The following is an 83,997-nucleotide window of genomic DNA, read 5'->3' on the forward strand; positions in this document are numbered from 1 at the left end:
TTGGGCGCGGGGCGCGGGGCGCGGACGTGCGGGAGCCCCCGGTCCCGTCAGGGGACCGGGGGCTCCCGGTAACGCGTCAGCTCAGCCGGCCTGCTCGGCGAGTTGGAGGAACTGCCGCTTGGCGGCGAGCGCCTGCTCGGCCTCCTTGATCCGGCGGGCGTCGCCGGCGCTCTGCGCCCGGACGAGCCGGTCTTCGGCCTCTGCCACCTGTGCCCGCATCTGGGCGAGCAGCGGGTTGTCTTCCTTGGTGGTGCGGCGCCACGCCGAGTCCATCACGTCGCGGACCTTGTCGTCGATGACGCGCAGTCGGCGCTCCAGCCCGGCGGCGGCCTCGCGGGGCACCCGGCCGGCCTCGTGCCACTGGGCCTGGATCTCCCGCAGCTTGGCCTGGGCGCCCTTCGGGTCGGCGTCGATGTCGAGGGCTTCCGCCTCGGCCAGCAGGGCCTGCTTGCGCTCCAGGTTGCCGCGCTGCTCGTTGTCGCGGGCGGAGAAGACCTCACTGCGCCGGCTGAAGAAGGCGTCCTGTGCGCCGCGGAACCGTTCCCAGAGCTTCTGTTCGGCCTCCTTGGAGGCGCGCGGAGCGGCCTTCCACTGCGTCATCAGCTCCTTGAGCTGGTTGGCGGTGGCCGCCCACTCGGTGGAGTCCTTGAGCTTCTCCGCTTCGGCGACCAGCTCCTCCTTGACGGTCTGCGCCTGCTTGCGCTGCGCGTCGAGGGAGGCGAAGTGGGCGCCCCGGCGGCGGGTGAAGCCGTCCCGGGCGGCGGCGAACCGCTTCCACAGCTCACCGTCGGCCTTCTTGTCGACCCCGCGGATGGTCTTCCACTCGTCGAGGATCTCCTTGAGCCGGTCGCCGGCGGTCTTCCAGCCGGTGGACTCGGCGGCGAGCTTCTCGGCCTCCTCGACCAGCGCGGTCTTGCGCGCCAGGGCTTCGACGCGGGCGGCGTCGCGGGCGGCCCGGGCCTCGCCGGCCTTCTCCTCGGCGAGGGTGGCCAGCTTGTCCAGCCGCGCGGCCAGCGCGTCGATGTCGCCCACCACGTGCGCCTCGGGGAGCGTGGCGCGGATCCGCCGGATCGTGCTCAGCGAGTGCCCGGCGTCCGCCGCGCCCGAGTTGAGCCGCGCTTCGGTCAGATCCACCTCGGTCACCAGGTCGGCGAAGCGGCGGGCGAAGTGCGCCAGCCCCTCCTCCGGCGCTCCCGCCTGCCAGGATCCGACCACCCGCTCGCCCTCGGCGGTCTTGACGTACACGGTCCCGTCCGCGTCCACCCGTCCGAAGGCAGTCCAGTCGCTCATGTGCCCATCCTCGATCTCCCGGCGTCGAAGGAACGAGTCCCCCGTCGCCGCCACGGCGCAGTCAACTTGCTTCCGGCATTGTCACAGGTCCAACCCGGTCCGCGTCGAGCGCCTATCGCCGACCGTGACCATACGGTGTCCTAGGGACCGAATGACCGGATCGGCGCGGAGACGCACCGGGGATTCCCGCTACGGTGGGCGGGTGCCACTGGTCGCCGCCGCCGTCTGCCCGCATCCGCCCCTGCTCGTGCCCGAGGTTGCCGGCGCCGCCGCACCCGAGCTGGACGATCTGCGGGCGGCGTGCGACACCGCCGTCGGTCGGTTGTTCGCCGTCGACCCGGACGCGGTGGTCCTGCTCGGCGCCGGCCCGACGACCGGCCCGATCTTCGCCCCGGCCACCGGTTCGTTCCAGCCCTGGGGTGTGGCCTTGGACGTACCCCTGGTGCCCGGCCAGTCCGACCGGGGCGCCGTGCTGCCCCTGAGCCTGACCGTCGGCGCGTGGCTGCTCGCCCGCCAGGGCCTGCGCGCGCAGGTGGCCGCCGTGCAGGTGGCGGCCGACGCCGGCGTAGCCGAGGTGGAGGCCCTCGCCGGGTCAATCGCCGGCTCGGCTGTGCGGGTGGCGCTGCTGGTGCTCGGCGACGGGTCGGCGTGCCGGGGGCAGAAGTCCCCGGGGTACGACGATCCGCGCGCCGAGGCGTACGACAAGCGGGTTGCCGCGGCCCTGGGCGGGGCGGACCTGGACGTGCTGCTCGACCTTGACCCGGTGGTGTCGGCGGAGTTGAAGGCCGCCGGCCGGGCGTCCTGGCAGGTGCTCGCCGGCGCGGCCCGCTCAGGTGGTGGCGGGTGGCGCGCGGAGCTGCTGCACGACTCGGCGCCCTACGGCGTCGCGTACTTCGTGGCGTCCTGGGAGCGGATGTGAGCGGCACGGTCGTCGCGATCGTCGGGCCGACGGCGGCGGGCAAGTCGGCGTTGAGCATCGCGTTGGCGCACGCGCTGGACGGTGAGGTGGTCAACGCCGACTCGATGCAGCTCTACCGGGGCCTGGACATCGGCACCGCCAAGCTGACGCCGGCCGAGCGGGACGGGGTGCCGCACCACCTGCTGGACATCTGGGAGGTCAGCGAGCCGGCGAGCGTCGCGGAGTACCAGCGGCTGGCCCGGGCGGCGGTGGACGACATCCTGTCCCGGGGGCGGGTGCCGCTGCTGGTCGGCGGGTCGGGGTTGTACGTGCGGGCGGTGCTTGAGCGTTTCGAGTTTCCCGGCACCGACCCGGCGCTGCGGGAGCGACTGGAGCGGGAGCTGGCCGAGGTCGGCCCGGCGCCGCTGTACGCGCGGCTGCGCGCCGCCGACCCGGCCGCCGCCGAGGGCATCCTGCCGGGCAATGGTCGACGGATCGTGCGGGCGCTGGAGGTGATCGAGCTGACCGGCGCGCCGTTCACGGCCTCGCTGCCGCAGCCGACGCCGTACTACCAGTCGGTGCAGCTCGGCGTCGACCTGGACACCGGCCTGCTGGACGAGCGGATCGCGGCGCGGGTGGACCGGATGTGGGCCGACGGCCTGGTGGCGGAGACCCGTGAGCTGCTGGGTCGGGGGCTGGCCGAGGGGCGGACGGCGAGTCGGGCGCTGGGCTACCAGCAGGTGTTGCGGCAGCTCGCGGGTGAGCTGACCGAGGCGCAGGCGCGCGACGAGACGGTCCGGGCGACGCGGCGGTTCGTCCGCCGGCAGCGGTCCTGGTTCCGGCGTGACCCCCGGATCCGCTGGCTGGACTCGGCGGCACCGGACCTGTTCGAGGCCGCCCTGCGTCTGGTGCCCGCCGCTGCGCGATGATGGGGGTGTGGAGTTCACCAAGGGCCACGGCACCGGCAACGACTTCGTCCTCCTTCCCGACCCGGACGGTCAGCTCGACCTGACTCCGGAGCTGGTCGCGGCGCTCTGCGACAGGCGGCGGGGCATCGGCGCGGACGGGGTGCTGCGGGTGGTCCGGGCGGCCAAGCATCCCGACGGCGCCGGGCTGGCCGGCGAGGCCGAGTGGTTCATGGACTACTGGAACGCCGACGGCTCGTTCGCCGAGATGTGCGGCAACGGCGCCCGGGTCTTCGTCCGGTACCTGCTCGACACCGGCCTGGCCACGCCCGCCGGCGCGGCGCTGCCGGTGGCCACCCGGGCCGGCGTCGTGCGCGCGCTCGTCGAGGGCGGCGCGGTCTCCGTCGAGATGCGCCGACCCCGGGTGTACGACAGCTCCGCCGCCACCCTCGGCGGACTGACCCTGGCCGGTACGGCGGTGGACGTCGGCAACCCGCACCTGGTCTGTGTCCTGCCGACGGGCGTGGAGCTGTCCGCGCTGGATCTGACGACCGCGCCCGGGTTCGACCCGGAGGTCTTCCCGGCGGGCGTGAACGTGGAGTTCATCGTGGCCGGCGACCCGGTCGACGGCACCGACGGGCACAGCCTCATGCGCGTGTACGAGCGCGGCAGCGCGGAGACCCTGTCCTGCGGCACGGGCGCCTGCGCGGTGGGCGCCGTGGCCCTGCGCGACGCCGGTCGGGACACCGGCGTGGTCGCCGTGGACGTCCCCGGAGGCCGCCTGACGGTGACGGTCACCGAGAACTCCTGCTGGCTGTCCGGCCCCGCCGTCCTGGTGGCAACGGGCGAGGTCGACCTCGCCGCGCTGGCGACACACCCGAGTTGATCAAGAGGTTTGGGTCAGGATCCGCGCGGATCCTGACCCAAACCTCTTGATCAACAGAAATAGGGACTTACGGGGTGGCGCTGGCGTTGGCGGCGACCTCGGGGAGGTCGGCCGGGCCGGGGTCGGCCGCTGGCAGCGGGCTGGGGTTGTGGGCGGCGGCGCGGACCGCGGCGGCGACCGCCGGGGCGACCCGGGAGTCGAAGACGCTCGGCACGATCACCGTCGGGTTGATCTTCTCCTCGCCGACCACGTCGGCGATGGCCCGGGCGGCCGCGATGGCCATCTCCTCGGTGAACTCCTCGGCGTGCGCGTCAAGCATGCCCCGGAACACCCCGGGGAACGCGAGCACGTTGTTGATCTGGTTCGGCTGGTCGGAGCGGCCGGTGGCGACCACTGCGGCGTGCTTGCGCGCCTCGCGCGGGTCGACCTCCGGGTCCGGATTGGCCAGCGCGAAGACGATCGAGTCCTTCGCCATCTGGGCGATGTCGTCGCCGGTGAGCAGGTTCGGCGCGCTGACCCCGATGAACACGTCGGCACCCCGGATGGCGCCGGGCAGGTCGCCGGAGTAGTTCTCCTTGTTGGTGTTCTCCGCCAGCCACTGCCAGGCCGGGTTGAGCCCGGTCAGCCCGCGGTGCAGGGCGCCCTCCCGGTCGTACGCGATGATGTCGCCGACGCCCTGGCGCAGCAGCAGCTTCATGATCGCGGTCCCGGCCGCGCCGGCTCCGGAGACGACCACCCGGACGTCCGCGAGTTGCTTGCCCACGACGCGCAGCGCGTTGGTCAGCGCGGCCAGCACGCAGATCGCGGTGCCGTGCTGGTCGTCGTGGAAGACCGGGATGTCCAGCGCCTCGCGCAGCCGGGCCTCGATCTCGAAGCAGCGCGGCGCGGCGATGTCCTCCAGGTTGATCCCGCCGTACGCCGGCGCGATCGCCTTGACGATCTGCACGATCTCGTCGGTGTCCTGGGTGTCCAGCACCACCGGCCAGGCGTCCACCCCGCCGAAGCGCTTGAACAGCGCCGCCTTGCCCTCCATCACCGGCAGCGACGCGGCCGGGCCGAGGTTGCCCAGACCGAGGACCGCCGAGCCGTCGCTGACCACGGCGACGGTGTTGCGCTTGATGGTGAGCCGCCGGGCGTCCGCCGGGTTCTCGGCGATGGCCATGCAGACCCGGGCCACGCCCGGGGTGTATGCCCGGGACAGCTCGTCACGGTTGCGCAGCGCGACCTTCGAGGTCACCTCGATCTTGCCGCCCAGGTGCAGCAGGAACGTCCGGTCCGACACCTTGCGCACGTCCACGCCGTCCAGCGCGGTCAGCGCGTCGACCACCTGATCGGCGTGACCGGCGTCGGCGGTGTCGCAGGTCAGGTCGACGATCACGTGGGTCGGGTCCGAGTCCACCACGTCCAGCGCCGTGACGATCGCCCCGGCCTCGCCGACGGAGGTGGTGAGCCGGCCGATCGAGGAGGCGTCCGCGGTCACGGCGATCCGGATGGTGATCGAAAATCCGGCGCTCGGCAGTCGGGTGATGGCCACGGGGATCCCTCCGTCACGGCTGTGCGGCCGTTCGGCCGCCGCCCGCATTTCTACCGGGTTGTCGCGGCCGACCAGCATTCGCCCCCACTTTTGGCGACCTTCACCATGGGCATATAGCAGGTGCGTTCGGCGTTGTGTCATGTCAGGATTACGTTCTACTTATCAAAACGGACAGGAGAACCGCTTGCGAGACCAGGAGAGCTTTGTCCCCGTCGAGGACGAGCTCGACGACGTCACCACGGGCGAGATGGAGCTGTCGGAGCGGCAGTCCCTGCGACGCGTACCAGGCCTGTCGACCGAGCTCACCGACGTCACCGAGGTGGAATACCGCCAGCTGCGGCTGGAGCGGGTCGTCCTGGTGGGCGTCTGGACCGAGGGTTCGGTGACCGACGCGGAGAATTCCCTGACCGAGCTGGCCGCCCTCGCCGAGACCGCCGGTTCGCAGGTGCTCGAAGGGCTCATCCAGCGCCGTACGCGCCCCGACCCGGCCACCTACATCGGCCGTGGCAAGGTCGACGACCTCGGCGCGGTGGTGCTCTCCACCGGCGCCGACACGGTCATCTGCGACGGCGAGTTGTCCCCGTCGCAGCTGCGCAACCTGGAGCAGCGCACCAAGGTCAAGGTTGTCGACCGCACGGCGCTGATCCTCGACATCTTCGCCCAGCACGCCAAGAGCAAGGAAGGTAAGGCGCAGGTCGAGTTGGCCCAACTCGAATACCTGCTGCCCCGGCTTCGCGGTTGGGGTGAGACGCTCTCCCGGCAGACCGGTGGTTCCGGCCGGGGCGGCGGCGCCGGCGGCGGTGTGGGTGTGCGTGGTCCCGGTGAGACCAAGCTGGAGACCGACCGGCGGCGGATCCGCCACCGCATCTCCCGGCTGCGCCGCGAGATCAAGAGCATGCGCACGGTACGCGTCACCAAGCGTGCCCGCCGCACCCGCAACTCCGTGCCCGCCGTGGCCATCGCCGGCTACACCAACGCCGGCAAGTCCAGCCTGCTCAACCGGCTGACCGGCGCGGGCGTGCTGGTGGAGAACGCGCTCTTCGCGACATTGGACCCGACCACCCGCAAGGCCACCGCCTCGGACGGGCGGCTCTACACCCTCTCCGACACGGTCGGCTTCGTCCGGCACCTTCCGCACCAGATCGTCGAGGCGTTCCGCTCGACGCTTGAGGAGGTCGCGGAGGCGGATCTGGTGGTGCACGTCGTCGACGGCACCCACCCAGATCCGGAGGAGCAGGTCCGGGCGGTGCACGAGGTGCTCGCCGAGGTGGGCGCGGACCGGCTGCCCGAGTTGCTGGTGGTCAACAAGACCGACGCCGCCGACGAGGACACGCTGCTGCGACTCAAGCGGCTCTGGCCGGACGCGATCTTCGTTTCGGCGCACTCCGGCCAGGGCGTCGAGGGCCTGCGCGCGGCCATCGAGGACCGGCTGCCGCAGCCGGCCGTCGAGGTCCGGGCGGTCCTGCCGTACGAGCGGGGTGACCTGGTGTCCCGGGTGCACCGCACGGGCGAGGTGCTCAGCACCGCGCACCTGCCGGAGGGCACTCTGCTGCACGTTCGGGTCAGCGCCGAGCTCGCCGCCGAGTTGGCCCAGTTCGACGTGGAACGGCAGGGCCAGGCGGCCGGCAGCCGCGCCTGAGCGGCCACGGCGTCATCCACCGGAAACGCACGGCATGCGACACTGGCCGAATGCGCCGCGTTGTTTCCTCGGTCACGGTTGCCCTCGGCCTGTTCGGGGCAACCGTGGCGCTCGCCGGAGTCGCCGCGGCGGCTCCCGCCCCTGGAGCGTCCGAGCCGCCCGCCGTCAAGCCCGGTAAGAAGCAGTGCACGATCGCCGACGAGCGGTTGCGCGAGCTGTCCGGCCTGGTGGCCACCAAGAGCGGCTTCATCGTGATCAACGACGGCACCGAGAACGAGGCGCGCAAGCGCGTCTTCTTCCTCGACACCAAGTGCAAGATCTCGAAGGAGCCGGTGCGGTACTCGGGGCAGGGCCCGTTCGACACCGAGGACCTGGCGCTCTCCCCGAACGGCGCGACGCTCTGGATCGGCGACATCGGCGACAACGTCTCCTCGAAGGAACGCCGCAAGAGGGTCGCGCTCTGGTCGATGCCGGTCAGCGGCGGAAAGCAGCCGGTGCTGCACCGACTCTCGTACCCGGAGGGCAAGCCGCACGACGCCGAGGCGCTGCTCATCGGCAACGACAACAAGCCCCTGATCATCACCAAGGTGACAAGCGGCAAGGCCGAGATCTTCACCCCGTCGGCGGCGCTCAAGACCGGTGACACCGACCCGGTGCCGATGCGCAAGGTCGGCGACATCACGCTGCCCAAGACGCAGACGGACAACCCGCTCAACACGTTCGGGCGGGTCGCGATCACCGGCGCGGCCCGGTCCCCGGACGGCAACCGGGTGGTCCTGCGCACCTACGCGGACGCCTTCGAGTTCGACGTGACCGGTGGGGACATCGTCACCGCGCTCACCACCGGGAAGCCTCGGGTGACGCCGCTGACGGACCCGTTCGGCGAGGCCATCAGCTACTCCCCGGACGGCAGGAGCTTCCTCACGGTCTCCGACGGCGGCCAGTTGGGCGCGGAGGACCCGATCGACATCCTCAGCTACGCCCCGTCCAGCTCGACGGCGGTGCCGCTGGCCGCCGAGGGGGGCGCCAAACCGGCCGCCGACAAGTCGTGGACCGCCGGCCTGAGCTTCGACGACATCACCTACCTGGTCGGCGCGGTCGGTGTGCTGGGTCTGCTGCTGGTCGGTGCCGGCATCATCGGCATCGTCCGGGCGCGCCGTCGGCCGCCGGCCGAGCCGTCCGATCGGTCGGATCCCGACGGCGAGCCCTTCGGTGGCCCTCGTGGTGGGCGTACCGAGTCGGGCGGGGAACGTCCGGCCGGCGTCTACGGTGGCGGCGCGGCTGCGGGGGGCGCGGTCTACGGTGCCGGCGGTGGCGCGGGTCGCGGCGGTACGGGCCGTGGCGGTCCCGCCCCGGCGTCCGGAGCGGTGTACGGCGGTGGCCGTCCAGCGCCCGCCGACGGAGGCTACGGCGGTGCCCGGCCGGGCGGTGCCGGTGGTGGCGGCGTCTACGGCGGCGCGCGTCCCCCGGCTGGCGGCGGCGGACGGCCGCCAGGTGGCGGCGGCGGCCGACCCGCGGGCGGTGGCGGGGGTCGTCCCCCGGCCGCCGGCGGTGGTCGGCCCAGCGGTGGTGTGTACGGCGGTGCTGGTCAGCCCGGCGGGGGTCGGGCGGAGCCGCCCCGGCGTGGTGGGCCGGAGCCCGACTACCGGGGTCAGCGACCCGGCCGGCGGCGTGACGAGGACGCGCCGGTCGACCCGTACGGGCAGCAGCCGGGGCGCGGCCACCGGGGCGACCGCTACTAAGACCCCTACTAGCTCGCGGGCCGGCCGGCAGGCGGGCGCGGGTGAGCGCTGTGGGCACCCACCCGTTGCCCGCTCTCAGATCCGGCGCAGCACCGCCACGACCCGGCCCATGATGGTGGCGTCGTCACCGGGGATCGGGTCGAAGGCCGGGTTCTGTGGCATCAGCCAGACGTGCCCGTCGCGGTGTCGGTAGGTCTTGACGGTCGCCTCGCCGTCGAGCATCGCGGCCACGATCTCACCGGAGTCGGCGGTCGGCTGCTGGCGGACGACCACCCAGTCGCCGTCGCAGATAGCCGCGTCGAGCATCGAGTCACCCTTGACCTGGAGCATGAAGACCTCGCCCTCGCCCACCAGCTCGCGGGGGAGCGGGAAGATGTCCTCCACGGCCTGCTCGGCGAGGATCGGCCCACCGGCGGCGATCCGGCCGAGCATCGGCACGTACGCCGGGGTCGGCCGCTGCGCGCGGGTCAGCTCGTCGTCGATGGCCTCGCTGGGGGCGCGGACGTCCACCGCGCGCGGCCGGTTGGGGTCGCGGCGCAGGAAGCCCTTCTTCTCCAGCTCCTTGAGCTGGTAGGCGACGCTGGACGGCGACACCAGGCCGACCGCCTCGCCGATCTCGCGCACGCTCGGCGGGTAGCCGTGCCGCTCCACCCAGGTGCGGATGAACTCCAGGATGCGGCGCTGGCGGGCGGTCAGGTCGACCGTCGCCGGGTCGGGGAAGGCGCTGACCACCGGGGTTACCGGGCGCACGGCGGGCTGACCCGTCCGGCTGCGCGCGGCGCTGCGGCGTCGGGTGGCCGGGGGGCCCGCCTCGGTGATGTGCTGCGGCGTCTTCGGCCGGCTGGCCCGGTCCTCGGTCACGTCCGTCCTCCCTGGTCGGCGCTGGGTGCCTCGTCGGCTCGTGGTGCGTGTGGTGGTGCCACGTTGTTCCTGACCGTATAGGTGAGATCGGTCATTTTCAAACATCTGTACGACCTCTCGCCGGCGTGTCGGGGTGAAAAACCGCTCCGGTCGTACGGATGTTCTGATAGATGGTACGTCGGCTGGTACACGTGTTCGATCGTCGGCCGTTTTCCGGGTCGGTTCGATCCGGCCGGCCGGTAACCCGGGCCGGGTGCCGGCGTTGGGTGTTTGCGGCGGAGGGATGGTCTCGGATGACCGGATGGTCCGTGACGCGCCGGACACGCCGGTCAACTTGACCCGGGTTGCCGAGCGACATACGGTCAACCCCTAGATGTAGTAGTGACACGGGCGTAAGTTGCCTACAGGTTGGGTCCGACTACCGACCGCACTCCCGTAACGTTGATCACGGCGGGCGCCATGAGCGCATGGCACCGCCGTGGTGGGTCGTGCCCGGGCGTCCGGTACGACGTGGTTGATCATGATTAGGAGGGGCGCGATGCGGTGTCCGTACTGCCGGCACGCTGACTCCCGGGTGGTCGACTCGCGGGAGGCCGACGACGGCCAGCTCATCCGACGGCGACGGTCCTGCCCGGAGTGCGGCAAGCGGTTCACGACCGTCGAGGAGGCGGTCCTCGCTGTGGTCAAGCGCAGCGGGGTGACCGAGCCGTTCAGCCGTACGAAGATCATCGGCGGGGTGCGCAAGGCGTGCCAGGGCCGGCCGGTGGACGACGACTCACTCGCGCTGCTCGCGCAGCGGGTGGAGGAGACCGTCCGGGCCAAGGGGGCCGCCGAGATCCCCAGCCACGAGGTGGGCCTGGCGATCCTGGGCCCACTACGTGACCTGGACGAGATCGCCTACCTGCGGTTCGCCAGCGTGTACCGCTCCTTCGACTCGCTCGCCGACTTCGAGCGCGAGATCGAGACGTTGCGGGACGCGGCGCGCGCCCGGGAGCAGGGCCGGGCCGATGCGGTCGAGGCCGCCGGCCGTACCAGCTGAGTCTTCACAGTTTTCGAGAGATCAGGACGCGCGGTGGGGCACCGCGCAGACGAGGGGGGCGACGGCGTGACAACGAGCCGTTCACGGAACAAGGCAGGCGCGGGGCTGAAGATCGAGCGGGTGTGGACGACGGAGGGGGTCCACCCGTACGACGAGGTCTCCTGGGAGCGCCGGGACGTCGTGATGACGAACTGGCGGGACGGCTCGATCAACTTCGAGCAGCGTGGGGTGGAGTTCCCGGAGTCGTGGAGCGTCAACGCCGCGAACATCGTGACCACCAAGTACTTCCGGGGCGCGGTGGGGACCCCGGAGCGGGAGTGGTCGCTCAAGCAGCTGATCGACCGGGTGGTCGGCACCTACCGCACCGCCGGTGAGGAGTACGGCTACTTCGCGAGCCCGGCCGACGCCGAGGTCTTCGCGCACGAGCTGACCTGGATGCTGCTGCACCAGGTGTTCAGCTTCAACTCGCCGGTCTGGTTCAACGTCGGCACGCCGTCGCCGCAGCAGGTCAGCGCCTGCTTCATCCTGGCCGTGGACGACTCGATGGACTCGATCCTCGACTGGTACAAGGAGGAGGGGCTGATCTTCAAGGGCGGCTCCGGCTCCGGCGTCAACCTGTCCCGGATCCGGTCGTCCCGCGAGCTGCTCTCCTCCGGTGGCACCGCCTCCGGCCCGGTCAGCTTCATGCGCGGCGCGGACGCCTCGGCCGGCACCATCAAGTCCGGCGGCGCGACCCGCCGGGCGGCCAAGATGGTCATCCTCGACGTGGACCACCCGGACATCCAGGAGTTCGTGGTCACGAAGGCGCGCGAGGAGGACAAGATCCGGGCGCTGCGCGACGCCGGGTTCGACATGGACCTGGGCGGCTCCGACATCGTCAGCGTGCAGTACCAGAACGCCAACAACTCGGTCCGGGTCTCCGACGAGTTCATGTCGGCGGTGGAGAACGGCAAGGGCTTCGACCTGCGCGGTCGGCTCGACGGCTCGGTGATCGAGACCGTCGACGCCAAGAACCTGTTCCGCTCCATCTCGCAGGCCGCCTGGGAGTGCGCCGACCCGGGCCTGCAGTACGACGACACGATCAACGACTGGCACACCTGCCCGGAGACCGGGCGGATCACCGCGTCGAACCCGTGCTCGGAGTACCTGCACCTGGACAACTCCTCGTGCAACCTGGCCTCACTCAACCTGATGAAGTTCCTCCGCGCCGACGGTGGCTTCGAGGTGGAGAAGTTCGTCAAGTCCGTCGAGTTCGTCATCACCGCGATGGACATCTCGATCTGCTTCGCCGACTTCCCGACCGAGAAGATCGGTGAGACGTCGCGGGCTTACCGGCAGCTCGGCATCGGGTACGCCAACCTGGGCGCCCTGCTGATGGCCACCGGCCTGCCGTACGACTCGGAGCAGGGCCGCTCGGTCGCCGCGGCGATCACCTCGCTGATGACCGGCACCGCCTACCGCCGCTCCGCCGAGCTGGCCGGCGTCGTCGGCCCGTACGACGGCTACGCCCGCAACGCCGAGCCGCACAAGCGGGTCATGCGCAAGCATGCCGCCGCGAACGACGAGATCAAGCCGACCAGCCCGGTGGCCACCGCGATCGTCCGCGAGGCGACGAAGCAGTGGACCCAGGGCAACAAGATCGGCGACCGGAACGGCTGGCGCAACGCGCAGGCGAGCGTCCTCGCGCCGACCGGCACCATCGGCTTCATGATGGACTGCGACACGACCGGCGTGGAGCCGGACCTGGCGCTTGTCAAGTTCAAGAAGCTGGTCGGCGGCGGCTCGATGCAGATCGTCAACCAGACGGTGCCGCGCGCCCTGCGCAGCCTCGGCTACCCCGAGGAGCAGGTCGAGGCGATCGTCGAGCACATCGCCGACCACGGTCACGTGGTGGACGCCCCCGGCCTCAAGCCGGAGCACTACGCGGTGTTCGACTGCGCGATGGGTGAGCGGTCGATCGCTCCGATGGGCCATGTGCGGATGATGGCGGCGATCCAGCCGTTCGTGTCCGGCGCCATCTCCAAGACGGTCAACATGCCGGAGGCGGCCACCGTCGAGGACGTCGAGAAGATCTACTTCGAGGGCTGGAAGCTCGGCCTCAAGGCCCTGGCGATCTACCGGGACAACTGCAAGGTCGGCCAGCCGCTCTCGGTGGCGAAGTCCAACAAGGCCACCGAGCCGGCCGCCGTGGAGACCGCGGCCGCCGCGCCGGCCGCGGTGGAGAAGGTCATCGAGTACCGGCCGGTGCGCAAGCGCCTGCCGAAGAAGCGCCCGTCCGAGACGGTCAGCTTCTCCGTCGGCGGCGCCGAGGGTTACCTCACCGCGTCGTCCTACCCGGACGACGGCCTCGGCGAGGTCTTCCTCAAGATGTCGAAGCAGGGCTCGACCCTGGCCGGCGTGATGGACGCCTTCTCGGTGGCCATCAGCATCGGCCTGCAGTACGGCGTGCCGCTGGAGACGTTCGTCAGCAAGTTCACGAACATGCGCTTCGAGCCGGCCGGCATGACCGACGACCCCGACGTGCGCATGGCGGCCTCGGTGATGGACTACATCTTCCGTCGCCTGGCACTGGACTTCCTGCCCTACGAGCGCCGCGCCGAGCTGGGCATCTTCACCGCCAGCGAGCGGGCCGCCCAGCTGCGGGCCGAGGCCGACGCGGAGGGCGCCGCCGTCACCGGTGCCGAGCTCACCGCGATGGCGTCCTCCGCGCCGGTGGAGGCCCCGGCCAAGCCGGAGGCCGTCGCGCAGCCGGCGCAGGAGATGGCCGACGTGGCCGCCGCCAAGCCGGCCCCGAGCGTGGGTTCCAGCACCGAACTGCTGGAGGCCGTGATCGGCAAGGCCGCCGACGCGCCGCTCTGCTTCACCTGCGGTACGAAGATGCGCCCGGCCGGTAGCTGCTACGTCTGCGAGGGCTGCGGCTCCACCAGCGGCTGCAGCTGAAAATAGGAAGCCATCGTGTCTCCTGCATCTCTTTAACGCTCGGGCCGTGTTGATAAAATCCTGACTCGGCAACTCAACGAATGCCTCCCACCCCTAATTGGGTGGGAGGCATTCGTTGCCGGCGGTGACACCGTTGCAATCCTGGCCTCGTCGCAACACGGAAGGAAGGTCGAGTGAGGGTGCTGTCGCAGTAGTGTTGTACAGGTCTGAAACGCGATCAACAATGGGTCCCAATGTGTTGCGAAGGCACTGCGGGTCGAGCTGTGGGCTGGTGTGCTCGCTCCGAGCAGGCGGGGAGCACGCGGAGAACTGGTGAGCAACCTCGAGGTCTAGTTGTTCATCAATAGCGTGAAACGACGGGCTACTTTGCCACCGATTGCTTATGGCATTGTCATCGTGCAGCTGGTATGAATTGATTCGAGCGTTGATCCTCAAGATCTTTTCGGGGTTTCGATGTGGTTAGTTGTACCGGATCTTGGCGTGTCGTTGCTCAGCGAACAAGGCCTTCGCAGGTTCAAGGTTGTCATTCGAGCGCGCAGGAGATCCGACTGGATCGACAGCGACCACATGGATCGCACGCGGATTGTCAAGGGGTGATTGATGTCAACTACGTATGCTGAGCGGCAGCAGTGGACGCAGCAGGGCGCGCAGGGCGCGGCTAAGCGCACGTACGACGCGGTGAAGCGTGCGATCGACACCGATTCTGTCCTGCGGAACAGTACGGATGTTTTTCTGCAGGGCTCGTACGCGAACCACACGAATACGCGGGGTGACTCCGATGTCGACGTGGTGGTTATGTCCACGTCGACGTACTTTCCGGTCACGACTCAGTTGACCGCTGCCGAGGCGGCGCGCGAGCAGCGTTCCGGCATCCCGTCGTCAGAAGGCCCGCACGACCTGCGTAAGCGGGTCGAGCAGGCGCTCGTCGCCCACTTCGGCAGCGACCGGGTGCACCCGAAGAATAAATGCCTGCGGGTGGACAGGCGCGACGGCTACGTCGATGCGGACGTGGTGCCGTGCAACCAGGTGCGCCGCTACACGTCGTTCCCGAGCTACGGGTCGCCGTCGGTACTTGAGGGCATCTCGATCCTGCCTTTGGAAGGCCCTCGGATCGTAAACTACCCCAGGGAGCACTTGAAGAACGGGCAGAGCAAGAACCAGGACTATGTGGTTGGTGAGCGCTACAAGCCGACGGTGCGGCAGATCAAGCGGCTTCGACGCAAGGCGGTCGACCTGGGATTGGTCGCGAAGAGCGCGGCGCCTGGATACCTCTTAGAGTGTATGACGTACAACGTGCCGAACTCGCTGTTCATCCCCGACGACAGTCAGCGGCTGGTCAATGTGCTTGCATGGCTGCGGGCGAAGACAGTGAGCGACCTGCTTACATTCAAATCCTGCGATGAGATTCATTATCTTTTCGTCGACGACCCTGGCGGGCATGATCGGTTTAACGCAGTCCAGGTCATCGACCGGCTGTGGGACTTGTTGTAAGGATTCCGTTGTGCATGTCTACAGCAGCAGCGATAGTCGTACATCCGCCCTAGGCATGATCGCCGTGTGCGCAGTGCTGATGGCGATCGGATTGAACGCGGCGTTCCAGGCCCTCAGCATCGGCCCGGCGTGGCTGTTCAGCCCGCCGACGGTCGCTGCGGCGTTTGGATTGCTCTATCGAGTACTGGACACAGTCGGCTGGCGGTGGTCATGGCTGCACCGCCTCGGCTTAATCCAAGTCCCGGCGGTTGAGGGCGTCTACGAGGGCACCTTAGTCTCTTCATACCGGATGACGACGATGCCGGTACGCGTCTGCATTGACCAAACGTGGACCAGGATCGCGATCCGCTTCGACGTGCTTGAGCCAATGTCGTCCTCGTCGTACTCGGTGGCCGCCGGGTTGTCCTCCGACGGCCACCGACGCGCGCGCCTGACGTACACCTACCGCAACCAGACGCGGCCAGGGGTGGCCGAGTCGGATATGAACGACCACGACGGCACTGCCGAACTTGTCCTCGACCTTGAGACGAGCGCGTTGGTCGGCCGGTACTACAACTTCCGAGGCCGGCAGGGCACCTTGACACTGACTCGTACCAGTCCGTGACCCCCGCCATAAACGCCCGCGCAGGCGTACGCCCACTACTCGATTGGCTCGGTGGCTTTGAGGCATGCAAGGAAGAGCGACCAGCCCTCAGCGGAGAAACCAAGGTTTGGACCTGCGGGATGCTTGCTGTCGCGGATCTCGACGGTTTGGCCAACGAGCCTGGCCTCGACGCAGGCACCGTTGCTGCCACTACGGGTGCTCTTGCGCCACTGCGAGTCCACCGCACGTCTCCTACGCCTCGCGCCTCGCGCCCCGGATCTCCTCGATCATGGCAGCCGAGTCAGAGGGTGACATGGCCGCGGCGCGCAGACTGTTGAAGACCACCGTACAACGCCTCACGTCTTCGCCTTCCGCGTAGAGGTCGCCCGTGAGGCCCTCGATGTAGACCACACCAGGTCCGTCCGCGAAGTTCAGGATGTGGAAGCTGGTCAGCATCGAGGCGTACGCACCTTCGCGGAACGGGATCACCTGGAGGGTGACGTTCCAACGCCTGGTGGCATCGAGTAGCGCGGTGAGTTGATCGGCCATGATGGCCGCCCCGCCGATCTGACGGTGAAGGACTGCCTCGTCGAGCACCGCGACGAGTCGTAGCTTGCCGGAGGCGATCAGCTCTTGGCGCTGCATCCGGACCGCGACCCGTCGCTCCACCGCCTCTGGCGAGGGCTCGAAAGCGTCCTCGCTGGTCATCGCTCGCGCGTAGTCGGCGGTCTGGAGCAACCCTGGTACCACCAATGTCTCGAAGTTCTGCACCTCCTCGGCTGCGGACTCCAAGCCGATGTACTGGCGGTACGACGACGGCAGGTCACCGTACTTGGCCCACCAGCCGCGCTGTTTGCCGGTCTTCGCCATCGACAGGAGCGTGTCGCGTAGCTCGGCATCGGCGACGCCGTACCGGTCGAGTAGGGCGTTGAGCGCCGGTGCCTTGATACCAACACGCCCGGCCTCGATGCGTCGAAGCGTGCTCGCCGAGACCTCGATGACGTCGGCTGCCTGCTCTGCCGTGACGCTGGCCTCTTCGCGGACCCGACGGAGCTGTGCGCCGAGCTGGAAGCGAACGAAAGTCGGACTCTCCATGGCGGTCATTGTGCCGCTAGCTCCCCGGCGCAGTACCACCGAACACGCCCACGCCTTCTGGCTGGTCATCGTTGACTATCTAAAAATGCGCACGCAAAATGGGCGTGCAAGCAAGCCGCGTTGGATCGGCGGGAGGTCCGATGCCGGGTCGGGTGCCGTACGACGACTACCTGCTGGCGGTGGCGCTGACTCTGGCGCGGCGGCACCGGCCGGTCTGGTCGTGGCGGCGGTGGCGGTGGATCTGTCGCTGTGGGGCCGACCTGCCGTGCCGAGCCCGGCACCGCATCCCGATCCGGCGCGGCCACTGGCCAGGGGAGGAGCAGGAGTGACCGAGGATCCGGTCGGACGAATTCTGTCCGTGCACCTGCCCGGCGTCGACGGCCTGTGCGCTGGCTGCCGTTGGTGGTGGGCACGGCTGTCCCCGTACCCCTGCTATCAGGCGGAATGGGCGGCCCGTTGGCACGCGCGAGCCGCCACCCGGCGTTTCCTGGATGGTCTGCCGTGACCACCCACGGCCCGGTCCTGCCGGTGTGGACGTGCGGCGGCTGCGACGCGCCCTGGCCCTGCCGGACCCGGCGCACGGAGCTGCGCGCCGAGTTCGACGGCGCGCCGGTGTCGTTGAGCCTCTACATGGGGTCCTACCTGGTCTGGGCTGCCGAAGACCTGATCTGGGTGCCCGCCGGGTTGCTGCACCAACGGTTCCTGGGCTGGGTCCGGTGAGTCTGCTCCGGCGGGGAGACGAGCGGTTCCACTACAGCGACAACTCGCACAAGTGGATCCCGCCCGACCCCGACTACGACCAGGAGGTCTGGGACGAGATGGTGCGCCAACACCAGCGCCAGCACCTGGAGGAGATCGCGAATCGCCGGAAGCCGCGCGAGTAGACCGGCTCAGGGCTGCGCGAACAGCCGAGTCGGTCCGCGGGTGGCCCTGGTACTCCCCGACTCGCGGAGAGTGTGCAGGGCTGGCTCTGCCTAGGGCGTACGTTCCAGCACGATGACGGGGATCTGCCGGGTGGTTTTGCGCTCGTACTCGGCGAAGCCCGGGTACGCGGCCTTCTGCGCGCTCCAGATCCGTTCCCGCTCGTCGCCGGTGGCGACCCGGGCGACCAGATCGACCTTGTCCGTACCGATCTCCGCCTGAGCCCGCGGATTGGCGAGCAGGTTGTGGTACCAGTCGGGATTGGTGGGCGCACCGGCGTAGGAGGCGAACACGGCGTAGCCGCCCTCCACCTCCTGGTACATCATCGGGTTCACGCGAGGCTGGCCAGTCTTGGCGCCGAGTGTGTGCAACAGCAGCAGCGGCGCGCCGGCGAACTGGCCGCCCACCTGCCCGCCGTTGGCGCGAAACTCAGCGATGATCTTCTCGTTCCAGTCGCTCATGATGTCCTTTCGCTTGCGCGCACCTGCCCCCTGATCACGATTCTGACAGTTCGGCCGGTGCCTGGCACTACGACCATGCACCAACGAGCCCGGCGGCGACAATGTGGAGCGTTGGGTTGGCCCAGCGGTTCAGTAGCCCCGAAAACTGACCGAAGACGGGGCCGTTGTCGCCGGCGGAGGGCTGCGACGATGTGGGCATGACGACCGCTGAGGCGTACGCCGAGTTCGGCAGCCGTGAGGCGCGCGGGGTGTCGCCCACGTATGAGCGACTGGCGCAGGCCGTCGCCCGCGACGACGACCTGATCGCCCTGCTCGACGGGCTCCCGCCGGCCAAGCGGCAGCCGAACCTGCTGTTCGGCGTCGTCCGCTGGCTCGGCGGCCCGGTCGAGGGCCCGGCCGCGTTCCACGACTTCACGGTGGCGAACTGGTCGGCCATCGAGGCGGAGATCCGGACCCGTGCCACCCAGACGAACGAGGCCGGCCGGTGCGCGGTCCTGCTGCCCGTACTCGCCACGCTGCCGCAGCCCCTCGCGCTGGTGGAGGTCGGCGCGTCCGCCGGGCTCTGCCTCTACCCCGACCGGTACGCGTACCGGTACGGCGAGCACCGGGTCGGCTCCGGCGAGCCGGTCCTGGAGTGCGCGGCGAGCGGGTTCGAGCCGCCGGCACGCGTACCCCAGGTGGTGTGGCGGGCCGGCCTCGACCTCAACCCGCTCGACGTGACCGACCCCGGCGACGTGTCCTGGTTGGACGCTCTGATCTGGCCGGAACACGCGCACCGACGGACTCGGCTGCGCGCGGCGGCGGCCGTCGCCGCAGCCGACCCGCCGCTGCTGGTCCGCGGCGACCTGGTGGACGACCTGCCGGCGCTGGCCGCGCGGGCGCCGGCCGGCGCGACGCTCGTGGTGTTCCACACCTCCGTGCTCTACCAGGTGCCGCTCGCGCGCCGGGAGGCGTTCGTCCGGCTGGTTCGTGACCTGCCCGGGCACTGGATCGCCAACGAGGCCCCGGAGGTGCTGCCCCACGACGGGTTGCCCGACCTCCCGGACGCGGCGCTGCACAACGTCCTCGCCCTGGACGGCAGGCCATTGGCCTGGACCCGAGGCCACGGTCAGGCGATCATGTGGTTCGCCTGACGTCGCCCGTCGACCCCCGGCCGCGCCGATCCGATTCAGCGGGCCGGCGAGGGCATCCGGGCGCGCAGCGCACGACTGAACCAGTCCACCGCCGGTGCCACACCACCGCCTGCCGACCAGCCGTTGATCACGGACAACAGGTCGAGGTACCGGTCCCGGCGGCTGTCGTACGCGGCGTCCAGCCGAGCCAGCAGCCGCTGGCGCAGGTAGGCGTCGTCGGGGCGGCCGGTGAGGTGCGCGTACCGGCCGGTGACCGCCGCCACCACCGGATCGGCTTCGGGCCCGGTCGGATCGACACCGGCTGCCAGGGCGGAGGCCACGCCGTCGCGGACCACCGCGACAGCGTCCGGGCGGGGTGGCCCCGGGACGTCGTGATCGGCGGCGTACCCGCGCACCAGACGCCGCATGCTGGCCCGGAAGTCCGGGTCCTGGGCCAGTTCGGCCAGCTCCAACCAGGCCCGCACCTGTTCGGTCTCGGGCTCGTCGGGCAGCTCCGGGGTCAGCGACCGCATGACCCCTGGGTACGCGGGGGTGGCGGCGAGGCCGTCGAAGACGGCGTCGAGGAAGTCCGCGACCAGCCGGCGGCGTTCCTGGCCGGAGAGCCGGGCCAGCCGATGCAGCAGGTCCAGCTCCTCCGGCCCGGCGCCGCGCCGGCTGACCGTGGCGAGCACCGCCTGGCGCTGCCGGAGCACCCGGATCTGCACCGTCAGCGCCTCGGCGTGCGTGGCGGTCACCTCCTGCAGCGACACCTCGCGGTCCACCACCCGACGGATGCTGGCGAGGTCCACGCCGAGATCGCGGAGCGTGCGAACCAGCTCCAGCCGGGCTACCGCGTCCGGGCCGAAGCGGCGGTAACCGGCCGGGCTCCGGTCGGTCGGCGGCACGATGCCCTGATCGGCGTAGTAGCGGAGGGTCTTCACGCTCAGGCCGGTACGCCGGGCCAGCTCGCCGATCGTGTAACGCTCCTCGCCGCTCATGCCCCCACCCTGCTGTCTCCCCCCGCTGGAGACACAACCCCCGGACATTCCGGGTGCAACGAACGCGGCGGGTACGGTCGTCCGGCCGACCGGTTGTCGGGCGGCGGAACGGAGGCGTCCCCGGTGTCCATCGCCCTGATCACCCTCGGCGGCACGATCGCGATGGGCGGCGTCGACGCCGGCCGCCCGGGTGTGGTCACCCGGCTCACCGGCGCGGACCTCACCGCGGCCGTACCCGGCCTCGCCGAGTTGGGCGTACCCGTCGACGTGCGGGACACCCACGCGGTGCCCAGCGCCCACCTCACCGGCCGGCAGATGCTCGCCGTCGTGGACGAGGCCTCGGCGGCGGTGACCGGTGGAGCGACCGGCGTGGTGGTCACCCAGGGCACCGACACGCTGGAGGAGACGGCGTTCCTGGCCGACCTGATCTGGCCGCACGCCGCACCGCTGGTCTTCACCGGCGCGATGCGCAACCCCACACTGGCCGGCGCGGACGGGCCGGCGAACCTGCTCGCGGCACTGCGGGTGGCCGCCGCGCCGACAGCGCGGGACCTGGGCGTGCTGGTCGCGGTCAACGACGAGGTGCACGCCGCCCGCTGGCTCCGAAAGACGCACAGCACCAGCACCGCCACCTTCGCCTCGCCCAACGCCGGCCCACTCGGGCAGGTGATCGAGGGGGAGGTACGGATGCTGACCCGGCCGGTACGGCACGAGCCGCTGCCGACAGTGGACCCGGACCGGGTCGACGCGACCCGGGTGGCCCTGTACGTGGTGACGATGGACGACGACGGGCTGCTGCTGGACGGTCTGGCCGACAGCCACCACGGCCTCGTGGTGGCCGGTTTCGGGGTCGGGCACGTGCCCGCCACGCTGGTGCCGGTGCTCGACGGACTCGCCGAACGGATGCCGGTCGTGCTCACCTCCCGCTCCGGCGCCGGGTCGGTGCTGCGGCACACGTACGGGGCGGTCGGTTCGGAGACCGACCTGCAACGGCGCGGTCTGCTCAACGGCGGGTTGCTCGACCCGTACAAGGCGCGCGTGCTGCTGCGCCTGCTGATCGGCGGCGGAGTTGGCCGCGACGAGGTGGCGGCGGTGCTGGCCCGGCACCGATGAGCGCCCGTCCCTAGACTGCTGCCGTGAGCGGAGAGCGACGACCCCTGGCCGACCGGCCGCTCACCGAGCCGCACCCGTCGCGGCTGCCGCCGGCGCACCCCGGTCGGGAACGGATCCTCGCCGCGCACGCCGCCGCGTTGGCCGCCGGGGAGGCCGGCTACCTCGACCCGGCGAGCGGGTTGTTCGTGCTCAGCGCGGGGTTCCTGGCCCGGCGCGGAGCGTGCTGTGGACGCGGCTGCCGACACTGCCCGTACGTGGACGATCCACCGTCGGAATAGACGTCAGCGGGGGCTTCCGCCCGACCCGGACACCCCGTACGGTGTCCGACGGAGATGCGGCGGGCACCCTGTGCCCGTCGGTCGGCGAGAGGGTGGGTCGTGCGCGGGCGGATCGTGGTCGCGGGGCTGGCCGGGCTGCTGGTGAGCGGCTGCGCCGCCGAGGCCGAGCCGGTGGCGGTGCCGCCACCCGTGCCGAGCACGGTGGACGTGGCGGCGGCGTCCTCGGGCGGCGCCTGCCGGCTGCTGGACTTCACGCTGATCGAGCAGGCGGTCAAGGTGCGCTTCGACGTGGCGGCGGCCAGCGAACGCGACGACACGCACACCTGCGTGGTCCGCTCCGGGGCGGCGACGTTGCCGGAGTTGACGCTGAGCGTGACCGAGACCACGATCGACAAGGTCACCTTCGGCGCGGACGTGGTGCCGGACAAGGCCGCGAAGGTCACCGGGCTGGGTCAGCAGGCGTACCGACGGACCACCGCCGCGACGGGCGGGCACGGGCCGGTGGCCGAGGTGGGCTGGTTGGCCAGCGACGGACGGCTGGCCTCGCTGAGCTGGACGGGCGCCCAGGACAGCGAGCGGGCGGCGGCCGAGAAGCTGACCGGTGCCCTGGTCACGCTGGCCAAGAAGGTCGACACCCGGGCGCTGTGACGCCCGCTCGGTCAGTTGGCGGCGACGAAGACCCGGGAGGCGACCTCGCGGGGCAGCCGGACCCGGTCGCCGGAGCGGTCGATCGACACCCCGTCGCGTTCCTGGGCCACGGTCACCGTGGCGCCCGGGTCGACACCGGCGGCGTGCAACTGGCGCAGCACGTCGGCGTCGGTCTGCACGCTCTCGCAGATCCGGCGGACCACGACCGGCCCGGACAGGCCGGGGAACGCCAGGTTGCGCTCACCGTCGCCGGCCACGGTGGGCTCCGCCTCGGGCGAGCCCAGCTCCTCCAGCCCCGGGATGGGGTTTCCGTAGGGGGATCGGGTCGGCCGGTTGAGCAAGTCGTACACCCGCTTCTCCACGGCGTCGCTCATCACGTGCTCCCAGCGGCAGGCCTCCTCGTGGGCCTCCTCGTAGGGCATGCCGATGACGTTGACCAGCAGCAACTCGGCGAGGCGGTGCTTGCGCATCACCGACACGGCGCTGCCGCGACCGAGCGCGGTGAGCGTGAGATGGCGGTCACCCTCGACGGTGAGCAGGCCGTCGCGCTCCATCCGGGCGACGGTCTGGCTCACGGTGGGGCCGCTCTGCCGCAGCCGCTCGGCGATGCGGGCACGTAGCGGCGGCACCCCCTCCTCTTCCAACTCGAGGATGGTGCGCAGGTACATTTCGGTCGTGTCGACCAGGTCGTGAGACTTCATAAGGTCAGCGGCCCTCCGATGCAGAATGCTACCTCGGCTCGTCGGCGACGACCGCCGCCGAGCCGTGTGCCGTTGACGCGAATGGTGTTGGATGGTCGCCATGTCCGGTACCCAGGAGCCGCTGGTCGAGGTCGATCGGCTCGTCGACGAGCTCGACCGCGACGATCCGCCCACCCTGCTCGACGTCCGCTGGCGGCTCACCGGGCCGCCCGGCCGCGACGACTACCTCGTCGGCCACCTGCCCGGCGCGGTCTTCGTCGACCTGGACACCGCGCTGTGCGGCCCGCCCGGGGCCGGCGGCCGGCATCCGCTGCCCGACCCGGCCGCGTTGCAGGCCACGCTGCGGGCCGCCGGGGTCCGCGCCGGTCACTCCGTCGTCGTGTACGACGGCGGCGACGGCCTGGCCGCCGCGCGGGCCTGGTGGACGCTGCGCTGGGCGGGGCACCGGCCGGTGCGCCTGCTGCACGGCGGCTACCCGGCCTGGGTGGCCGCCGGCCGGCCCGTCTCGACCACGGCGCCTGATCCGGCCCCCGGTGACGTCGAGGTGCGCCCCGGTGACCTGCCGGTGCTCGACGCGGCGCAGGCCGCAAGGCTGGCCGCCGCGGAGGACGCCGTTCTGCTCGACGTGCGGGCCGCGCCCCGCTACGCCGGTGAGACCGAGCCGATCGACCCGGTCGCCGGTCACGTGCCGGGGGCGGCGAATCTGCCCGCCGGCGAGTACGTCGGCCCGGACGGGCGTTTCGCGGCGGCCGACCTGTTGCGGGAACGGTTCGCCGCCGTCGGCGTCACCGAGGGACGCTCCGTCGGGGCGTACTGCGGCTCCGGGGTGACCGCCGCGCAGGCGGTGCTGGCGCTGCACCTGGCGGGCCTCCCGGACGCGGCGCTCTACGTCGGATCGTGGAGCAACTGGGTGGCCGACCCGGCCCGGCCGGTCGCCACCGGTCCGACACCCGGTCGCTGACCTGCGTGTGCGGACGGTCCTCGTGCGACGATGGGCTCATGTCCGACGACACGGTGGTGGTGTGGGACGAGTCGCTGCTCGCCTACGACATGGGTGATCATCCGCTCGACCCGGTCCGGGTGGAGTTGACCGTCGCGCTCGCCCGCGAGCTGGGCATCCTGGATCGGCCGGGGGTGCGCATGGTCAAGCCGGAGCCCGCCGACGATGCCCTGCTCACCCGCGTGCACCACCCGGCCTACCTGGCCGCGGTGCGCGCGGCCCCCCGCGACCCGCTCTTCGCCGGGTACGGGTTGGGCACGTCCGACAACCCGGTCTTCGACGGGATGCACGAGTCCAGCGCGCTGATCGCCGGGGCGACGGTGACCGCCGCCGAGGCGGTCTGGCGTGGCGACGCCCGCCGGGCGGTGAACGTGGCCGGCGGCCTGCACCACGCGATGCCCGCCCGGGCGTCCGGCTTCTGCGTCTACAACGACCCGGCCGTGGCCATCGCCCGGCTGCTCGACCTGGGCGCGGAGCGCATCGCGTACGTGGACGTCGACGTGCACCACGGCGACGGGGTGCAGCAGGTCTTCTGGGACGACCCCCGGGTGCTCACGGTGAGCCTGCACGAGACCCCGCTGGCGCTGTTCCCGGGCACCGGCTTCCCCGACGAGACCGGCGGGCCGGGCGCGCAGGGCACCGCCGTGAACATGCCGCTGCCGCCGGGCGTCGACGACACCGGCTGGCAGCGGGCGTTCCACGCGATCGTGCCGTCGGTGCTGCGCGCGTTCCGGCCGCAGGTGCTGGTCACCCAGTGCGGCGCGGACGGGCACCGACTGGATCCGCTCGCCGACCTCAACCTCACCGTGGACGGGCAGCGGGCCACCTACCTGGCGTTGCGGGCGCTCGCCGACGAGCTGTGCGACGGCCGCTGGGTGGCCACCGGTGGCGGCGGGTACGCGCTGGTCGAGGTGGTGCCCCGGGCCTGGAGCCACCTGCTGGCCGTGGCGACCGGCGCCCCGGTGGACCCGGCGACGCTCACCCCGCCGGCGTGGCGGGAGTTGGCCGCCGCCCGTCGTCCGGGCCGGGAGATTCCGCTGCGGATGACCGACGACGCCGACCCGTCGTACGAGCCGTGGCAGCCGACTGGCGAGCCGAACGCCGTGGACCGGGCCATCGCGGCCACCCGCAGGACGGTCTTCCCGCTGCTCGGGCTCGACCCGCACGACCCGCGGGACTGAGCCGGGCCGGGGGAGGACCACGCCGTGACGACCGTGGACCAGCCGGTGGACCTGCTGCTCAGAGATGGCAGCACCGTCCAGTTGCGACAGATCAGCCCGGCCGACGCGCCGGGCATCGTGGCGATGCACAGCCGGTTCTCCGAGCGCACCCGCTACCTGCGCTACTTCTCGCCGTACCCGCGCATCCCCGAACGGGACCTGATCCGGTTCGTCACCGTCGACCACCGCGACCGGGAGGCGTTCGTCGTGCTGGCCGGCGACCAGATCATCGCGGTCGGCCGGTACGAGCGGCTCGGCCCGCAGGCCCCGGAGGCGGAGGTGGCCTTCGTGGTGGAGGACGCCCACCAGGGCCGGGGTATCGGCTCGGTGCTGATGGAGCACCTGGCCGACGCCGCCCGCCGCAACGGCATCATGAGTTTCGTGGCCGAGGTGCTGCCGACCAACGGGACGATGCTGCGGGTCTTCGCCGACTTCGGCTACCAGGTCCAGCGCGAGTACGCCGACGGCGTGGTGCACCTGAGCTTCCCGATCGCGCCCACCGAGGCGACGCTGGAGGTGCAGCGGGGCCGGGAGCACCGCACCGAGGCCCGGTCGATCGCCCGGCTGCTCGCCCCGCGCGGCATCGCCGTCTACGGCGCCAGCGCCACCGGCCAGGGCGTCGGAGCGGCCGTGCTCGGGCACCTGCGCGACGGCGGCTTCACCGGCGCGGTGGTGCCGGTGCACCCGAGCGCGTCGACCGTGGCGGGTCTGCCCGCGTACCCGTCGGCGGTCGACGCCGGTGTCCCGGTGGACCTGGCGGTGGTGGCGGTCCCGCCGGAGGCGGCGACCACTGTGGTGGCCGACGCGGCAGCCGCGGGGGTGCACGGCCTGGTGGTCATCTCGGCGGGCTTCGCCGAGGCCGGTCCCGAGGGCGCGGCGGTGCAGCGGGCGTTGGTCCGCGCGGCGCACGCCGCCGGGATGCGCGTGGTCGGTCCGAACTGCCTCGGGGTGGCCAACACCGACCCGGCGGTACGCCTCAACGCCACCCTCGCCCCGGCGCTGCCGCCGGCCGGTCGGGTCGGCATCTTCAGCCAGTCCGGCGCGTTCGGGGTGGCGTTGCTCGCCGAGGCGGACAGGCGTGGCCTCGGCCTGTCCAGCTTCGTGTCGGCAGGTAACCGGGCGGACGTCTCCGGCAACGACCTGCTTCAGTACTGGCAGGACGACCCCGGCACCGACGTGATCATGCTGTACCTGGAGACCTTCGGAAACCCCCGCAAGTTCGCCCGGCTGGCCCGGCGGATCGGCCGCGCGAAACCGGTCGTGGCGCTCGCCTCGCCGGCCCGCCCGGTCGGGGTGGGTGACAGCGACGGCCCGGACGAGGTCGCGGTGGCGGCACTGTTCGCCCAGTCGGGGGTGATCCGGGTGGACACCGTGTCGGAGCTGCTCGACGTGGGGGTGCTGCTGGCCAACCAGCCGTTGCCGGCCGGTGGCCGGGTCGGTGTGGTGGGCAACTCCTCTGCGTTGACCGGCCTGGCCGCCACGGCCTGCGCCGGGCAGGGCCTCACCGTCGCCGACGGCTACCCCCGCGACGTGGGGCCGAGCGCCGGCGCCGCCGAGTTCGCCGCCGCCCTCGCCGAGACGGCCGCCGACGAGGGGGTGGACGCCCTGGTGGTGGTGTTCGCGCCCCCGCTGCCCGGCCAACTCACCGATGTGGACGCCGACGTCACCGCCGCGCTGCCGGCCGCGCTGGCGCTGGGCAAGCCGACGGTGGCGACGTTCCTGGTCGGCCGGCTGCCCGCCGGGGTGCCGGCGTACGGCGGTGTCGAGGAGGCCGTGCGCGCTCTCGCCCGTGTGCACCGGTACGCCGAGTGGCTGCGCCGGCCGCCCGGCGTGACGCCGGAGCTGCCCCGGGTGGACCGGGACGCGGCGCAGGCCGCCCTGCGCGCCGACACCATCGACCCGGGCGCGCTGCTGTCCGCGTACGGCATCGAGACCGTGGCGTCGGTCCCCGCCGACTCGGCCGACGAGGTGGTCGAGGCCGCGGCGCGGCTGGGCTTCCCGGTGGCCCTCAAGGCAGCCGCCCCGGGGCTGCGGCACCGGCTCGATCTCGGCGCGGTCCGGCTCGGCCTGCCCGACGAACCGACACTGCGCCGGGCGTACGCCGAGGTGGCTGCGCTGTTCGGCGCGGACGTCCTGGTCCAGCCGATGGTCCCGCCCGGCGTGGCCTGTGTGGTGGAGCTGGTGGAGGATCCGGCGTTCGGTCCGGTGGTCGGCTTCGGTCTCGGCGGGGTCGCCACCGAACTGCTCGGCGACCGGGCGTGGCGGGCCGTGCCGCTGACCGACGCCGACGCCGCCGAACTGGTCGACGAGCCCCGGGCGGCACCGCTGCTGCGCGGGCACCGGGGCGCGGCGCCGGTCGACCGGGCGGCGCTGGCCGACCTGCTGCTACGGGTGGGTCAGCTCGCCGACGAGCAGCCCCGGGTACGCTCGCTGACCCTCAACCCGGTGCTCGCCCGCCCGGACGGCATCTCGGTCCTGCACGCCGAGGTACGCGTCGGCGGGGTGACCGCCCGCCCCGACACCGGCCCGCGCCGCCTCTGACCCGCGTACGCGCGCAAGCCCCCGGCGAACCGCCGGGGGCTTGCGCGCGGGGCGCTGTGTCAGCAGGCGTACGCCTCCAGGCGCTGGGCCCGCTCCGGCGCGCGCAGCTTCAGCAGCGTCACCTTCTCGATCTGCCGGATCCGCTCCCGGGACAGGCCGAACTCCCGGCCGACCTCGTCCAGGGTGCGCTGCCGGCCGTCGTCGAGACCGAACCGGAGCCGGATCACCGCCTGCTCCCGCTGGGACAGGGTGGCCAGCACGATGCTCACCTCGTTGCGCAGCTCACCCTGCGCGGCCGCGTCACCCGGCTCGGTACGCGGGTCCACCGCGGCCACGAAGTCACCGAGCGCGCTCTCGCCGTCGTCGCCGACGGCCTGGTCCAGGCTGACCGGCTCCCGGTCGTAGGAGATCAGCTCGATGACCTGGATCTCGGGGATCTCCAGCGCCCGGGCGACCTCGGCGACGGTGGGCTCGCGGCCCAGCGTCACCGCCAGCTCGCGGCGGGCCCGCACCATCCGGTTGACCTGCTCGACCATGTGCACCGGGATGCGGATCGTGCGGGCCTGGTCGGCCATGGCGCGGGTGATCGCCTGCCGGATCCACCAGGTGGCGTACGTGGAGAACTTGTAACCCTTGGCGTAGTCGAACTTCTCCACCGCGCGGATGAGGCCGAGGTTGCCCTCCTGGATGAGGTCGAGGAAGGCCATGCCGCGTCCGGTGTAGCGCTTGGCGATGCTGACCACCAGCCGCAGGTTCGCCTCCAGCAGGTGGTCCTTGGCCGCGCGGCCCTCCGCGACGATCAGCTCCAGATCGGCCCGCAGTTCCTCCGAGACCGGGGTGCAGGTGGCCAGCTTCTCGTCGGCGAACAGGCCGGCTTCGACGCGTCGGGCCAGGTCGACCTCCTGCGCGGCGGTCAGCAGCTTCGTCCGACCGATCCCGTTGAGGTACGCCCGAACCAGGTCGGTGGAGATGCCACGCTCGTCGGTGGCGTCCAGGTCGGCGAGAGCCTCGACGGCCCCGTCGGTGTCGGTGCTGGTGCTCGGGCGGGTCCGGTTTTCCGTCATCTGCAGGGCCATCTCTGTCTCTCCCCGTATCCACGTCTGTGCCGTGTCTTCCGGCCCAGTGGTGCCGGTGTGACACACAGCTTGGCGGGCGGGACGTGAAACGGGAGTGAGGCGATCGGGCACCCGACAGGAACCGGTCGGATCGCCGGTGCGGTGTGTCGTCACGGTGTGCACCTGCCCGGTCCGGCTACGTTGCGGACGGTCGGCCAGCCCGGCCCGACGGCGCAGGAGATGGAGGACGGTGTGGTCTTCAAGCGGCTCATGAAGGCGATGGGTGTCGGCGGCCCGTCGGTCGAGACGGTGCTCGCCAACCCGAACTGTCGCCCCGGCGGGCAGTTGGAGGGTCGCATCCAGGTGCTCGGCGGTGACCACCAGGTCGACATCGACCACGTCACGCTCGGCCTGGTCACCCGGGTCGAGGTGGAGAGCGGCGACAACGACTACGACACCACCCAGGAGTTCCACCGGCAGCAGGTCACCGGCGCGTTCCGGCTGGAGCCGGGGCAGCGGTACGACATCCCGTTCCGCTTCGCCGTGCCGTGGGAGACGCCGGTCACCGAGCTGTACGGCCAGCACCTGCGCGGCATGACGATGGGGCTGCGTACCGAGCTGGAGGTCGCCCGCGCGGTCGACAAGGGTGACCTGGACGCGGTCTCGGTGCATCCGCTGCCGGCGCAGGAGCGGCTGCTGGACGCCCTGCTGCGGCTCGGTTTCCGTTTTGCGCGGGCCGATGTGGAGCGTGGGCACATCTACGGCGTACGGCAGACGCTGCCGTTCTACCAGGAGATCGAGTTCAGCCCGGCGCCGCGGTACGCCCGCTCGATCAACCAGTTGGAGGTCACCTTCATCGCCGACGAGCGGCAGATGCAGGTGGTCCTGGAGGTCGACAAGCGCGGCGGCGTCTTCAGCGAGGGGCGGGACGCGTTCGGCCGGTTCACGGTCGACCACGCCACCGCCGACCGCACCGACTGGACCGCCGAACTGGACAACTGGCTCCGCCAGTCCCTGACCCGCCGAGGCCTCTTCTCCTGACCCGGGGGTGGGGGCTAGAGGTCCAGGAGGAGGGTTTGGGGGCCTATGTTGGTGCTCTCGACGAGCATGTGGGTGCGGAAGCGGCCGGTCTCGACCTTGGCTCCCCGTTCGCGCAGCGCCTCCACCACGGCTGTCACCAGGGGCTCGGCCACCTCGGCGGGGGCGGCGGCGAGCCAGCTCGGACGGCGGCCCTTGCGGGCGTCGCCGTAGAGGGTGAACTGGCTGACCACCAGGATCGGCGCGCCGGTGTCGGCGGCGGACCGTTCGCCGTCCAGGATGCGCAGCTCGTGCACCTTGCGGGCCATCGTCTGGGCGGTCTGCCCGGTGTCGGTGTGCGTCACCCCGAGCAGCACCAGCAGGCCGTTCTCGATCGCCCCGACCACCTCGCCGTCCACCGTCACGCTGGCCCGCCCGACGGTCTGCACCACCGCCCGCATCAGCGCGCGTCCCGACGGTCGACGGGCCGTGCCGCCCGCATCAGGCGCTCACCGGCTCGATGAAGCCCCGCTCCACCAGGTGCGCCACGATCGGGCCGGCCGCCTCGGCCATCTCGTCCGGCTCGACGTCGTGCGCCGCGGCGAGCAGGGCGAGCTGGTCGCGCAGCGGCAGCCGGCCGTCGGCGCCGCCGACCAGCGCCAGCACCAGCGGGTCGATCTCCTCGGTCCAGCGCAGGCCGTGCGGCATCGCGAGGACCTGCCGGTCCACCGCCCAGCCCTCGTCGCCCATGGTGGCCTCCTGCCGCAGCTGGAGGCCCTCGGCCGCCCGGTAGCGCTCGGCGAGCAGCGCGTCGGTGCCGCGTACCCGCAGGAAGTCCTGGCGGTCGAACCAGGCGGCGATCTGGTCGCCCAGCGGCGGCTGCACCCGCTGGCTCAGGTCCTCCACCCGGACCACCGGGTCGGCGTGCCCACTCCGGCGCAGCGACACGATGCCGAAGCCGATCCCCTCCACCTTGTGCGCGTCGAACCAGTCCAGCCAGGCGGCCATCCGCTGCGGGTCGGCGGTCTCGCCGACGTCGGTGAGCCACAGGCCGACGTACGCCATCGGGTCGGCCACCTCGCGCTGGATCACCCAGGCGTCCAGGCCGGTCCCGGCGAACCAGCCGGCGACCCGCTCGTCCCACTCCTCGCCGGCGACGTGCACCCAGTTCGCCAGGTACTGCATGGTGCCGCCCTCGGTGAGCAGGTCGGGGGCGGCGGCGGCCAGTTCGGCGCCGATCGCGTCACCCACTCGACCCGAGTCGCGGTAGATGTGCGTGGTGGTGCCCGGACCCACCACGAACGGCGGGTTGCTCACCACCAGGTCGAAGCGCCGGCCGGCCACCGGGGCGACCATGTCGCCGCGCAGCAACTCCCAGTCCTGACCGTTGAGCGCGGCGGTGGTCGCCGCGAAGCGCAGGGCGCGCTCCGACAGGTCGGTGGCGGTTACCGAGCCCGCGTGGGTGGCCAGGTGCAGGGCCTGGATGCCGGAGCCGGTGCCCAGGTCCAGAGCGGTGCCGACCGGGCGGCGGACAGTCGCGCCGATCAGGGTCTGGGTGGCACCGCCGAGGCCGAGGACGTGCTCGGCGCGCAGCGGTACGCCCGGCCGGGCGCTGGCCGGCACGTCGGCGAGCACCCACCACTCGTCGCCATACGGCTCCAGGTCGACGCCGGCGCGTAGACCGTCGCCGTACCGCTCGACCAGCCCGCCGGCCAGCGCCTCCTCGACGCTCAACGGCGCCAGCGCGGCGGCCACGGTCGCCTCCGACTCGGTCTGGTCGCAGATGAACACCCGGATCAGGGTGCCGAGCGGGTCGCGGTCCTCGGTGGCGCGCAGCGCGGCCCGGTGGTCGTTGCGCGCGACCGCGCCGGTGGCCTGCGATCCGAGCCGCCCTGCGATGCCGTTGCTGGTGAACCGGGCTCGAGTCAGCGCGGTCCGCAGCGCGTCGACGCCGGCAGGGGAGAGCAGCATGTCGTATTCGTCCACGCCGCCATCCTGCCCCTCGCCGTGTCACCGGTCGGCACCACCCGCCGTAACCGTTCCGGTGCGTCGGTGTCCGGCGGGTCAGCGGGCGAGGCAGGATGTGCGCATGACGCTCGTGCTTCCCATCGACCCGGAGGCCAACCGGCTGCTGGAGCGCAGCCCGCTGGCCCTGCTCCTCGGCATGGTCCTCGACCAGCAGGTGCCGATGGAGAAGGCGTTCTCCTCGCCGTACGTCCTCACCCAGCGACTCGGCCACGATCTGGACGCGGCGGAGCTGGCCGGGTACGACCCGGAGGCGCTTGTCGCGCTCTTCGCCACCCCGCCCGCGCTGCACCGGTTCCCGAAGGCGATGGCCGCCCGGGTGCAGGAGGTGTGCCAGGTCCTCGTGGACCGGTACGACGGTGACGCCGCCCTGCTCTGGTCCGACGTCACCGAGGGCCCGGAGCTGCTTCGCCGGGTGTCCGAGCTGCCCGGCTTCGGCAAGCAGAAGGCGCAGATCTTCGTGGCGCTGCTCGGCAAGCGGTTCGGGGTGACGCCGCAGGACTGGCGGGAGGCGGCCGGCGGGTACGGCGACCCGGGCGCGTACCGGTCGGTGGCCGACGTCACCGACGCCGACTCGCTGCGCCGGGTGCGGGAGTACAAGCAGCAGATGAAGGCGGCGGCCAAGGCGAAGACCGCCGGCGGCTGACCCGGTGGCTCAGGCGGCGGTGGGGTGCGCCAGTGACGCCAGCGCGCGCCGGACGTCGGCCAGCGAGACGGTGGCGGAGTCGTCCAGGTCGGCCAGTCCCGCCTCGATCCACTGCCGCATCAGCGTGGTGACGCCGATGCCGCGGGCGTCGGCGGCGGCGCGTACCCGCTCGTAGGTGTCCAGGGGGAGCCGGACCGATCGGCTGACCATCGGCACGTCGGTGTCGGGGGTGGGCAGGTCCACCGCCGGGCTCTCGTCGATCAGATCGGCGATCCGGTCGTCGCCGCTGTGGAACTGCTTGGTCGCGTCGTTACGGTGCATCGTCACGGCCCCCCTCATCGGCGATCTCTCCGTACGGCCTCGTCGTAGCGCTTGGACTCGACGTCGCTCAGTTCGCGGGCGGAGAGGATGTCCCAGTCGTTGTCGGTGCCATCGGCTTCGGCGAGCAGCACGGCCAGTCGGCGGCCCCGGCGGGCGGCGGCGTAGACCACCATCACGTCGTCGCCCAGGTGGCGGATCACCCGTCGGGCGCTGTGCAGCGCCTCCCAGACTTCCCCGGGTGTGACGTCGTAGACCCTCAGGTTGGCCAACGCCTCGTCGGTGAAGCTGAACCTGCTGCCCACGCCGGGAGCGTACCACGTGCGTAACACGCACCGGATCACTCGAAGTTCGCTGATCACGGTCTCGCGGTGACAGGATGAGGCGTAACCCCCTCGAGGAGGTCCATGGTGAAGCGGCAGGCGTACCAGCCGATTCTGATCACCGACGCCTCGCGCAGCCAGAACGATCAGCTCACCAGTCGTCAGCGCCGCTATGTCCTGATGATGGGCATCCGGGTGGCCTGCATCGTCGCCGGCGCGATCCTGGTCGGCGCGAACGCCCCACTGCTGTGGCTCTGGCTGCCCCTGTGCGCCCTCGGCATGGTGCTCATCCCGTGGCTGGCCGTGCTGCTGGCCAACGACAGGCCGCCCAAGGAGCAGCACCGGCTGGCCAACCGGTTCCACCGGCGACAGGTGGACGGCACCCCGCCGATGAGCCTCACCGCCGAGGAGCGCCCCCACAAGATCATCGACGCCGAACCCTGACCCGTCCCCGGGCCAGGGTCCGACCGGTCATGGCCGTGGCCGCGCGCCGACGACCAGGGCAGGCGCCGACCGCTAGGGCTGTGGCCGTGCGCCGACGGTGGAGACGGCCAGCGCGCCCAGGTCGGTGGCGCGGCCCATCGCCGCCGCCGGCGTGGCGCCGCCGAGCCAGGCGGTGAGCAGGCCGGCCGCGAAGGCGTCGCCCGCCCCGGTGACGTCCACCACCGCGACCCGCCGGGCCGCGGCCACGCTGACCACCGAACCCCGGTCCACCCACACCGCGCCCGCCGCGCCGCGCTTGACCACGACCCGCCGGGCCGTCGCCGACAACGCCCGCCCCTGCGCCGCCGGGTCCAGCCCACCCGCCAGCACCGTTGCCTCGTCCGCGTTGACCAGCAGCAGGTCGACATCGCGCACCCAGGCCAGGAACGCCGCCGCGCCGACCCGCCGCAGCGGCGCCGCGGAGGCAGCGTCGACGCTTGTGGTGAGCCCGCGCTCGCGGGCCGCGGCCAACGCCCGCAGTCCCGCGTCGCGCGACCCGGCGTCCAGCAGGGTGTACGCGGACAGGTGCAGATGCCCGGCGTCGGGCAGCGCCGCGAGGGCCTGGTCGACGTGCTCGGCGCTCAGCCGCAGGTTCGCGCCCCGCTGGGTGACCATGGTCCGTTCGTCGTCACCGGCCAGCACGATCACCGTGCCGGTCGGTACGTCCGCGACCCGCTGCACCGCGCAGTCGACGCCCGCCCGGTCGAGTTCGGCCACCCGGTCCCGTCCCGCCTCGTCGTCGCCGACCGCGCCGACGAGCGTGACGGGCACCCCCTGCGCGGCGACCCAGGCGGCGGTGTTGGCCGCCTGCCCACCACCGCCGAGGCTGATCTCGGCGGTGGTGTCCGAGCCGGCCGCGAGCGGCCCGGCCAGTACCGCGACAACATCGGTGAGCACGTCCCCGACGACGACCACCCGGGCCGCTCGGGTCATGCCGCGACAGCGGTGCTGCGGGCGGCCGAGGCGACCGCGATCCGCGCGGCCAGGTCGGCGTTGCGCAGGATGATCCGGACGTTCACCGCCAGGCTCGCGCCCTCGGTGGCCGAGTGGAAGTGCGCCAGCAGGTACGGCGTGACGGCCTTGCCGGTGATCCCGTCGCGCTCCAGCCGGGCCAGGCCGTCGGTGAGGGTCCGGTCGTGCAGCTCCGGGTCGAGCTGCTCGTCTACCGGCAGCGGGTTGGCGATGATCAGGCCGCCGGTGTGCACGGCCAGTCCGTCGCGGGCGGCGAGGACGTCCGCGACCTGCTCCGGTGACTCCAGCGACCAGTCCAGGTCGAATCCGCCGTCGGTCAGGTAGAAGCCGGGGAAGCGGTGGGTGCGGTAGCCGACCACCGCCACCCCGAGCGTCTCCAGCCGCTCCAGCGTCGCGCCCACGTCGAGGATCGACTTGACCCCCGCGCAGACCACCGCGATCGGCGTCCGGGCCAGGGTGATCAGGTCCGCCGACTCGTCGAAGGTGTGCGCCGCCTCCCGGTGCACCCCGCCGAGACCACCGGTGGCGAACACCCCGATCCCGGCCGCGGCGGCCACGGCGCTGGTCGCGGCCACGGTGGTGGCGCCGTCCGCCCCGGTCGCCGCCGCCACCGCCAGATCGCGTACGGAGAGCTTGCTCACGCCGTCGACGGTGGCCAGCCGGGTCAGCTGCGCGTCGTCGAGGCCCACCACCAACTCGCCGCCGACCATGCCGATCGTCGCCGGGACGGCCCCGGCGTCCCGGACCGTCTGCTCGATCTCCCGGGCGACCCGCAGGTTCTGCGGCCGGGGCAGGCCGTGCGAGACGATGGTGCTCTCCAGGGCGACGACGGGCCGGCCGTCGCGCAGGGCGTGGGAGACGTCGGTGCCGTAGCTGATGCGAAATTCAGTCACGTTGAGCACGGTACGGGGTAGGGCTCCGGCCGGCCTCAAGTGGACCCGGCCGTGATGACCTGCCAAACTTGACGGTCGGAGGTGCAGACGTGAGCACAGAGGTTCTCGAGCGTCCGGAGCTGAAGGACGCCGATACCGGTCCTGAGATGTTCCACTACGTCCGCAAGGAGAAGATCGCCGAGAGTGCCGTCATGGGCACCTTCGTCGTCGCGCTCTGCGGGGAGACCTTCCCGGTCACCAAGGCTGCCAAGCCGGGTTCGCCGGTGTGCCCCAAGTGCAAGGAGATCTACGACTCGTACCGCGAGTAAAGCCCGGCCGGCGATCGGGCCGGCGACGTAGCCTGCGGCGATGACCACCTCCACCGCCCTTCTCCTCGCCGACCTGACCGGGGTGGCGGTGTTCGCCGCCTCCGGAGCCTCGGCCGCGGTGGCCAAGCGACTGGACCTGTTCGGTATCGCGTTCGTCGGCTTCGCGGCCGCGCTCGGCGGCGGGATCCTCCGCGACCTGGTCATCGACGAGGTGCCGCCGCTGGCCTTCGCCGACTGGCGGTACGCGGCCACCGCCGCGATCACCGCGCTCGCCGTGTTCTGGCTACACCCGCAGCTCGCCCGTCTGCGCACCACCGTGCTGGTGCTCGACGCGGCGGGCCTCGCGCTGTTCACCGTGACCGGCACGCTCAAGGCGCTCGACGCCCGGGTGCCCGCCGTCGGCGCCTGCCTGATCGGCATGCTCACCGCGATCGGCGGCGGGGTCGCCCGGGACCTGCTCACCGCCGAGATCCCGGTGGTGCTGCTCCGGGAGATCTACGCGCTCGCCGCGCTGGCCGGCTCGGTGATGGTGGTCCTGCTGTACGTCACCGGACAGACCGGACCGGTGCCGCTCACCGCCGCTGCCGTGCTGGTCTTCGGGCTGCGCCTGATCGCGCTGCGTCGGCGCTGGTCCGCCCCGGTGGCGACGCTGCGACCACCGCACACCGGTGACCCGGAGTGGTGAGACAGCGTTCCGCTGGGGTGGCAGATGTGACCAGCGTGGCGTCGCCTGGGCTGTGCGGCCCGCTCTGGTTATGCTGAGTCGGCCTTCGCGGCAGCTACTGCGCGGAGGCGTTTTCATGGGCGGCGGTACTCGTGGCCCTCGCCCGGGGTCCGCCGTCGTGCGGTCGGAGAGGAGCTTCGCGTGGCAGCCCGGACGCCGGTGCTCGAGACGTTCCCGGCACTACGTGCCTGGCAGCGCAAGGCCCTGGTGGAGTACCTGCGCCGGCGCACCGAGGACTTCACCGCGGTCGCCACACCGGGCGCCGGCAAGACCACCTTCGCCCTACGGATCGCGGCCGAGCTGCTCGCCGACGGCACCGTCGAGGCGGTCACCGTGGTCGCCCCCACCGAGCACCTGAAGAGCCAGTGGGCGGAGGCCGCCGCCCGGGTGGGCATCCAGCTCGACGCCGCGTTCCGCAACGCCGACGTGCACTCCGCGGCCGACTTCCACGGCGCGGTCATCACCTACGCCCAGGTCGGAATGGCCCCGCAGGTGCACCGGCGGCGCACCATGACCCGGCGCACCCTGGTCATCCTCGACGAGATCCACCACGCCGGCGACTCCCGCACCTGGGGTGACGGGGTGAAGGCCGCCTTCGAGCCCGCCGTACGCCGGCTGATGCTCACCGGGACGCCGTTCCGCTCCGACGACAACCCCATCCCGTTCGTCAGCTACGAGCGGGGCGGGGACGGGCTGCTGCGCTCCCGCGCCGACTCGGTGTACGGCTACTCCGACGCCCTGCGCGACGGCGTCGTCCGACCGGTGCTCTTCCTGGCGTACTCCGGGGAGACCCGGTGGCGTACCAACGCCGGGGAGGAGTTGGCGGCCCGGCTCGGCGAGCCGATGACCCAGGACCTGGTGGCGCAGGCGTGGCGTACCGCCCTGGACCCGGCCGGGGACTGGATGCCCCAGGTGCTCCGGGCCGCCGACGCCCGACTGACCGTGCTGCGCAACGCCGGCATGGCCGACGCCGGCGGCCTGATCATCGCCACCGACCAGCAGACCGCCCGCTCGTACGCCAAGCTGATCGAGCAGGTGACCGGCGAGAAGGCCGCCGTGGTGCTCTCCGACGACCAGGGCGCGTCCGCGCGGATCGCGACGTTCGCGGCGTCCGACCAGCGGTGGCTGGTCGCGGTGCGGATGGTGTCCGAGGGGGTCGACATCCCGCGACTCGCGGTCGGGGTCTACGCCACCAGCGCCAGCACCCCGCTCTACTTCGCGCAGGCGATCGGCCGGTTCGTGCGGGCCCGACGGCCCGGGGAGACCGCGTCGGTCTTCCTGCCCAGCGTGCCGCACCTGCTCGGCCTGGCCAGCGAGATGGAGACCGAGCGGGACCACGTGCTCGGCAAACCCAAGGAAGCCGACGGCTTCGACGACGACCTGCTGGAACGGGCACAGCGCGACGACCAGGCCAGCGGGGAGTTGGAGAAGCGGTTCGCCGCCCTCTCGGCCACCGCCGAGCTGGACCAGGTGATCTTCGACGGCGCGTCGTTCGGCACCGCCGCCCAGGCCGGCACCCCCGAGGAGGAGGAATACCTCGGCCTGCCCGGTCTGCTCACCGCCGACCAGGTCTCCCTGCTGCTGACCAAGCGGCAGGCCGCCCAACTCGCCGCCCAACGCCGCCGGACCGCCGAGCGGGCCGCTCAGCCGGCCGCTGCGCCCGCCGCGGCGCCCCCGGCACCAATGAGTGCCGCCCAGCGTCGTGTGGCGCTCCGGCGCCAACTGAACGCCCTCGTGGCCGCCCGACACCACCGCACCGGCCAGCCCCACGGCAAGATCCACGCCGAGCTGCGCCGGCTCTGCGGCGGCCCGCCCAGCGCCCAGGCCACCATCGAGCAACTCGAAGAACGCATCGCCACCGTACAAACCCTCTGAGTCCGACGGGTCGGTCAAGCCCGATGCCGTGAATCGGGCAGGGTGGGCGATCCGTCCCGGGTGCCTCGCACCCGCTGACCACACCTCGCAAGCTCGGCGACCGGTCGCGTCCGTAGGCGACTGGCTTGTGCATCGCAGCGGCCCGCGGATCTTGGGGTGGCCGGGTGGGCGGACAGCGAAAAGCCGACCGGAGGCACCCTCGGGGTACCTCCGGCCGGCTATGTCGGTTTGCGGATCTAGTTCGCCATCAACTCGGCGCCACGCCAGCTGAAATCGGGCTCCGTTGCGAACCGCTCGGTGATCTTCACGAGATCCTCCGCGTACTTGTTCGCGTGGTGCCCACAGAACACCAGCTCGCTCCCACCCGCCAGAGTGATCCGGAGCTTCCCGGCAGCATTGCAGCGGTCGCACCGTTCATCGGCGGCTGGGGGCGCCACCGTCTCGGGCGGCGGCGTGAGGGTCGGGGTCATCGCCTTCCTCCTCTGGTCGTCACCGATGAACAATCTCTTCGGTCGTTGCTCACCTATCGTGCAACACCCTTGACGGGCCTTGCCTTCCCTGTGTGCCCGCGGGGGACCGAGGTCACACATGGCAGGGACAGTGTGCCGTGCACCCAGGGTGCCACGTCAACGATCACATTCGTGCATCCGGACGATCACCATCTGGTGTTGCACACCAGGTGGTCAAAACGACACGTTCGGTTGACGAAACCCGCTCAGTCCAGGTAATCCCGGAGGACCTGCGAACGCGACGGGTGGCGCAGCTTGGACATCGTCTTGGACTCGATCTGCCGGATCCGCTCCCGGGTCACCCCGTAGACCTGGCCGATCTCGTCGAGCGTCCGCGGCTGACCGTCGGTCAGGCCGAACCGCAGGCGTACGACACCCGCCTCACGCTCGGAGAGCGTCTGCAGGACCTGCTGGAGCTGGTCCTGCAGGAGCGAGAACGAGACGGCGTCGACCGCGACCACAGCCTCGGAGTCCTCGATGAAGTCACCGAGCTGGCTGTCGCCCTCGTCGCCGATGGTCTGGTCCAGTGAGATGGGCTCCCGGGCGTACTGCTGGATCTCCAGCACCTTTTCCGGTGTGATGTCCATCTCCTTGGCCAGCTCCTCCGGCGTGGGCTCGCGGCCCAGGTCCTGGAGCAGCTCGCGCTGTATGCGGCCGAGCTTGTTGATGACCTCGACCATGTGCACCGGGATGCGGATGGTGCGGGCCTGGTCGGCCATGGCGCGGGTGATCGCCTGCCGGATCCACCAGGTGGCGTACGTGGAGAACTTGTAGCCCTTGGTGTAGTCGAACTTCTCCACGGCCCGGATCAGGCCGAGGTTGCCCTCCTGGATCAGGTCGAGGAAGGCCATGCCGCGACCCGTGTACCGCTTCGCGAGGGAGACGACGAGGCGGAGGTTGGCCTCCAGCAGGTGGTTCTTGGCGCGTTCGCCGTCGCGGGAGATCCAGCCGAGGTCGCGGACCATCTCGCGGGTGAGCTTCTCCTCGCCCTCGTCGGCCGCGCGCAGCCGCTCGGCGGCGTAGAGCCCGGCCTCGATGCGCTTGGCCAGCTCCACCTCCTGCTCGGCGTTGAGCAGGGGGACCTTGCCGATCTGCTTCAGGTACGCGCGGACCGAGTCGGCGGAGGCGGTCAGCTCGGCGTCGCGCCGGGCCTGCTTGAGCGCCTCGGACTCCTCGTCGTCCCACTCGAAGTCGTTGTCGGTGGCGGAGGCGGCGGCGTCGGTCTCGGCGGCCTGGGCCAGCTCGGCCGGCTCCTCGACGACCACGTCCTCGATGGTGGCGGCGAGCTCCTCGGGGTCGATCTCGCCGTCGGCGCCCTCGCCCTTGGCCTTGCCGGCCGCCTTGGCCGGCTTGGCGCCGGCTGCTGCGGCGACCGTCGCCTTGGTGGCCCGGGTCGACTTGGTGGCCTTCGCCGGCGCGGCGGCGGCCACGTCGGCGGTGCCGCCGGCGGCCTTGCGGGGGGCAACCTTCCGCGGGGCGGGCGTCGCCGACGCCTCGTCGGAGGCGGGCGCCTGCTTCGGGGCGGGGGCGGCGGCCTTCTTGGTGGTCTTGGCGGTGGTGGCCCGGGACGCCGGCGTCGTCGACCGGGCCGCGGCGACCCGGCGGCGGGTGCTCGCCGAGCCGTCCACCACCACGGTCACTCCCGCCTCGGAGAGCGCCCGCAGGATCTTCTTGGCCTGGGCCGGAGTCACCTCGGCGGACTCGACGGTGCGCGCGAGCTGGGCCGACGTGAGCTGACCACCGGCGCTCTGCGCGTGGGCGATCAGGGTGTCGGTGAGCGAGCGAACGTCGGCGCCGGTCTGGCGGGGTTCTGTCACGAATGACCTTCCGGAGGCGAAGAGCGGGCACGGCCGGGTCGTCCGGCACAGCATGGGTCAACCAGGCCGGGCGATGTGGTTGAGGGGCCCCCGTGTCCCGGGCCGGCCGGTGGTCGGCGGTCCGTGGCGCGTGGGCAGGGGTGAATTGTAACGCCGTCTGCGGCGATCATCCTGCGCCGCACTGCGTAACGGCGGTGAGACCGCCGATTCGGCGCTGATGTGGACTTTGTAAGGATGATACTCGCGTACGGCGCTGAGGGCTCGACCGTCGTCGCCGGCCGACGGTTGACCAGCGATGGTTGCCGTGGGCGGGCCGGGGAGCTGAGCACTTAGCGCACATTACCAACACAAAGCGCACATGCCGGTCAGACCCGACGCTGGCCGGCGTCGTTTTGTCGCCGCGACGATGGATCATGATGGGGCCCGTAGGGCGCCGGCGTGTGGAAAGGGACGAACCATGACCGGCTCGACGCCGACGCCGCAGGAGCTGCTCGCGATCGCGATCGACGTGGCACGGGAGGCGGCGGACACCGCGTACCGGATGCGGGCCGCGGGGGTCGAGGTCGCCGCGACCAAGTCCACAATCACCGACGTGGTCACCGCCGCCGACCGGGCCGTCGAGCGGCAGGTCCTGGACGCCCTGGCCACGATCCGCCCCGACGACTCGGTGCTCGGCGAGGAGTACGGCGCGGGTGCCCCCGGCGCGACGGGCAGCGGGGTGCGGTGGATCGTCGACCCGATCGACGGCACGGTCAACTACCTGTACGGGCTGGCGCACAGCGCCGTCTCGCTGGCCGCCGAGGTCGGCGGGGTGGTCGTCGCCGGGGTGGTCCGCAACGTGTTCACCGGCGAGGAGTGGACGGCCACCCTCGGCGGCGGCGCCTGGCGGGCGGGGCAGCGGTTGCGGTGCTCGACGGAGACCGACCTCGGGCAGGCGCTCGTCGCCACCGGCTTCGGCTACGACGCCGCGCGCCGCTCGCACCAGGCCCGGGTGGTCGCCGGACTGATTTCGCACGTGCGGGACATCCGGCGCCTCGGCGCCGCCGCCCTGGACCTCTGCCTGACCGCCGAGGGGCGGGTGGACGCGTACTTCGAGAAGGGTCTGGCGGCCTGGGACCAGGCCGCCGGCGGGTTGGTGGCGAGCGAGGCGGGGCTGCGGGTGGCCGGCCTGCGTGGGCTACCGGCCGGCCCGGACCTGGTCATCGCGGCGCCGGAGGCCCTCTTCGCGCCGCTGCACGACCGCCTGGACGACCTGGACGCCGCCGGCGGCCCCTGAGACGCCACCGACCGGCCGCGGGCTGCCCTGCTACTTCTTGACCGGCATCGGGCAGGTGCCCTTGGGCGCCTCCGGCGCCCCGGAGTCACCGAGGGACTGGTTGACCTCGGTGGTGGTGGCCAACTGCTGGAAGCCGTTGCCGAGCACGACGTCCACCGTGTCGTCGGTGCGCTTCTCGTCGTAGCCCGGGTCGGCCTCGTTGAGGAAGTACGCCTGCAAGAGGTGGGCCGAGCCGACGCCCTTCGGGCCGTACCGCAGCACCGCGATGCCGTCGACCTGCTTCTTCTCGTTCGCGGTCTTCTTGACCTGGAACTGCCGGTTGCTGAACTCGTCGGCGACCGTACGGGCGAGGCCGGGCTGGTTCGTGGCGTTGTAGACGTTGATCTTCACGTCCTTGCGCTCGCGCAGGGTCAGGTCGGCCAGCGGCCACCCCTCGGGGCAGCCCGCGGCGGTGCCCGCGTTGCCCTGGCTGTCGCGGACCACGGCCACGACGACGAAGACCAGGGCGATGACCGCCAGCAGACCGACGACGACGAGTGCTCGTACTCGCGCAAAACTCATCAGGGCGCTCCCCGGGACGTCAGGTGGGTGGCAACGATCTCTGACCGCCGGCCGTCGAATACGCCGCTGAGGTTAACGGTTGTCCGGCCGTCGCGTGGAAACAGTCCGACATGCCGGCGCGGCGACCGCGAACCGGGTACTACTACCCCTATCTTCGTGTCGCCTGAGTCACATTGGGAACAACTTCGCGTGCTGGGGCGTACATCTCAGCCGCAAGGGCGGTATACATGCCTCGCCCAAGGGGGGGTAAGGTTCCGCGCTCGCAGGGGAGTCGCCCCGGCGGTCCCGACCCGTACGGTCCCCGGGTCGGGTGCCCGACACAAGTGGTGGCCGGCCAGCGGAACCGAAACAGCGTCGTCCGGCGTTACAACCGGGAAGCGACAACATCGATATGGGAGAGTGAAACCGATGGCCACCGACTACGACGCCCCGCGTCGCGACGAGGTCGACCTCGGCGAGGACAGCCTGGAAGAGCTCAAGGCACGGCGCGTCGACTCACAGTCGGGCGCGGTGGACGTTGACGAGGCCGAGGTGGCCGAGAGCTTCGAGCTGCCCGGCGCCGACCTGGCCGACGAGGAGCTCACGGTCAAGGTGCTACCGATGCAGCAGGACGAGTTCCGGTGCGCCCGCTGCTTCCTGGTGCATCACCGCAGCCAGCTGGCTGTCGAGCGCAACGGCGAGCTGATCTGCCGCGAGTGCGTCTGACCCGCATGACACCAGCGGCGGCCTCCTGATCGGGGCCGCCGCTGCCGGTGTAGCCATGCGTGCCCGGTGGGTACCTGCTTGACTCGTAACGGGTAACCCACTGCACCGGGAGGTCCGACCCATGAGCGATCGAGGCGAGACCACCGACGGTGGTGCCGACGACCTCGGCGCCACCGTTGCCGCGTTGACCGCGGACGACATCGAGCCGGCCCGACGCCGTCAACTGCTGACCCGCATGGTCGGGCAGGCCCGCGCCCGGGGGATCTCCGACCTGTTCAAGCCCCGCTCCGCCGTGCGGTGGATGGTCGACACCGTCGCCGAGATCGCCCCGCACGTGCCGGTACGGGACCTGGCCACCCTGCGCGCGCACTTTCCGGGGCTGGACGACACCGCCCTGGCCGAGCGCCTGATCCGTAACGCCTCGCGGACCACCGCGGCGATCGGCGCGGCCGGCGGGGGAGTCGCCGCCGTCGAGTGGGCAGTGGCCCCGACCCTGCTCTCCGCGCCGGTGCTGCTCGCCGCCGAGACCGTCGCCGTGGTGGCGGTGGAGCTGAAGCTGGTCGGCGAGCTGCACGAGATCCACGGCGTGGAGCTGCCGGGCGCCGGCAGCCAACGGGCGGTCACCCTGGTGCACTCGTGGGCCACCCAGCGCGGCGTCAACCCGATGGTGCCCGGTGTCGGGGTGGGCGCGGTGCTCGGCACCGCCGCCCGCAAGGAGCTGCGGGACATGCTGCTGCGGCGCTTCGGCCGGAACCTCACCACGCTCGGGCCGTTCCTCACCGGCGCGGCGGTGGCCAGCTTCCTGAACCGTCGGGCCACCCAGCAGATGGCCGAGCAGCTTCAGGTGGACCTGCGCCGCCGTGGCATCGCCCGACCGGCGCCACCGCCGGAGCTGCCGGGCCCGCCCACGGGCACCTGAGCGGGCCGTCGGCGTCGGGTCAGCCCGGCTCGCCGGCCGGTCGGTCGGCGAGCCGCAGCGCGTCCCGGGCGGCCAGCACCGCCTCGGCCAGCTCCACCGGGCGCCGCGTGCTCACCACCCAGAAGGGCGTCGGGTCGGCCGGATCGTCGAGCACCACCTGCACGGCGCCGCCGATCCACGGCCGCTGCACCACGAAGGCGAGCGGATCGGCGCCCACCCCGAGCACCTCACGGCGGCCTGTCGCGTCCAACGGGACCACGTCGGCCACGAAACGCACAGGCAGTCGGGCGTCGTCCACCCGCAGCTCGGCGTCCACGACCGCGACCCGGATCCGACCCAGCCACCACAGACCGACGGCCGTCGCCGGCAGCAGCACCGCGAACGGCAGCCAGGCGCGGACGCCGGGGGCGCCCATCCAGACCTCGACGGCCAGCAGCGCGGCGGCCACCAGCCCCGCCAGCCACAGCCACCAGGGCAGATCCAGCCGCTCGGCGTACGCCGAGCGGGTGGCGACCGGCGACTGATCGGCGGACGGGGAGGGCGACATGCTCACTCCTGCGAGGGTACGGCGCACGACGGGCCGGCCAACCGGCAGGATGGCAGGGTCACCCCGTGAACCGGACAGAAGAGGGGACCCGTGACCGACGTCGTACCCGTGCCCGTGCCCGTGCGGCAGCTCGACGGTGAGCTGCCGCTGCCCACGTACGCCCATCCCGGCGACGCTGGCGCCGACCTGGTGGCGGCCACGGACGTGGAGCTGCCGCCCGGCGGCCGCGCCCTGGTGCCCACCGGCGTCGCCATCGCGTTGCCGGAGGGGTACGTGGGTCTGGTCCACCCCCGCTCCGGTCTGGCGGCGAGGCTCGGCGTGACCGTGCTCAACGCGCCCGGTACGGTCGACGCCGGCTACCGGGGTGAGATCCTGGTCAACCTGATCAACCATGATCGGGACACACCGGCGAAGATCTCCCGCGGCGACCGGATCGCCCAGCTCGTGGTGCAGCGGGTCGCGCGGGCCCGGTTCGAGCCGGTGGTCGAGCTGCCCGGGTCCCGGCGTGGGACCGGTGGGCACGGCTCCACCGGCGGACACGCCGGGTTGGTGCCGACGCCAGCGGGTCAGGGTCGTGTCGAGCAGCGGCCGGACGAGCCGGGACGCGGGCGGACGGAAGAGGTGGCAGGGTGAGCGTGAACAGCGGAGGGTGGGCGCAGTGATCTTCTCCCGAAAGCGGGCCGGTGCCGAGCGGCGCACCCGCGACGAGCGGACCACCGAGGTCCTCGACCAGGGTGCCGAGGCGTCCGCGCTGGTGCGCGGCCCGTACGACATCTCCGAGGTCGACGACGACGTGCAGCGGCTCGACCTGGGAAGCCTGCACATCCCGGCGATCGCCGAGGTGGAGGTACGGGTGCAGGCCGACCCGCAGGGCGTGGTTCAGCAGGTGGTGCTTGTGCACGGGGACAACGCGTTGCAGCTCGGCGTCTTCGCCGCCCCCCGGTCCGAGGGGATCTGGGACGAGGTGCGCGAGGAGATCCGCCAGTCGTTGCTGCGCGACGGTGCCGCCGCGCAGGAGGTCGAGGGCGAGTACGGCCCCGAGCTGCACGCCCAGGTGCGTACCCCGGACGGTCCGACGAACCTGCGGTTCGTCGGCGTCGACGGGCCGCGCTGGATGGTCCGCGGTGTCTTCCAGGGCCCGGTGGCGACCGACCCGGCCGCCGCTGGTCCGCTGGCCGAGTGCCTGGAGGGCCTGGTGGTCGACCGGGGCCACGAGGCGAAGCCGGTCCGTGAGCCGCTGCCGCTGCGGCTGCCCCGGGAGATCGCCGACCAGGCCGGCGCCGAGGACGGCTCCGCCGCCGCCGAGCCGCGCGAGGTCTGACCGACGCGCACCGGCCCGCCGGAATCGGCCCCGTCGGCGTACGCTGGCGGCACGGTTCCGGCGTCGCCGGGGCCGGCCGAGGCCGGTGAGCGTGGAGAGGGTGACGCGGAGGTCATGATGACCGACGAGGGCAGGGTGTCGCTGCGGCGGCTCCTGCAGCGGTTCACCGCCAGCGAGGCCGAGATCGACGCGCAGGAGCTGCGTCGGGAGAGCGCCGAGTGCGGCGGCATCCCGGCCCAGATGTGCTCCCGGGGCCAGGTGGTGTCGGTCGCCGGTCGGCTGCGCACCGTGGTCTACACCCCGCGGACCAACCTGCCCACGCTGGAGGCCGACCTGTACGACGGCAGTGACGTCGTCACCCTGGTCTGGCTGGGCCGGCGGCACATCGCCGGGATCGAGCCGGGGCGGCACCTGACCGCCCGCGGCCGGATGGCGGTGCGCGACGACCGCAAGGTCATCTACAACCCGTACTACGAGCTGGACGCGCCCAGGTGACGGCACTGCGGACGGAGGGCCGGCGATGACCACGGGACAGGACCGGGCGGCGCAGCCGGACACCGGCTCCGAGGACGACGAGCGCCTGCCGACGATCGCCGAGCAGATGGCCGACCAGCTCGGCGGCTGGCGGGGGCTGGTGGAGTCCAGCATCCCGGTGGTGGTCTTCGTCCTGGCCAACGTCATCGGCGAGCTGCGGCCCGCCGTGATCGCCTCGGTGGCTGTCGCGGTGCTGATCGCCGGGCTCCGGCTGGCGCAGCGCCGGCCGATCCGGCACGCGGTCAACGGGCTGTTCGGCGTCGGTGTCGGCGCGGCCATCGCCTGGCGTACGGGCGACGAACGGGATTTCTACCTGCCGGGCATCCTCTACGGCATCGGCTACGGCGTGGCCCTGCTGATCTCCGCGGCCATCCGGCAGCCGCTGGTCGGCTGGATCTGGTCGGTGCTTGTCGCCAAGGGCCGCTCGGAGTGGCGGGCCGACCCGAAGCTGGTGCGCACCTTCACCCAGCTGACGGTGCTCTGGGGCGTGGTCTGGCTGGCCAAGGTCGGCGTGCAGGCCGGCCTCTACCTGGCCCACCAGGACACCGCGCTGGGCGTGGCCCGGCTGGCCCTGGGCTACCCGCCGTACGCGCTGCTGCTGCTGATCACCGTCTGGACGGTGCGCCGGGTCACCCGGGAGCCGCAGCCCACCCCGCTGCCCGGCGCCTGAGCGTTCCAGGCGACCCTCAGCCGCGCGTTCAGCGCGAGCCGCGGGTCCGTTCGACGCTGTCCGCGCCGAGGATCACCGCGCGGACGTCGTCCTCCACCTCGGCGGTGCAGACGAAGATCAGCTCGTCGCCGGCCTCGATCGGGTCGTCCGGGCTGGGCACCAGGACCCGCTTGCCGCGCAGGATCGCCACCAGCGCGGAGTCGCGCGGCAACGGGACCGCGTGGATGGGCTGACCGACGTAGGGCGCGGTCGGCGGCAGGGTGATCTCGACGAGGTTGGCCTCGCCCTGCCGGAAGGTCATGAGTCGGACCAGGTCGCCGACGGTGACCGCCTCCTCGACAAGCGCGGCCATCACCCGCGGCTTGCTCACCGCGACGTCGACGCCCCACTGCTCGGTGAAGAGCCACTCGTTCTCGGCCCGGTTGACCCGGGCCACCACGCGCGGCACCGCGAACTCGGTCTTGGCCAACAGCGACAGCACCAGGTTGGTCTTGTCGTCGCCGGTGGCGGCGACCACCACGTCGCACCCGGCGACGTTCGCCTCCTCCAGGCTGGCCACCTCGCACGCGTCGGCGAGCACCCACTCGGCGGCCGGCACCCGGTCGGGGCGCAGCATCTTCGGCTGGCGCTCGATCAGCATCACCTGGTGGCCGTTGTCGATCAGCTCCTGGGCGATGGAGCGGCCCACGTTGCCCGCGCCCGCGATGGCGACCCGCATGGCTCAGTGCCCTCCTTCCGGCGGCGTCGCCGCCACCGACGTGACAGTCGCCACGATGTCGTCGCTGACCAGCATGAACACCTGGTCACCCTCCTGCACGACGCTGGAGGCGGTGGGCAGCGTGCCGATACCGAAGCGGATCAGGTAGGCCACCCGCGCCCCGGACGCCTCCTCCAGCGCGCGCACCGACCGGCCGATCCAGTCCTTGTGCACCGGAACCTCGACGATCGACACGGTGCTCGTGGGGTCGCGGAAGATCTCCACGTTGCCCTCCGGCACCAGGTGCCGCAGCATCCGGTCGGCGGTCCACCGCACTGTCGCCACGGTCGGGATGCCGAGGCGCTCGTACACCTGCGCCCGGCGCTGGTCGTAGATCCGGGCGGCCACCCGGGACACGCCGAACGTCTCGCGGGCCAGCCGCGCCGAGATGATGTTGGAGTTGTCGCCGCTGGAGACGGCCGCGAAGGCGTCCGCCCGCTCGATGCCGGCCTGCCGCAGCACCTCGCCGTCGAAGCCCGCCCCGGTCACCGTGATCCCGGCGAAGTCGGGGCCGAGCCGACGGAAGGCGTCGGCGTCCTGGTCGATCACCGCCACCGAGTGCCCCCGGGACTCCAGGCTGTGGGCGAGGGTCGACCCGACCCGGCCACAACCCATGATCACGACGTGCACGCTGTCCCTCCCAAAGGTGCTACCGCTCCCGCTGCCGGTGGCCTCTCGATGCGAGCCTGCCACGTCCCGGTGCGCGGCGGGGACCGACCGTACCCCGTGGCGCGCGGCGGTCACGATCGCCCACCCCCGCGCTCCCGCCGTCGTGGTCGTACCCTTGGCGTTCGTGGCCAGTCCCACCTCGCTGCTGAAGCGGCTGCTCCTCGGTCGACCGTTCCGGTCCGACCGGCTGCAGCACACCCTCCTGCCGAAGCGCATCGCGCTACCCGTGTTCGCCTCCGACGCGCTGTCCAGCGTCGCGTACGCGCCCGACGAGATCCTCCTGACCCTCTCCATCGCCGGCGCCTCCGCGTACGTCTTCTCGCCGTGGATCGCCCTCGCGGTGGTCGTGGTGATGCTCACGGTGGTGGCCAGCTACCGGCAGAACGTGCACGCCTACCCCTCCGGTGGGGGTGACTACGAGGTGGCCACGGTCAACCTGGGGCCGAAGTTCGGGGTCGGCGTGGCAAGCGCGCTGCTCGTCGACTACGTGCTCACGGTGGCGGTGTCGGTCTCCTCCGGGGTGGCCAACCTGGGCTCCGTGGTGCCGTTCGTGGCCACCCACAAGGTCCTCATCGCGGTGATCGCGGTGGTCCTGCTGACCGCCGTCAACCTGCGCGGGCTCCGCGAGTCGGGCACCGCGTTCGCCATCCCCACCTACGGCTTCGTCATCGTGATGGGCGGGATGCTGTTCACCGGGCTGTTCCGGGTCTTCGTGCTCGGTGACGACCTCCGCGCGCCCAGTGCCGACCTGGTGATCCAGGCCGAGCACAGCGTGACCGGCTTCGCGCTGGTCTTCCTGCTGCTGCGGACGTTCAGCTCGGGCGCCGCCGCGCTCACCGGTGTCGAGGCGATCTCCAACGGGGTGCCGGCCTTCAAGGCGCCGAAGAGCCGCAACGCCGCCACCACGCTGCTGCTCCTGGGCGCGATCGCCGTGAGCCTGCTCGTCGGGATCATCTGGCTGGCCCGGCTGACCCGCCTGCAGTTCGTCGAGGACCCGGCCCTGCAGATCGTCTCCGGCCCCGACGGGTACGTGCAGAAGACGGTCACCACCCAGCTCGGCGAGACGGTCTTCGGCTCCGGCTCGATCCTGCTCTACGTGGTGGCCGGGATGACCGCGTTGATCCTCTTCCTGGCCGCGAACACCGCGTTCAACGGCTTCCCGGTGCTCGGCTCGATCCTCGCCCAGGACCGCTATCTCCCCCGCCAGTTCCACACCCGTGGCGACCGGCTGGCCTTCTCCAACGGCATCACCTTCCTCGCCCTCTTCGCGATCGTGCTGATCGTCGGCTTCCAGGCCGAGGTGACCCGACTCATCCAGCTCTACATCGTCGGGGTCTTCGTCTCGTTCACCGTCTCCCAGGCTGGCATGATCCGGCACTGGAACCGGCGGCTGCGTACCGAGCGGGATCCCGAGGCGCGGCAGCGGATGCACCGCTCCCGGGCCATCAACACCTTCGGGACGGGTCTGACCGGAACGGTGCTGGTGATCGTCCTGGTCACCAAGTTCCTGCTCGGCGCCTGGATCGCGATCGCCGCGATGGCGGTGATCTACCTGTTGATGCTGGCCATCCGCCGGCACTACGACCGGATCGCCGTCGAACTGACCCCACCAGACGAGGGCCGGGCCGTGCTGCCCGCCCGCAACCACGCGATCGTGCTGGTCAGCAAGCTGCACCAGCCGACCCTGCGGGCCATCGCGTACGCCCGGGCCACCCGGCCGGACACGTTGACCGCCGTGACGGTCAACGTGGACGAGGAGGACACCCGGGCTCTGCAGGCCGAGTGGGAGCGGCGGGAGATGGCCATCCCGCTCACCGTGATCGACTCGCCGTACCGGGAGATCACCCGGCCGATCCTGGACTTCGTCGCCTCCACCCGCCGCAAGTCGCCCCGCGACGTGGTGACGGTCTTCATCCCTGAGTACGTGGTCGGCCGCTGGTGGGAGAACCTGCTGCACAACCAGAGCGCGCTGCGTCTCAAGGGCCGCCTGCTCTTCGAACCGGGGGTGATGGTGGTAAGCGTGCCGTGGCAGCTCGCCTCGACGGCGAGCAAGAACCTGGACCGGTTGGACGCCACGCTGTCCCGGACCCCGGCGCGGGGCCCCCGGATGGGTCTGCGCGGCGCGCCGTCCCCGGACGTGCCGCCGGTGGTCTCCACGCCGACCGGCGACGGCGTCCCGGGTGCCGGTGACCCTGTCGACCAGGGTCAGGGCGGTGCCGGCCGTGACTGAGCCGGACGTGGGCGGCGCCGCGACACCGCTGTCGCCGGAGCGCGGGCTGGCCGAGGCCGAACGCGTCGAACTGACAGTGGACGCCGTCGCGCCCGGCGGGCACTGCGTGGCCCGGGTGGACGGCCAGGTCGTCTTCGTCCGGCACGCGCTGCCCGGCGAGCGGGTGATCGCCGAGGTCACCGAGGTGCACAAGGGGTTCGTCCGGGCCGACGCGGTGACCGTGCTGGACGCCTCGCCGGACCGGGTGGAGCCGCCCTGCCCGTACGCGAAGCCGGGCGCCTGCGGTGGCTGCGACCTGCAGCACGTCGCCCCGGACGCCCAGCTGGCGTGGAAGGCCGCCGTGCTGCGCGAGCAGTTGACCCGCCTCGGCGGGTTGAGCGACGACGAGCTGGACGGGCTCGGCGTCCGGGTCGAGGCGCTGCCCGGCGGGCTGCTGGGCTGGCGCTCGCGGGTCCGCTACGCGGTGGACGCCGCGGACCGCGCCGGCCTGCTCAAGCACCGCTCGCACGAGGTGGTGCCGATCGACCGCTGCCGGATCGCCCACCCGGCCATCCAGCAGCTCCCGGTGCTCACCCCGAGCGGGGCGAGCTGGCCGGCCGCCGACGCGGTGGAGACCGTCGCCAGCACCGGCGGGGACGTGACAGTCGCCCAGGTCCACGACGGGGTGTCCGCCCCGGTGCGCGGGCCGGCCGAGGTCCGCGAGGTGGCCGCCGGACGGGACTGGACGCTGCCCGCGTCCGCGTTCTGGCAGGTGCACCCGGCGGCGGCCGACACGCTGTCCACGGCCGTGCTGGAGCTGCTGGACCCGCGGCCGGGCGAGCGGGCCTGGGACCTGTACGGCGGGGCCGGGCTGTTCGCCGCCGGGCTGGCCACCCGGGTCGGCGCGACCGGCCGGGTGACCCTCGTGGAGGCCGCGCCGCTGGGCGTCGCCGCCGCCCGGCGGAACCTGGCCGACCTGCCCCACGTCGAGGTGGTGTCGGCCCGGGTGGAGACCGCGCTGGCCCGCCGACGGATCACCGGCCCGGTCGACGTGGTGGTGCTCGACCCACCCCGCTCCGGCGCCGGTGCCCCGGTCGTGCGCGCGCTCGTCGACGCCGGCCCGCGGGCTGTCGCGTACGTGGCGTGCGACCCGGCCGCCTTCGCCCGGGACGTGCGCACGTTCGCCGGCCTGGGCTGGCGACTGGCCGCGCTGCGCGGGTTCGACCTGTTCCCGATGACGCAGCACGTCGAGTGTGTCGGGCTGCTGCTCCCGGCGGACGGGCGCTGATGCGCGTCGTCGGCCTGATGTCGGGCACGTCGTACGACGGGGTGGACGTCGTCGCGGCGGAGTTCGACGTCGAGGGGGACACCCTGTGGCTGCGGCCGCTGGGACACCGCGGCCTGGACTACGACGAGGGGCTGCGCGCCGAGATCGCCGCGCTGCTGCCGCCGGCGGCCACCACCATCGAGGCGGTCTGCCGGCTCGACAACCGCCTCGGCGAGGTCTTCGCCGACGCGGCGGCCATCGGCCTGGAACTGGCCGGTGGGACTGTCGACGCGGTGGTCTCGCCCGGCCAGACGGTCTTCCACTGGGTCGCCGACGGCACGGCCCGGGGCACCCTGCAACTGGGCGCGGTGGCCCGGGTGGCCGCCCGGGTCGGCGTACCGGTGCTCAGTGACCTGCGCTCGGCGGACATCGCCGTCGGCGGGCAGGGCGCGCCGCTGGTGCCGGCCTTCGACGCGCTGCTGCTCGACGTCGCCGCCGGGCCGCGCGCGGCGCTGAACCTCGGCGGCATCGCGAACCTCACAGTGGTCGCGCCGGGGGCGCCGGTCCTCGGGTACGACGTGGGTCCGGCCAACGCCCTGCTGGACGCGGCGGCCCGTCGCTTCCTCGACCAGCCGTGTGACCTCGACGGCGCGCGGGCGGCGGCCGGCCGGGTGCACCAGGGGCTGCTCGCCGCGTTGCTGGCCGAGCCGTACTATGCGGCGCCGCCGCCCAAGTCCACAGGCAAGGAGCTGTTCCACGCCGGCTACCTGGACCGGCACCTCGCCGCGCTCGGCGAGCCGGTGCCGGTGGACGACCTGCTCGCCACCCTCACCGAGCTGACCGCGCGGGTGGTCGTCGCCGAGTGCGACAGGCACGGTGTGGTCGAGGTCATCGCGGCCGGCGGCGGTGTGCGCAATCCCACCCTGCTGGGGCGGCTCGCCGCGCTGGGCGCCGACAGGTGGCGACTGCGCCGCACCGACGAGCTGGGCGTGCCCGCGCAGGCCAAGGAGGCGTACGCGTTCGCGCTGCTCGGCTGGCTGTCCTGGCACGGCCTGCCCGGATCGATCCCGTCGGTGACCGGCGCCTCCCGTGGGGCGGTGCTCGGCTCGTGGACTCCGGCCGGTCCGGCGTACCCGGGCACCCCGGCCAGCCCGCCGCGTCGGCTGCGGATCCGTCCCTGAGCAGGCGCTCAGCCGTCGGACGTGGCCCGGGCGGCTCGGGTCGGGCTGCGGAGTACCGGGCGGCCGATAGACTCTCCGGTCATGAGCGTTGAAGAGGACACGGTCAACCACGGCCGGTTGCTGGGGACGGTCCGCGGTCCGCAGGACGTCAAGCGGATGTCGGGCGAGGAATTGGACGTTCTCGCCGCGGAGATCCGGGACTTCCTGATCGCGAAGGTCTCCCGCACCGGCGGGCACGTCGGGCCCAACCTCGGTGTGGTCGAGCTGACGCTCGCCATGCACCGCGTCTTCGACTCCCCCCGCGACCGGCTCCTGTTCGACACCGGCCACCAGGCGTACGTGCACAAGATCCTCACCGGGCGTCAGGCCGGCTTCGACAAGCTCCGCCAGCGCGGTGGCCTCTCCGGCTACCCCAGCCAGGCCGAGAGCGAGCACGACCTGATCGAGAACTCGCACGCCTCCACCGCGCTCTCCTATGCCGACGGCCTGGCCAAGGCGTACGCCCTGCGGGGCGAGGCGCGCAGCGTCGTGGCGGTGGTCGGCGACGGCGCGCTCACCGGCGGCATGTGCTGGGAGGCGCTCAACAACATCGCCACCGCCGGCAACTCGCTCGTCATCGTGGTCAACGACAACGGCCGGTCGTACTCGCCGACAATCGGCGGCCTGGCCGACCACCTCTCCTCGCTGCGCCTCAACCCGGGCTACGAGAAGGTCCTCGACACGGTCAAGGACGCCCTCGGCTCCACCCCGCTGGTCGGCAAGCCCATGTACGAGGTGCTGCACGCCGTCAAGAAGGGCATCAAGGACGCGGTCGCCCCGCAGGCCATGTTCGAGGACCTCGGCATCAAGTACGTCGGCCCGGTCGACGGGCACGACGTGGCGGCGGTCGAGGCGGCGCTGCGCGCGGCGAAGAACTTCGGCGGCCCGGTGATCGTGCACGCGGTCACCCGCAAGGGCTACGGCTACCGCCCGGCCGAGGAGGACGAGGCGGACTGCCTGCACGGCCCCGGCGGCGCCTTCGACGTGGAGACCGGCGCGCTGCTGGCCGCCCCGGCGGTGAAGTGGACGCACGTCTTCGCCGACGAGCTGCTGGCCGTCGCCGACGAGCGGCCGGACGTGGTGGGGATCACCGCCGCCATGGCCGAGCCGACAGGCATCGCGAAGCTGGCCCGCAAGTACCCCGAGCGGGTGTACGACGTGGGCATCGCCGAGCAGCACGCCGCCACCTCGGCGGCCGGGCTGGCCCTGGGTGGCCTGCACCCGGTGGTCGCGGTCTACGCCACCTTCCTCAACCGCGCCTTCGACCAGGTCCTGCTGGACGTGGCGATGCACAAGCTGCCGGTGACCTTCGTGCTGGACCGGGCGGGCATCACCGGCCCGGACGGCCCCAGCCACTACGGCATCTGGGACATGTCGGTGTTCGGTGTGGTGCCCGGGCTGCGGATCGCCGCGCCCCGGGACGCCGCCACGCTGCGCGAGGAGCTGCGCGAGGCGCTGGCCGTCGACGACGGCCCCACCGTGGTGCGCTTCCCGACCGGCACCGTCGCCGCGGACCTGCCGGCGCTGCGCCGGGTCGGCCCGGTCGACGTGCTGGCCGAATCGGCGCGTACCGACGTGCTGCTGGTCGCCGTCGGCTCCTTCGGCCAACTCGGCATGGAGGTGGCCGCCCGGGTCGCCGAGCACGGCTACGGCGTCACAGTCGTCGACCCGCGCTGGGTGCGTCCGGTCCCGGCGGAGCTGGTCGACCTGGCCGCCCGTCACCGGCTCGTGGTGAGCGTCGAGGACGGCGTCCGCGTCGGCGGGGTGGGCGACGCGCTCGCCCAGGCGATGCGGGACGCCGACGTCCGGGTGCCGCTCAAGGACCTGGGCGTACCGGCCGACTGGCACCCGCACGGCACCCGCGCGCAGATCCTCGCCGACCTGGGCCTCACGGCGCAGGACGTGGCCCGCGACGTCACCGGCTGGATCTCCGGCCTGGACGCCACCCCGGACCGCCTCACCCCCAGCGACGCGGCCGCGCAGAACTAGCAGGCGCACACGACGGCGGGCATCCCCTCGGGGGTGCCCGCCGTCGCCGTGCCGCGCCGATATCCCGCCCCGGCGCGGCGGCGGGGGATCAGCGGGGGCTCACCGAGCGGTAGTGGGTCTTGTCGGTGTTGGCGAGGCTGTAGGTCTGCGTCCGGGTGGGCTCGGGGACGACCACCAGGCCGGGACGTTCGACGAGCAACGGCGTTCCCGGCGGCACGGAGAGGGAGCTGTCCCGGGTGGCCCGCCAACTGAGCACCACCAGGGGCTGCCCCGGCACCGGCAGCTGGTACGTCTGCAACGGGGTGGCCCGGTCGGCCGGCGAGACCACCGGAGCGCTCCCGTCCGCCGGCCGGTAGATCACGGCGGTCATCGTGCCGGCGTCGGTGTCCCAGCTCAACTGCTGCAACTCGGCCGCCTCGCCGCCGCCGAGGGCGACCTCGCCGAGCGAGCGGACGGTCAGCTTCGCCATCGGCCAGGACGTCGGCACCGAGCGCGGCGCGTCCCGGTCGCCGACGCGGCGGGGGATGCTCCCGAACGGGCCGCGGTCACCGGCCAGCACGCAGGTGTCCAGGCCGGTGAGCGCACGTCGACCGGCACCGGACTCGTCGCGGACCAGCGGATAGCGCGGGTCGACGGTGCCGGTGCCCAGGTCGAGCAGTCGGTCGGCGGCCCGTCCCCGGGGCAGCGACTCGGTGGCCCGCAGGGTCGCGGTCACCGGTACCGCCGCGCAGGCCGGAACGTCGACCGGCGCGCTGAGCCCGTCGGCCACGGCCAGCGCCCGGCCCTGTGGCCCGAGCAGCGTCTGCACCCGGGCCGACACCAGGTAGCGCCGGCCGCCGGCGGTCTGCACCGGCAGCACGTCGGAGTAGACCAGGTAGCCGGGATCGGTGTACTCGGAGGCGCGGGTGATGGCGTACCGGTCGCCGTCACGGGTGAGTTGCAGCAGCCAGGAGGCGCTTTCGCCGGGTACGTCGGCGGCGACCAGGGCCACCGGGGCGCCGTCGACACGGCCGGAGAAGAGGATGCCGGACGAGGGCAGGTGCGCCCGGTCGTCGGCAGGTGACCGCCAGTCCCGCACCGCGTCGGTGACCGCCGCCGTCGCCGCCGCGTCGCCGGCCAGGTCGCCCCGGGGCGGCCACACCGCAAGCGAGCCGTCCAGGCTGTCGTACCCGACCCGCAGGTCCTTCGGTTGACGGTCGGCGACCGGACCGCACGCCGTCGCGGCCAGCACCACGCCCAGCAGGACGGTGAGGGCCCTGCCGTGCCGACGGCCTGGAGTCACCTGGTCCGCCCCCGATCGCCTCGCCGTCGCTGTCGGAAAGCGCCATAGTACGAGATGTCCGGCGCGGGGCCTCAGGTGGTGGCCGCTGCTCCCACCACAGTGGACCCCACAGGCGTTTTCGTGCCGTTTCGTCGCTCCGGTAGACTCCGCCGACTGTGACGCCTGCCGAGTCCCGCGCCCTGTCCGCGCCGCACCCGGAGGCGGCTGCCGGCCTCGACGACCTCGACGAGACAGTGAGCTACCGCACTCCGACCACCAGAACGGCCGGCCGCGTCGCCACGTCCGCCGCGCCGGCCGAGGCCTCAGTAGGCGTCGTCGACGCCCCGGCCGCACCGACGACAACGCCTGTCGACACCCCACCGGAGGCCGAACCCGACCTGCCGGCCGACGCCGACGCCGAGGTGCCGGGTGGAAGCAGGTGGCGTGGGTGGACGCGGCGACGGCAGCACCTCGCCGTGGGCGGCCTGTTCCTGCTCGCCGCGCTCTGGGTGACCAGCCGGATCTGGCTGGACCCGGCCGGCCGGGTGGCCTCGCTCTACACCGGCGACCCGGCCCAGGTGCAGTTCTTCCTGGCCCACTCGGTCCGTGTGGTGCTGCACGGCGAGTACCCGTTCTACACCGAACAGTTCAACTACCCCGACGGTGTCAACCTGATGGCCAACACGGCGGTGCTGGCGCTGGGCATCCCGATGGTGCCGGTGACGCTGCTCTTCGGGCCGGCGGTGTCCTTCGTGGTGCTGGTGACGCTCGGTCTGGCCGGCACCGCCCTGGCGTGGTACCTCATGCTCTCCCGCCACCTGGTCCGCAACCCGCTCGCGGCGGCGGTCGGCGGCTGGTTCTGCGGGTTCTCCCCGGCGATGCTGTCGCACGCCAGCTGGCACCCGAACATCATCAGCCAGTTCCTGCTGCCGTTCATCGTCTGGCGGGTGCTGGTGCTGACCCGGTCGGCCCGGCCGGTGCGCGACGGCGCGCTGCTCGCCCTGCTGGTCACCGCCCAGGCGTTCATCAACGAGGAGATCCTGCTCTTCACGGCCCTGGCCTGCGGCGTGTTCCTGATCGCCGTGCTCGTCCAGGAACCGGCCCGCTGGTCGGCGGCGTGGCGGCCGTTGGGCGCCGGCCTGGCCGTGTGCGCGCTGCTGGCCGGGGCGCTGCTGGCGTACCCGCTGTACGTGCAGTTCGCCGGACCGATGGCGTACCACGGGCTCAGCGACGCGGTGCAGGACTACGGCAACGACATCGCCGCCTTCTTCGCGCCCGGTTCGCCCACCTTCGGCGGCAACCAGCGGGCCAACATCAACCTGGCGCCGAACTACTCCGAGGAGAACGCCTTCTTCGGCTGGAGCCTGTCCCTGCTCGCCATCGGCATCGTCGTCTGGCTGCGCCGGGAACTGGTCGTCCGGGCGCTCGCGGCCACCGGCGTGTTCTTCGCCGTGCTCTCCCTCGGCGAGCGGATCTCCTGGTGGGACCGGGAGCTGATCACCGGCCCGTGGCAGTTGCTGGTCCACCTGCCGCTGCTGGACGCGGTCGTGCCGACCCGGTTCGGCCTGATCACCAGCGTGGTGATCGGCCTGCTGCTCGCGCTCGCCGTCGAGCGGGCGTGGGCGCTGCGTCCGGCCGACCGACGCACCGTACGCACGCTCACCGCCGCCGGCCTGGCGTTCGCGCTGCTGCCGATCGCGCCGATGCCGCTGCGGATGGTGTCCCGACCGCCGGTGCCGGACTTCATCACCGCCGACCGGTGGCGGGAGTACGTGGGCCCGGACCAGACGCTGGTGCCCATTCCGGTGCCGAGCATGGGCAACACGCACGGCATGCGCTGGGCGGCGGCCACCAACCTCGACTTCAAGATCCCGGGCGGCTACTTCCTCGCCCCGCGCAACGGCAACACCGGTGACCCGGGGCGGTTCGGCGGCCGGCCCAGCGGCGTGGGCCAACTGCTGGAGGAGGTGGCCACCACCGGCCGCACCCCGAAGCTCGACGACCGGCAGCGCCGCCGTTTCACCGACGAGCTGCGCCACTGGCGGGCCGCCATCCTGGTGCTGCCGGTCCGCCAGCAGAACGCCGAGCCGCTGCGCCGCGCCGTCGAGGACCTGGTCGGCCCCGGCCGCCAGGAGCTGGACGTCTGGGTGTGGGACGTCCGGACGCTTACCGACCGCTCGGTCTGATGGCCACCGGGACGGCGTCCGCCGCGACGGTTGCCCCGGCGCCGACGCGGTGGTCCCGGCCGAGCTGGCTCCCGGACGCGGTGGTGGTGACCGGCTATCTGGGCCTGGCCCTCCTGCTGACCAGCGGGCAGTGGGGGCACCCGTGGCGGCTGTTCCACCAGGCCGGCGACCAGGTCCTCTTCGAGTGGATGCTGGCCCACGCGGCGCACGCCGTCGTCGAGGGGGAGAACCCGCTCTACAGCACGGCGTTGAACGCGCCGGACGGGGTCAACCTGATGGCGAACACGTCGGTGCTCGGCCTGGGTGTGCCACTGACCCCGGTCACGCTGCTGTTCGGGTCGCAGGTGGCGTTCTGCGTGGCGGTCGTCTGCTGCCTCGCCGGCACCGCGACGGCCTGGTACGCGCTGCTGCGCCGCAGGCTGGTCAGCGCCCGGTCGGCGGCGGCGGTCGGTGGGCTGATCTGTGGGTTCGCCCCCGGCATGATCGCCCAGGCGGGCGCGCACCTGCACATCGCCGCGCAGTTCCTGGTGCCCCCGATCCTCGCCCTGATGTTCCGGCCCGCCGACCGCTCCACGTGGCGGTCCGGCGTCGGCCTCGGGCTGCTGGTCGTCTGGCAGGCCTTCATCGGCGAGGAGGTGCTGGTCTTCCTGGCGCTCGCCGCCGGGGTGCTCGCGCTGGGGTGGGCGCTCGCCGACCGCTCGGCCGCCCGCCGGCACGCGCCGGCCCTGTTCGGGCGGCTCGCGGTGGCGGCCGTGGTGGCGACGGCGCTGCTGGCGTACCCGCTGTGGTTCCAGTTCCGCGGCCCGCAGCACTACGCGGGGATGGCCTTCGCCGCGCACGCCTTCCAACTGGACGCGGCGTCGTTCACCGCGTCGGCCCGGCAGACCGTGCTCGGCGACGACTGGCTGCCGGGCCTGCTCTCGCCGAACCCGACCGAGGAGAACTCGTTCTTCGGCCCGGGACTGCTCGTGCTCGCCGTGGTGATCGTGATCTGGCTGTGGCGACGGCCGCTGGTCCGCGCGCTGGCCGCCTGTGGCCTGGTGTTCGCCCTGCTCTCGCTCGGCACCGAGCTGCGGGTGGACGGCGCCGCCACCGGCATTCCCGCGCCGTACCGGCTGGTCGCCGGGCTGCCGCTGCTCGACCTCGCGGTGCCGGCCCGGTTCGCGCTGGTCTGCGTACCGGTGCTGGGAGTGCTGGTGGCGCTCTCGGTGGACCGGGTCCGGGCGGCACGCCGGCTGTCGGCCGCGCCGGGACTGCCGGTGCGGCTGCTCTGGGCCGGGGCGGTGGCCGCCGCGCTGCTGCCCCTGGTCCCGACACCGATCCGGGTGGTGCCGGTCCCGCCGGTGCCGGGGTTCGTCGCCGACGGCGGGTGGCGTCCGCTGGTCCCGCCCGGCCGGACGGTGGTCGCCGTACCCCCGGTCACCGGCGCGGCGCGGAGCCCGGTGATGCTCTGGTCCGCCCGCACCGGGCTCGCCTTCCCAGCGCCGGGCGGCTACTTCATCGGGCCGGCCGGCCCCGACGACCCGACGGCCCGCTGGGGCGCGCCGGACCGGCCCACCTCGGTGCTGCTGCGCGCGGTGGCCGAGACCGGAGTGGTGCCGGTGCTCACCGACGCCGACCGCCGGCGGGCCGTCGAGGATCTGCGGCACTGGCGGGCCGCGCTTGTGGTGCTCGGCCCGTCGACGCACGGCGACCCGCTGCGCCGCACCGTCGACTACCTGCTCGGCCCGGGCCGCCCGGTCGACGGCGGATGGGTGTGGGACGTGCGGGGCAGCGTCTAACCCACAAGCGCGCGGACGTCCCAGACCCAGACGTCGTCGACCCGCTGCGGCGGCCCGATCAGGGCGGTGACCAGCTCACGCAGCACCGCCTCGCGCGGGTGTGCACCGAGCACCACTACCGACGCCCGCCAGAAGCGCAGGTCCTGCACGGCCTGGCGACGGTTCTCGTCGGTGAGCGCCGGGACCTTGTCCGTGTCCATGGTGGAGTAGATCAGGCTGCTGGTGGGCCGGTTCGGCGCCCCGAAGACGCCCTCGCCCAGCTCGTTGGGGCCGATGAAGTATCCGCCCGGGACGGGGAACTCCTGCCCGGTCAGGGCGCTCCAGCGCAGCGTGGGCAGGCCGTGGACGTTGCTCGGGATCGGCACCGGCACCAGGGTCCGGCCCGCCGGCACGTACGGCCGCCAGCCGCCGGCGGTGATGAAGTGCGGCGGCGGCTCCACCTGCTGGGCGGGCAGCGGCCGGGGGAAGAGCGGCAGCACGGCGAGGGCGACCGCCGTGTACCCCACCGGGCGGAGCCACCGCCGACGCGACGCGACAGCCGGTTCGCCCGTGCGCTGGGCCGGCACCCGCGGCGCCTCGGCCGGACGCCCCTGCCGGGACGCGGCGTCCCAGGTCAGCGCGAGCAGTACGCCCACCGCGGCGGCGACGACCAACGTCAACCGGGTCGGCATCATCATCTCGACCAGAGGCAGGTCGTCCGGCACGTACGACCACGGGCCGCGCACCTCGGTCTCGACGCCGTTGAAGCGCACCACCGGCCCGATCGCGGCCACGGTGAAGACCACCATCAGGACCGCGACGATCCGGGCCGCCAGCGACCGGCGGACCAGCAGCACCAGGGCCACCACCGACAGGAGCACCAGCGGCCAACCGAACCAGGTGTTCTGCTCGGTCACCCCGATCGTCTTCTCCACGGCCGGGTCACCGGCCCAGGTGTCCCGGGCGAAGGTGACGAACGCGACCAGGTCCTCGCCCCAGTTGTGGAAGACGCCGCCCTGCAGGCCCCGGTAGGACTGCGGGCCGTTGAACTGGAACCAGATCGGGTACGCGGCGAGCAGCAGCGCCAGCCCGCCGGCCACACCCAGCCCGGCCACGAACGTGCCGGCGACGGCCCGCGTGGCGGCGGGCCGCTGCACGGCGTACGCCAGCACGACGACCAGGCAGGCCAGCGCCGTGAGCAGCAGCATCTCCTCGTTGATGAAGATCTGGTACGCGACAAGCGCCCCGAGGACCAGCCCGTTGCGCCGCCATCGGCCCGGCTCGCCGAGGCGCAGCACCCGCACCACGATCAGGGGCAGCAGGAAGTTGGACACGAAGTTGGGCTGGCCGTTGGCGTGGTGGATGATGCCCGGCGCGAAGCCGAGGAACGCGCCGCCGACGAACGCCGCCGCCCGGGAGCGCACCAGGTGGCGGGAGAGCATCCAGTACGCGGTGCCAGCGGTGGCGGCGAGGGCCCCGCCCAGGTAGAGCGCGTACATCACCTGGGGGCCGAGCAGCATGGTCAGCGGCGCCAGCGGCAGGGTCACCCCGAGCAGCGAGGTGTTGGCCATCATGTTCACCCCGTCCGGGGCGTTCTGCCGGGCCGTGAACAGCGGGTTCTCCAGGTGCCGCACGGAGTACGCGCCGTGCGCGAACAGCCACTCGAACCAGCTGTGGTCGGTGGGCAGGTGCGAGGACACCCGACCTGTCACGTCACCCCAGTAGTTGAGGCAGACGAACACGCCCAGCACCACATAGGCTCCGAGAGCCACGAGATCGGCGCGGGCGGGTCGGCGTCGAGGCCGCCGTGTCGTCTCGACGTCGACCGGGTCGGCGTCGGTTACGGGATTCAGCGAGGGGTCTACCACCGGCACAGCCACGACGCGCCATCGTACAGGCGAGGATGCGTCGGATTTGCCGGGCCGGTGTGCCCACGGTCGGGTTTGCCGGGAAGCGCCGCCGGCCAGCCACGACGGGTGACGGGGGGACGGTCGGTGTCGATCATCGAACTGGGCGAGGTCCGGGACGGGGACGTCCCGCCGCGGCCGGCCCGCCGACCACGCGCGGCCGGTCGTCCGCTGCGCTGCGCGGCGGTGCTGCTGCTGGCACTTGTCGTGCTGGCCTCCGCGGCGCCGGCGACGGGGCGGACGGTGAGCCCGGTGCCGGCCGCGCGGGCCGCGGCGGCGTACCTCACCGGGGACGGTGTCTTCGTCGTCGACCCGCCGACACCCACCGGGGACCGGTACCTGACCGCGTACGCCCAGCCGACACCAGGTGGTGGCGTACCGCGGCGGTGGCGGGCGCCCCTGCCCCGCGCCGGCGACTACCTCGGCGTGCGGGTCGAGCAGGGGCTGGTGCTGTCCATGGGGGTCAGCGCCGGTAACGGTGTGTTCGAGACCACCGCCTTCGACCCGGAGACGGGGCGGCAGCGCTGGCGGCTCGCGGGGATGCCCCAGGCGACGGCCGACGGCGGTCTGCTGCTGGTGGACGACATGGCGGACCGGGACGGCGCGATGAGCCGGGTCGACCCGGACAGCGGCCGGCTGCTCTGGTCGGTGCCCATTCCGGCCGCCCGGCAACCCCACCTACCACCTCAGCGGCGACCGGGTCGACCGGTTCGTGCTCGTGCAGCCGACCGGCGAGGTGCAGGTGCACGACGCCGGCACCGGTGACCTGCTGCGCAGCATCGACACGCTGCCCGGTGACCGGTCGGCGTACCAGCGTGTGCAGGTCGTGGACGATCTGCTGCTGCTCGTACCGCCCGGCGGGACCCGGCTGGTCGGCCACCGTCTGCCCGGGCTCGATCCGCTGTGGACGGCCGATGTGCCGCTGGTGTCGTACGTGGTGGGTTGCGCGGGCCTGCTCTGCGCGTTGCAGCAGACCGGCGGCCTCCAGGTCCTCGATCCGGCCACCGGCGCGGTGCGCTGGTCGGACCCGGGCCGGGACACCCTGGCCGACGTCCGGGACGGCCGGCTCCTGGTGGCGGGGCCGGATCAGCGGTACGCGGCACGCGACGCGACGACCGGAGGGGCGCGGGCCGAGCTGGGCCGGTGGAACCTGGTGCCGTCGCTCCGACGTGACGACCCGTTGCTGGGGGTGCGTCCGCTGGACGACGGGCGGCTGGTCGTCGCCGAACTGGACCTGGCGGCCGGCCGGTCCCGGATCGTCGACGTGCTCCCGGACGTCGTCGGCAACTGCCAGGCGTCCCTGCCGACCCTGCTGTGTCAGCGCCTCGACGGCTCGACCGCGCTGTGGCGGCTGCGGTCGTGACCGGCCCGCTCATCGACCTCGGCGAGCTGCGGCACAGCTCGGATCCCGACCCGCTGCCCCGCCCACCCCGGGCCGTCGGCCGGCCGCTGCGGTGCGTACTGGTGCTGCTGCTCCTGCTGGCCACCCTCGCCTCCGCCGGGGTGCCGCCCCGGCGGGACGTGGTGAGCATCCCGGCCGGGCTGGCGGCCGAGACGTTGCTCGCCGGTGACCTGTTCGTCGTCCTCGACCCGAGCCCCGCCCAGCCCAGCCAGCGGACGCTGCGCGCCTTCCGGCTGCCCGGCGGCGGGCTGCTCTGGCAGACCCGGGTACCGGTGCAGGGGCGGGCCTGGGGCGTCTCGTCGGTGGGCGGGATGCTGCTGGCCACCGTCCACGAGAGCAACATGCCCGGGCAGGGCACCCTGTCCGTGGCGTTCGACCGGGAGACCGGGGCGTACCGGTGGCAGCAGCCGGGCAGCCCGGTCGAGCTGGCCGACGGCAACGTGCTGATGCAGTCCGGCGGCGGGGACGAGCCGTTCGGTCTGCGCGCGCTCGATCCCTGCTGCGGCACCGTGCGCTGGCAGCTGACCGCTGACGCGCACGTCAGCTTCCGGTACGGCGGACGCGGGGCGGACCGGGTGGTGCTCAACCAGGTGGACGGTCCGGTCGAGGTACGCGACGCCGGCACCGGCGCGGTGCTGGCCCGCGCCGACGTCCGCCCACCCGGCAGCGGCTGGCCCGGGGTCACGCAGGTGGTGGACGACCTGCTGCTGACCATCGGAGGGACTCCGGCCACCATCACCGCGTACGGGCTCGACCGGCTGGACCGGCGGTGGAGCGTCCCGGCCGAGCGGGCGGAGTTCGCCCTGGGCTGCGGTCCGGTCCTGTGTCTGCACGTCGGTGGCGTCGGTCTGCGGGCGGTCGACCCCACCACCGGCCAACCGCGCTGGCACAGCGACCGCTGGACGTGGGTCTTCCCGTACGACGGCCGGTTGATGGCCAGCACGGCGAACAGCTCCGGCACCCGACTGGAGCAGCTCGTCGTGCTCGACCCGATGACCGGCCGGGAGGTGGCCGGGCTGGGCCGGTGGGAGCTGGCCCAGTCCGGCTTCGGTGACCCCCTGATCGGCGTGCGCCGGCACCCGGCCGGTGGGCTCTACGTCACGCGGTTGGATGCCCGCGCCGGGGAGGCCCGCCCGCTGGACGTGCTGCCCGAGGCCGCCGGCAACTGCCAGTCGAGCGTCAGTTGGCTGCTCTGCCAGCGGGTGAACGGCTCCTACCAGCTGTTCCGGTGGTCCGACTGATCACCAGTTGGCCTGGGCGGGAGGCGGGGGCAGCGGTACCGACGCGGGCCGCAGCACGTACGCCACGCCGCCGCTGCCGCGCTGCCAGACCGCCTCGAACCCCCGCCGGGGCACGGTCCGGCGTACCGCGTCGTCGTCGAGGGCGTACGGGTCGTTGAGCACCGGGTCGCCGTCGGCGGTGAATCCGACGAGCACCATGAGGTGCCCCCTGGTGTCGTAGGCCAGCCCCGGCACCTCGTCGGCCCGGAAGGCCGCGGAGACGATCAGCGGGATGCCGGCGGCGACGAACGCCTCCGCCTCGGCCAGCGACCGCAGCCGGGTGACGAACGCGTCCACCCCGTGCAGCCCGGCGTACGCGGTGTTGAACGGCCAGTTGCCGGCACCGGCGTAGGCGTGGTCGTAGCAGTGCCGGGCGGCGTGCACCACCACCGGCCGTGGGCCGGGCGGCCGCACCCAGGCGTACCGCTCGGGCGGCGGCTCGGCGCCCCAGTAGGCGAGCACCATCGAGACGCAGGTGGGGCTGCACCACGAGTCGCCGCCGCCACCCCACCGCCGGTGCTGGTCCGCGTACAGCCGCTGCGAGTAGCGGGGCACGTCCAGCACCATCCCTCGGGCGGCCGCCGGGGCGGACTCCTGGTCGTACCCCCGGTCGGTGGGTGTGGGTCCGGTGGCGACCGCGCCGATGCTGCGCAGCACCGGGCCGGTCGGGCTGCCGGCCGGCCGGCACAGGGTCACGCGCGCCTGCCAGCCGGTGACCGTCGCGCCGGTCACGACAAGCGTGTCGGTGTCCACCCGGGCGTCGCCGTCGCGCTGGTCGGGCAGCGAGGTGCGCCGTACCGCCCGGTCGTCTGCCGCCCAGCGGGCCAGCCGGTACCAGTCGGTGCTCGGCGCGTCGCCGTGCCAGCCGCGCAGCTCGACCTCGATCCAGCAGCCGTCCGGTGTCTCGGCGGTCCACGACGGCACCACCTCGGCGACGGCGAAGCCGACAGGCACCGGCGGGGACGTCCACCTGCCCCGCTCGTCCACGGCGCCGGCCCCGGAGTCCGCCGGAAGGTGGAAGCCCCGGTAGGCGATGTCCCGCCGGGTGGGTGGTGCCGTGCTGCTCATGCCAGGTCCGTCCGTCGTTCGGTGCGGGCAGCATCGCGTACGCCGCGCTGGTCCGCAACGCCCGACCGGCGCGGACGGCGAGGGACGATGGTTGCTGCCCGGCACTAGGTTGTCGGTGGTCAGCAGCGAGGAGGCCGGGGATGCGGGTACTGGTGGTGGAGGACGAGCGCAACCTCGCCGACGCGATCGCGCGCGGGTTGCGCAAGCGGGGGATGGCCGTCGACGTGGCGTACGACGGCGACGCCGGCCACGAGGCGGCGTTCGTCACCCGGTACGACGTGGTGGTGCTGGACCGCGACCTGCCGGGTGTGCACGGCGACCAGATCTGTGCCGACCTGGCCGCCTCCGGCGCGCTGACCCGGGTGCTGATGCTCACCGCGAGCGGCACGGTCGCCGACCGGGTGGAGGGGTTGCAGCTCGGCGCGGACGACTACCTGCCCAAGCCGTTCGCGTTCGACGAGCTGGTCGCCCGGGTCCAGGCGCTGGGCCGGCGGGCCACCCCGGCGGCGCCGCCGGTGCTCGAACTGGCCGACCTGGTGCTCGACCCGGCCCGCCGGGTGGCCACCCGCGCCGGTGTGCCCGTCGACCTCACCAACAAGGAGTTCGGGGTGCTCAGCGAACTGCTCAAGGCGCGCGGGGCGGTGGTCTCCAGCGAGGAGCTGTTGGAACGCGTGTGGGACGCCAACACCGACCCGTTCACCACAATCGTCCGGGTCACCGTGATGACACTGCGCAAGAAGCTCGGCGACCCGCCGCTGATCGAGACGGTGGTCGGCGCGGGCTACCGCACGGCCGAGGTGAGCGCGTGAGCCGCCGGCTGCGGCCCACCCTGCGGCTGCGGCTGACCCTGCTCAACGGGGTGCTGCTGATCGGCGCGGGGGCGATCCTCGTACTGCTGGCCTGGCTGCTGGTCCGCGACGCGCTGCGACCCACCGACGAGCTGCTTCCCGGCACGACCGTGGTGCTCTCCGACGGCCGGTCGCTGGACGCGGCCCAGTGGCAGCGGCAACTGGTCGACTCCGCCTCCGGGGAGCTGCTGGCCAAGGGCCTCGTCGCGCTCCTGGCGATCAGCGTGGTCGGGGTGGCCGGGGCGTACGCGGTGGCCGGTCGGGCGCTGCGCCCGCTGCACCAGGTCACCGCCACCGCGCAACGGCTCGGCGAGGCGACGCTGGACCAGCGGATCGGCTACTCGGGCGCCGACGACGAGGTGGCCGAGCTGGCCAAGACGTTCGACGCCATGCTGGACCGGATCGCGTCCGCGTTCGAGGCGCAGAAACGGTTCGTGGCGAACGCCTCGCACGAGCTACGGACTCCGCTCGCCGTCATGCGGACCGAGATCGACGTGACGCTCAGCGACGACGACGCGGACGCCGCCGAGTACCGCCGGATGGCCACCGTGGTCCGCGACGCGTCCGAGCGGGCCAACGGCCTGGTGGACGCCCTGCTGGTGCTGGCGCGCAGCGAGGCGCAGGCCGGGCGGCAGTTGGGCAGGCGTACCGAGTGCGACCTGGCCGCCGGCACCGCCAACGCGTTGTCGGCGATGCGCCGCGAGGTGGAGCGGATCGGCCTGCGGGTGCAGACGTCGCTGGAGTCCGCGCCGGTGGTCGGCGACCCGGGGCTGCTCGACCGGCTGGCCGGGAACCTCATCGAGAACGCGGTCCGCTACAACCACCTGCACGGCCGGCTCTGGGTGCGGACCGGCACCGACGGCGAGCGCTCCTGGCTGGTGGTCGGCAACACCGGCTTCGAGGTGGACCAGGCCGACGTGCCGGGGCTGTTCGAGCCGTTCCGACGCGGCGGCCGGGAACGCACCGGCGCCCGCGGCTCCGGCCTGGGGCTCTCCATCGTCCGGGCGGTCTGCACGGCGCACGGCGGCACGGTACGGGTGATCGCGCAGCCCGGCGGCGGCCTGGAGGTGACCGTGACCCTGCCGTCGGCGGACGCCCCGGCGGTGACCGCCGCCGGCTGAGGGGGTTGCACGGGACGCTGGGCCGATGGCAAGATCACGCCGTCAGCTCACGATCGAAGGGGGGTGCGTCGATGTCCACCACCGTTGGCTCCGCGCCCCGGGTCCTCGTCGGCTGACGTCCCGGCGGCGGAGCGTCCCCATCCAGCACCACGGAGGGCACACCCGTGTATCCACGGATCCGCAACATCAGTTTCGACTGTCACGACACGTACGCCCTGGCGGGCTTCTGGTCCGCGGTGCTCGGCCTCGGAGCCAGCCTGGTCGCCGACCGGCGGAACGCCGACGGCACGGGTTGGGCGGTGCTCGCCGACCCGCAGGGCAACGAGTTCTGCGTGCTGCGCAGCGCCGGGGAACGTGTCACCACCACTGTGGAGGACCAAGCATGAGTTCGACGATCCACAACATCAGCATCGACTGTTCCGACACGTACGCCCTGGCCGGCTTCTGGTCGCAGGTCTTCGACTGCCCCCGGCAGCCCGACGACTTCCCCGGCGACCCGGAGGCGATGCTCCTGCCGCCGGGTGGCCCGGAGGTGCTGTTCATCGCCGTTCCCGAGGGCAAGACGGTGAAGAACCGGCTGCACCTGGACCTGCAACCCGCCGACCGGACCAGGGCCGAGGAGGTCGAGCGGCTGCTCGGCATCGGCGCGACGCTCGTCGCCGATCACGTCAGCCCGACCGGCGGGGGTTGGGTGGTCCTCGCCGACCCGGAGGGCAACGAGTTCTGTGTGCTGCGCAGCGCGGCCGAGCGGGCGGCGACCGACTGACGCCCAGCCTCCGCCACCCCGTCGTTTCATGATCGACGGGGTGGCGGGGTGCGCGCCCGGTGCTGTTAGATGAGCGGCCACAACAGGTCGAAGGGTGTGTGGCAGATGGACACGACGGCGACGGAGCCGGTGCAGAGGCGTATCTCACCGCGACCGGGGAGCGGCTGCGGGCCGACGGGTGCGACGTGACGATCGAGGACTGGGGTGGCACGCCGGTGCTGATCGGTCACCGGGGCGACTTCAAGATGCGCTGGATGGCCACCAAGCTGCACCTGTTCACCATCGCCGCGCCGGCGACGCGGGTCACTGCCGCTTCCCTGGAAACGTTCAGCACCTCGGCCATGGACTACGTGCTGGCCCGCAAGGGTCAGCTGCGCGGCCTGCAGAACGGGGTGGCGGTGTTCCCGGCCCTGGTGGGCACCGAGATCGAGCCGGCCGCCGCGGCGTGGGCGCAGGAGAAGCAGCGGTTGCGGTTCGCGGCGCTGGCCCGGCCGGTGGCGGTGGACGCCCGCACCGGCGCGGCCGCCGCCTTCCGGGGCAACCCGAGCCTCGGCTTCATCTACGCGGCCCACCTGCGCAACAAGCTGAACGCGTACTTCCCGGTGGCCTGACGACCGCCGTACGGCACGGGGCCCCGGCCACCCGAGGGTGGCCGGGGCCCCGGTCGTCACGGATCAGGAGCGCTGTTCGATCTGGCCCCGGATCGTGGTGAACTCGGCCTTCACCTGATCGGCGGTCTTGAAGTACACGACCACCAGGCCGACGCTGCCCCGGTCGGCCCAGACGCAGACGCCCAGCGGCACGCCCTCGGCCTTGCCGTCGCCGCAGCGCGCGTCACCACCGAGCGGACCAGGCTCGACCGGCGCCATGTTGGTCACGGCCAGCTCGCTGGAGAGCCCGGTCACCGCCTCGTCCAGCTCCTTCTTCGGGTCGGCCATCACGCCGGACACCGCGGTGATCATGATGAGGTCCTGCTTGGCCGGGTCGCCGTAGAACGCGCCGACGGTGCTGGTCTCGTTCTGCACCTCGGACTTCATGTCGGTGACCATCTGGTCGGCGACCGTCTGCAACTGCGGGTCGGTGTTCTTCGCCCGGCCGGCGAGGGTGGCCGGCGCGACCACCCGGGTCTTGGTGGCGTCGACGACGTCGCCCACCTCGTCCTTGACCGCGAACCAGGTGATGGCCGCGCCGCCGAGGCAGAGCACCAGCACCACGGCCAGCACGATCAGGATGATCTTGCCGGCCTTCGACTTCTTCGCCGGCGGCGGGCCGACGGGGGCGCTCGGGTCGCCGTACGGCTGACCCGGCTGGGGAGCCGGGAAGCCCTGCTGCTGCGGCACCCCCGGCTGGGATGAGGGGTAAGAGGAATCGTGCGGCGGGCCGTAGGGGGTGGCCGGCGGCTGGGACATTCAGTCAGCTCCAAGTTCGGATGGCAAAGCGGGTGATCTTAACCCGACCGGCCCCCGTGTCGCCCCTTGGGGAACCGCAAGACGAACGCGGTGGCCGGTCCGTCCACGAGGGACGGTCCGACCACCGCGACGGTGGAGCTGGGAACGGTCAGGCGGGCAGGCTCGCCGCCCCGCGCGGCAGGAACCGCTGACCGGTGACCCGCTCGGACGTGCCGGTCCGGTCCAGGTACGGCGTGACGCCGCCCAGGTGGAACGGCCAGCCCGCGCCGAGGATCATGCACAGGTCGATGTCCTGCGCCTCGGCGACCACGCCCTCGTCCAGCATCAGCCGGATCTCCTGCGCGAGCGCGTCGAGCGCGTTCTGGCGGACCTGCTCCTCGGTGAGCGGCTGGTCGCCGACCACGAGCAGCTTCGCGACCTCGTCGTTGACCTGGTCGTCGACCACGATCGGCTGGCCCGAGTCGGCGATCCGCTTGAGGTTCTCGCTGACGCCGAACCGGTCCGGGAACGCCGCGTGCAGGGTGCCGCCCACGTGGTACGCCACGGCCGGCCCGACCAGCTGGAGCAGGGCGAGCGGGCGCATCGGCAGGCCCAGCGGGTCCAGTGCGCTGTTCGCCACGTCCAGCGGGGTGCCGGCGTCGACGGCGGCGAAGACGGTGCCGAGGAAGCGGGTGAGCAGCCGGTTCACCACGAACGCCGGGGCGTCCTTGACCAGCACGCTCGACTTCTTCAGCTGCTTGCCCACCGCGAACGCGGTGGCCAGGGTGGCGTCGTCGGTCCGCTCGCCCCGGACGATCTCCAGCAGCGGCAGCACCGCCACCGGGTTGAAGAAGTGGAAGCCGACCACCCGCTCCGGGTGCTCCAGCTCCGCGGCCATCTCCGTGATGGAGAGCGAGCTGGTGTTGGTGGCGAGCACCGCCTCCGGGGAGACGATCTTCTCCAGCTCGGCCCAGACCTGCTTCTTGACGCCCAGGTCCTCGAAGACCGCCTCGATGACGAAGTCGGCGTCCGCGAAGGCGCTCTTGTCGACAGTGCCGCTGACCAGGCCGTACAGCTTGGCGGCGGTGTTCTTGTCCATCCGGCCCTTGGTGACGGCCTTCTCGATCTGGGTGTGCACGTAGCCGACGCCCTTGTCCACGCGGGACTGGTCGAGGTCGGTCATCACCACCGGCACCTGGAGGCGACGGGCGAACAGCAGCGCCAGCTGGCTGGCCATCAGGCCGGCGCCGACGATGCCGACCTTGGTGATCGTGCGGGCCAGGCCCTTGTCCGGTGCGCCGGCCGGCCGCTTGGCCCGCCGCTGCACCAGGTCGAACGCGTACAGGCCGCTGCGCAGCTCCTCGGAGAAGACCAGGTCCGCGAGGGCCTCGTCCTCGGCGGCGGTGCCGGCGGCGAAGTCGCCGTCCTTCGCCGTCTCCAGCAGGTCCAGGGCCTTGTAGGCGGCCGGAACCGCGCCGTGCAGCCGCTGGTTCAGCGTCTCCCGGGCGAAGTAGAGCACGCCCGCCCACATGTCCTTGTCGACCTCGGGCCGGGTCACGGTGACCTGGCCGCGCACCACACCCGCGGCCCATTCGAGGGACCGCTCCAGGAAGTCGGCCGGCTCCAGCAGCACGTCCGCGATGCCCAGCTCGGCAGCCTGCTTCGGCTTGAGCATCTTGTTCTGCATCAGCGGGTTCTGGATGATCACCTGGGTGGCGGCGGGAATGCCGATCAGGTTCGGCAGCAGCTGGGTGCCGCCCCAGCCGGGCACCAGACCGAGGGAGACCTCGGGCAGCGCGAGGGCCGCCGCCCCACCGGAGAGCGTCCGGTAGTGGCAGTGCAGCGCCAGCTCCAGGCCGCCGCCCATGGCCGCGCCGTTGACGAACGCGAACGTGGGCACGGTGCTGTCCTTGAGCCGGGCGAACACCCGGTGGCCGAGCCGGCCGATCTCCAGCGCCTGCGCGCGGTCGGCGAGCTGCGGCAGCCCGACGATGTCCGCGCCCACGCAGAAGATGTACGGCTTGCCGGTGACCGCGATGAACGCCGGGTCGGCGGCGAGCGCCGCGGTGATCGCCTCGTCCAGGCTGGTCAGACCGGCCGGGCCGAAGGTGTTCGGCTTGGTGTGGTCGAAGCCGTTGTCAAGCGTGATCAGGGCGGCGGGACGGTCCAGCCCCGGTACGTTCACCTGGCGCAGCAGCGCCTTGGTGACGACCTCGTTCGGTGCCTTCACTTGTCGCCCTCCCAGTGCGGGTTCTCCCAGATCACGGTGCCGCCCATGCCGATGCCGATGCACATGGCGGTCACGCCGTAACGGACCTCGGGGTGCTCGGCGAACTGGCGGGCCAGCTGGGTCATCAGCCGTACGCCGGACGAGGCGAGGGGGTGGCCGATGGCGATGGCGCCGCCCCACGGGTTGACCCGCGGGTCGTCGTCGGCGATGCCGAAGTGGTCGAGGAAGGCGAGCACCTGCACGGCGAACGCCTCGTTCAGCTCGAACAGGCCGATGTCGTCGATGGTGAGCCCGGCCAGGCGCAGGGCCTTCTCCGTCGACGGGATCGGCCCGACGCCCATCACCTCCGGCTCCACGCCGACGAACCCGAACGACACCAGCCGCATGGCGATCGGCAGACCCAGCTCGCGGGCCGTGGCCTCGTCGGCGAGCAGGCTCGCCGTCGCGCCGTCGTTCAGGCCGGCCGCGTTGCCCGCGGTGACCTTGCCGTGCGGGCGGAACGGGGTCTTGAGGGTGGCGAGCTTCTCCATCGAGGTGTCCCGGGGGGCCTCGTCCACAGTGGCCAGACCCCAGCCGCCCTCGGCGTCGCGGATCGACATCGGGACCAGGTCGTCCTGGAGCTTGCCGTTGGCGTACGCCTTCGCGGTCTTCTGCTGCGAGGCGAGCGCGAACGCGTCGGTGCGCTCCTTGGTGATGTGCGGGACCAGGTCGTGCAGGTTCTCCGCGGTGGCGCCCATGACCAGCGCGGACGGGTCGACCAGTTTCTCCGCGACGATGCGCGGGTTGGGGTCGACGCCCTCACCCATCGGGTGACGGCCCATGTGCTCGACACCGCCGGCGATGGCGACGTCGTACGCGCCCATGGCGATGCCGCTGGCCACGGTGGTCACGGCGGTCATCGCGCCGGCGCACATCCGGTCGATGGCGAAGCCGGGAACGGTCTTGGGCAGCCCGGAGAGCAGCGCTGCGGTGCGGCCGATGGTGAGGCCCTGGTCACCGATCTGGGTGGTGGCCGCGACGGCGACCTCCTCGACCCGCTCCGGCGGCAGCTGCGGGTTGCGACGCAGCAGCTCACGGATGCAGCGGATCACCAGGTCGTCGGCGCGGGTGTTGGCGTACATGCCACCCGCCTTGCCGAACGGGGTACGGACGCCGTCGACGAAGACGACATCCCGAACTTCACGGGGCACTAGAGCCTCCTAATCGACCACGGCAGGTTCCCCCGAATGCTACTCGCCAGTAACCAACCCCGTCCCGACCCCCCCGCTGTGGCCCACCCCACAGTGGCGTCAGGGGACGGTCGGCGGCTGCGTCGGGGAGAGGGCCTCGGTCAGGTCGGTGGCGAGCAGAGCGATCTGCCACTCGCGGGCATTGAAACCGCGCAGGGTCTCCGCCACCGCATCCTCGGTGAGCTCCTCCGGCGGGGTCCACGCCAGCCGGCGCACCGAGTCCGGGGTGATCAGATTTTCCGGAGGCAGGTTGTGCCGCGTGGCGATGCGGACCACCACCTCGCGGCAGCGGGCGAGCCGACCGGCAGCCACCGGATCCCGCTCGGCCCACCGGTGCGGCGGAGGTGGACCCTCGACCGCCGGGGTGACCGGCAGCGCGTCGTCCGGCAGTTGCCGCGCGTCGTCGAGCGCGGCCAACCAGGTACGTGCCAGCCGGCGCACCGACCGCCCGCCGAAGCCGGGCAGCGTCAGCAGCGTCTTCTCGTCCTTCGGGTCCAGCTCGGCGGCGGCGATGATCGCCGAGTCGGGCAGCACCCGACCGGGCGCCGAGTCCCGCCGGGCCGCGATCTGGTCCCGGGCGTACCACATCGAGCGCACCCGGGCCTGCGCCCGCGCCCCGCGTACGCGGTGGATGCCCGAGGTGCGCCGCCACGGCTCCGCGCGGACCCGGGGCGGACGGGCGCCGGTGCGGACCAGCGCCGCGAACTCCTCAGCGGCCCACGCCGACTTGCCCTGCCGGGCCAACTCGGCGGCCAGCGCGTCGCGCAGGTCGGTGAGCAGCTCCACGTCGAGCGCCGCGTACGTCAACCACGACTCCGGCAGCGGCCGGCTCGACCAGTCGGCCGCCGAATGGTGCTTCTCCAGGGTGAAACCGAGCAACTGCTCGGTCAGCGCGGCCAGGCCGACCCGCTCGAATCCAGCCAGCCGAGCGGCCAGTTCCGTGTCGAACAGACGGCGCGGACGCAACCCCACCTCGGCGAGGCAGGGCAGATCCTGGCTCGCCGCGTGCAACACCCACTCGGCTTCGCCGATCGCCGCGTCCAGCGTGCTGAGGTCGGGCAGCGGCAGCGGGTCGATCAGCGCCGTGCCCGAGCCGGCCCGGCGGAGCTGGACCAGGTACGCGCGCTGGCTGTAGCGATACCCCGATGCTCGTTCGGCGTCCAGGGCGACCGGGCCGGTGCCGGCCGCGAAACGGGCCACGACCTCGGCAAGCTCGGCCGGCGCGGCCACCGGATCGGGGGTGCCGTCACGCGGGGCGATCAGCGGAACGGGCCCACCGTTGGTCGGGTCGGTTCCCTCGCCCGCCGGCTGCGGCTGGGCCGACGGCGGGTCCTGGGGGACGTTTCCCGGAAGGTCTTCGGCGGGCCGACGGCGCAGGGGTGGTTCGTCGGTCACCTGTCAACCCTAGTGCGCGCGATGATCCGGCGGGTGCAGCCGGTCCGGCGTGTGTTGGTCAGGTGTCCACCCGGTGTCCTTTCGGATGCCGGACATCGGGGGAGACAAAGCCCGTTCGCGCAGGTACGTTCCATCGGGCCGCTGAGCCGTGGAACGCGTGACACGCGGGTCGATGGCGGCACGGGGAGACCACGGAAAGGCAAGACGATCATGACGGCTGGCTTCGGTTCGGGGGACGGACGACCGGCGGGCGCCGACCCGGACGGCGTGGGCGTGCCGACTCCCCGTACCGGCTGGGCCGCCCCACCCGCCGCAGGCCAGTGGGGCAACCCGCCGGCGCCGCCGAGTGGTGGTGCGTACCCGCAGCCCAGCGCCCCACCGTTCGCCACCCCGAGCTACCCCGCGCAGCCCGGCCATCCCGCGCAGCCCGGTTACCCGGCGCAGCCCGGTTGGCCGGGCGCCGCACCGCCGCCGGCTCCCGGGAAGAAGCGTCGCCGCTGGCCGGCCCTGCTCGCCACGTTGCTCGTCGTCGCGCTGGCGGCGGTGGTCGGGGTGCAGGCGTACCAGCTCGACCACCTCGGCGACCGGCTCGCCGACACCGACCGACGGCTGGCCCAGGCCCAGGACGGCGACGGCACCCGCCTCGACGGCCTGGAGAAGCGCGCCGAGGCGCTGGAGAAGCAGGCCGGCGCCGCGTTCAACCCGGAGGCGGTGGCCAGCGCCGTGCTGCCCAGCGTGTTCCGGGTCCGGGCCGGCCAGTTCACCGGCACCGCGTTCGCGGTCGGCAAGCCGGCCGCCGGGGGCGGCACGAACCTGTTCACCAACTTCCACGTGGTCGAGGCGGTCTGGAACGGCGGCGGCCGCCAGGTCTTCCTGGAACGCACCGACCAGCGTTTCCCGGCGACCATCGTCAAGGTCGACAAGACCAACGACGTGGCACACCTGCGCACCACCGGCAAGTTCACAGGCCTCGTCACCGCCCCCGCCGCCGTGAAGTCCGGCCAGCAGATCGTCGTCGTCGGCGCTCCGCTCGGCCTGGAGGACAGCGTCACCACAGGCGTGGTGAGCGCCCTGCGCTCCGCGTCGGGAAGCTCCGGGCCGGCCATCCAGTTCGACGCCCCGATCAACCCGGGCAACTCCGGCGGGCCGGTGATCAACGGCAGCAAGCAGGTGGTCGGCATCGCCACCGCCAAGGCCCGCGACGCCGAGGGCATCGGGCTCGCCGTACCCATCAAGGTCGCCTGCGACGGCTTCAAGATCTGCTGATCCACGGCCCGGCGGCGTCGCCGGCCCCGCTGCACCGCCCACGGCCGGCACCGGCCGCTCCTGATCCCGGCCCGGTCCCCGGACCCGGGCCGATCCCGCCGCTGTACCCGGTCCGCCGCGCCCACCGCGTGCGGCCCGCTCACCTGGAGGAACAGACATGTCCCAGCCACCGACCGGGCCGGACGGGCTTCCGCCGGCCACCCCGACGCCGCCCAGCGGCGACCCGACCGTCCAGTACCCGGCCGGCGGCGAGCCGACGGTCCGCTACCCGGCCGGCCAGCCGGTGCCCCCGCAGTACACGCCGGGCCAGCCCGCGCCGCAGTACCCGACGCCGCAGTACGGCGCCCCGCAGCCCACGTCGGCCCAGCACGGCGCCCCGCAGGCCGCGCCCGGCTACCCGGCCAGCGCCCCGCCGTACGCCGGGCAGGTCTCCGGACCGCCGGTCTCCGGTCCGGCGTACGGGCAGCCGATGTCGGCCCCGCCCGGGATCTCGCCGTACGGGCCGCCGCCGGCCGGTCGCAGCCGCACGGTGCTGGTGCTGGCCGTGGTGGCCGCGCTCCTCTTCGTCGTCAGCGGGGTGATGACCGGGCTGTTCGTGACCAAGAACAGCGAGCTGAACCGGACCGAGAAGCGCCTCACCGGTCAGGTCAGCCAGCGTGACGGCACCATCGCGGCCAACACCACCGAGATCAGCAAGCTGAAGACCGACCTCCAGACCATGCAGGACAAGCTCGACAACACCGAGCAGGACCTGACCGGCACCCGCAACGACCGCGACGAGCAGGCCCGGCAGAAGAAGGTCATCGCGAGCTGCCTGGACAAGCTGACCACCGCGCTCGGCGCGGCGGCGGCCGGCAACAAGGGCGCGTACGACGCCGCCATGAAGGGTCTCGACAAGGTCTGCGACGAGGCCGAGAACTACCTCTGACAGTCGCGCCGCCCGCCGCCGCCGGTGTTCAGGAGGTGGTGGCGGGGCGGCGGTCAGACAGGGCGGTCACCCCGGGTGGGGGCAGGCCGGCCGTCGAGGCGAGCAGCGCGCACCAGCCGAGCAGGTGGGGGGCCAGGTCGTCGTCGACAGGCGTCCACGACGCGCGGATCTCGATGTCACCTGCGGTCGGCGGGCCGGCCAGGTCACCGAACCGGGTCGACATGGTCTGGGTGACAGTCCCGCCGATCGCCCGGTGGGCGGCGTCGTGGGCGTCCAGCGCGTCGGTGAGCCACGTCCAGCCGACCCCGGGCAGCAGCGGGTCGGCGGCCAGGTCGACCTCCAGCTCGGCGGTCACGTAGGTGACCAGCCGCAGGGTGCCCTGCCACGCCTCGTGCCCGACCGGGTCGTGCAGCAGGATCAACCGCCCGGTGGCCACCTCGTCGCCGTCGCGCAGCACGGCCGCGGAGAGCGCGAACGCGTACGGGGCGAGGCGCTGGGGGGCTCCGACCTCCTCAAGGGTGATCTCCGGCCGGGGCGCCGCGGACCGCAGCCCGGCGACCGCGCGGGCGAAGGTCTCCGGGAGCGCGATCGGGGGGGCCATGTCGGCAGCCTATGCCGCCGTCGGTCACCCGCTTCGACGGCGCGCCGACGCCCGGAGCCGTTAGGGAAGGTGTCTTTCCTTTCACCCCCGGCGGGCTGGGGGTGGGGCGCGTGGCACGATTGCGGCGATGACCACGCAAGCCACGGGCACTGCCGCCCGAGACGGAGACCCACGCCCCGGCGGACCAGCCGACTCGCCCTTCATCCGGGCCTGTCGTCGCCGTCCCGGCCCGCACACGCCCGTCTGGTTCATGCGCCAGGCCGGCCGCTCCCTTCCGGAGTACCGGGAGATCCGGGCGAGCGTGCCGATGCTGGAGTCCTGCCGTCGTCCGGAGCTGGTCACCGAGATCACCCTCCAGCCGGTACGCCGCCACGGCGTGGACGCGGCCATCCTGTTCAGCGACATCGTGGTGCCGGTCGCCGCGGCCGGCATCGACCTGGACATCGTGCCGGGCACCGGCCCCGTCGTCGCCGAGCCGATCCGCACCGCCGCCGACGTCGAGCGGATCCGCCCGATCACGCGCGACGACGTCCCGTACGTCGACGAGGCCGTCCGGCAGTTGGTGGTCGAGCTGGGCGACACCCCGCTGATCGGGTTCGCGGGCGCGCCGTTCACCCTGGCCAGCTACCTGGTCGAGGGCGGGCCGTCGCGGACCCACGCGAAGACCAAGGCCCTGATGTACGGCGATCCGGAGCTGTGGCACGCGCTCTGCGGCCGGCTGGCCGAGGTGACGCTGGCGTTCCTGCGGGTGCAGATCGAGGCCGGCGTGTCCGCCGTGCAGCTGTTCGACTCGTGGGCCGGCGCGCTTTCCGAGGCGGACTACCGCCGCTACGTGCTGCCACACTCGACGGCCGTGCTGAGCGGGCTGGCTGGCGCGGGGGTGCCGCGCATCCACTTCGGGGTGGGCACCGCCGAGCTGCTCGGCGCGATGGGTGAGGCCGGCGCGGACGTGGTCGGCGTCGACTGGCGTACCCCGCTGGACGTGGCCACCGGCCGGATCGGCGCGGACAAGGCGGTGCAGGGCAACCTGGATCCGTGTGTGCTGCTCGCGCCGTGGCCGGTGGTGGAGGCCGAGGTGCGCCGGATCCTGGAGCAGGGCCGGGCGGCGCCCGGGCACGTGTTCAACCTCGGTCACGGCGTGCTGCCGGAGACCGACCCGGACGTGCTGACCCGGGTGGTCGCGCTGGTGCACGAGGTCTCCAGCCGCCGGGCCGACCGGGGCTGAGCAGCGATGCGGCGGCCCTGGCGGGTGGCGGTGGTCGGCGGCGGGATCGCCGGGCTGGCCGCCGCGGTCCGGTTGCGCGACCGCGCACCGGCCGGCACCGAGATCACGGTGTACGAGCAGTCCGGCGCGCTGGGCGGCAAGCTGCGCACCGGCGCGTTGGCCGGTGCGCCTGTCGAGTTCGGCGCCGAGTCGTTCCTGATGCGGGATCCGACCGGCGCCGAGAGCGCGGCGGTGGCGCTGGCCCGCCGGCTGGGGCTGGCCGAGAAGATCGTGCACCCCACCGTCGGGCAGGCCGCGCTTGTCGTCGACGGAGGGCTTCGCCCCATTCCGGGCGGCACTCTGGTGGGCGTACCCGGGGATCTGGACCGGGTGGCCACTGTCGCCCGGCCGGCCGCGGACGCCGACACCGACGGTGGCCGGCCGCTGGTCGGGCCGGACGCGGACGTCTCGGTGGGCGCGCTGGTCCGGTCCCGCTTCGGGGACGAGGTGGTCGACCGGCTGGTCGACCCGATGCTGGGCGGCGTGTACGCGGGCCGCGCCGACGATCTCTCGCTGGTCACGACGATGCCGGCGCTGGCCCGCACGGCGCGGGTGGAGCACACCCTCGTCGGCGCGGTCCGGGCGGCGCAGGCCGCCGCGCCGCGCGTGCCCGGCGCCCCGGTCTTCGGCACCCTGGCCGGCGGGCTGAGCACCCTCGTCGAGGCGGCGGTGACGGCCAGCGGCGCGACGGTACGGCGCGACGCCGCCGTCCGCGAGGTGACAGCGACCGCCACGGGCTGGCGGCTCACGGTCGGCCCGACCCGTGCCCCTGAGCTGGTGGACGTGGACGCCGTGGTGCTGGCGGTGCCGGCACGCCCGGCCGCCCGGCTGCTGGCCGGTCCGGCGCCGGCGGTGGCGGCGGGTGTCGGTGAGCTGGACTACGCGAGCGTCGCGTTGGTCACCCTGGCGTTGCCGCAGCCGCGACTGCCCGAGCTGTCCGGCTTCCTGGTGCCCAGCACCGAGGGTCTGCTGATCAAGGCGGCGACGTTCTTCACCACCAAGTGGGGCCATCTGCGCCGGCCGGACGGGCTGGCGATGGTGCGCGCCTCGGTGGGCCGCTACGGCGAGGAGGCGCAGCTCCAGCGCCCGGACGCGGACCTGGCGGCCACCGTGCACCGGGAGTTGTCGGCGGTGCTGGACACTCCGCTGCCCGCCCCGGTCGACGGGCACGTGCAGCGGTGGGGCGGCGCGCTGCCGCAGTACGCGCCGGGGCACGCCGACCGGGTCACGGCGGCGCGGACGGCGCTGCGGGCCGAACACCCCACCCTGGTCCTCGCCGGCGCCGGCTACGACGGCGTCGGCATCCCGGTCTGCGTCCGCTCCGGCGAGACGGCGGCCGAAGAGATCATCACAGCACTGGAAGGATCGGCGAGATGACCGAGCAGACCAACGCGGCCCGGTTGCGGGAGCTGAACGACAGCATCCGCTACACCATGTGGTCGGTGTTCCGGGCCAGCGCCCCGCTGCCGTCGCTGCGGGACAACGTCACAGGCGAGGTCGTGTCCCTCTTCGACGAGCTGGCCGGCAAGGACGTGGTGGTCCGGGGCGTGTACGACGTCTCCGGGCTGCGCGCCGACGCGGACGTGCTGATCTGGTGGCACTCCGCGTCCAGCGACGCCCTTCAGGACGCCTACCTGCGGTTCCGTCGCACCACCCTCGGTCGGGCGCTGACCCCGGTGTGGTCGCAGATGGCGCTGCACCGGCCGGCGGAGTTCAACAAGAGCCACATCCCGGCGTTCCTGGCCGGCGAGGAGGCGCGCCCCTACATCTGCGTGTACCCGTTCGTCCGCTCCTACGAGTGGTACCTGCTGCCCGACGCCGAGCGGCGCGAGATGCTCGCCGAGCACGGGAAGATGGCCCGCGGCTACCCGGACGTGCGGGCCAACACGGTCGCCTCGTTCGCGCTCGGTGACTACGAGTGGATGCTCGCCTTCGAGGCCGACGAGCTGCACCGGATCGTCGACCTGATGCGGGACCTGCGGGCCTCCGGCGCTCGCCGGCACGTCCGTGAGGAGGTCCCGTTCTACACGGGCCGCCGCCGCTCGGTGGCCGAGATCGTCAACTGCCTGATCTGATCCCCGCCGTCCGGCGCCGCACCCCCGCCCGGGTACGGCGCCGGACGGGGATCAACTGGTCGTCGTGCAGGAGACCAGCGGAACCGGGTTGCTGCCGTTCCACGAGCCGAGGAAACCGAACGTGGTGCTCGCTCCGGCGGCGAGTGTGCCGTTGTGGCTGACGTTGCGGGCGGTGACCTGCGTGCCGTTGGTGCTGATCGTGGCGTTCCACGACGAGGTGACCTGCTGGCCGTTGTTGTAGTTCCAGCTCACCGACCAGCCCCGGGTCGGTGAACCGCCTGCGGTCACCTTCACGTCGGCCTGGAAGCCACCGGACCACTGACCGGTGATCTGGTACGTCGCCGTGCACGCGCCGGCCGGCGGCGGCGTCGTCGGGGGCGGGGTCGTCGGCGGTGGGGTGGTCGGCTCCCCGGTGGGTGGGGCGCCGGTGCAGGTGACGCCGTTGAGCGCGAAGGTGGCCGGCGCCGGGTTGCTGCCGTTCCACGAGGCGTTGAAGCCGAACGCGGCGGTGCCGTTTGTCGCGATGGCCGCGTTGTAGTCGACGTTGCGCGCGGTGACCTGCGCGCCGGACTGGGTCACTGTCGCGTTCCACGCCTGCGCCACCTGCTGACCGCCCGTGTACGACCAGGTGAGCGCCCAGCCGTTGACCGGGTCGCCGAGGTTGGTGACGGTGACGTTGGCGCCGAAGCCGCCCTGCCACTGATTGGTGACCTGGTAGTCGACGCGACAGCCGACGGCGGCGGCCGAGGCGACGACCGTGCCCACGGTGCCGACCACGACGGCTGCCGCCGTCGATGCGGCGAGCAGGATCAGCCGATGTCTGGACGGGTGCATGAACTGCCTCCGGGATCCGGTGGTGACCGCTGCGGTCCACCGGCCCTGCCCGGGAAGCACGGTGAAACCCTGCCCGCCGCGACGGCGACGGACGGCGATCTGATCAGGATGAACGCCCTGGAACTCACGGATCCGACTCAAGCCGCATCGTAGGGCAAGCGCTTTCCAGTACGCAACATCGACGACCGTCGTCCGTCCTCAGCTCTTGCCCCGACACGCGCCACCTGATCGACTCGTGGCGGTGAGCGCCCCACACATGAGCCCCGACGAGTTCCGCCGCGCCGGATACGCCGTCATCGACTGGATCGCCGACTACTGGGCCACAGTGGAGCAACGGCGGGTCACCCCGGCCGACCCGCCCGGCACCGTGGCGTCCGCCCTGCCCACCGCGCCGCCCACCGTCGGCGGCGAACCGGTCGAGGCGGTCCTCGCCGACCTCGACTCGATCGTCGTACCGGGGCTGACCCACTGGCAGCACCCGGGCTTCTTCGGCTACTTCCCGGCCAACACGTCCGGCCCGAGCATCCTCGGCGACCTGGTCAGCTCCGGGCTCGGCGTACAGGGAATGCTCTGGGCCACCAGCCCCGCCTGCACCGAGCTGGAAACGGTGCTGATGGACTGGCTGGCCCACCTTCTGGACCTGCCGAGGCGGTTCCACTCGACCGGCAGCGGCGGTGGGGCGATCCAGGACTCGGCGTCCTCGGCGACCCTCGTGGCCACCCTCGCCGCGCTGCACCGGGCCAGCCGGGGCCGCTGGCGGGAGAACGGCATCGACCGGCGCTACCGCGCGTACACCTCCACCCACGGGCACTCCTCCATCGAGAAGGCCGCCCGGATCGCCGGATTGGGCGCCGACGGCGTCCGCCCGATCGACGTCGACCCGGACAGCCAGGCCCTGCTTCCAGCCGCGCTGCGCGCCGCGATCGAGGCCGACCTGGCGGCCGGTGACATCCCCGCCATCGTCGTCGCCACCATCGGCACCACCTCCACCACCGCCATCGACCCGGTACCCGAGATCGGGGCGATCTGCGCCGAGTACGGCATCTGGCTGCACATCGACGCCGCGTACGCGGGCTCCGCCGCCGTCTGTCCCGAACTCCGCTGGTCACACGCCGGGCTGGAGTACGCCGACTCGTACTGCTTCGACCCGCACAAGTGGCTGCTCACCGGCTTCGACTGCGACGCGTTCTGGGTGGCCGACCGGGCCGAACTGGTCGAGGCGCTCACCGTCCTGCCGGAGTTCCTGCGCAACGCGGCCACCGAATCCGGTGCGGTCATCGACTACCGGGACTGGCAGGTACCTCTGGGCCGTCGTTTCCGGGCCCTCAAGCTGTGGTTCGTGCTGCGCTGGTACGGCGTCGAAGGGCTGCGGGCACACATCCGCTCCGGAGTGGCCCTGGCCGCCAGGTTCGCCGAACAGGTCCGCGCCGACGACCGCTTCGACGTGGTCGCGGCGCACCCGTTCTCGCTTGTCTGCTTCCGGCTGCGCGCCGACGACGACACAAACGCGGCACTGCTGGCGGAGGTGAACGGAAGCGGCCGGGTGCACCTGACGCACACCCGGGTCTCCGGCCGGTACACGCTGCGGCTGGCCGTGGGCGCACCGCAGACCACCGAGGCGCACATCGACGAGGCGTGGAGGCTGCTGTCCGCTGCGGCCGACAACCTGCCAACCCCCTGACC

The 83,997-nt window shown here is 72.6% G+C and carries 82 protein-coding genes and 1 pseudogene; 53 read left to right on the forward strand and 30 right to left on the reverse strand.

Annotation, left to right across the window (positions count from 1 at the left end):
* Positions 1-81: 81 nt before the first annotated feature.
* On the reverse strand, positions 82-1,290 hold the full coding sequence (locus FHG89_RS21185) for a DUF349 domain-containing protein (RefSeq protein ID WP_139586153.1): 1,209 nt from the start codon (positions 1,288-1,290) through the stop codon (positions 82-84).
* A 151-nt stretch (positions 1,291-1,441) separates the two neighbouring features.
* Between FHG89_RS21185 and FHG89_RS21190 the strand changes: the two genes are divergently transcribed.
* The 3 genes from FHG89_RS21190 to dapF are packed head-to-tail and all read left to right on the forward strand — an operon-like array spanning position 1,442 to position 3,979.
* Positions 1,442-2,209 (forward strand): class III extradiol dioxygenase subunit B-like domain-containing protein, encoded by a 768-nt coding sequence (locus FHG89_RS21190; RefSeq protein ID WP_139586154.1) that lies wholly within the window; start codon positions 1,442-1,444, stop codon positions 2,207-2,209.
* On the forward strand, positions 2,194-3,117 hold the full coding sequence (gene miaA, locus FHG89_RS21195; RefSeq protein ID WP_244295690.1) for a tRNA (adenosine(37)-N6)-dimethylallyltransferase MiaA: 924 nt from the start codon (positions 2,194-2,196) through the stop codon (positions 3,115-3,117). The genes FHG89_RS21190 and miaA overlap by 16 nt, the downstream gene beginning before the upstream one ends.
* Before the next feature lie 7 nt (positions 3,118-3,124).
* The gene (dapF, locus tag FHG89_RS21200) at positions 3,125-3,979 is read left to right on the forward strand and encodes a diaminopimelate epimerase (protein ID WP_139586156.1); all 855 of its coding nucleotides are present in this window, start codon (positions 3,125-3,127) and stop codon (positions 3,977-3,979) included.
* Positions 3,980-4,046: 67 nt separating this feature from the next.
* Here the strand turns inward: dapF and FHG89_RS21205 are convergent, their stop codons facing one another.
* Positions 4,047-5,561, reverse strand: coding sequence for an NAD-dependent malic enzyme (locus FHG89_RS21205; protein ID WP_425280198.1), 1,515 nt, complete (start codon positions 5,559-5,561; stop codon positions 4,047-4,049).
* 136 nt (positions 5,562-5,697) lie between these two features.
* Here FHG89_RS21205 and hflX point away from each other — a divergent pair, with 136 nt between their 5' ends.
* Positions 5,698-7,152, forward strand: coding sequence for a GTPase HflX (hflX, locus tag FHG89_RS21210; protein ID WP_139586158.1), 1,455 nt, complete (start codon positions 5,698-5,700; stop codon positions 7,150-7,152).
* A gap of 50 nt (positions 7,153-7,202) precedes the next feature.
* On the forward strand, positions 7,203-8,894 hold the full coding sequence (locus FHG89_RS21215; protein ID WP_139586159.1) for a hypothetical protein: 1,692 nt from the start codon (positions 7,203-7,205) through the stop codon (positions 8,892-8,894).
* Positions 8,895-8,969: 75 nt separating this feature from the next.
* Here FHG89_RS21215 and lexA read toward each other — a convergent pair whose 3' ends face one another.
* Positions 8,970-9,755, reverse strand: a complete 786-nt coding sequence (gene lexA / locus FHG89_RS21220; protein WP_139586160.1) for a transcriptional repressor LexA — start codon at positions 9,753-9,755, stop codon at positions 8,970-8,972.
* 538 nt (positions 9,756-10,293) lie between these two features.
* On the opposite strand from lexA, the gene nrdR reads away from it, so the two are divergent.
* The 4 genes from nrdR (at position 10,294) to FHG89_RS21240 (ending at position 15,829) form a co-directional block, all read left to right on the forward strand.
* Entirely contained in the window at positions 10,294-10,794 is a 501-nt protein-coding gene (nrdR, locus tag FHG89_RS21225; protein ID WP_139586161.1) for a transcriptional regulator NrdR, read from the forward strand.
* 33 nt (positions 10,795-10,827) lie between these two features.
* The gene (locus FHG89_RS21230; RefSeq protein ID WP_139586162.1) at positions 10,828-13,734 is read left to right on the forward strand and encodes a vitamin B12-dependent ribonucleotide reductase; all 2,907 of its coding nucleotides are present in this window, start codon (positions 10,828-10,830) and stop codon (positions 13,732-13,734) included.
* A 600-nt stretch (positions 13,735-14,334) separates the two neighbouring features.
* Complete coding sequence (locus tag FHG89_RS21235; protein ID WP_139586163.1) at positions 14,335-15,225, forward strand: nucleotidyltransferase domain-containing protein; 891 nt, start codon at positions 14,335-14,337, stop codon at positions 15,223-15,225.
* A 10-nt stretch (positions 15,226-15,235) separates the two neighbouring features.
* The gene (locus FHG89_RS21240) at positions 15,236-15,829 is read left to right on the forward strand and encodes a Cap15 family cyclic dinucleotide receptor domain-containing protein (protein WP_139586164.1); all 594 of its coding nucleotides are present in this window, start codon (positions 15,236-15,238) and stop codon (positions 15,827-15,829) included.
* 35 nt (positions 15,830-15,864) lie between these two features.
* Here FHG89_RS21240 and FHG89_RS21245 read toward each other — a convergent pair whose 3' ends face one another.
* Positions 15,865-16,050: a DUF397 domain-containing protein gene (locus FHG89_RS21245; RefSeq protein ID WP_139586165.1), complete on the reverse strand. Its 186-nt coding sequence runs from the start codon at positions 16,048-16,050 to the stop codon at positions 15,865-15,867.
* A gap of 10 nt (positions 16,051-16,060) precedes the next feature.
* On the reverse strand, positions 16,061-16,912 hold the full coding sequence (locus tag FHG89_RS21250) for a helix-turn-helix domain-containing protein (protein ID WP_167517481.1): 852 nt from the start codon (positions 16,910-16,912) through the stop codon (positions 16,061-16,063).
* 131 nt (positions 16,913-17,043) lie between these two features.
* Here FHG89_RS21250 and FHG89_RS21255 point away from each other — a divergent pair, with 131 nt between their 5' ends.
* From FHG89_RS21255 to FHG89_RS33060, 4 genes are read left to right on the forward strand one after another with little or no spacing between them, the layout of a single operon-like run.
* Positions 17,044-17,232, forward strand: coding sequence for a hypothetical protein (locus FHG89_RS21255; RefSeq protein ID WP_139586167.1), 189 nt, complete (start codon positions 17,044-17,046; stop codon positions 17,230-17,232).
* Positions 17,229-17,408 (forward strand): hypothetical protein, encoded by a 180-nt coding sequence (locus FHG89_RS21260; protein ID WP_139586168.1) that lies wholly within the window; start codon positions 17,229-17,231, stop codon positions 17,406-17,408. The genes FHG89_RS21255 and FHG89_RS21260 overlap by 4 nt, the downstream gene beginning before the upstream one ends.
* The gene (locus tag FHG89_RS21265) at positions 17,405-17,623 is read left to right on the forward strand and encodes a hypothetical protein (RefSeq protein WP_139586169.1); all 219 of its coding nucleotides are present in this window, start codon (positions 17,405-17,407) and stop codon (positions 17,621-17,623) included. Before FHG89_RS21260 ends, FHG89_RS21265 begins: the two co-directional genes overlap by 4 nt.
* Positions 17,620-17,787, forward strand: a complete 168-nt coding sequence (locus FHG89_RS33060) for a hypothetical protein (RefSeq protein WP_167517482.1) — start codon at positions 17,620-17,622, stop codon at positions 17,785-17,787. Before FHG89_RS21265 ends, FHG89_RS33060 begins: the two co-directional genes overlap by 4 nt.
* Before the next feature lie 90 nt (positions 17,788-17,877).
* Here FHG89_RS33060 and FHG89_RS21270 read toward each other — a convergent pair whose 3' ends face one another.
* Positions 17,878-18,285 (reverse strand): nitroreductase family deazaflavin-dependent oxidoreductase, encoded by a 408-nt coding sequence (locus FHG89_RS21270; protein WP_139586170.1) that lies wholly within the window; start codon positions 18,283-18,285, stop codon positions 17,878-17,880.
* A 197-nt stretch (positions 18,286-18,482) separates the two neighbouring features.
* On the opposite strand from FHG89_RS21270, the gene FHG89_RS21275 reads away from it, so the two are divergent.
* The gene (locus tag FHG89_RS21275; protein ID WP_139586171.1) at positions 18,483-19,418 is read left to right on the forward strand and encodes a DUF2332 domain-containing protein; all 936 of its coding nucleotides are present in this window, start codon (positions 18,483-18,485) and stop codon (positions 19,416-19,418) included.
* Positions 19,419-19,453: 35 nt separating this feature from the next.
* On the opposite strand, the gene FHG89_RS21280 is transcribed toward FHG89_RS21275, so the two are convergent.
* Positions 19,454-20,395 carry a MerR family transcriptional regulator gene (locus FHG89_RS21280; RefSeq protein WP_139586172.1) on the reverse strand — a complete coding sequence of 314 codons (942 nt, stop codon included), beginning with the start codon at positions 20,393-20,395 and terminating at the stop codon, positions 19,454-19,456.
* A 123-nt stretch (positions 20,396-20,518) separates the two neighbouring features.
* On the opposite strand from FHG89_RS21280, the gene FHG89_RS21285 reads away from it, so the two are divergent.
* The 3 genes from FHG89_RS21285 to FHG89_RS21295 all read left to right on the forward strand — a co-directional run bounded on the left by FHG89_RS21285 (position 20,519) and on the right by FHG89_RS21295 (position 22,434).
* Entirely contained in the window at positions 20,519-21,508 is a 990-nt protein-coding gene (locus tag FHG89_RS21285; protein WP_139586173.1) for an asparaginase, read from the forward strand.
* A gap of 23 nt (positions 21,509-21,531) precedes the next feature.
* Positions 21,532-21,786, forward strand: coding sequence for a DUF5522 domain-containing protein (locus tag FHG89_RS21290; protein WP_139586174.1), 255 nt, complete (start codon positions 21,532-21,534; stop codon positions 21,784-21,786).
* 99 nt (positions 21,787-21,885) lie between these two features.
* The gene (locus tag FHG89_RS21295; protein ID WP_139586175.1) at positions 21,886-22,434 is read left to right on the forward strand and encodes a hypothetical protein; all 549 of its coding nucleotides are present in this window, start codon (positions 21,886-21,888) and stop codon (positions 22,432-22,434) included.
* Between the two features lie 11 nt (positions 22,435-22,445).
* Here the strand turns inward: FHG89_RS21295 and FHG89_RS21300 are convergent, their stop codons facing one another.
* Complete coding sequence (locus FHG89_RS21300; RefSeq protein ID WP_139586176.1) at positions 22,446-23,135, reverse strand: iron-dependent transcriptional repressor DtxR; 690 nt, start codon at positions 23,133-23,135, stop codon at positions 22,446-22,448.
* Between the two features lie 100 nt (positions 23,136-23,235).
* Here FHG89_RS21300 and FHG89_RS21305 point away from each other — a divergent pair, with 100 nt between their 5' ends.
* Genes FHG89_RS21305 through FHG89_RS21315 form a run of 3 tightly spaced genes read left to right on the forward strand, consistent with a single transcriptional unit; the run spans position 23,236 to position 27,896 of the window.
* Positions 23,236-24,096, forward strand: coding sequence for a sulfurtransferase (locus FHG89_RS21305; RefSeq protein ID WP_139586177.1), 861 nt, complete (start codon positions 23,236-23,238; stop codon positions 24,094-24,096).
* 38 nt (positions 24,097-24,134) lie between these two features.
* On the forward strand, positions 24,135-25,316 hold the full coding sequence (locus FHG89_RS21310; RefSeq protein ID WP_139586178.1) for an acetoin utilization protein AcuC: 1,182 nt from the start codon (positions 24,135-24,137) through the stop codon (positions 25,314-25,316).
* Positions 25,317-25,340: 24 nt separating this feature from the next.
* Positions 25,341-27,896 (forward strand): bifunctional acetate--CoA ligase family protein/GNAT family N-acetyltransferase, encoded by a 2,556-nt coding sequence (locus FHG89_RS21315; protein ID WP_139586179.1) that lies wholly within the window; start codon positions 25,341-25,343, stop codon positions 27,894-27,896.
* Positions 27,897-27,955: 59 nt separating this feature from the next.
* Here FHG89_RS21315 and sigB read toward each other — a convergent pair whose 3' ends face one another.
* Positions 27,956-28,960, reverse strand: a complete 1,005-nt coding sequence (gene sigB / locus FHG89_RS21320; protein WP_167517486.1) for an RNA polymerase sigma factor SigB — start codon at positions 28,958-28,960, stop codon at positions 27,956-27,958.
* Positions 28,961-29,203: 243 nt separating this feature from the next.
* Between sigB and FHG89_RS21325 the strand changes: the two genes are divergently transcribed.
* Positions 29,204-29,992: a sporulation protein gene (locus FHG89_RS21325; protein WP_139586222.1), complete on the forward strand. Its 789-nt coding sequence runs from the start codon at positions 29,204-29,206 to the stop codon at positions 29,990-29,992.
* A gap of 14 nt (positions 29,993-30,006) precedes the next feature.
* Here FHG89_RS21325 and dtd read toward each other — a convergent pair whose 3' ends face one another.
* Together dtd and FHG89_RS21335 are read right to left on the reverse strand one after the other, a co-directional pair.
* Complete coding sequence (dtd, locus tag FHG89_RS21330; protein WP_139586181.1) at positions 30,007-30,429, reverse strand: D-aminoacyl-tRNA deacylase; 423 nt, start codon at positions 30,427-30,429, stop codon at positions 30,007-30,009.
* 40 nt (positions 30,430-30,469) lie between these two features.
* A complete protein-coding gene (locus FHG89_RS21335) occupies positions 30,470-31,954 on the reverse strand; it encodes a DUF7782 domain-containing protein (RefSeq protein WP_208761042.1) in 1,485 nt (494 codons plus the stop codon).
* A gap of 103 nt (positions 31,955-32,057) precedes the next feature.
* Here FHG89_RS21335 and FHG89_RS21340 point away from each other — a divergent pair, with 103 nt between their 5' ends.
* Positions 32,058-32,639, forward strand: a complete 582-nt coding sequence (locus tag FHG89_RS21340) for an HhH-GPD-type base excision DNA repair protein (RefSeq protein WP_139586182.1) — start codon at positions 32,058-32,060, stop codon at positions 32,637-32,639.
* A gap of 9 nt (positions 32,640-32,648) precedes the next feature.
* On the opposite strand, the gene FHG89_RS21345 is transcribed toward FHG89_RS21340, so the two are convergent.
* Together FHG89_RS21345 and FHG89_RS21350 are read right to left on the reverse strand one after the other, a co-directional pair.
* Positions 32,649-32,960 carry a hypothetical protein gene (locus tag FHG89_RS21345; protein ID WP_124771984.1) on the reverse strand — a complete coding sequence of 104 codons (312 nt, stop codon included), beginning with the start codon at positions 32,958-32,960 and terminating at the stop codon, positions 32,649-32,651.
* Between the two features lie 14 nt (positions 32,961-32,974).
* Positions 32,975-33,262 (reverse strand): hypothetical protein, encoded by a 288-nt coding sequence (locus FHG89_RS21350; RefSeq protein ID WP_124771959.1) that lies wholly within the window; start codon positions 33,260-33,262, stop codon positions 32,975-32,977.
* A gap of 102 nt (positions 33,263-33,364) precedes the next feature.
* Here FHG89_RS21350 and FHG89_RS21355 point away from each other — a divergent pair, with 102 nt between their 5' ends.
* A complete protein-coding gene (locus FHG89_RS21355) occupies positions 33,365-33,724 on the forward strand; it encodes a DUF3099 domain-containing protein (RefSeq protein WP_208761044.1) in 360 nt (119 codons plus the stop codon).
* Between the two features lie 72 nt (positions 33,725-33,796).
* Here the strand turns inward: FHG89_RS21355 and FHG89_RS21360 are convergent, their stop codons facing one another.
* Both FHG89_RS21360 and FHG89_RS21365 read right to left on the reverse strand, forming a co-directional pair.
* Positions 33,797-34,696, reverse strand: coding sequence for a carbohydrate kinase family protein (locus FHG89_RS21360; protein ID WP_139586183.1), 900 nt, complete (start codon positions 34,694-34,696; stop codon positions 33,797-33,799).
* Entirely contained in the window at positions 34,693-35,628 is a 936-nt protein-coding gene (locus tag FHG89_RS21365; protein ID WP_139586184.1) for a pseudouridine-5'-phosphate glycosidase, read from the reverse strand. Before FHG89_RS21365 ends, FHG89_RS21360 begins: the two co-directional genes overlap by 4 nt.
* A gap of 89 nt (positions 35,629-35,717) precedes the next feature.
* On the opposite strand from FHG89_RS21365, the gene FHG89_RS21370 reads away from it, so the two are divergent.
* The 3 genes from FHG89_RS21370 (at position 35,718) to FHG89_RS21380 (ending at position 38,535) form a co-directional block, all read left to right on the forward strand.
* Entirely contained in the window at positions 35,718-35,936 is a 219-nt protein-coding gene (locus tag FHG89_RS21370; protein WP_007456912.1) for a DUF3039 domain-containing protein, read from the forward strand.
* Between the two features lie 40 nt (positions 35,937-35,976).
* Positions 35,977-36,621, forward strand: coding sequence for a trimeric intracellular cation channel family protein (locus tag FHG89_RS21375; RefSeq protein ID WP_139586185.1), 645 nt, complete (start codon positions 35,977-35,979; stop codon positions 36,619-36,621).
* Between the two features lie 180 nt (positions 36,622-36,801).
* Positions 36,802-38,535: a DEAD/DEAH box helicase gene (locus FHG89_RS21380; RefSeq protein ID WP_139586186.1), complete on the forward strand. Its 1,734-nt coding sequence runs from the start codon at positions 36,802-36,804 to the stop codon at positions 38,533-38,535.
* 236 nt (positions 38,536-38,771) lie between these two features.
* On the opposite strand, the gene FHG89_RS21385 is transcribed toward FHG89_RS21380, so the two are convergent.
* Both FHG89_RS21385 and FHG89_RS21390 read right to left on the reverse strand, forming a co-directional pair.
* Positions 38,772-39,005 (reverse strand): DUF7455 domain-containing protein, encoded by a 234-nt coding sequence (locus FHG89_RS21385; RefSeq protein WP_139586187.1) that lies wholly within the window; start codon positions 39,003-39,005, stop codon positions 38,772-38,774.
* A 245-nt stretch (positions 39,006-39,250) separates the two neighbouring features.
* On the reverse strand, positions 39,251-40,861 hold the full coding sequence (locus FHG89_RS21390; protein ID WP_139586188.1) for an RNA polymerase sigma factor: 1,611 nt from the start codon (positions 40,859-40,861) through the stop codon (positions 39,251-39,253).
* A 457-nt stretch (positions 40,862-41,318) separates the two neighbouring features.
* Here FHG89_RS21390 and FHG89_RS21395 point away from each other — a divergent pair, with 457 nt between their 5' ends.
* Positions 41,319-42,137 (forward strand): inositol monophosphatase family protein, encoded by an 819-nt coding sequence (locus FHG89_RS21395; protein WP_139586189.1) that lies wholly within the window; start codon positions 41,319-41,321, stop codon positions 42,135-42,137.
* Between the two features lie 30 nt (positions 42,138-42,167).
* On the opposite strand, the gene FHG89_RS21400 is transcribed toward FHG89_RS21395, so the two are convergent.
* On the reverse strand, positions 42,168-42,698 hold the full coding sequence (locus FHG89_RS21400) for a LytR C-terminal domain-containing protein (protein WP_139586190.1): 531 nt from the start codon (positions 42,696-42,698) through the stop codon (positions 42,168-42,170).
* 408 nt (positions 42,699-43,106) lie between these two features.
* On the opposite strand from FHG89_RS21400, the gene FHG89_RS21405 reads away from it, so the two are divergent.
* A complete protein-coding gene (locus tag FHG89_RS21405) occupies positions 43,107-43,403 on the forward strand; it encodes a DUF4193 domain-containing protein (RefSeq protein WP_007075406.1) in 297 nt (98 codons plus the stop codon).
* Between the two features lie 121 nt (positions 43,404-43,524).
* Positions 43,525-44,322, forward strand: coding sequence for a hypothetical protein (locus FHG89_RS21410; protein ID WP_139586191.1), 798 nt, complete (start codon positions 43,525-43,527; stop codon positions 44,320-44,322).
* A gap of 19 nt (positions 44,323-44,341) precedes the next feature.
* Here FHG89_RS21410 and FHG89_RS21415 read toward each other — a convergent pair whose 3' ends face one another.
* A complete protein-coding gene (locus FHG89_RS21415; protein WP_425280197.1) occupies positions 44,342-44,875 on the reverse strand; it encodes a DUF3093 domain-containing protein in 534 nt (177 codons plus the stop codon).
* A gap of 84 nt (positions 44,876-44,959) precedes the next feature.
* Here FHG89_RS21415 and dut point away from each other — a divergent pair, with 84 nt between their 5' ends.
* The 4 genes from dut to FHG89_RS21435 all read left to right on the forward strand — a co-directional run bounded on the left by dut (position 44,960) and on the right by FHG89_RS21435 (position 47,394).
* Entirely contained in the window at positions 44,960-45,502 is a 543-nt protein-coding gene (dut, locus tag FHG89_RS21420; protein WP_139586193.1) for a dUTP diphosphatase, read from the forward strand.
* Between the two features lie 25 nt (positions 45,503-45,527).
* A complete protein-coding gene (locus FHG89_RS21425) occupies positions 45,528-46,190 on the forward strand; it encodes a DUF3710 domain-containing protein (RefSeq protein WP_139586194.1) in 663 nt (220 codons plus the stop codon).
* A 114-nt stretch (positions 46,191-46,304) separates the two neighbouring features.
* A complete protein-coding gene (locus FHG89_RS21430; protein ID WP_139586195.1) occupies positions 46,305-46,685 on the forward strand; it encodes an OB-fold nucleic acid binding domain-containing protein in 381 nt (126 codons plus the stop codon).
* Between the two features lie 25 nt (positions 46,686-46,710).
* Positions 46,711-47,394, forward strand: coding sequence for a DUF3159 domain-containing protein (locus FHG89_RS21435; protein ID WP_139586196.1), 684 nt, complete (start codon positions 46,711-46,713; stop codon positions 47,392-47,394).
* Positions 47,395-47,422: 28 nt separating this feature from the next.
* Here the strand turns inward: FHG89_RS21435 and FHG89_RS21440 are convergent, their stop codons facing one another.
* Together FHG89_RS21440 and FHG89_RS21445 are read right to left on the reverse strand one after the other, a co-directional pair.
* Complete coding sequence (locus FHG89_RS21440) at positions 47,423-48,112, reverse strand: potassium channel family protein (protein WP_139586197.1); 690 nt, start codon at positions 48,110-48,112, stop codon at positions 47,423-47,425.
* Between the two features lie 3 nt (positions 48,113-48,115).
* The gene (locus FHG89_RS21445) at positions 48,116-48,781 is read right to left on the reverse strand and encodes a potassium channel family protein (RefSeq protein WP_139586198.1); all 666 of its coding nucleotides are present in this window, start codon (positions 48,779-48,781) and stop codon (positions 48,116-48,118) included.
* A gap of 163 nt (positions 48,782-48,944) precedes the next feature.
* Between FHG89_RS21445 and FHG89_RS21450 the strand changes: the two genes are divergently transcribed.
* From FHG89_RS21450 to dxs, 4 genes are all read left to right on the forward strand, one after another.
* Positions 48,945-51,050, forward strand: a complete 2,106-nt coding sequence (locus FHG89_RS21450; protein WP_244295681.1) for an APC family permease — start codon at positions 48,945-48,947, stop codon at positions 51,048-51,050.
* Between the two features lie 28 nt (positions 51,051-51,078).
* Positions 51,079-52,317: a class I SAM-dependent RNA methyltransferase gene (locus tag FHG89_RS21455; RefSeq protein WP_139586227.1), complete on the forward strand. Its 1,239-nt coding sequence runs from the start codon at positions 51,079-51,081 to the stop codon at positions 52,315-52,317.
* Positions 52,317-53,477 (forward strand): anhydro-N-acetylmuramic acid kinase, encoded by a 1,161-nt coding sequence (locus FHG89_RS21460; RefSeq protein ID WP_139586199.1) that lies wholly within the window; start codon positions 52,317-52,319, stop codon positions 53,475-53,477. The genes FHG89_RS21455 and FHG89_RS21460 overlap by 1 nt, the downstream gene beginning before the upstream one ends.
* Positions 53,478-53,558: 81 nt before the next feature.
* Positions 53,559-55,505 carry a 1-deoxy-D-xylulose-5-phosphate synthase gene (gene dxs / locus FHG89_RS21465; protein ID WP_139586200.1) on the forward strand — a complete coding sequence of 649 codons (1,947 nt, stop codon included), beginning with the start codon at positions 53,559-53,561 and terminating at the stop codon, positions 55,503-55,505.
* Between the two features lie 88 nt (positions 55,506-55,593).
* Here the strand turns inward: dxs and FHG89_RS21470 are convergent, their stop codons facing one another.
* Positions 55,594-56,787 carry a hypothetical protein gene (locus FHG89_RS21470; RefSeq protein ID WP_139586201.1) on the reverse strand — a complete coding sequence of 398 codons (1,194 nt, stop codon included), beginning with the start codon at positions 56,785-56,787 and terminating at the stop codon, positions 55,594-55,596.
* 377 nt (positions 56,788-57,164) lie between these two features.
* On the opposite strand from FHG89_RS21470, the gene FHG89_RS21475 reads away from it, so the two are divergent.
* Complete coding sequence (locus FHG89_RS21475; protein WP_244295694.1) at positions 57,165-58,952, forward strand: DUF6311 domain-containing protein; 1,788 nt, start codon at positions 57,165-57,167, stop codon at positions 58,950-58,952.
* Positions 58,952-60,733, forward strand: coding sequence for a DUF6311 domain-containing protein (locus FHG89_RS21480; RefSeq protein ID WP_244295683.1), 1,782 nt, complete (start codon positions 58,952-58,954; stop codon positions 60,731-60,733). The genes FHG89_RS21475 and FHG89_RS21480 overlap by 1 nt, the downstream gene beginning before the upstream one ends.
* On the opposite strand, the gene FHG89_RS21485 is transcribed toward FHG89_RS21480, so the two are convergent.
* On the reverse strand, positions 60,730-62,580 hold the full coding sequence (locus FHG89_RS21485; protein WP_208761045.1) for a DUF6311 domain-containing protein: 1,851 nt from the start codon (positions 62,578-62,580) through the stop codon (positions 60,730-60,732). The two genes, FHG89_RS21480 and FHG89_RS21485, sit on opposite strands and share 4 nt — an antisense overlap.
* Positions 62,581-62,706: 126 nt before the next feature.
* Between FHG89_RS21485 and FHG89_RS21490 the strand changes: the two genes are divergently transcribed.
* Genes FHG89_RS21490 through FHG89_RS21500 form a run of 3 tightly spaced genes read left to right on the forward strand, consistent with a single transcriptional unit; the run spans position 62,707 to position 65,262 of the window.
* Complete coding sequence (locus FHG89_RS21490) at positions 62,707-63,384, forward strand: outer membrane protein assembly factor BamB family protein (RefSeq protein ID WP_139586205.1); 678 nt, start codon at positions 62,707-62,709, stop codon at positions 63,382-63,384.
* Complete coding sequence (locus FHG89_RS21495) at positions 63,332-63,982, forward strand: PQQ-binding-like beta-propeller repeat protein (RefSeq protein ID WP_139586206.1); 651 nt, start codon at positions 63,332-63,334, stop codon at positions 63,980-63,982. The genes FHG89_RS21490 and FHG89_RS21495 overlap by 53 nt, the downstream gene beginning before the upstream one ends.
* Positions 63,979-65,262, forward strand: a complete 1,284-nt coding sequence (locus FHG89_RS21500; RefSeq protein WP_167517483.1) for an outer membrane protein assembly factor BamB family protein — start codon at positions 63,979-63,981, stop codon at positions 65,260-65,262. The genes FHG89_RS21495 and FHG89_RS21500 overlap by 4 nt, the downstream gene beginning before the upstream one ends.
* On the opposite strand, the gene FHG89_RS21505 is transcribed toward FHG89_RS21500, so the two are convergent.
* On the reverse strand, positions 65,263-66,369 hold the full coding sequence (locus FHG89_RS21505) for a peptidase C39 family protein (RefSeq protein WP_139586208.1): 1,107 nt from the start codon (positions 66,367-66,369) through the stop codon (positions 65,263-65,265). It lies immediately after the preceding gene.
* Between the two features lie 140 nt (positions 66,370-66,509).
* Between FHG89_RS21505 and FHG89_RS21510 the strand changes: the two genes are divergently transcribed.
* The 5 genes and pseudogenes from FHG89_RS21510 (at position 66,510) to FHG89_RS21525 (ending at position 69,715) form a co-directional block, all read left to right on the forward strand.
* A complete protein-coding gene (locus FHG89_RS21510) occupies positions 66,510-67,178 on the forward strand; it encodes a response regulator transcription factor (protein ID WP_139586209.1) in 669 nt (222 codons plus the stop codon).
* Positions 67,175-68,338 (forward strand): sensor histidine kinase, encoded by a 1,164-nt coding sequence (locus FHG89_RS21515; RefSeq protein WP_139586210.1) that lies wholly within the window; start codon positions 67,175-67,177, stop codon positions 68,336-68,338. Before FHG89_RS21510 ends, FHG89_RS21515 begins: the two co-directional genes overlap by 4 nt.
* A gap of 236 nt (positions 68,339-68,574) precedes the next feature.
* Positions 68,575-68,724: pseudogene (locus FHG89_RS33065) on the forward strand (VOC family protein); the annotation flags it as partial.
* A complete protein-coding gene (locus FHG89_RS33070) occupies positions 68,721-69,104 on the forward strand; it encodes a VOC family protein (protein WP_167517485.1) in 384 nt (127 codons plus the stop codon). The pseudogene FHG89_RS33065 and the gene FHG89_RS33070, both read left to right, overlap by 4 nt.
* 98 nt (positions 69,105-69,202) lie before the next feature.
* Complete coding sequence (locus FHG89_RS21525) at positions 69,203-69,715, forward strand: levansucrase (RefSeq protein WP_139586211.1); 513 nt, start codon at positions 69,203-69,205, stop codon at positions 69,713-69,715.
* Positions 69,716-69,778: 63 nt separating this feature from the next.
* Here FHG89_RS21525 and FHG89_RS21530 read toward each other — a convergent pair whose 3' ends face one another.
* The 4 genes from FHG89_RS21530 to FHG89_RS21545 all read right to left on the reverse strand — a co-directional run bounded on the left by FHG89_RS21530 (position 69,779) and on the right by FHG89_RS21545 (position 75,346).
* Positions 69,779-70,444: a hypothetical protein gene (locus FHG89_RS21530; RefSeq protein WP_244295685.1), complete on the reverse strand. Its 666-nt coding sequence runs from the start codon at positions 70,442-70,444 to the stop codon at positions 69,779-69,781.
* A 217-nt stretch (positions 70,445-70,661) separates the two neighbouring features.
* Positions 70,662-72,722, reverse strand: coding sequence for a 3-hydroxyacyl-CoA dehydrogenase NAD-binding domain-containing protein (locus tag FHG89_RS21535; RefSeq protein ID WP_139586213.1), 2,061 nt, complete (start codon positions 72,720-72,722; stop codon positions 70,662-70,664).
* Complete coding sequence (locus FHG89_RS21540) at positions 72,719-73,912, reverse strand: thiolase family protein (RefSeq protein WP_139586214.1); 1,194 nt, start codon at positions 73,910-73,912, stop codon at positions 72,719-72,721. Before FHG89_RS21540 ends, FHG89_RS21535 begins: the two co-directional genes overlap by 4 nt.
* A gap of 99 nt (positions 73,913-74,011) precedes the next feature.
* On the reverse strand, positions 74,012-75,346 hold the full coding sequence (locus tag FHG89_RS21545; RefSeq protein ID WP_139586215.1) for a ribonuclease D: 1,335 nt from the start codon (positions 75,344-75,346) through the stop codon (positions 74,012-74,014).
* 210 nt (positions 75,347-75,556) lie between these two features.
* On the opposite strand from FHG89_RS21545, the gene FHG89_RS21550 reads away from it, so the two are divergent.
* Both FHG89_RS21550 and FHG89_RS21555 read left to right on the forward strand, forming a co-directional pair.
* Complete coding sequence (locus FHG89_RS21550; protein WP_139586216.1) at positions 75,557-76,612, forward strand: S1C family serine protease; 1,056 nt, start codon at positions 75,557-75,559, stop codon at positions 76,610-76,612.
* Positions 76,613-76,769: 157 nt separating this feature from the next.
* Positions 76,770-77,540 (forward strand): hypothetical protein, encoded by a 771-nt coding sequence (locus FHG89_RS21555; RefSeq protein WP_139586217.1) that lies wholly within the window; start codon positions 76,770-76,772, stop codon positions 77,538-77,540.
* A gap of 28 nt (positions 77,541-77,568) precedes the next feature.
* On the opposite strand, the gene FHG89_RS21560 is transcribed toward FHG89_RS21555, so the two are convergent.
* Complete coding sequence (locus FHG89_RS21560) at positions 77,569-78,141, reverse strand: DUF3000 domain-containing protein (RefSeq protein WP_139586218.1); 573 nt, start codon at positions 78,139-78,141, stop codon at positions 77,569-77,571.
* Between the two features lie 127 nt (positions 78,142-78,268).
* On the opposite strand from FHG89_RS21560, the gene hemE reads away from it, so the two are divergent.
* Genes hemE through hemQ form a run of 3 tightly spaced genes read left to right on the forward strand, consistent with a single transcriptional unit; the run spans position 78,269 to position 81,480 of the window.
* Positions 78,269-79,366, forward strand: a complete 1,098-nt coding sequence (hemE, locus tag FHG89_RS21565; protein WP_139586219.1) for a uroporphyrinogen decarboxylase — start codon at positions 78,269-78,271, stop codon at positions 79,364-79,366.
* Positions 79,367-79,372: 6 nt separating this feature from the next.
* Positions 79,373-80,782, forward strand: a complete 1,410-nt coding sequence (gene hemG / locus FHG89_RS21570) for a protoporphyrinogen oxidase (protein ID WP_139586220.1) — start codon at positions 79,373-79,375, stop codon at positions 80,780-80,782.
* The gene (gene hemQ, locus FHG89_RS21575) at positions 80,779-81,480 is read left to right on the forward strand and encodes a hydrogen peroxide-dependent heme synthase (protein ID WP_139586221.1); all 702 of its coding nucleotides are present in this window, start codon (positions 80,779-80,781) and stop codon (positions 81,478-81,480) included. Before hemG ends, hemQ begins: the two co-directional genes overlap by 4 nt.
* A gap of 51 nt (positions 81,481-81,531) precedes the next feature.
* Here hemQ and FHG89_RS21580 read toward each other — a convergent pair whose 3' ends face one another.
* A complete protein-coding gene (locus tag FHG89_RS21580) occupies positions 81,532-82,455 on the reverse strand; it encodes a cellulose-binding domain-containing protein (protein ID WP_244295686.1) in 924 nt (307 codons plus the stop codon).
* 100 nt (positions 82,456-82,555) lie between these two features.
* On the opposite strand from FHG89_RS21580, the gene FHG89_RS21585 reads away from it, so the two are divergent.
* The gene (locus FHG89_RS21585; RefSeq protein ID WP_244295688.1) at positions 82,556-83,995 is read left to right on the forward strand and encodes a pyridoxal-dependent decarboxylase; all 1,440 of its coding nucleotides are present in this window, start codon (positions 82,556-82,558) and stop codon (positions 83,993-83,995) included.
* The last annotated feature ends 2 nt before the right edge of the window (positions 83,996-83,997 follow it).

Origin of the sequence: Micromonospora orduensis, from assembly GCF_006228125.1 — a bacterium.
GTDB classification, from domain to species: Bacteria; Actinomycetota; Actinomycetes; order Mycobacteriales; family Micromonosporaceae; genus Micromonospora; species Micromonospora orduensis.

What these genes read in the sequence shown, in the direction of transcription:
- FHG89_RS21185 (WP_139586153.1), bottom strand. Translation starts at nt 1,290, where the DNA reads ATGAGCGACTGGACTGCCTTCGGACGGGTGGACGCGGACGGGACCGTG.
- FHG89_RS21190 (WP_139586154.1), top strand. Translation starts at nt 1,442, where the DNA reads ATGACCGGATCGGCGCGGAGACGCACCGGGGATTCCCGCTACGGTGGG.
- FHG89_RS21205 (WP_425280198.1), bottom strand. Translation starts at nt 5,561, where the DNA reads ATGCGGGCGGCGGCCGAACGGCCGCACAGCCGTGACGGAGGGATCCCC.
- FHG89_RS21215 (WP_139586159.1), top strand. Translation starts at nt 7,203, where the DNA reads ATGCGCCGCGTTGTTTCCTCGGTCACGGTTGCCCTCGGCCTGTTCGGG.
- nrdR (WP_139586161.1), top strand. Translation starts at nt 10,294, where the DNA reads ATGCGGTGTCCGTACTGCCGGCACGCTGACTCCCGGGTGGTCGACTCG.
- FHG89_RS21235 (WP_139586163.1), top strand. Translation starts at nt 14,335, where the DNA reads ATGTCAACTACGTATGCTGAGCGGCAGCAGTGGACGCAGCAGGGCGCG.
- FHG89_RS21250 (WP_167517481.1), bottom strand. Translation starts at nt 16,912, where the DNA reads ATGACCGCCATGGAGAGTCCGACTTTCGTTCGCTTCCAGCTCGGCGCA.
- FHG89_RS21255 (WP_139586167.1), top strand. Translation starts at nt 17,044, where the DNA reads ATGCCGGGTCGGGTGCCGTACGACGACTACCTGCTGGCGGTGGCGCTG.
- FHG89_RS21270 (WP_139586170.1), bottom strand. Translation starts at nt 18,285, where the DNA reads ATGAGCGACTGGAACGAGAAGATCATCGCTGAGTTTCGCGCCAACGGC.
- FHG89_RS21275 (WP_139586171.1), top strand. Translation starts at nt 18,483, where the DNA reads ATGACGACCGCTGAGGCGTACGCCGAGTTCGGCAGCCGTGAGGCGCGC.
- FHG89_RS21280 (WP_139586172.1), bottom strand. Translation starts at nt 20,395, where the DNA reads ATGAGCGGCGAGGAGCGTTACACGATCGGCGAGCTGGCCCGGCGTACC.
- FHG89_RS21300 (WP_139586176.1), bottom strand. Translation starts at nt 23,135, where the DNA reads ATGAAGTCTCACGACCTGGTCGACACGACCGAAATGTACCTGCGCACC.
- FHG89_RS21305 (WP_139586177.1), top strand. Translation starts at nt 23,236, where the DNA reads ATGTCCGGTACCCAGGAGCCGCTGGTCGAGGTCGATCGGCTCGTCGAC.
- FHG89_RS21310 (WP_139586178.1), top strand. Translation starts at nt 24,135, where the DNA reads ATGTCCGACGACACGGTGGTGGTGTGGGACGAGTCGCTGCTCGCCTAC.
- sigB (WP_167517486.1), bottom strand. Translation starts at nt 28,960, where the DNA reads ATGACGGAAAACCGGACCCGCCCGAGCACCAGCACCGACACCGACGGG.
- dtd (WP_139586181.1), bottom strand. Translation starts at nt 30,429, where the DNA reads ATGCGGGCGGTGGTGCAGACCGTCGGGCGGGCCAGCGTGACGGTGGAC.
- FHG89_RS21340 (WP_139586182.1), top strand. Translation starts at nt 32,058, where the DNA reads ATGACGCTCGTGCTTCCCATCGACCCGGAGGCCAACCGGCTGCTGGAG.
- FHG89_RS21345 (WP_124771984.1), bottom strand. Translation starts at nt 32,960, where the DNA reads ATGCACCGTAACGACGCGACCAAGCAGTTCCACAGCGGCGACGACCGG.
- FHG89_RS21355 (WP_208761044.1), top strand. Translation starts at nt 33,365, where the DNA reads ATGGTGAAGCGGCAGGCGTACCAGCCGATTCTGATCACCGACGCCTCG.
- FHG89_RS21360 (WP_139586183.1), bottom strand. Translation starts at nt 34,696, where the DNA reads ATGACCCGAGCGGCCCGGGTGGTCGTCGTCGGGGACGTGCTCACCGAT.
- FHG89_RS21375 (WP_139586185.1), top strand. Translation starts at nt 35,977, where the DNA reads ATGACCACCTCCACCGCCCTTCTCCTCGCCGACCTGACCGGGGTGGCG.
- FHG89_RS21385 (WP_139586187.1), bottom strand. Translation starts at nt 39,005, where the DNA reads ATGACCCCGACCCTCACGCCGCCGCCCGAGACGGTGGCGCCCCCAGCC.
- FHG89_RS21395 (WP_139586189.1), top strand. Translation starts at nt 41,319, where the DNA reads ATGACCGGCTCGACGCCGACGCCGCAGGAGCTGCTCGCGATCGCGATC.
- FHG89_RS21400 (WP_139586190.1), bottom strand. Translation starts at nt 42,698, where the DNA reads ATGAGTTTTGCGCGAGTACGAGCACTCGTCGTCGTCGGTCTGCTGGCG.
- FHG89_RS21405 (WP_007075406.1), top strand. Translation starts at nt 43,107, where the DNA reads ATGGCCACCGACTACGACGCCCCGCGTCGCGACGAGGTCGACCTCGGC.
- FHG89_RS21410 (WP_139586191.1), top strand. Translation starts at nt 43,525, where the DNA reads ATGAGCGATCGAGGCGAGACCACCGACGGTGGTGCCGACGACCTCGGC.
- FHG89_RS21430 (WP_139586195.1), top strand. Translation starts at nt 46,305, where the DNA reads ATGATGACCGACGAGGGCAGGGTGTCGCTGCGGCGGCTCCTGCAGCGG.
- FHG89_RS21435 (WP_139586196.1), top strand. Translation starts at nt 46,711, where the DNA reads ATGACCACGGGACAGGACCGGGCGGCGCAGCCGGACACCGGCTCCGAG.
- FHG89_RS21440 (WP_139586197.1), bottom strand. Translation starts at nt 48,112, where the DNA reads ATGCGGGTCGCCATCGCGGGCGCGGGCAACGTGGGCCGCTCCATCGCC.
- FHG89_RS21460 (WP_139586199.1), top strand. Translation starts at nt 52,317, where the DNA reads ATGCGCGTCGTCGGCCTGATGTCGGGCACGTCGTACGACGGGGTGGAC.
- dxs (WP_139586200.1), top strand. Translation starts at nt 53,559, where the DNA reads ATGAGCGTTGAAGAGGACACGGTCAACCACGGCCGGTTGCTGGGGACG.
- FHG89_RS21480 (WP_244295683.1), top strand. Translation starts at nt 58,952, where the DNA reads ATGGCCACCGGGACGGCGTCCGCCGCGACGGTTGCCCCGGCGCCGACG.
- FHG89_RS21505 (WP_139586208.1), bottom strand. Translation starts at nt 66,369, where the DNA reads ATGAGCAGCACGGCACCACCCACCCGGCGGGACATCGCCTACCGGGGC.
- FHG89_RS21510 (WP_139586209.1), top strand. Translation starts at nt 66,510, where the DNA reads ATGCGGGTACTGGTGGTGGAGGACGAGCGCAACCTCGCCGACGCGATC.
- FHG89_RS33070 (WP_167517485.1), top strand. Translation starts at nt 68,721, where the DNA reads ATGAGTTCGACGATCCACAACATCAGCATCGACTGTTCCGACACGTAC.
- FHG89_RS21550 (WP_139586216.1), top strand. Translation starts at nt 75,557, where the DNA reads ATGACGGCTGGCTTCGGTTCGGGGGACGGACGACCGGCGGGCGCCGAC.
- FHG89_RS21555 (WP_139586217.1), top strand. Translation starts at nt 76,770, where the DNA reads ATGTCCCAGCCACCGACCGGGCCGGACGGGCTTCCGCCGGCCACCCCG.
- FHG89_RS21560 (WP_139586218.1), bottom strand. Translation starts at nt 78,141, where the DNA reads ATGGCCCCCCCGATCGCGCTCCCGGAGACCTTCGCCCGCGCGGTCGCC.
- hemE (WP_139586219.1), top strand. Translation starts at nt 78,269, where the DNA reads ATGACCACGCAAGCCACGGGCACTGCCGCCCGAGACGGAGACCCACGC.
- hemG (WP_139586220.1), top strand. Translation starts at nt 79,373, where the DNA reads ATGCGGCGGCCCTGGCGGGTGGCGGTGGTCGGCGGCGGGATCGCCGGG.
- hemQ (WP_139586221.1), top strand. Translation starts at nt 80,779, where the DNA reads ATGACCGAGCAGACCAACGCGGCCCGGTTGCGGGAGCTGAACGACAGC.